The organism is Pseudonocardia xinjiangensis (assembly GCF_050948425.1).
In the GTDB taxonomy this organism is placed as follows: domain Bacteria; phylum Actinomycetota; class Actinomycetes; order Mycobacteriales; family Pseudonocardiaceae; genus Pseudonocardia; species Pseudonocardia xinjiangensis.
Map to the genome: position 1 here is coordinate 2,337,472 of NZ_CP192009.1, position 112,158 is coordinate 2,449,629.

A 112,158-nucleotide genomic window follows, 5' to 3' on the forward strand; every position below is an offset into this window, starting at 1 on the left:
GTGGGGGCGTCGCCGAACCCGGCGAGGGCGAGCAACTTCGTCGCCACGTACCTGCTCGCGAGCACCGGCTTCGACGTCTACTTCGTCAACCCGAACGCCCGGGAGATCCTCGGCCGTCCCGTGTACAAGAGTCTCGCCGACCTGCCGGTGGTTCCCGACCTGGTGGACGTGTTCCGCCGCCTGGAAGACGTCCCCGGTGTGCTCGACGAGGTGCTCGCGCTGGGCGGCGGCGTGCGCACGCTGTGGCTCCAGTTCGGGCTGTTCGACGAGGACGTGGCGCGGCGCGCGGAGGACGCCGGGCTCCAGGTCGTCATGGACCGGTGCCTCAAGGTCGAGCACGCGCGCTTCCACGGTGGCCTGCACATCGCGGGGTTCGACACCGGGGTGATCAGCTCCCGGCGCCGGACGGGGTGAGCGGTACGGCGGCGGTCCCGAACCAGCGCCGCAGCGCGGCCTCGGGTGAGGCGTCGGGACCGGCGCCGGCCCAGCAGACGTAACCGTCCGGGCGGACCAGCACCCGGTCGATGCCGGGCCCCGCACCGAGTGTGCTGCCGACGGGCGAGTCGACGGCGCGGGCCACGACGGCATCGACCCGGGGATGGACGTGCGGGGGTAGCGCCGAGGGTGGGCCGAGCTCCAGGAGGAGCCCGTGGCCGGAGCGCAGCAGGGTGCTGACGGTGGTCGGCCCGTCGGCCGTCACCAGGGACAGGTCGACGATCCGCCTCCCGACCAGCGGGTCGTCCGCGGCATCCGGGTCGCCCAGGTCGTAGCGCAGGTCCAGCCCGGACATCATCCCGGCCAGGTAGCGGTTGGCGTCGGGCAACCGGGCCAGGTCGATCATGATGTCGCGGAGCGCGCGGACGTCGTCGGCGTCGGGCGGCGGGCTCATCACCAGGCTCTGGGCGCGCGTCCCGGCGAGGACGCGGGCGGCGACCGGATGGCGCTCGGCGTGGTAGCTGTCGAGCAGCCCGTCGGGCGCGTCGCCCCGTACCTGCGCGGCGAGCTTCCAGCCGAGGTTCATCGCGTCCTGCACCCCGAGGTTGAGCCCCTGGCCGCCGACGGGGGTGTGGATGTGCGCGGCGTCGCCCGCGAACAGCACGGGCCCGTGCCGGTAGTCGGTCAGCTGGCGGCAGGCGTCGCTGAACCGGCTGCCCCAGCGCAGCCGCCCCAGCCGCGTCTCCGTTCCGTGCACCGCCGTGAGCGCCGCGGCCACCTCGGCGGCCGTCACCGGTGCCTCCCGCGGCAACGTGGCCTGCTCCGGGCCGGCGAACACCAAGCGGTAGGGCGTCGCCGGGTCGGTCGCGTCGCCCAGGGGGTGCAGCAGCATCCAGACGCCGCCGACCTGGCGCGTGAGCCCGCTGATGTGGCCGAGCGTTCGGGGCACCGACTCGGACGCCGCCGCCAGTTCGATGTCGGCGCTCACCGCGGCCATCGTGCCCGCCCGGCCGGGGAACGGAATCCCGGTCAGCTTGCGCACCGAGCTGTGGGCGCCGTCGCAGGCCACCAGGTAGCTGCTGCGCAGCACCGTGGCACCGTCCGGACCGGCGAGGGTGGCGGTCACGCCGTCTCCGGTGGTCAGCCCGGTGAGCTCCGTGCCCCGCAGCACGGTGGCCCCCAGTTCGCGAGCGCGGGCCTCGAGGATCTGTTCGATGCGGTCCTGCGGGATCAGGAGCCCGTCGGGGTGGCGGGTACGCCACGGCCGGGCGTCGAGCGGGACGGGGAGGCCGGCGAAGTGGCCGCCGGCTCCCTCGCGCGTCAGCGACCGGCCGGCGGTGGCGTCGAGGAGCCCGCGCATCGCGAGGACCTCGCAGGTCCGTGCCGAGATGCCGCCGCCCCGGCTCTGCCCGCTCGGTGTCTGTTGGCGCTCGACAACGGTGACGGAGACCCCGCCGAGCGCGAGCTCCGCGGCGAGCGTCAGGCCGGTGGGCCCTCCGCCGATCACCAGGACGTCGGGATCAGGCTGTGCATCGATTTTCACACCGGGAGCATAAGTAGACCGAGTGCAAGAATCAACTCGGTATAAGGTCGCGGTATGGACGGAACGGGTGGGCTGCGGGAACGCAAGAAGCTCCGCACCCGGAAGGCCATCTCGGAAGCGGCGATCACGCTGTTCCTCGAGCGCGGGTACGACGCCGTGTCCGTCGCCGACGTCGCCGCGGCGGCCGAGGTGTCCAAGCGCACGCTGTTCGCGTACTTCCCCACGAAGGACGACCTGGTCCTGCACCGCATCGCCGACCACCAGACCGAGGCCGCGCGGGTCGTCCGGGGACGGAGTGCGGGCGAGGCGCCGCTCGACGCGCTGCACCGGCACCTGCGCGCCGGTCTCGCGAGCCGTGACCCGATCACCGGGCTCTGCGACCATCCTCAGGTCGTCGCCTTCTACCGGCTCACCCAGTCGCCTGCCGTGCAGTCCGCGGTGGGGCGTTACGTGTCGGCGGGCGAGGCGGCGCTCGCCGCCGCGCTGCGGGAGACGACGCCGGAACCGGGGCCGCTCGCGGAGGTCACGGCCCGCCTGGGCGCGGGGCAGATCCTGCTCGTCCAGCGCGCACTGGCACAGGCCAACCAGGCCCACATCATGGGCGGGATGAGCGCCGACGACCGCGCGCCGGACGCTCTCGCCGAGGCCGACCACGCCTTCGACCTGCTGCGCGGCGGGCTGGCCCCCTACCGGGGCTGACCGGCGATCACACGCCGAACAGCGTGCTCAGTGCCCGCAGCACCCAGAACACGGGCGCCGCGGCGAGCACCAGAAGCCAGAAGGACCACGCCCGGTGGCGGGCGACCAGCCACACCACGAGCGCGGCGATGAGGGTGGGGAGGAGCAGCGCGCCAACGAGCCGGGCGACGTCCGAGCCCGCGGCCGGCGCACCGGCGACGACCAGGACCAGCACCACGTTCACACCGGCCCAGACGGCGGCCGCGCCGAGCGCCGCCAGGACCCCGGTGTGCGCCGCCGGCCGGCCGACGGGTGGCGGCGGATGCTCCTGCGCCGCGGGGTAGGGCGGGGCGCCGGGCATGGGGGCGTGCGGAGGCAGGTCGTCGCGGTAGGGCGAGTAGCCGGGGGCGCCCATCCACGACGGGGGACGGTCGGGACCCTCGGGACCGCTCGGGTCGGACGGCGGCTGCGCGCGGCTCACCCGGGAGACGGTAGCCCCGGCCTCACCGCTGCGGTCCCGTTTCGGACCGCGCACACCCCATGGCCACCGTGCACACGTCAGGACGTGTGCACGGTGACCATCAGGTGTGCGCGGTCAGGTCCGCGTGGGACCGGCGTGGGCCGTAGGTCAGCCTGCGCAGCAGGATCTCCGCCGGGCCGCGGTAGCCCGCCCGGTCCGAGGCCACCGCCACCAGCAGGATCACCAGCCACGCCCCCACGGCCACCAGCGCCGCCTGCCACAGGTGGGCGTCGTCGCCGAGCCCCAGCGTCCAGGCGGGCAGCAGCGCCACGAACGCGACGGACTGGGCGAGGTAGCAGGACAGCGACCGCTGCCCGCACGCCTGCAGGGCATGGGTGACCGGGCCGGGGCTGCCCCGCTGGGCCACCCGGATCGCGAGGAGGCCGAAGGCCGCCGCGTACCCGGCGCCACCGGCGTATCCCCCGAGGGCGTGCAGCGCGCCCGCGAGCAGCACCGCGGCCGGCGGCGGTGCTGTCCACAGCTGCGCGATCATCAGGGCCAGGGGCAGCCCGAGCAGTATCGCTGCCCCGATCCCGCAAACGGCGACGCGCACCAGCAGCGGGCGGTGCCGCTCCGGTTCGTCGAGCAGGCGGCGCCGGGCGGCCCAGGCCCCGAGAGCCACTGCCCCGAACACCGGGAACGCCTGGGTGAGGAAGCCGAAGCTGGCCCACTCCACGGCCCGGGAGATCAAGGCAGTGCCCGGATCTTCCATGGTCATGGACTGCAGGAGCACCTGCGGCTCGCCCGGCATCGTCAGCCCGGTCAGGGCGTAGACCACGCTCGCCAGTACCACCCCGACGGTGGCGGTGACGAGCAGGCTGAGATCGGTGCCGCGGACGAGCAGGCCGGCCATCAGCACCGCCAGCAGCCCGTACGCGCCGATGATGTCGCCCGACCACAGCAGCACGCCGTGGGCCAGGCCGATGACGATCATCCAGGCACCGCGCCGCCGCACCAGCCTCGTCACGGCGGGAGCCGGCAGCCCGACGGCGCTGCGACGCCAGGCCAGCTGCACGATCCCGTAGCCGAACAGCAGCGCGAACAACGGGTAGGCGCGACCGTCGACGAGCATCACCTGCAGCAGCGCCACCACCTGATCCGGCCCGTCGACGTCGCGCGGGTAGGCACGTATCCCGATGGGGTGCCCGTAGACGTAGAGGTGGACGTTGGCCAGCGCGATGAGCAGCAACATGGCGCCCCGCGCGATGTCCGGGGCGAGGGAGCGTGCGGTGGTGGGCGTCGCTCCGGGGTCGGTGGGCGGCGGCGCGGCGGCGGTCACGAGAATCAGGATAAGACGGACAGATCATCCACCGCTTCCATCGATCGGCGGGCGATCGGTCCTTCTTCCGACGTAGCGCCGGTGCGGGTGTGCCGCTGCGCACTCCGCCCCGGAACGTGCTCCCCGTCGCGGCGCCGGGGCCGGCACGGGGCTAGCCTGCCAGCGTGTCTGCGACCTCGTCCCCCGTCACCGTCACCGTCACCGGAGCTGCCGGCCAGATCGGCTACGCGCTGCTCTTCCGGATCGCCTCCGGGCAGCTGCTCGGGCCGGACACTCCGGTCCGCCTGCGCCTGCTGGAGATCCCTCAGGCGGTGAAGGCAGCAGAGGGCACCGCGATGGAGCTCGACGACTGCGCGTTCCCGCTGCTCGCCGGCATCGACATCACCGACGACGCCACCGCGGCGTTCGACGGTGCCAACGTCGCGCTGCTCGTCGGAGCCCGCCCCCGCACCAAGGGCATGGAGCGCGGCGACCTCCTGGAGGCCAACGGCGGGATCTTCGCGCCGCAGGGCCGGGCCATCAACGCAGGTGCCGCCGACGACATCCGCGTGCTCGTGGTCGGCAACCCGGCCAACACCAACGCGCTGATCGCGCAGGCCGCCGCCCCGGACGTGCCCGCCGAGCGATTCACGGCGATGACCCGCCTCGACCACAACCGCGCCGTAGCCCAGCTCGCGAAGAAGCTGTCGGTGCCGGTCGGCGAGATCACGAAGCTGACGATCTGGGGCAACCACTCGGCCACCCAGTACCCGGACCTCTACCACGCCGAGGTCGGGGGCAAGATCGCCGCCGAGCAGGTGGACGACTCCTGGCTGCGCGACGACTTCATCCCCACGGTCGCCAAGCGCGGCGCGGCGATCATCGAGGCCCGTGGGGCGTCCTCGGCGGCGTCGGCGGCCAACGCGGCCATCGACCACGTCTTCGACTGGGTCAACGGCACCCCGGAGGGCGACTGGACCTCCGCCGCCATCCCGTCCGACGGCTCCTACGGGGTCGCGGAGGGCATCATCTCGTCGTTCCCCGTCACGTCGAGGAACGGCGCCTGGGAGATCGTCCAGGGGCTGGAGATCAACGAGTTCTCCCGCACGCGGATCGACGCGTCCGTGGCCGAGCTGGTCGAGGAGCGCGACGCCGTGCAGAAGCTCGGACTGCTCTGAGTACCCGTCGGTGGGCGCGCCGTCCGGCAGCGCCCACCGACGGTGGTCATCAGGGGGCCGTCACCAGACGGGGAACGGCACTCCGCGCTCGTCCTCGGGGCGGGGGCCGAAGATGCGGCGTTCCGACTCGGAGATCGGTCGGTCGTTGATGCTGGCCTCCCGGCGCCGCATCAGGCCGTCCTCGGTGAACTCCCAGAGCTCGTTGCCGTAGCTGCGGTACCACTGGCCCGCGGCGTCGTGGCACTCGTACTGGAACCGCACGGCGATGCGGTCGGTGGTGAACGACCACAGCTCCTTGCGCAGGGCGTAGTCGAGCTCGTGCTCCCACTTCTCGGTGAGGAACGCGACGATGTCCGCCCGGCCCTGCACGTGCCGGTCCCGGTTACGCCACACCGAGTCCTCGGTGTACGCCAGCGACACGCGCTCGGGATCGCGGGTGTTCCAGGCGTCCTCGGCGGCCTGGACCTTCTGTGCGGCTGTCCCGGCGTCGAACGGCGGGAAGGGCGGGCGACCGGCCATGGCGCACTCCTCGTACAGATGGGGAGAACGATCGTTCTCCGGTTCGGGTAGCTTAGAGAACGTACGTTCTCGGCGAGGTGGGGAGTGGCGTGAATCGCAGTGACGCCGAGCGGCTGCTGGCCGCGGCGGAGGCGCTGTACTACGCCCGCGGCATCAACGGCGTGGGCATCGACGAGGTCCGTTCAGCGGCCGGTGTCTCGCTCAAACGGCTCTACCAGCTCTACCCGTCGAAGGAGCACCTGGTCGCGGCCTACCTGGACGCGCGTGACCAGCGCTGGCGCGGGCGGCTCGCCGACCACGTGGCACACAGCGGCGGGAGCCCACGCGACCAGCTGCTCGCCGTCTTCGACTGGCTCGGCCTGTGGTTCGCCGAGCCGGACTTCCGGGGCTGTGCGTTCATCAACGCCTTCGGGGAGGTGGGCGGGAGCGCCCCGCTGGTGCTCGCCGCCGTGCGCCGGCACAAGGAGCTGTTCCGGGACTACCTCATCGGCCTCGCGCGCGGTCTCGACGGGCCCGACCCCGTGGGTGTCGCCGAGCAGTTGCTGCTGCTCGCCGAGGGGGCCATGACCGCGGCAGCCGTGCTCCCGGAGCCACGCGCGGCGCAGCAGGCCCGCCGGGCCGCGGCGGCGCTGCTCGCCGCCGCGGCCCAGGAGGGTGCTGAACAACTCCGCTCGTAGCGCCGCGCAGCAGGGCCGAGTTGTTCAGCGCGCTCCTAGGCTCGGGCGGGCTCAGGACAGCTGCACGATCGCGAACGACTCGGGCCCCAGGCTCAGTGCGTCGGCCTCCCCCTCCACCGGCTCGGAGGCCAGCAGGATGCGGGCCACCGGGGTGCCCAGCGCGATCGTGACGGCGTCGCCCCCGAGGTTGCACGCCACCCGCAGGCGCCCCCGGTGCAGGACGACGGTGCGCACCGCCTCGTCGACGTCCACCTCGACCTCGTCCAGCCACGGGTCGGACAGCTCGGGCCACGCCTTGCGGAGCGCGATCAGCTCCCGGTGCACCTTCAGCAGCGTCGCGTGCGGCTCGCTCGCCGCCTCGTCCCAGTCCAGTTTCGAGTCGAGAAAAGTGCTCTCGGCGTTCGGGTCGGGCACTGCGACGTCCTCGCCCCAGCCGTGGTCGGCGAACTCGGCGGTGCGTCCCTCGCGCACGGCGTCCCGCAGTGCCGGGTCCGGGAAGTAGGAGAAGAACTGCCACGGCGTCCGCGCCCCCCACTCCTCGCCCATGAACAGCATGGGCGTGAACGGCGAGCCGAACACCAGTGCGGCGCCGCAGGCGAGCAGGCCGGGGGAGAGGGTCTCGGTGAGCCGGTCACCCGTCGCCCGGTTGCCGATCTGGTCGTGGTTCTGCAGGTAGGCCAGGAAGCGGTGGCCCGGGATGCGGCGGGTGTCGACCGCGGCGCCGTGGTTGCGCTGCCGGAAGCTCGACCACGTGCCCTCGTGGAGGAAGGCCCGCGTGAACACGTGCGCCAGGCCGGTCAGGCCGGCGGCGGCGAAGTCGGCGTAGTAGCCCTGAGCCTCCCCGGTGAGCGCGGTGTGCAGGGTGTGGTGGATGTCGTCGGTCCACTGCCCGTGCAGGCCGTAGCCGCCGGCCTCCCGTGCGGTGATCATGCGCGGGTCGTTCAGGTCCGACTCGGCGATCAACGACAACGGCCTGCCCACGTGGGTGGAGAGCGCCTCGACCTCGACCGAGAGCTGCTCGAGCACGTGGCTGGCGCGCGTGTCGCGCAGGGCGTGCACGGCGTCGAGACGCAGCCCGTCGACGTGGAAGTCGCGCAGCCACATCAGGGCGTTGTCGATCACGAAGCGGCGCACCTGCTCGGAGTGCGGGCCGTCCAGGTTCACCGACGGGCCCCAGATGTTGCTGCCGGCGAAGTACGGGCCGAACCGGTCGAGATAGGCCCCGGACGGGCCGAGGTGGTTGTAGACGACGTCGAGCACCACGCCCAGGCCACGGGCGTGACAGGCGTCGACGAACCGCTTGAACGCGTCGGGGCCGCCGTAGTTCTCGGTGACCGCGTACCAGCCGACGCCGTCGTACCCCCAGTTGCGCGGCCCGTCGACGGCGTTGACCGGCAGCACCTCCACCATGTCGATACCGAGCGCCACGAGGTGGTCGAGCCGCTCGATCGCCGCGTCGAACGTGCCGTCGGGGGTGAAGGTGCCGATGTGGAGCTCGTAGAGCACGCTGCCCGGCAGCTGCCGCCCGGTCCAGGACTGGTCGGTCCAGAAGAACCCCGAGTCGTCGTACACGCGGGACGCGCCGTGCACGCCGGTGGGCTGCCAGCGGGACCGCGGATCGGGTAGCGGAGTCTCGTCGTCGTCGAGCAGGAAGGCGTAGGCGGTGCCGGGGCCCGCGTCCTCGACGGTGGCGTGCCACCATCCCGCTCCGTCGGAGGACATGGGGTGCGCGGCACCGTCCACCAGGACCCGGACCTGGTCGCGATGCGGTGCCCATACGGCGAAATCGGTCACGAGGAATGATCCTGCCGGGCGCTGACCCGACGCGCCCGGCGTGATGATGTGATGCACCACAACCTGCTCACACGTTTGCGCCGGGCCGGCGCTGAGCTAGGCGGGTCGCACCAGCAACGCCACCGGATAGCGCTCCAGCACCCGGGCCAGCGACGGCGCGGAACCGTCGACGGCGGCCCCGGTGATCACGTCGTGCCAGTCGGTGACCCCCTCCGGGAGCGGGAGCACCGTGTCGTCCCAGCCGCCGCGTGCGGCCAGGCCGACCGGAAGCCGCGTGGCCACCGCCACCAGCGACGACGAGCGGGCGAACGCCACCGCATGGTGGGCGGCCGGACCCTCGGCGTGCAGCGGCCGGTAGCCCGCGAACACCTCGGGCCGGTAGCGGCGCAGCCGCAGCGCACTGGCCGTGACCAGCAGCTTCGCCGCCCCGGACGCGTCCACGTCCGGCAGCCAGCCCTCGTCGAGGCGGGCCAGCAGGCCGCGGCGTTCCGCCCAGTCGACCGGGCGCCGGTTGTCCGGGTCGACCAGGGAGTACTCGAACAGCTCGGTGCCCTGGTAGACGTCCGGCACGCCCGGTCCGGCGATCTGCAGCAGCTTCTGCCCCAGCGAGTTGGACCAGCCGGGGACGCTGATCCGCGCGACGAACTCCTCGATCTCGGCCACCACGTCGGCATCGGCCAGCACCTGCGCGGGCCACGCGGCGATCGCCTCGTCGACCTCCGCCACGGAGTCGACGTGGCTGGTGACGAGCTTGGCCTCCTTCGAGGCCTTGGTGAGGTAACCGGCGAACCGCTCCGCGGAGATCGGCCACGCTCCCACGAGGTTCTGCCAGGCGAGCAGATCCAGCGACCGGTCGGGCAGCGGATGTGCGGCCGCCCAGCTGCGCACCCGCTCCACCCACTCGCCCGGGATCTCCGCGATCGCCGCGAGCCGGGCGCGGACGTCCTCCGAGCGCTTCGTGTCGTGGGTGGACAGCGTGGTCATCGTGGCCGGCCAGGACGCCTCCCTGGCCGCCATGGCGCCGTGGAACTCGGTGGGCGACACCCCGAAACGGGACGGGTCGCCGCCCACCTCGTTGAGCGCGACGAACCGGTTCCAGCGGTAGAAGGTGGTGTCCTCGACGCCCTTGGCCATCACCATGCCCGACGTCTGCTGGACGCGGGTGGCGAGCAGGCCCTGCGGCTCGGCCAGCATGGCCTTGCGGATGCTGGCCAGCACGTCGGCGAGGTCGGGGCGGTGGGTGCGGGCCACCGAGACGGCCGTCTCCAGCGCCGAGCGACCTTCCGGCAGGTAGCTGCGGTACACGGGGAAGCCGCAGAGCAGTTCGGCGACGGCCGCCCGTACGCGGTCGGCCGCCTCGCCGGGCTCCTCGTCGGTGGAGGGCGCCGCCTCCGGGACGGGCACGAGCGCGGCGATCCGCCGTACCTCCGCCGCCAGGATGGTGTCGGTGATCTCGCGGCGCGCGGCGTGCTCCGCCGCGTGCAGCGACTCCTTGCGGCCCAGGTGCTCGGCCGCGAACTGGGTGAGCAGCCCGCCGCCGGACGGGTCGACGAACACTCCCTGGATCTCGCGCAGCGCCTCGTACCCCGAGGTGCCGTTGACCGGCCACGACGCCGGCAGCTCCTCGCCGACCCCGAGGATCTTCTCCACGAGCAGCCAGCGGTCGGGCCCGATCGCGGCCCGCAGCCTGCGCATGTAGGCGCCCGGGTCGGACAGGCCGTCCGGGTGGTCGACCCGGATGCCGTCGACCTCACCCGCGTCGACCCAGCGCAGCACCTCCCGGTGGGTGTCCTCGAAGATCTCCGGGATCTCGACGCGCACCGCGGCCAGCGTGGACACGTCGAAGAACCGGCGGTAGGTGAGCTCCGCGGCGCCACGCTTCCAGGACACGAGCCGGTAGTGCTGGCGCTCGTGGACCTCCTGCGGCGACCCGGCCTCGCCCGTGCCCGGAGCCACCGGGAACGCGTGCTCGTAGTAGCGCAGCTCCGAGCGGTCCTCGGAGAGAGCCAGTTCCGAGACAGCCTTCTCCTCGTCGGCGTCGAGGATCGGCAGGAGCACCGGTCCGGCGTCCCAGTCGATGTCGAAGTGGCCGGCGTAGCGGGACCCACGGCCGTGCGTGAGGACGTCCCACCACCACGGGTTGGCCTTCGCCACGTCGACACCGACGTGGTTGGGCACGATGTCGAGGACGAACTGCAGGCCTCGCTCCCGGACGGCTGCCACGAGCGCGCGGCGGCCCTCCTCCCCGCCCCGCTCCGCCGAGACCCGGGTGGGGTCGACCACGTCGTAGCCGTGGTTGGAGCCCGCACCGGACTCCAGCAGCGGTGAGGCGTAGAGAGCGCCGACCCCGAGCGCGTCGAGGTACGGCAGCAGCTCGACGGCGTCGGTGAAGGTGGTGTCCTTCGAGAACTGCAGCCGGTAGGTGGCGGAGGGGACGGACGAGTGCTGCGGAGCCGATCCGGTCATGCGCCCGTGTTCTCGAGTCGCTGCAGGACCAGCACCGACCGCGCCGGCACGGTGTGGACCGCGCCGCCCCGGACCGTGGGCGGTTCGGCCGCCACCACACCGGGAGCGGTGGACAGCGTGATCACCTCGCCGGCCGCGGTGTCGACCACCACCGCCCACAGCGACCCGTACTCGGGGCCGGGCAGGGTGATCTCGATGTCCTCGTGGTGGGCGTTGAGGCAGAGCAGGAACGAGTCGTCGGTGACCCGCTCGCCGCGGGTGTCGGCCTCGGTGATGCCGTCGCCGTTGAGGAACGCCGTGACGCACTTGCCGAAGCCCGAGTCCCAGTCCTGCTCGCTCATCTCCTCGCCCGAGGGCTGGAACCAGGCGATGTCGGGCAACGGATCGGCGCCGCGGCGGCGCGGCCGGATCGGCCTGCCGGCGAAGAACCGACGCCGCCGGAACACCGGGTGGGCGCTGCGCAGCGCGACGACCCCGGCAGTGAACCCGACCAGGCCCGCGTTCTTGGTGGCCAGCGACCAGTCGACCCACGAGATCGGGCTGTCCTGGCAGTAGACGTTGTTGTTGCCGCCCTGGGTGCGGCCCAGCTCATCGCCGTGCAGCAGCATCGGCACGCCCTGGCTGAGCATCAGGGTGGTGAGGAAGTTGCGCTGCTGGCGGGCGCGCAGGTCGAGCACCGCGGCGTCGTCGGTGGGGCCCTCCACCCCGCAGTTCCACGAGCGGTTGTGGCTCTCGCCGTCGTTGCCACCCTCCAGGTTGGCCTCGTTGTGCTTCTCGTTGTACGAGACGAGGTCGGCGAGGGTGAAGCCGTCGTGCGCCGTGACGAAGTTGATCGACGCGAACGGGCGGCGGCCGTCCTCCTGGTACAGGTCGGAGCTGCCGGTGAGCCGGGAGGCGAACTCGCCGAGCGTGCCGGGCTCGCCCCGCCAGAAGTCGCGCACGGTGTCGCGGTACTTGCCGTTCCACTCGGTCCACAGCGGGGGGAAGTTGCCCACCTGGTACCCGCCGGGACCGACGTCCCACGGCTCGGCGATGAGCTTGGCCTGGCTGATCACCGGGTCCTGCTGGACGAGGTCGAAGAACACCGACAGCCGGTCGACGTCGTAGAACTCGCGCGCGAGGGTGGACGCGAGGTCGAAGCGGAAGCCGTCGACGTGCATCTCGGTGACCCAGTACCGCAGCGAGTCCATGATCAGCTGCAGGGTGTGCGGGTTGCGCACGTTGAGCGAGTTGCCGGTGCCCGTGTAGTCCATGTAGTACCGCTGGTCGTCCTCGACGAGGCGGTAGTAGGCGGCGTTGTCGATGCCGCGCATCGACAACGTGGGGCCCATGTGGTTGCCCTCGGCGGTGTGGTTGTAGACCACGTCGAGGATCACCTCGATGCCGGCGTCGTGCAGGTCGCGCACCATCGCCTTGAACTCCTGCACCTGGTTGCCCGGGCGCAGCCCCGGCATCGCGTAGGCGTGGTGCGGGGCGAGGAAGGCGATGGTGTTGTAGCCCCAGTAGTTCGAGAGCCCCTTCTCCTCGAGGTGGTGGTCGTTGAGGAACTCGTGCACGGGCATGAGTTCCACGGCCGTGACACCGAGGGTCTTGAGGTGGTCGATCATCACCGGGTGGGCGAGCCCGGTGTAGGTGCCGCGCAGCTCCTCGGGGATCTCCGGGTGCGCGATGGTGAGGCCCTTGACGTGGGCCTCGTAGATCACCGTCTCGTGGTACGGGATGCGCGGGGAGCGGTCGGTGCCCCAGTCGAAGAACGGGTTGACCACCACAGACTTCGGCACGAACCTCGCGGAGTCGGTGTCGCTGCGGGCGTCGGGGTCGCCGAACGGGTAGCCGAACACGGCCTCGTCCCACTCCACGGGGCCGTCGAGCGCCTTCGCGTACGGGTCGATGAGCAGCTTGTTCGGGTTGCACCGCAGGCCGTTGGCGGGGTCGTAGGGACCGTGCACCCGGTACCCGTAACGCTGGCCCGGTTCGACGTTGGGCAGGTACCCGTGCCAGACGAAGCCGTCCACCTCGACGAGCCGGACCCGCTCCTCCTCGCCGTCAGGGCTGAAGAGGCAGAGCTCGACGCGTTGCGCAATCTCGGAGAAGATCGCGAAGTTCGTGCCCGAGCCGTCGTAGGTGGCGCCCAACGGATAGGCGTGACCTGGCCACGGCCGCATGAATTCCTCCGGTGTTTCGTGATCAGCTGATCGGCCGCGGCCGTCGTACTCGATCTTCAAGTGCGCGGGGCGGCGTCGCTCCGTCGGGCAGAGGTTACCGGGGTACCCCGGTAACTCGCCCGATGCAGCGTTCGTGCCCCGAGTGGCGCCTGCGGGGCGGGCGCAGCGTCATCCCAGGTGCGCGGGGAACCCGCCCGTGGCGACGGGGCTCCATCGAGTGGGCGTGATCCTGATCAGGGCCTTGCCCTGCGTGGTCATGGCGGCGCGGTACTCGTCCCAGTCGGGATGCTCGCCGGAGATCGAGCGGAAGTAGTCCACCAGCGGTTCGAGAGCGTCGGGCAGGGTGATCAGTTCGGCGTCCCCGTCCACCTGCACCCAGGGGCCGTTGAAGTCGTCGGACAGCACCACCACCGAGGCCTTCCCGTGCCGGGCGACGTTGGTCGACTTCACCCGTTCGGGATAGGTGGCGACGACGATCCGGCCCTCGGCGTCCACCCCGGCGGTGACGGGGGAGCCCTGCCAGCCGCCGTCGTTGCGCGGGGTCAGCAGGATCATGTGGTGGCGCGACCGCACGAACGTGAGGAGCTCGTCACGGTCGACGGTGGTGTTCGTTGCGATGGTCCGAGCCATGCTCCGAGCCTAGGACGCCTCCGCCCAGGCGCTAGTGTCGGCCGTGATGAGTACCGTCTTCACGAAGATCATCGATGGTGAGTTGCCCGGTCGGTTCGTGTGGTCCGACGACCGCGCGGTCGGCTTCCTGTCCATCAACCCGCTCGGCCCCGGCCACACGCTGGTCGTGCCGCGCGAGGAGGTCGACCAGTGGGTCGACGCCGATCCCGGCCTGCTCGCCCACCTCACGAGCGTCAGCCGGGCCATCGGCGCCGCCGTGCAGGAGGTGTGGCAGCCGCCGCGCGTCGGGCTGCTCGTGGCGGGCTTCGAGGTGCCGCACCTGCACGTGCACGTGTTCCCGGCGTGGGACATGGCGGCCTTCGATTTCGCCAACGCGGCGAAGACCGTCGACGCCGCCGAGCAGGACGCCCACGCGGACAAGCTGCGCAGCGCACTGCGGGCGGCCGGCCACGCCGAGCACGTCCGGGACTGACCGCGTGCAGCTCGTCCTCGTCCGGCACGCGCTGCCGGAACGCATCCACGCCTCCGACGCGGCGCAGTCGGACCGACCGGGCGGCCCCGCCGACCCCGCGCTGACGGAGCTGGGGGAGCGCCAGGCCGCACGGCTCGTCGACGCGCTGGCGGCCGACCGCGTCGAGGGTCTCTACGTCAGCCCGCTGGCCAGGGCGCGGGGCACGGCGGCCCCGCTCGCCGCCGCGCTCGGGCGGGACCCGGAGATCGTCGAGGACCTGCGCGAGTACGACGCCGACTCCGACCACTACGTACCCGTCCACGAGATGGCCCGGCTCGACCCGGCCGCGTGGGAACGGATGCTCGCGGGCCTCCTGCCCGCCCACGTCGACGTCCCGGCGTTCACCGCCCGGGTCGACGGCGCGTTCGAGCGGATCATCGCCGCGCACCCCGGCCGCGGGACGGCCGTGGCCGTCGCCCATGCCGGCGTGGTGAACACCTGGCTCGCGCACCTGCTGGGCCTGGCTCGTCCCCTGACCTTCCCGCTGGACTACACCGGGATCACCCGGGTCCTCGCCGGCCGCGACGGCCGCCGGGTGGTGCGGACGGTCAACGAGATCGCCCACGTGGGCGACCTGCTCGCCATGACGGCAGGCACCGAGTAGGGCAGGATCCGCGGATGCTGGTAGGCGTCCCGCGCGAGGTCAAGAACCACGAGTACCGGGTGGCGATCACACCGGCAGGCGTGCAGGAGCTGACGAGCCGCGGCCACGACGTGCTCATCGAGCGCGACGCCGGGGCGGGCGCGGGCCTGCCCGACGAGGAGTTCCGCGCAGCAGGCGCCCGTACCACCGACGACCCGGACGAGGTCTGGGGCGCCGCGGAGCTCCTGCTGAAGGTGAAGGAGCCGGTCCCGCAGGAGTACCACCGCCTGCGCGCAGGCCAGGTGCTGTTCACCTACCTGCATCTCGCCGCCTCGAAGGAGTGCACCGACGCGCTCGTCACCGCCGGGGCCACCGCCGTCGCCTACGAGACCGTGCGGCTGCCGGACGGGTCGCTGCCGCTGCTCGCCCCCATGAGCGAGGTGGCCGGCCGGATGGCGCCGCAGGTCGGCGCCCACCACCTGCAACGCACCGAGGGCGGGAGGGGCGTGCTGCTGGGCGGCGTCTCGGGCGTCCCCGCGGGGAAGGTGGCCGTGATCGGGGCCGGGGTCTCGGGGATGAACGCCGCGGGCATCGCGGTGGGGCTCCAGGCCGAGGTCCGGGTGCTCGACACCAACATCAACCGGCTGCGCCAGATCGACTTCAGCTACCGCGGTCACCTGCAGACCATCACGAGCAACGCCTACGAGGTGGAACGCGCCTGCCTGTGGGCCGACCTCGTCATCGGCGCCGTGCTGGTGCCGGGCGCCAAGGCGCCGACCCTGGTGTCGAACGACCTCGTCTCCAGGATGCGACCGGGTTCGGTGCTGGTGGACATCGCCATCGACCAGGGCGGCTGCTTCGCCGACTCCCGCCCGACCACCCACGACGACCCGGTGTTCGGGGTCCACGACTCGATCTTCTACTGCGTGGCCAACATGCCGGGCGCCGTGCCGAACACCTCCACCCGGGCCCTCACCAACGCCACGCTGCCCTACGTGCTCGCCCTCGCCGAACGCGGGCCGGCCGCCGCCGTCGCCGCCGACCCCGCGCTCGCGGCGGGCGTCAACGTCGCGGCCGGGCATGTCGTCCAACCCGAGGTGGCGGCCGCCCACGGCGTGCCGGCCGTGCCGCTGGCCGACGCCCTGCCCCCCGACCCGGCCTGAGCCCCGCCCCCGCGCCCCGCCCCGGTTGCAGCAAAGCCACGTTCATGCAGCCACGTTGCGTGAAAGTGGCTTTGCTGCAACAGGTGTGTGGCGATCCCCGGGGAGTGGGTGCGCCGTGCACCGATTCTGCTGACCGGACGCGTACGGTTGCCTACGCTCGGTGCAGCGGGCCGCACCGGCGGCGTGACATCTGTCGAGGGGAGCGGCCGGATGGCGGGTGGAGAGCTGGGCGCGGTGTTCCGCGTGCGGGAGTTCCGGGTCGTCTGGGCCGCCGAGCTCCTCTCGATCGCCGGCGACCAGCTGGCCCGCGTCGCGCTGGCCGTCCTGGTGTACGGCCGGACCGGTTCCGCCGCATGGGCCGCCGCCACCTACGCGCTCACCTTCCTGCCGGCGCTGCTCGGCGGGGTGCTCCTGTCCGGCCTGGCCGACCGGTACCGCCGCCGCGAGGTCATGATCGGCTCGGACGTCCTGCGCGCCGTGCTCGTCGCCGCCATGGCCGTCCCGCACCTGCCGCTGTGGGCGCTCTGCGCGCTCCTGGTGGTGGTGGTGCTGCTCGGCTCGCCCCACACCGCAGCCCAGGGCGCGCTCCTGCCCGAGATCCTGCGGGGGGAGCTCTACGAGCGCGGGCTGGCCGTCCGGCAGATCACGAGCCAGACCGCGCAGCTGGTCGGGTTCGCCAGTGGCGGGGTGCTCGTCGCCGCCATCAGTCCATCGCTGGCGCTGCTGGCCAACGCGGTGTCGTTCGCGCTCTCGGCGGTCCTCGTGCGCACCGGCGTCGCCGACCGGCCCCGGCCCGGCACCACCGACGGGGACGACGAGGCCGGCGGATCCGCCGCCGACGCCCCCGTCGGGGGGCTGCGCGGGGTCATCGCCGCGCTCGTGGAGATCGCCACCGACCCGCGGCGGCGAGCGCTCGTGCTCCTGGCGTGGCTCGTCGGGTGGTACGTCGTGCCCGAAGCACTCGCCGCGCCGTATGCCGACCAGCTCGGAGCCGGCCCCGCCGTCGTGGGGCTCCTGATGGCGGCCGACCCGCTCGGGAGCGTGGTCGGAGCATGGCTGTTCGTCCGGTTCGTCCCGGCCGAGACGCGGGCGCGGCTCGTCGGGGTGCTCGCCGTCGGTGCCGGCCTGCCGCTGATCCTCTGCCTCTTCCGCCCCCCGCTCCCGCTCACGCTCCTGCTGTGGGGGGTGTCCGGGATGCTGTCCACCGCCTATCTCCTGCAGACGCAGGCGAGCTTCGTCCGGGCGACGCCGACGGTGGGCCGCGGACGGGCGATCGGGGTCGCGGCGTCCGGCATCATCGCGGCGCAGGGAGCGGCCGTCCTCATCGGCGGGTTCCTGGCCGACACGTGGGACCCGTCCACCGCCATCGCGGTGGCCGGGAGTGTGGGGGCCGTGCTCGCGCTGGGGGTCGCCGTCGCGTGGCACCGTGCCAACCGGCCCGACACCGAGACCGTCGGCTCGACGGTCCTCTCGCGCGGCTGACCCCACCCCCGTCCCGCGGGCCCACCTGCTCGGCCTCCGGCTGATCGACCTCACCAGTTGTGGTTGCGCATCGCGCGTCCTCCTTCCTGTTCACCGGGTTGCGGGATGGGCTCACCAGTTGTGGTTGCGCACGGGCTGTCCCTTCCTCGGGGTGGGCGGGTAGTGGGCCGGGGTCACCAGTTGTGGTTGCGCACAGGGCTCCGTCCTCGGGGTGGGCGGGTTCGGGGCTGGGGCTGGGGTCACCAGTTGTGGTTGCGCACGGGCTGTCCCTTCCTCGGGGTGGGCGGGTAGTGGGCCGGGGTCACCAGTTGTGGTTGCGCACAGGGCTCCGTCCTCGGGGTGGGCGGGTTCGGGGCTGGGGCTGGGGTCACCAGTTGTGGTTGCGCACGGGACTCCGTTCTTCGGGATGGGCGGGCGGTGAGTTCGGGTCACCAGTTGTGGTTGCGCATGTCGCGTCTCCTTCTCGATGAGTGGGGGTGGGTCGTGCTCACCAGTTGTGGTTGCGCATTGCTGCCTCCTCGGGTCGGGGCGGGCGGTCGGGAATTCGGTCACCAGTTGTGGTTGCGCACGCGGTCCTCCTCGGGCGGTCGGTGTGCTGGGCGGGGCGGGCGGTTCACCAGTTGTGGTTGCGCACGTGTCTCTCCTTGTCGGGATTCAGTGGGTCCGGGGTGGGTGCTCACCAGTTGTGGTTGCGCATGACGCCTCTCCTCCGTTGGTCGCCGGGCAATGGGCAGTGGTCACCAGTTGTGGTTGCGCATCGCGACCTCTCTTCCATTCGTGACGGTCAGGTTGCTGGGCGGTCACCAGTTGTGGTTGCGCATCGCTGTCTCCTTGGGCCGGCCGGGTGGTCGGGAATTCGGTCACCAGTTGTGGTTGCGCACGCGGTCCTCCTCGGGCGGTCGGTGTGCTGGGCGGGGCGGGCGGTTCACCAGTTGTGGTTGCGCACGGGGCTCTCCTTGGTGGGCGGCGGGGCCAGGGTGGCGCGGGGTTCACCAGTTGTGGTTACGCACGAGCTTCTCCTTGGTGGATGTGTGGGGTGGCGATGACATTCACCAGTTGTGGTTGCGCACCGGGCTCTCCTTCGTCGTCGGGCCGGGACCGAGCCGTTGATTCACCAGTTGTGGTTGCGCATGTCTCTCCTCCGTGGACGGGCGCGGCCTGCTCGAATCACCAGTTGTGGTTGCGCATGACTGCTTCCTCCTCGCGCTGTTCGTTCTCCACTCGGCGGACGTCGAGAGACGTCGGCGTAGATCGTGGGCAGTCGAATTGCCGGAGTGCGCGCGGTGGTCCCGGCCTCTCCCGCACATGCCGTTCGAACGGACGCGGGCTTATGTTGCATACGTATGCCAGTTTTCGCCGTGTGAGCGTTCGGGGCGCCGCGCATTCGGCCTACCTCACTGACCCGGAAGTGGGTTCGTAACGGCCTGTCGCTCCGAGCGGCGCAACTGTGACACGGGCGGCTGGAGATCCCGCTCGGGCGGGTGGTCTTCACCGTCGGGCTCCACTAGGCTCCCGCCAACGCCCAGCGGACAGAGAGCACGGATGGGATCTGACGGAGCCACGGAGACGGGCCGACCGCTCTCACGCATGTTCGCCGTTCGCCGATGGGCGATCTGGGCCCTACCGGCGCGGCTGCTCGGCCCCGTGCTGCTGGTCGAGGTCACCTCGGTGGCGCTCATCGTCCTGGGGCTCGCCGGTCATGCCGGTCCCACGCCGGCGCAGCTGCAGATAGCCGGCGTTCTCTGCCTGCTCGGCATCGCCCACACCGAGGTGGCCGTCGGCGTCGAGCGCGTGCGGCGCCGGGTCACGGACGGTAACCACGTCGACCTCAGCTCCGTGTGGACGTTCGCGGCGGCGGTGGCCCTGCCGCCCTCGTACGCGGCGCTCGTGGCCGTGATCGTGCACTGCCATCTGTGGTGGAGGGCGTGGCGGCTGCGCGTCCCCCTCTACAAGCAGACCTTCACCTCCGCCACAGTGGTCCTCGCGTGCATCGCGTCGGCCACCGTGCTCCAGCACTCGGGCGGTGGGACGGAGATCGGCAGCAACCACCAGCTCTGGGCGCTGGGGCTCGCGCTGCTCGCCTACACCACGGTCAACAGCTGCCTCGTCGCCGGCGCGATCGCGGTGAGCAGCCCGGAGGCGAACCTCACCAAGGTGTTCGCCCCCTGGGACGAGAACGTCCTCGAGATCGCCACCCTCTGCCTCGGTGCCCTCGCGGCCATCGCGCTCGGGGTCAACCCGTGGCTCGTCCTGCTCGTCCTGCCGCCGCTGCTGGTGCTGCACCGCGCCGTGCTCGTCCGGCAGCTCGAGGAGGCCGCCAGCACCGACGGCAAGACCGGGCTGCTCAACGCCGCGGCATGGCACGCCCAGGCCGAGCGCGCCCTGCGCCGCGCGAGCCGCCACGACGGCGCCAAGGGTGTGCTCGTCCTCGATCTCGACCACTTCAAGTCGGTGAACGACACCTACGGCCACCTCGCAGGTGACCAGGTGCTCGCCGCCGTCGCCGCCGCACTGCGCACCGAGGTCCGCGACCGTGACCTCGTCGGCCGGTTCGGCGGCGAGGAGTTCGTGGTCCTGCTCGGCGGCCTGGAGGGCAGCGGCACGGCGGAGCTCGAGGCGGTCGGCGAGCGGATCCGGCGACGCGTCGCGAACCTGCGGGTCGAGATCCCCACGCCCGACGGGCCGCTCACGGTCGCCGGTCTCACCGTGTCGGTCGGTGCCGCTCTCTCTCCCACGGAGGGCGCCGACCTGCGGACTCTGCTGCAGATCGCCGACGCGGCGCTCTACACCGCCAAGCGTGCGGGCCGGAACATCGTGCGGATGGGGCTCGCGGTGCCGGCGCAGCACACCACCCAGCACGCGGGCCGCCTGCCGACCGCTGCAGGGGAACCGCCGGCCGCCGCCGGCTGACATCACCGCAGGCTGAGACGGTTCGGTCACGGATCGTGACGAAACCGTCGGCCGAGTCCACCCCGAAGAGCGATCTCGATCCTCCTGACACGCCCTCCGCGGCTCACTAGCCTCGGCGCCACGCGCTCTCGGTGTCGGCGGAAGGAGATCGCGGTCGTGGCTGATCTGGCGCCGCCGACTACCGGCAGGTGGGAACTCTGGGGGCTACCGCCCCGGGCCGTCACCGTCGTCCTCGCTGTGGAGGCCGCCGCCGTCGCGTTCGTCGTGGCCGGTGGCGCCGTCCCGTCGTCGGGCGACGTCGGGCTCGCCGCGTTCCTGACCGTCCTCAGCGTCGTGCACACGGAGCTGGCCACCGGGATCGAACGGATCCGGCGGAGGGCGGCGCAGACCTCGTACTTCGACCTCAGCTCGGTGTGGACGTTCGCGGCCGCGCTGCTGCTGCCCCCGATGCTCGCCGCCGCCGTCATCGCGGCGGTGTACCTGCACCTGTGGCACCGGGTGTGGCGTCCGGCGAAGGTGCCGCTGCACCGGCACATCTACACCACGGCCACCGTCGTGCTCGCGGCAGGCGCCGCGCACGCCGTGGTCCAGCAGTCGGGTGGGCTGCCCACCGGTGCCGCCGACGCGTCCGGGGTGGCGGGGATCGCCCTGGCCGTGCTGCTCTACGTGCTGGTCAACACCGTGCTGGTCGCCGCGGTCATCGTCCTGACCAGTGAGCGTCCCGGGTTCCGCGACCTCGTCGGCGGGTGGGACGACAACACCGTGGAGATCGCCACGATCTGCCTCGGTGCGCTGGCCGCGGTCGCGCTCGGCTCCACACCGGGTCTCGTCGCGCTCGTCCTGCCACCGATCCTGGTGCTGCACCGCGCCGTGCTGGTCCGCCAGCTGGAGGAGGTGGCGAGCACGGACGCGAAGACCGGGCTGCTCAACGCCGCCGCCTGGCAGGTGCAGGGGACGCGGACCGTGCGCCGGGTCCACCGCTCCCGGGGTACCGCCGCCGTGCTGATCCTCGACCTCGACCACTTCAAGGCCGTCAACGACTCGTACGGTCACCTCGTCGGCGACGACGTACTGGCCGCGGTCGCGGCGGAACTGCGCTCCGCGGTGCGCGAGCAGGACATCGTCGGGCGCTTCGGGGGCGAGGAGTTCGTGGTGCTGCTGCCCGACCTGCCTCCCGGTCCGGCGGGGGACACCGAGATGCGCGCGGTCGCCGAACGCCTGCGCCAACGGGTGGCGTGCATGGCCGTCGCCGTCGACACGCCGGACGGCGTCCTCACGATCGGGGGCCTGTCGGTCTCCGTGGGCGGTGCCGCGGTGCCGATCGACGGCACCACCCTCGAGCAGGTGCTGAACGCCGCCGACGCATCGCTCTACATCGCGAAGCGCGACGGCCGGAACCTCGTCCGGTTCGCCGCCCCGGTGGAGATCCCCACCCCGCGCAGCGGCACCTGACGGGATTGTCGGGCCGGGGGTGGCAGCCTCTCGTAAGCTGGCCCGGTGACCGTGTTGCGTTCCGTCCGTGGCCCGGCCGACCTCAAGCGCCTGGGGGTCGACCAACTCGCCTCGCTCGCTGCGGAGATCCGCCGGGAGCTCGTGGCCTCGGTCTCCCGCACCGGCGGGCACCTGGGCCCCAACCTCGGCGTCGTGGAGCTGACCATCGCGCTGCACCGGGTGTTCGACTCCCCGCGTGACACGTTGATCTGGGACACCGGGCACCAGGCGTACGTCCACAAGATGCTCACCGGCAGGCAGGACGGCTGGGACCGGCTCAAGAAGTCCGGCGGCCTGTCCGGCTACCCGTGCCGGGCGGAGAGCGAGCACGACCACGTCGAGAACAGCCACGCCTCCACCTCGCTGTCCTGGGCCGACGGGATCGCGCGTGCCTACGCGCTCACCGGCCAGCAGCGTCACGTCGTCGCGGTGATCGGTGACGGCGCGCTCACCGGCGGGATGGCCTGGGAGGCGCTCAACAACATCGCCACCGGGGGACACCGGCCCGGCAGCGAGGGCGAGGTCGGCCGCAGGTTCGGCGCAGGCAGGCGCATGCCGGGCGGCGCGGAGGACGAGGGTGGCCCCGGTGCCGCCGTGGCCGACCGCAACATCGTCATCGTCGTCAACGACAACGGCCGCTCGTACGCACCCACGATCGGCGGCCTCGCCGACCGGCTGGCCACGCTGCGGCTGCAGCCGGGCTACGAGCGGGTGCTCGACGCGGGCAAGCAGGCCCTCGCCAACACCCCTGTCGTCGGTAACGCCCTCTACGCCGGGCTGCACGCACTGAAGGCCGGCATGAAGGACGCGCTGAGCCCGCAGGAGCTGTTCTCCGACCTCGGCCTCAAGTACTTCGGACCGGTCGACGGGCACGACATCGCCGCGATGGAGTCGGCGCTGCGCCGCGCGCGCCACTTCGGCGGCCCCGTGATCGTCCACGCCGTCACGCGCAAGGGTGCGGGGTACCCGCCCGCGGAGAACGACACCGTCGAGCAGATGCACAGCCCGGCGGCGTTCGACCCGGAGACGGGCCTGCCCACCGGGCCCCCGTCCGTCGGCTGGACGAGCGTGTTCGCCGAGGAGATGGTGGCGCTGGGGTCGAAGCGGCCTGACGTCGTCGCCATCACGGCGGCGATGCTCGGTCCCACCGGGCTCGCCCCGTTCGCCGCGGCGTTCCCCGAGCGCTGCATCGACGTCGGGATCGCCGAGCAGCACGCGCTCACGTCCGCCGCCGGGCTGGCCGCGGGCGGCCTGCACCCGGTGGTCGCGCTGTACTCGACGTTCCTCAACCGGGCGTTCGACCAGCTCCTGATGGACGTGGCGCTGCACGGCAAGGCCGTCACCCTCGTGCTGGACCGGGCCGGTGTCACCGGCAGCGACGGGCCGTCGCACAACGGGATGTGGGACCTGTCGCTCCTCGGGATCGTGCCCGGTATGCGGGTGGCGGCGCCCCGCGACGCGCAGACGCTGCGTGAGGAGCTGGCGGAGGCCGTCGCGGTGGACGACGGGCCCACCGCCATCCGTTTCCCCAAGGGTTCGGTGATCGAGTCGGTGCCGGCGGTTCGCCGCATCGACGGCGTGGACGTCCTGCGTGAGCCCGCTCCCGCCGGTGACCGCAGCCCGGCCGTGCTCATGGTGTGCGCGGGCGCGTTCGGGGAGCTCGGCCTCGCCGCGGCCCAGCGCCTGGAACAGCAGGGCATCCCGGTCACCGTCGTCGACCCGCGCTGGGTGCTGCCGGTGCCGCCGGTGCTCGTCCGGCTGGCCCGCGAGCACCGGCTCGTGGTCACCGTCTCCGACAGCGGCCGCCACGGCGGGTTCGGCTCGGCGCTGGCCGACGAGCTGCGCGCCGCGGAGTGCGACGTCCCGCTCCGGGACCTGGCGATCCCCCAGCGCTTCCTCGACCACGGCAGCCGCCCCGACGTGCTGGCCGCCGCGGGACTCACCGCCCAGGACGTCGCCCGGCGGGTCACCGAGTGGGCGGCGGCGCTGCCGGGCCTCCAGCTCGTCGACGAGCCCGCGTCGTCGGCGCCGGGAGAGCAGGCACGCTGATGCGCGTGCTCATCGTCGAGGACGAGCGCGCACTGGCCGACGCCGTGGCACGCGGGCTGCGGCGCGAGGGGATGGCCGTCGACGTGGCCTACGACGGCGACACCGGGCACGAGAAGTCGGTCATCACCCGCTACGACGTGGTGGTGCTCGACCGAGATCTGCCCGGGATGTCGGGCGACCGGCTCTGCGCTGAGATCGTCGCGTCCGGGGCCACCACGCGGGTGCTGATGCTGACGGCCAGCGGCACGCTCGCCGACAAGGTCGACGGCCTGTCCCGCGGCGCGGACGACTACCTCGCCAAGCCGTTCGACTTCCCCGAGCTCGTCGCCCGCTGCCGCGCGCTCGGCCGCCGGGCCACCCCGGCCGTGCCACCGCTGCTCACCGCGGGCGACCTCGCGCTCGATCCGGCCCGGCGCACCGTGCACCGGGCCAGCCGGCCCGTGGAGCTCACGCGCAAGGAGTTCGGGGTGCTGGAGGTCCTGCTCGGTGCGGGCGGGGCCGTGGTGAGCAGCGAGGAGCTGCTGGAGCGCGTCTGGGACGAGAACGCCGACCCGTTCACCACCACCGTGCGGGTCACGGTGATGACGTTGCGCAAGAAGCTCGGTGACCCGGGCGTGATCGAGACGGTGGTCGGGGCCGGCTACCGGGTACCGGCCGCGGGCTGAGCGAGGCGCTGCCGTGGCCGAACCAGCGAGGCCGGCAGCGAGGGCTCCCGAGCCCGCGCGGGGCTCCACACGGCCCGACAGGGGGCCGGGGGAGCCCGGGGCGCCGCCACCGGCCGTCCCGGCCCAGGAGAACAGCGGGACGCGGCTCGGGGGCCGGGGCGTCGGGCTGCGCCCCCGGCTGACCCTCGTCAGCACGGCCGTCGTGGCACTGGTGAGTGCGCTGCTGCTGTGGTTGGGCTGGCTGCTCGTCGGTGGCGTGGCCCGGGCCGTCCCCTCGCTGCCCCCCGGCACCACGGTGCGGGTGGGGGACGTGGCCGTGCCCGCCGAGCAGCTCCAGGACGCTGTCGGTGCCGCCGCTCGGGCCGACGTGCTGCGGGCCGGGCTGATCGCCTTCCCGCTCCTCGTCGTCGCCGCGGCGGTGGTGTCCTGGGTGCTGGTCGGCCGGGTGCTGGGCCCGCTGTACGCGGTGACGGCCACGGCCCGGCGGCTGACCGTCGAGTCGCTCGACACCCGCACCGGGCTGCGGGACGCCCGCGGCGAGGTCGCCGAGCTCGCCGCGGGCTTCGACGCGATGCTGGACCGGCTGCAGGCGGCGTTCGACGCGCAGCGGCGGTTCGTGGCCAACGCGAGCCACGAGCTGCGCACCCCGCTGGCGGTGCTGCGCACCGAGGTGGACGTCACGCTGGCCGACCCCGCGGCCGACGTCGCCGAGCTCCGCCGGATGGCCACGGTCGTGCGGGACGCCACCCGGCGCGCCGACGACCTCATCGCGGGGCTGTTGCTGCTGGCCCGCACCGAGGGGGCCGAGCTGGCGGAGGTGCGGCCCGTCGACCTCGCCGAGCTCCTCGCACCCGCACTGGCAGGCGTCCGCGCGGACGCGGCCCGGCGGGGGCTGCGGGTGCAGGTCCGGACCGCGCCCGCGCCGTCGCGGGGCGACCCGGTGCTGCTCGAGCGCGTGGCCGGGAACCTGCTGGAGAACGCGGTGCGGCACAACGTGGCGGGCGGCTGGGTGGACGTCTGCACCGGGATGCGGGATGGCTGCGCCGAGCTGCAGGTCGCCTCCAGCGGGCCGGTGATCCCGGCGGACCGGGTGCCCGAGCTGTTCGAGCCGTTCCGCCGGGGTCCGGTGGAGCGCACCGGCGACACCCCCGGTTCCGGGCTGGGGCTCTCGATCGTGCGTGCCGTGGTGCAGGCCCACGGTGGGCTGGTGCGCGCCGAGCCGGTGCCCGGCGGGGGCCTGGCGGTGACGGTGCGGCTGCCGGCCGGTTGATCAGCTGTGGGCCTGTAGCGCCGTCTCCAGGTGAGGGGTCAGCAGCTCGATCTGCCACGGCCGGGCGCCCCCGGCGCGCAGCGCCGCGGCCACGTCGCCGTCGGGGGGCGGGGACCAGCACAGGCGGCGGAGCAGGTCGGGCTGCAGGAGGTTCTCCACCGGCACCGACCATTCCAGGCCGACGGCGACGACGGCGGCGCGGGCCGCGGTGAGGCGGGCGGCGGCGTCGGGGTCGCGGTCGGCCCAGCGTCCGACCGGAGGCGGCCCGTCGGCGGGCGGTGTGACCGCGGGCAGCGCCGCGGCGTCGAGCTGGGTGGCCTGCTGCAGCGCGGCGAACCAGTAGGAGGTGAGGCGCCGCTGGGCCCGGCCCCGGAACACCGGGAGCGCCGCCAGGTCGCCCGGACTGGCCGGCGCGCCTGCGGCAGCCTCGATGATCGCGGAGTCGGGCAGGACCCGGCCCGGGGCGATGTCGCGTTCGGCGGCGAGCCGGTCGCGCGCCTCCCACAGGGCGCGGACGACCGCGAGGGCGCGGGGCTTGCGCAGCTTGTGCAGGCCCGAGGTGCGCCGCCACGGTTCGGCACGGGGCTGGGGCGGCCCGGCCGTGCGTACGGCCTCGAACTCCTGCATGGCCCAGTCCAGCTTGCCCTGCTCGGCGAGCAGCCCGGCGAGCACGTCACGCAGCTCGACCAGCACCTCGACGTCGAGCGCGGCGTAGACGAGCCAGTCCTCGGGCAGCGGACGGCGGGACCAGTCGGCGGCGCCGTGGCCCTTCTCCAGGCTGAGGCCCAGCATCTGCTCGACCAGGGGGCCGAGGCCGACGCGGGGGAGCCCGGCCAGCCGGCCGGCCAGCTCCGTGTCGAAGAGCGAGGACGGGGTGAGGCCCGTCTCGGCGAGGCACGGCAGGTCCTGGTTGGCCGCGTGCAGCACCCACTCCGGCCCGCGCAGCGCCGGCGCGAGCTCGGACAGGTCACTGCGCAGCGGAATCGGGTCGATCAGGGCCGTACCCGCACCGGCGCGCCGTAGTTGTACGAGGTACGCGCGCTGCGAGTACCGGAAGCCGGAGGCCCGTTCGGCGTCGACAGCGATCGGGCCGCTGCCCGCGGCGAAAGCCTCCGCGGTGCGCATCAGCGCGGCCCGGTCGCCGACGACGCGCGTCAGCCCGTCCCGGGGCGCCAGCAGCGGTACGGCTGCCGGAGCGTCCGGCCGAACGGCCTGCTCTTCTTCGTGCTGCGGATCTGCGGTCAGCGGATGACCCCGGCCCGCATCGCCAACGCGACCATCTGAGCTCGGTCGCCCGTGCCGAGCTTGCGCCCGATCCGGGAGAGGTGGCTCTTCACCGTGAGCGCCGAGAGGCTCAGCGCCTCACCGATCTCCTTGTTGGACTGCCCGTCGGCCACCAGTTGCAACACCTCCACCTCACGGGCGGAGAGCTCGCGCGGTGTGTTGTCGGTGCCCGGCACGCGGGTGCCCGTGGCGAGCAGCGGGGCCACCGTGGGATCGGCGTACACCCCGCCGTCCAGCACGCGCTTGACCCCGTCGGTGACGATCGCCGCAGAGGCCGACTTCAGCAGGTAGGCCTGCGCACCGGCCTGGAACGCCGAGCGCACCGCGTACGGGTCGTCCGATGACGCCAGTACGACGAGCCGGTTCCAGCCCAGCGACCGGAGTTCGGTCACCAGGTCCAGCCCGCTGCCGTCGGGCAGCCCGAGATCGAGGATCGCGAGATCGCACGGCCCGTTGGCATGCGCCCGGGCCCGGGCCTCGGCCACCGAAGCGGCTTCGTACACCGTGCCTGCGCCCATGGAACGCAGCCGCGCGGCGATCGCCTCGCGAAGAAGTGGGTGGTCGTCGACCACCAGCACCGAGAACAGCTCTTCCCGCGGATGCGGGACCATCGCGGGCGACAGCACAGCACCTGGAGTGCCGCGAACTGGTGCGCCCTGGCCCACAACGGCCACGTCACTACCTCCCTGGAGTCGGTCGTTGCCCCCCGACCGGCACCAGACCCCCGGTCGATGAAGCTGTCGCCCGACCGCCCGAGGAGGTGTCGTGGAGGAAGCGTAGCCCCCCAAGCGGTCTAACGTCGTGTGGTGGTTCGAAGTTCTCCGGGTGAAAGTTACAGCGTTGTCGATATCCATCCACCCGACCGGGTGACGGAAGGGATCACCCGAGGCATCGAAGTCGCAGGTAGCAGCCGAATCAGACCGTTCGGTGGGCAAGTGGAAGTACCCCGACCGGAGGTAAGCCGGCCGCCGACGCGATCAGAGCGCAGAATGCCTCTGCGTGACGGGACAGATCCGGACCGGTAGGAGTCCAGGACGCGCGGAGCTCCACGTCGTCGTCGCGGCGGGGGCCGGCGATGTCGCCGAAACGCACCGACGAGGTCTGCGTGACGGTGCCGCCGAGCGCCACGTACTCGGCGTGGCGCGCCTCGAGGGCCTCCGTCAGCCACGACCATCCGACCACCGGCAGCATCTCGTCGCCGAGCTGCTCCGGATCGAGGCGGGCCTGCACGAAGCAGACCAGCCGGAAGGTGCCCTCCCAGGCGTCCTGGCCTGCGGGATCGTGCAGAAGGATCAACCTGCCCGAGGTGTCCGGTTCGTCCAGTTCCTCCCCCGGGCTGCGGCCGGCGTCGGCCTCGACGCTGAAGGCCCACGTGTAGGGGGCGAGCCGGGGCGGTGCATCGAGCGCGGCCACGATCAGCTCCGGTCTCGGCCGGATGGCGCGCAGCGAGGCGACCGCCTCCAGGAACTCTGGCGGTGGCGTGGTCGTTGCGGGCACGAGTGCTGACTCTAGGTCGCTCTCCGTGTTCGGGTGACGAGGCGCGCCGCGTGATCGCACGCCCGACCGTGCACGGTCGGGTGATCCATTCGGGGGGCGTGCGACGATGAGGTCATGAAGCTCGACTCCGCGAGCGGGTTCTCGCGTACCGGGCGGCGGGACCTGCGTGCCGCGCCGCTGCTCGCGGCGATGCGAGGAGAGACGCCGTCGCACATCCCGGTGTGGTTCATGCGGCAGGCCGGGCGCTCGCTGCCCGAGTACCGCGCGCTGCGCGCCGGCACGGGGATGCTGCAGTCCTGCCTGACGCCGGATCTGGCGTGCGAGATCACGCTCCAGCCGGTGCGCCGCCACGGCGTCGATGCCGCTGTCCTGTTCAGCGACATCGTCGTGCCGCTCTACATCGCGGGTGTGTCGGTCGACATCGTTGCGGGCACCGGTCCGGTGGTCGCGCGCCCCGTGCGCACGATGGCCGACGTCGAGCGCATCCCGACGCTGCACGCGGAGCAGGCCGCCCCGGTGGCCGAGGCGATCGGCCTGCTGCTGCGTGAGCTGGGCGACACCCCCCTCATCGGCTTCGCGGGCGCCCCCTTCACCCTCGCCTCCTACCTCGTGGAGGGCGGCCCCAGCCGCAACCACGAGCGCACCAAGGCCCTCATGCGGTCCGCGCCCGAGGTCTGGCACGCGCTGATGGCCCGCCTCGCCGAGTCGTGCTCGGTGTTCCTGCGCGCCCAGATCGACGCGGGCGTCGACGTCGTCCAGCTGTTCGACTCGTGGGCCGGTGCGCTCTCGGAGCGCGACTACCGCACCTACGTCCTGCCGCACTCCACCCGCGTGCTCGAGGGGCTCGCCGACACCGGCGTGCCGCGGATCCACTTCGGCGTCGGCACGGGCGAGCTGCTGGGCGCCATGGCCGAGGCCGGGGCCGACGTCGTGGGCGTCGACTGGCGGATCCCGCTCGACGTCGCGGCCCGCCGGGCCGGTGGCACGCATCCGGTCCAGGGCAACCTCGACCCGGCCGTCCTCTTCGCCGACCGCGAGTCGATCGAGGCCGAGGCGCGCCGGATCGTCGACGAGGGCCGCCGTACCCCCGGGCACGTGTTCAACCTCGGCCACGGGGTGCTCCCCGAGACCGATCCGGACGTCCTCACCCGGCTCGTCGAGCTGGTGCACAGCCTGCGGCCGTGACCGTTCGACCTGTGCCCGCGCAGCCCGCCCCGCATGTCGCCGTCGTCGGAGGCGGCGTCTCGGGGCTTGCGGCGGCGCACCGGCTGCGGGCTCGCCTCGGCCCCGCCGCCACGATCACCGTCCTCGAGCAGCGCGACCGCGTCGGTGGTGTGCTGCACACCGTCGACCTGGCGGGCGTGCCCTTCGACGTCGGCGCGGAGGCGTTCCTGGCCCGACGCCCGGAGCTGCCGCTGCTGCTGGGCGAGCTCGGTCTCTCCGGCGCGCAGGTGCACCCCACGGGGGCCACGGCCTCGCTGCGCGTGAACGGGCGCACCACCGCGCTACCCGGCGCCACCCTGCTCGGGGTGCCGACGAGCGCCGCGCGGCTGGACGGCCTGCTCTCCGCACCGGGACTGGCCACCGTCGCGGCCGAGCCGGCCCGGCCGCTGCGCTGGGAGCCCGGGGCGGACACGGCGCTGGGCGGCCTGCTGCGGGAACGGTTCGGCGACGAGATCGCCGACCGGCTCGCCGACCCGCTGCTGGGCGGGGTCTACGCGGGGCGGGTCGACACGCTGGGCCTGCGGCCCACGATCCCCGCTCTCGCCGCGGCCCTCGACGCGGGGGCTCCGTCGCTCACGGCGGCGGCCGACGCGGCCACCGTCCCGCCTCCGAAGGCGCAGCCGTCGTTCGAGGGGGCGCCCGCGCGTCCCACCCCGGTGTTCGGCGCGCTGACCGGCGGCTACCGCACGCTCCTCGACGCCCTGTCCGACGCCGCCGCTGCCGATGTCCGGCTCGGCACCACCGTCCGCGATCTGCAGCGCCGCGAGACCGGCTGGCGGCTCGTGCTCGGCCCCACCACCGCACCCGAGACGCTCGACGTGGACGCCGTGGTGCTCGCGGTCCCCGCCCCCGCTGCGGCCCGGCTGCTCGCCGCGGTGGCGCCGGTGGCGTCCCGGGCCGCCGCCGAGATCGAGCTGGCCTCCTCGGTCGTCGTCGCCCTCGCCTACCGCCCCACCGATGCCGCCGTCCTGCCGCCCACCTCCGGTGCGCTGGTCGCCACGGGGGAGCCGCTGTCGGTGAAGGCCTTCACACACTCGACGAACAAGTGGGCCCACCTGTCGCCCGACGGTCTGGTCCGGCTGCGGGCCAGCCTCGGCCGCTTCGGGGAGGCCGCCACCCTGCAGATCGACGACGCCGGGCTCGTCCACCGCGCCCGGGCCGACCTCGCGGCGCTCACCGGCATCACCGCCGAGCCCGTCGCGGCCCACGTCCAGCGCTGGGGAGGCGGCCTGCCACAGTACGGGGTGGGCCACCTCGACCGCGTGCGGACCATCGAGGACGGGCTCCCGGCGGGGCTCGCCGTGGCCGGTTCGGCCCTGCACGGCGTCGGGGTGCCGGCCTGTGTCGCCACGGCGCGCGCGGCCGCCGAGCGGCTCGTGGCGCATCTGACGACACAGCGGCGCGAGGCGGATGCGCCGGGCCCCCGTGGCAGGATGGGTGCATGGCCCGCCTCGACTACAACGAGCTGAACAGCACCATCCGCTACACGATGTGGTCCGTGTTCCGCGTGGAGCCGGGACGGCTGGGCGAGGACCGTACCGAGGCCGCCGGCCAGTTCACGCAGTTCCTCGACGCGCTCGCGGACAAGGGTGTGGTCGTTCGCGGTGTATACGACCTCGCCGGGCTGCGCGCCGACGCCGACTTCATGATCTGGTGGCACGCCGACAACATCGAGGCGCTCCAGGCCGCCTACGCCGACCTGCGCCGCACCACCGCGCTCGGCCGCGCCACCGCGCCGGTCTGGAGCCAGGTGGCGCTGCACCGCCCGGCGGAGTTCAACAAGAGCCACCTCCCCGCGTTCATCGCGGGGGAGGACCCGAAGCGCTACGTCTGCGTCTACCCGTTCGTGCGCTCGCTCGAGTGGTACCTGCTGCCCGACGACGAGCGCCGCCAGATGCTCGCCGACCACGGCATGCAGGCTCGCGGCTACCCGGATGTGCGGGCCAACACCGTGCCCGCGTTCGCGCTCGGCGACTACGAGTGGATCCTCGCCTTCGAGGCCGACGAGCTCGACCGGATCGTCGACCTCATGCGGCACCTGCGCGCCACCGAGGCCCGCCGGCACGTCCGCGAGGAAGTGCCCTTCTTCACCGGGCCGCGGGTGCAGCCGGGCGAGCTCGTCGCCACCTTCCCCTGATCGACCGCGCTGATCTACCGGGCCCGGTCAGGGGCACGGCTCGAAAAGGCGGCGCGTGTCGTTCTCCGACGGCGCGCCCGCGGCGGCGTACGCGGCCGGGTCGGAGAAGCGGCAGCCGAAGGCGGGGTCCGCCACTGCCGCGCGGTCGGTCACGTCGTCCCCGCCGGGCCGAGTGCCGTCGGTCACCCACGTCACCAGGTCGTCCCAGGCCTGACCGGCCTCCGCGGGGGAGAACTCGCAGTGGCCGGTGGCCCGGACGGCCCGCTGCACGAGGAGCTCGGAACGGCCCGCGTCGGCCACCTCGGCCGCGTAGACCTGTTCCATCGAGAACGGCACGAACAGGTCGCCGAGACCGTGCAGCGACAGCACCGGCACGTCGGGTGTGCCGGCCACCTGCGCGACGGGGGTGAGGTCGTCGGACTCGCGGGTGCGCGCGTCGGCCACCGGAACGCGCTGCACGGCGGCGTCGAGGTCGACGGGCTCGTCCGGCGCGTAGTCGGTGCCCTCGTTGCCCGCCACGAGCCCGGGGTCGGCGGCCACCCCGTCGACGGGCGAATCGGCCGTGTCCGGCACCCCGAGGTCGAACAGGAAGTCCTTCCAGTAGCCGAACGCGGCGTCGGCGCCGGGCCGCGGGCCGCCGGAGTCGAGGACGGTGGCCGCGCGCAGCTGCTCGGCCGCCGGCGTGCCGACGGCCGGGTTGCCCGGCGCGAGCCCCAGGCCCGCGTAGATCTTCGGGAGCACGGCGGTGGCGTAGTCCGGACCCGCCGGGTACGCCGGCACCCCGGCGAGCGCACCTGCCGCGAGCTGGAAGTCGAGGAAGTAGTCGAACAGCTCGTGGTCGCCGAGCACGCCGCACATCGGCAGCGCGCCGTCGTAGGCGCCCGGGCTCTCCTCCAGTGCCCGCGCGACGACGTGCCCGCCCATCGAGACGCCCGCGAGGTACGTCCGCTCCGGGACACCCACCAGCTCGCCGAACTCGGCTGCCAGCTCCGCGGTGGAGCGCACGCCGGAGGCGATGTCGTAGCCGTTGCGGTCGTACGACGACGACGCCCACGCGTACCCCTGGGCGACGAACCGCTCGCGCAGCCCGTACGGCGGCGCGTCGACGGTGAGCTCGGGGCCGTTGCCGCGGAAGCCGTGCGCCCACAGCACGAGGTCGCCGTTCCACTGCGGCGGCACCTCGACGGCGTACCCCGCGTTCCGGTGGACGCCGGTGAGCACCCTGGTCTCGCCGCCGCCCGCCGGAAGCGGGGCGAGCTCGGGGAGCACGATGGTGTAGCCGGGCCGGGCCCGGCTCTCGTCCGGCGGTTCGGCCGGCGCTGCCGCTCCCGTCGAGGCACTGCACCCGATGAGGCCGGCCAGCAGGATCAGCAGCGGACGGGGACGCGGCATCGAGAACCTCCGGCGACGTCGACGGGGTCGATCATCATCCCTACCGGTCGCGCGCGCCGGAAGCCAGAGGCCGGCGGATTATCGGGCGTCGGGTTCCAGGCGCAGCGAGATCGAGTTGATGCAGTAGCGCAGGTCGGTGGGCGTGCCGTAGCCCTCGCCCTCGAAGACGTGCCCGAGGTGGCTGTGGCAGGTGGCGCAGACCACCTCGACGCGCTTCATGCCCAGGCTGACGTCGGTGCGCTCGATGACGGCGTCGCCCGCCAGCGGGGTGAAGAAGGACGGCCACCCGCAGTGCGACTCGAACTTGGTGTCGGAGCGGAACAGCTCGGCCCCGCAGGCGCGGCAGGAGTAGACGCCCGAGGTCTTCGTGTCGGTGTACTCCCCGGTGAACGCGCGCTCGGTGCCCGCCTTGCGCAGCACCTGGTACTCGGCGGGGGTGAGCTGCTCGCGCCACTCGGCGTCGGACTTGACGACCTTCGGCTCGGGCTCGGTGAGCTGGTGGTCAGCGTGGACGGGATCCATGCGTTCCAGAGTATGTCCGGATCCCGCCACCGTGCAGATCCACTCATGACGGGGTCATTACGGCGGTTCTACAGCCAGGTGACCAGCACGAACGTCAGTACGTCCCACACCAGGTGCGCCGCCACGGCGAGCAGCAGCAGCACCACCAGCACCGCGGCCCAGCGCCGCTCGCCCTCGGCGCGGTTGGCGCAGTCGGCGAAGTCGCTCACGCCGTGGAGATAGCCCTCCACCGTGAACGCGGGCCGGTTGTTCTGCATGCGGTCGAGGTGGGCGGCGAACGCCTGGGCCTCGGGGTCGTCGGGGTCCATACCGACCAGCTCGCCGTCGAACTGCCGTGACCGGGTCGAGCGGTCCGGCTCGTGAAGTTCGGGCATCCGCCGAGGGTAGCCGGTAGCGTGCGCCAGCGTGGCGAGCAAGAGCGCGGTGCTGCTCACCGTCCCCGGGCCGAACGGCTCCCGAGAGGTGCGGCTGACCAGCGCGGACAGGGTGTACTTCCCGGAGCGGGGGATCACCAAGGGCGAGGTGGTGGAGTACTACCGCGCCGTGGCCGAACCACTGCTGGGGGTGCTGCGCGAGCGCCCCACCAACCTCAAGCGCTACCCCGACGGCGTCGACGGTGAGCCGTTCTACTCCAAGCGGCTCCCGAAGGGCGCCCCGGACTACGTGGAGACGGCGCGGGTGACGTTCCCCAGCGGCCGCGTCGCCGACTCCCTGTGCCCCACCGAGCCCGCGGTGCTGCTGTGGGCGGCGAACATGGGCACCTTCGACTTCCACCCGTGGCCCGTGCGCCGCGCCGACACCGACCACCCCGACGAGCTCCGCATCGACCTCGACCCCCAGCCGGGCACCGGCTTCGCCGACGCGAAGGAGGTGGCGGCGGTGCTGCACGGGGTGCTCGACGAGGCAGGCCTCGTCGGCTGGCCCAAGACCTCGGGCGGGCGTGGCCTGCACGTGTTCTGCCGGATCCGGCCCGAGTGGGACTTCATCGACGTCCGCCACGCCGTGATCGCGATCGCCCGCCGGGTGGCGGAGCGGCTGCCGGAGAAGGCCACCGTCGACTGGTGGAAGGAGGAGCGCGGGGAGCGCGTGTTCCTCGACTTCAACCAGGCCGCCCGTGACCGCACGGTCGCGTCGGCGTGGTCGGTGCGGGGGCGGCCACGAGCCACGGTGTCGATGCCGCTGACCTGGGAGACGCTGCCGGACGTCGAGCCGGAGGACTTCGACGTGCGGACCGTCCCCGGCCTCCTCGCCGAACGCGGCGACCCCCACGCCGGGATGGACGAGGCCGTCGGCGGGATCGAGACCGCGCTGGACTGGTACGCCGCCGACGAGCGCGACCGGGGGCTGGGGGAGATGCCCTACCCGCCCGAGTACCCGAAGATGCCGGGCGAGCCGATGCGGGTGCAGCCCAGCCGTGCGCGGTCGTCGGAGGGCGAGGACGGCGCCCGCAGGGGCGGGTCGGGTCCGGCATAGGAATTCGCCGGACCAGGGAGTCAGATGACCGATGTCAGTGCATTCCCGGTCGCCTAACGTCGGGCCTCCGACGGAGTCTGCACCGAGGAGCCGAACCATGTCCGAGGCGAAGCCCACCATCGTCCTCGTCCACGGCGCGTTCGCCGACTCGTCGAGCTGGTACGGGGTGGTACCGCGGCTGCATGCCGCGGATCACCACGTCCACGCCGCCGCTAACCCGTTGCGCACACTCGACGGTGACGCCGAGTACGTGGAGAGCGTCCTCGCCGGCATCGAGGGCCCGGTCGTGCTGGCGGCCCATTCCTACGGCGGGATGGTCGTGACGAACGCGGCGGCCGGCAACGACCGGGTGAGGGCGCTCGTGTACGTGGCGGCCTTCGCCCCCGACGAGGGCGAGAGCGCCGCCGACCTGTCGACCAAGCACGGCGGCAGCACGCTACCCGAGACGCTTGTGCACTTCCCCCTGCCGGACGGCGGGAAGGACCTGTACATCGCCCAGGACCGGTTCCACGCGCAGTTCATGGCCGACGCCCCGGCGGCCGAGGCGGAACTGGCCGCGGCAGCCCAGCGCCCGCTCACGCAGGCGGCGATCGAGGGGCCCTCCGGGAGGCCCGCCTGGAAGGCGATCCCCTCGTTCTTCATCTGGGGCTCCGAGGACCGGAGCATCCCGCCGACCGTCCACCGCATGATGGCCGAGCGCGCGAACGCCCAGCAGGCGATCGAGCTTCCCGGCGCCTCACACGACGTCGAAGTCTCCTGCCCCGATGTGGTTGCGCAGCTCATCCTCGATGCCGCGGCCTTCGTGTCACCGGGTGAGGCGGCGTCGACCGGCGTCGGCTAGTCACCGACCAGATCTCGCTGTAATTGCACCGTGAGACCGCCGAGATCATGACCGCCTACACGCGGATGGTCGAGCAGGCCGGTGACCTGTCCGGGCTGGAGGCCCACAGCGCTGACTCCGAGTCCATCCGGCAGCACACCCCGTTCCGCGGCCTGGAGACCGGCTCGACGGTCACCTCGACGTTCCTCGTCCGACAGCGGAGCGGTGCACCTCCGGAGAGTCGCCCGCTTCCGTGCGCGCGTCACACGGTCCGGCTGCCGTGCGGGGACCTGGCGCGGCGGTTACCAGGACGTGGCGCTGCTACCGGTCCGCCGACCCGGGCTCGGCCATCTGCCGGTGCGCGACGGCCTTGAGCTTGTCGGGCAGCACCTTGCCGGCGACGCCCTGGGCCTTCGTGCCCACCGACCCGGCGACGATCTTCGCCTCGCCCTTCATCAGCGCCCGGAAGCCCTGCTCGGCCACCTGGGCGGGGTCGTCCTTCGACGAGGCGCCCACCTTCGTGTCGTCCATGTCGGCGCGGTGGAAGAAGTCGGTCTCGGTCGGGCCCGGCATCAGTGAGGTGATGGTGATACCGGTGTCCTTCAGCTCGTTCTGCAGTGCCTCCGCGAACGACTGCAGGAAGGACTTCGACGCGTTGTAGACGGCCTGGAACGACCCCGGCATCGTCGAGGCGATCGAAGAGGTGATGAGGATCCGTCCCTCGTCCCGCACGGCCATGTCCCGGAGCAGGCGCTTGGCGAGACGCACCGTCGAGGTGATGTTCAGGTCGATGATGTCGAGCTCGTCGGCCAGGTCGGTGTCGAGGAACGCGCCGCCCTGCCCGACACCCGCGTTCAGGGCCGCGGCGTCCACGGGGCGTCCGGTGGCGGTGATCGCCCGGTAGAGCTCCTCGACCCCGTCGGCGGTGCGTAGGTCGGCGCGCACCGCCCGGACGTCGGCGCCGGTGGCGCGCAGCTGCGCGGCAGCCTCGTCGATGCGGGTGTCCTCGGCGGTGACGAGGAGGTCGAAGCCGTTCTCGGCGAACTGCTTCGCCAGCTCACGGCCGATTCCGCTCGACGCGCCGGTGACGACGGCGAGGGGGCTGGTCTCGGAAGTGGTCATGGCGATCGGCTACCCCGTGAGATCCGGACTATCCCTGGTTTCCCGGACGTGGAGACGGGAACGCCTGGACCGGACGATCACGCGCACGACGAGGAGGCTCCATGCGAGCGGTCACCTGGCACGGCAAGCGCGACATCCGGGTCGACACCGTGCCCGACCCGACGATCACGGACCCGACCGACGTGATCGTGAAGATCACCTCCACGGGGATCTGCGGATCCGACCTGCATCTGTACGAGGTGCTCGGGCCGTTCCTCGACGAGGGCGACATCCTCGGTCACGAACCGATGGGTGTGGTCGAGGAGGTGGGAGCCGAGGTCACCGCGGTGCGTCCGGGCGACCGGGTCGTGATCCCGTTCAACGTCTCCTGCGGCACGTGCTTCATGTGCGGCAACGGCCTGCACTCGCAGTGCGAGACCACCCAGGTCCGGGAGCACGGCAAGGGCGGCTCCCTGTTCGGCTACACGAAGCTGTACGGCCAGGTGCCCGGCGGCCAGGCCGAGTACCTGCGGGTCCCGTTCGGCAACACGCTGCCGATCACGGTTCCCGACGGGCCGCCGGACGACCGGTTCGTCTACCTCTCCGACGTGCTGCCCACGGCGTGGCAGGCCGTCGAGTACGCGGCGGTGCCGCCGGGTGGGTCGCTGGTGGTGCTGGGGCTCGGGCCGATCGGCGACATGGCGGCCCGGATCGCGCTCCACCGCGGCGTCGGGAAGGTGATCGGCGTCGACCTCGTCCCGGAGCGCCTGGAACGGGCAAGGGCCCGGGGCGTCACGACGCTGGACCTCACCGGCCACGGCCAGCACCTCGGCGACTACGTCCGCGAGCTGACCGGCGGGCGCGGCGCGGACGCGGTGGTGGAGGCCGTCGGGATGGAGGCGCACGGCTCGCCGGTCGGGAAGCTCGCCCACCAGCTCACGGGCCTGCTGCCGGATGCCGTGGCGGCGAAGCTGATGGAGACGGCAGGCACCGACCGGCTGAGCGCGCTCCACTCGGCGGTCGACCTGGTGCGCCGCGGGGGCACGATCTCGATCAGCGGCGTGTACGGCGGGATGGCCGACCCGCTGCCGATGCTCACGATCTTCGACAAGCAGATCCAGCTGCGGATGGGCCAGGCCAACGTCCACCGCTGGGTGCCCGAGATCCTCCCGTTGCTGACCGACGGCGACCCGCTCGGCGTCGAGGACTTCGCCACCCACCGGCTGCCGCTGGACGCCGCACCCGAGGCGTACGCGATGTTCCAGGCGAAGAAGGACGGGATGGTGAAGACGCTGCTGCAGCCGGGACTCGGCTGAGAACGGGCTAACGGTGCCCCGCTGGGTCGTCGGCCGCCTCACCGCGGGGGCGGGGCACCGCCGGTGGGGGTCCCGCTGCCGGTCCGTAGCTGCCGAGCATCCGGCCCACCCGCTCGATCTCCTCGGGCGGCAGGATGTGGGGCTCCCCGAGCAGGCGCGCCTGGTGGTAGAGGCGGCAGAGCCACTCCAGGTAGATGCTGCGGGTGTAGGCCGCGGCGAGGCTGTCGCCGTAGGTGGTGGCGCCGTGGTTCTGCAGGATCACGCCGAACCGGCCCTCCATCGCGCGCACGCTGTTGTCCGCGAGCTCGACGCTGCCGTAGGTCGCGTAGGGCGCCACCCGCACCGGGCCGCCGAGCAGCGCCACCATGTAGTGCACGGCGGGCAGCTCGTCCACCAGCGTGGAGAGCGCGGTGGCGTAGAGCGGATGGGTGTGCACGACGGCGAGGGCGTCCGTCTGCGCGTAGACGCTGGTGTGCATCGGGACCTCGGACGAGGGCATCAGCCCCTCCTCCACCGGGCGTCCCTCCAGGTCGACCACGCAGATCGACGCGGCCGTCAGGTTCTCGTAGGCCACACCGGTGGGCGTGATCGCGATGTGGTCGCCCGAGCGCACCGAGATGTTGCCCGACGTGCCCACCGTCAGGCCGTCGGCCTGCATGCGGCGGCAGTACTGCACGATCTCGACGCGGTGGTTCGGCAGCAGCATGTCGGACGGTCTCCCTCGGGCGGCGGTCGGACGGGCATACCCGGAATCCGGCGCGCACACGTGGTGGCCACCGTGCCTACGTCAGGACGTGTGCACGGTGGCCAGGAGATGTGCACGGTGCTCCGGGCGGCCGGTCGTCCTGGCACAGTGAACGAGGAGTGACCCTGACAGAGGAGCGAGCGTGACCGAGCTGTCCCCCTTCCATCTGGCCGTGCCCGTCGACGACATCGGCCGTGCCCGCGAGTTCTACGGCGGTGTGCTCGGCCTGGCCGAGGGCCGCTCCGACGAACACTGGGTGGACTGGGACCTCGACGGGCACCAGTTCGTCACCCACCGGGCGCCCGGCTCGGGCCCCGTCGGGCACAGCGACGTGGACGGCCACCGGGTGCCGGTCCCGCACTTCGGGCTGGTGCTCACCGTGGAGCGGTTCCAGGACATGGCCGAGCGCCTGCGCGCCGCCGGCACGACGTTCGTCATCGAGCCGTACCTGCGGTTCGCGGGCGAGCCCGGCGAGCAGTGGACCATGTTCCTGCTCGACCCCGCGGGCAACGCGCTGGAGTTCAAGGCGTTCAAGGACCGGTCGCAGCTGTTCGTGAAGTAGCCGGGGATCATCCGGGCTGCGGGAGGCCCGGTGATGGGTAGTGTCGGCCGTCATGAGCGACACCGCCTTCTGGCACCCGTTCGCCGCGATGGGCGCGGTACGCACCGCCGAGTTCGTGGTCACCCGCGGCGAGGACGTCTGGCTCTGGGACGACTCCGAGCGCCGTTACCTGGACGCCACGGCGAGCCTGTGGTGCGTCAACGTCGGGCACGGGCGGCGCGAGATCGCCGAGGCGGTCGCGGCGCAGATGCGCGAGCTCGCCACCTACCAGACGTTCGGGGACTTCACGAACCGTCCGGCGCTGGAGCTCACCCGCAGGCTCGCCGCGCTGGCGCCGGTGCCGGGGGCGAAGATCTTCCTCGCCAGCGGTGGCGGTGACGCCATCGACACGGCGGCCAAGATGGCCAGGGAGTACTTCGTCCGCACCGGCGAGCCGCAGCGGACGGTGCTCGTCAGCCGGGAGAACGGCTACCACGGCACCCACGGCTTCGGCACGTCGCTCGGCGGGATGCCGGCCAACCGGCTCGCGGCGCCGTTCGTGCCGGACGTGGTCCGCGTCGCCTACGACGACCCCGAGGCGCTGGAGGCCGAGCTGCTGCGGGTCGGACCGGAGCGGGTGGCCGCGTTCTTCGTGGAACCGGTGATCGGTGCGGGTGGGGTGCTGCCCCCGCCGCCGGGGTACGTCGAGCGGGTCCGGGAGATCTGCACCCGGCACGGTGTGCTCCTCGTGATCGACAGCGTGATCTGCGGGTTCGGCAGGCTCGGCGACTGGTTCGGCGTCGACCGCTTCGGCATCGTCCCCGACCTCGTGGTCTTCGCGAAGGGCGTCACCAGCGGGTACCTGCCGCTGGGCGGGGTCGTCGCCCACGAGCGCGTGGCGGCGCCGTTCTGGGAGCCGGGCGCTGCCGCGTTCCGGCACGGCGCCACCTACGCCGGGCATCCCACGGCCTGCGCGGCTGCACTGGCCAACCTCGACCTACTGGAGGGCGACGGCCTGCTCAAGCGCGCCGAGTCGCTGGAGCTCACGTTGCACGCGGCGCTGCGTTCGCTGGCCGACCATCCGCTCGTCTCGGAGGTCCGCGGCGGCACCGGGGTGCTCGGGGCGCTGGAGCTCGACGCGGACCGGGTGGCGGCCGACCCGGGCCTGCCTGCCGCCGTCACGCGCGGTGCGCGCGAGCGGGGCGTCCTGATCCGGCCGATGATCAGCTCGGTCGGTTTCTCCCCGCCCCTCACCCTCGCCGACGAGCATCTCGACCTGCTCACCGACGCCGTGCGCGGGGCGCTCGACGCGGTTGCATGATCGGGCTCGTCACCGGGAGTACGCGACACGCCGGGAAAGCGGCCCGGTAGAGCGCCCGATGTCACGTTCCGTAAACGAAATGGGCCATTCAGGGCCCTAGGCGGGCACAGGTCGTGGCCGCACTCACTCAGCCAGGCACCCTCTTGGCCGTACCCGCTCCCTTTGTCGTCACCGGGTCGTTGCTCCGGGTAAGGACAGGCCGGATGGCGGCCGCAGATCGGGGAGTGTGCGATGGCCGGTGAGGTGGCAAGTGGACGACCCATGGCCCGGCACGCTGTGGCTGGTCACGGCGTGAGTGGGGTGTCGAGCGACGCTCGTGAGAGCGTGCTGACCGAGGACCGCCCGTATCCGGGCGACCTTCTGGGCGCCCCTGGGGACGGGTTCGACGAGCTCGCCCACCGGCGGGCCGCGGCGGAGCAGGCCGCGATGATCGCCGAGATCGATGCGGCCGCCGCGGCGGCGCGGGCGGCGGCCGCCATCGCGGCGGCGGCCCGGGCCGCGGAGGAAGCGGAGGTGGCCGCCGATGCGGCCACCCACGCGGCCGAGGAGGCGGCGGCCGCCGCCGCGGAGGAGCGGACCAGCGCCGCGTACCAGGCCGGTGCCCGGTCCGGGGGGCCGGGCGCACCCGGTCGCGGCGCGTGGGTGCTCGCAGGGGGGGCCGACGGTGACGGCGCAGCGCGCTCGTGGGCCGTCGTGCCGGGCGCAGCCCAGGGGATGGGCGGGGCGCCGCCCGCTCATCCCCTGGCACCCGGGGCCATGTCGTCGTGGCCCACGATGTTCCCGGCGCACCCGGATTCTCCCGGGGCGCCGTGGGACCTGCCGCCGGACGAGACCCCGACCATCGAGGGCGCCGCGGCGGGCGGCCGGGCGGCCCGCCGCCGGTCGGCCGAGGCCGCCGAGGCGGAGACCACGGTGATCCCCGTCGACCGCGCGGAACGCACGCCCGCCGATGCGGACGAGGCCGAGTACGACGCGGACTACGACCCGGAGTACGACGCCGAGTACGACCCGGAGTACGACCCCGGGTACGACGGAGACGCCGAGGAAGCACCCGTGCGGCGGTTGGACCGCAAGCACGCCGAGCAGCCGACGTCGCGCTTCGGCAGGCGGCCGGTGCTCGTGGTGGTCGCGGTCGGGGTGGTGCTGATCATCATCTCCCTGCTCGCCGCGATCGTCGGCTGGGGGATGGATCGTCCGCCCGCCGAGGCGCCTGCGCCGGTTCCGTCCGTGGCGCCCGAGGTTCCGGGGGCGCAGGTTCCGCCCCCGCCGCCCGGTCCGGAGCCCGCGGCCGTGGAGATCGACCCGACGAGCGACAGGGCCGTGAGCTTCGTGCGGGCGATGCGCGCGGCGGACATCGCGACCAGCCGGTCCGGGCGCGCGGAGACCCAGACGGCCGCGATGATCTGCCTGCGGCTCGACCAGGGAGCCTCGGCGGACACCATCGCCAGGACGATTCCGGCCGCTCTCCCGTCGGTCGAGCGCCGGCAGGCGGCCGAGGTCGTCGACCTCGCCGCTCAGCTGTACTGCTGACGCACCCCGGTCACGGGGGGCAGAGGGTTCCGGCCTGCGGAGCGATCCCGCCGACCAGCATCGCGTCCACCGCAGCGGTGACGCAGGGGGTGCGCGGGTAGGCGCCGGTGCCGGCGCCCTGCCAGCCCAGGAAGCGGGCCGTGGCGAGGCTGTCGGCGGTGCGCCGGGAGCCGTCCTGCGGGCCACGCGGATCGGCGGCAGTCCCGATGACGAGGATCGGCGGAGCCCCCTCGCCCTGCCCTGCGGTGGGGGCCGGGCCACCGGCGGGCCACGGGGCGCAGGCCAGCAGCCGGAGGGCGAACGTACTGCCGAAGAGGGGGTAGGACGTGCGCCAGCGCTGCGCCAGATCGCCGATCTCGCCGGGTGCCAGGCGTCTGTGGACGTCGTTGCAGCTGGTGGCGAGCATCCCGTCGAACCGTCCTCTCGGTCCGACCAGCGGATCGAGCAGGGTGAGCAGGGGATCCGGGTTCCCGGTACCGGCCGCGGCCAGTGCGGTGGCGAGGCCGGGCCAGCCCCGTGGTTCGGCCAGCCCGGCCAGCAGCGCCGTGATGGTGGCGCCGGCGGTGAGCCTCCTGCCGTCGGTGGCCGCGAGCGGCTGCCGGCGGAGCTGGTCGACGAGCGCGGTCACCCTGGCTCGTGGGTCCGGGCCGAGCGGGCAGTCCGAGCGTGCCGTGCAGGTCACGGCGAACGCCCCGAAGGCCGCCTCGGCCGCCCCCGCCCGGCTCTCGCTGAGGTCGGGCTCGTCGAGCGCGGGGTTCGGCGGGCCGTCGAGGACGAGCCTGCCGACCGCGGTCGGGGCGGTCCGCGCCCAGTCGGCGAGGGCCGCGCCTCCGTCACCCACGCCGATCGCGGACAGCTGGGCGACCCCGAGTGCGGCGCGCAGGATCTCGATGTCGGACACCGTCGCGGCGGTGCGGTAGCCGCTGAGGCCGCCGTCGAGTGCGAGGTTGCACTCCTGCACCACGGACCGGGCCTCTTCCAGGAGCGCGTCGAGGTCCGACTCGCTCGACCGCCCGGGATCGGCGTCGACGATGGCGGCGCGGGCGTCGTCCGGCGCGCAGTCGAGGACGTCCTCACCCGAACCGCGCCGGTCCAGGCCGATCAGGGTGTACTCCTGCAGCACCTCCGGCGCCACCCGCTCGGCGAGCAGCACGGCGTCGCGCGCCGTCGGCTCGAGGGTCGTGTCGCCCAGCACGAGCAGTGGCGGCTGGTTCTCCGGTGCGGAGGCGAGGCTGACGCGGAGCACGGCGAGCGAGGCCGCACCGAGCCCGGGTTGGTCGGGGTCGGCGGGCACCGTGAGCTCGCCGCACTCCACCCGCAGCGGCCGGTCGGCAGGCGGTGGGGTGGGCAGCGTCTCGAGGGTGTCCTGGGTGCACTCGGAGAACGGCATCGAGGCGCGCTGCTCCTGCGGCTCCGGCAGCGCCTGGTCGGAAGGAGGCGCCGCGGGGTCGGTGGTGGGGACCACCGGCATGTTGTCCCCGCGCACCGCCACCGGTGGACGTTGCGACGGCCCGACCGTGCAGCCGGCGACGAGAACGGCCAGGCAGGCGAGCACGGCGGCGACCGCATGCCGCGGTGGTCGTGCCACGTGCCCTCCCGATCCGTGCTGGTCAGAGCCCAGCCTGCCGCACACCCGGTATGGGGAGGGTGAACGCGGGGACGCCTCAGGCGACCCGCGGTGGGTGCGCCGAGACGTCGAGCTCCAGCCGCACCGCCACGGGCAGCGCGGTGAGCCCGAGCGAGGTGCGGGCGGCGGCGAGGACCTCGTCGTCGAGCCGGGTGAGGACGTCCCGGATGTCGGCGTCGTCGGCGAGCCAGAGCGTGACGCGCAGTGCGGGCACCTCGTCCGTGCCGACCATCCGTGCCCTGGCCCGGCGGACGCCCGGGATGCCGCCCGCCTGCGCGGCGACCGCGTCGGCCGCGGCGGACGAGCTGATCACGATCGCCGTGTCCGGTCCGCCGTCGAGCACGAGGTCGGGGTGGCGCTCCGGGCGCAGCGACCGCGCGGCCCACGTCAGCCCGACGATGACCAGGAGGACACCTACGGCGATGGACACCAGCCGGAATGCATCGGGCCGGGCGCGCAACCCGTCGACGATCAGCGGGTCGAGCACCGGCCGTGCGGCCCGCCCCGCGCCGAAGACGCCGTAGGACAGCAGCGCGACGAGGGTGCCCGCAGCCAGCAACACGAGCCCGACCAGGACAGCGAGAGCACGGTCGACCGCCGCGGAGCGGGCCAGTGCCGCCCTGGCCCGCTTGCGCAGCGTCGCCTCCGGGATCTTCGGCCGGCCGGACTCGCTGCCGCGCGTCACCGGGGTGGTCATCGCGGTCCCTGCCGTTCCTGCAGGTGCACGGCCACCCGCGGGCGACGGTGCAGCGGCAGCTCGTCGAGCATTTCGTCCACGTGGCCGTGGACCGTGTCGCGCAGCTCTGGTCGCGCCTCGTCGAACGCCTGCGCGAGCACGGACACCTTGCGGGGGGAGACGGTGACCGACGCGCTGAAGATGTCCTCGGTGGCGCGCACGCGCCTGCCGATGAGCCGGGCCAGTACGCGGGGTGCGGTGACGACGGTGATCTCCGGGGCCGGCCCGTCGAGGGTGATGTGGGAGCGCCGGGCCAGCAGTCCGACCAGCACCAGCAACAGCCCCAGTACGGCGACGGCGATCGCGATGCCCGGCACCGGAGGGTCCTCCCACGTCACGTTCTCGATCGCGGTGCGCCAGTGGTGCCACGGCACGACGAGGCCGGTCACCACGTTGCGGCGCAGCCAGGCCGCGATGACCTCGATCACGATGAGCACCCCCGCGGCGGCCATGGCCAGGCCGATCAGCGGGGCGAGCAGGCGGAGCAGCATGCGCATGTCGTTCCTCCGATGGCGACCTGGCGGGCTGACGTGGGGTCGGTGCCGGGCCTACCGGACCCGGGGCCCGGTGGCGTGCGGGCTGCGCAGACCGGCCACCGTCACCGTCAGGGACCGCACGCGGTGGCCGGCGATGTGGTCGAGCTCCTCGCCCACCCTGGCGCGGACGGCGTCCACCACCGTCCGCACGGCGGCGGGGTACTGCAGGTGCAGTTCGAGCCGCACGTCCACCGCGGTCCGGTCGCCGGACCCGGTCGTGACCTTCGCGCTGGCGCCGACCTCGCCCACGTCGATCCCCGCGAGGCGCCGTCCGTGCCGCAGCGTGCCCGGCACCTGGTCTGCGGCGTGCTCGATGATCTTCCGCAGCACGACCGGGTTGATCTCGAGCAGGCCCCGGTCCTCCGCCGCGGGCAGGGTGGTGCTCACCGGTCCCGGCCCCGGCCGAGCACCGCGTTGAGGTCGAGCCGGCCGTCGATCACGGAACCGATGACGAGGCCGAGCGCGCCCATGACCAGGACGATCAGGAAGATGCCGAAGCCACCGAAGGCGCCGGCGAGGCCGAGGATGAGACCCGCCAGTAGGCCGGTCTGGGTGCTGTTCATCTGGTTCTCCTCACGAGCGTGGCTACTCCACGCGGCGATGGCGTCGCCGGTGCCAGGTGCGGATCAGGGCGACCCCCACCCGGACCGGGAACGGCAGTGGCCCGACCACCTCGACGGGGGCGTCGTAGCGGGCGTCCGATGGATCATGGCCGGGTCCGTCGACGTCGTCGGCGCCAGGTCGCGCCGTGCCGAAGCGGGCCAGCCCCGCCACGAAGACCTCCGGGTCGCCACCCCGGTCCGGATGGTGTTCGCGGACGAACGCGCGGAACTCGGAGCGCTCCTGCTCGTTCACCGATCCGTCGGTCCCGGCTCGCCGGGAAGGGCCACGTCGCCCACAGTGATGTCGACCGCCGCGCCGCCACACATCCCGGACACCGCGGTGCGCAGATCCCGCACGACCTCCGGGATCGGCCGGTCGAGGAGGAGCACGACGCCCAGCTCGACCGGCTCGTCGCCCTCTCCGACGCGCACCCCGGTGAGCCGGCGTCCCGGCAGGTAGGTGGCGACGTCACCGAAGATCCCGCCGTGCAGCCGGGCGACCGAAGGGTGCGACGTCACGACCGCGGCGATCCGCTCGGCGAGCGACGGCGCCTCGGCGGCGGTCGGGACGGTCACGGGCGCTTCTCCCTGCAGAGCTGGTCCGGGCGGTCGGGACCGGGTCACTCCACCCGCGCGGCCTGCACCGTCGGGATCTCCTCGTCATTGTCGGCGTCGGGCAGGTGGATGTCGTTGACGGCGATGTTCACCTCGATCACCTCGAGCCCGGTCATCCGCTCGACGGCCGTGATCACGTTACGGCGTACGGCCCGGGCCAGCTCGACGATCGACGCGCCGTACTCGACGACGATGTCCAGATCGACGGCGGCCTGCTTCTCCCCGACCTCGACCTGCACACCGGCGATGTTGGCGCCCCCGGTGCCCCCGCCGGGGATCCGCTCCCGGATGGCGCCGAACGCCCGGGACACGCCGCCACCCATGGAGTACACGCCGGAGATCTCACGTGCGGCGATACCGGCGATCTTCTGGACGACCGAGGCGGCGATCGTGGTGCGGCCCTGCGAGGTGTCGTCGGCGAGCCGGGCCGGCGAGGACACGGTGGTGCTGGGCGTCTTGACGGTGGGTGTTGGTGTGGTCTCGCTCACGGTGGTTCCTCCGAGCTCGGCTGTGCGGAGTGTTCGCCCTTATGACGTGAGTACCCGGCCACGCCTCACGGGAAGTCACCCGATCGGGGTAGCCCGGTGGTACCGCAGCAGCAGGACGCCTGCCTCGTGCAGGACGCCGACGAGCTCCAGCCGGCGGGGATGGCCCCCCGCGGGGCCGCGGCTGATCCGCCCGGCGGTGCCGCCGGCCAGCAGCGGCGCGACGGTGAGGCAGAGCTCGTCGACCGCGTCGGCGGCGACCAGCTGGCCGAACAGCCCCGGTCCGCCCTCGCAGAGCACCCGGTGCAGGCCGCGGCGGCTCAGCTCGGCCAGCACGAGATCGGGGGTGAGCCGCTCCAGCACCACGACGTCCCCTCCGGCCGCGGCGAGCTGCTCGCGGCGCGCGGCCGGGGCCGAGCCGAGGGTGAGGATGATCGGTGGCACGGCGGTGTCGGTGAAGAGCCTGCTCGCCGGGTCGAGGTCCGCCGACCCCGTCACGACGGCGACGGGCGGCGGTGTGTCCGTGCCGAGGGTGGGCAGGCGCGCGCCGCGGTAGTCCTCGGCCCGCACCGTCCCGGCGCCGGCGAGCACGACGTCCGCGAGCCTGCGGAGCACCCCGAACACCCGCCGGTCGCCGTCCGAGCCCAGCCCGCCCGACCGGCCGTCCACCGTGACGGCGCCGTCGGCGCTCGCCACGAAGTTCACGCGCACGTAGGGCGCCGTGAGCCCCTCGGGGTAGGCGTAGTGCGCCACGAGCCCGGCGTCGTCGAGCCCGCTGTCGTCGAGCCCGGCGCCCGGGACCGGCAGAAGGGGATGCACGCGGCCATCCCAGCACGGCCCGCCCCCCGGAGCCGCCCGACCCACGCAACCACCCGGCGAACCACCCGCAAACCCCCGCGAGTCGCCCGGATCGCGCGCGCGAGTCGCCCGTTCCCGGCGCGCGAGTCGCCCGGATCGCGCGCCCGTCCCACGATGATCGTCGCGAGATTCCGCTGTTCGCCCTCCCCAGGGCCGACACCCGCATCTCAGAACGATCAGCGCACCGCTGCCCGTCCGGCCAAGGCGAGGCTCACCTATGGTGATGCCGCACCGAACCCCGGGTGCAGGGACCGGACCGCGGAGGACCATCCATGGCCGAGCACGGCGTGCTGACTCCTGTCGCGCCACCCCCGGTGCCCGGTTCCCTGCGACGGCGACGGCTGCTGGGTCTCGCGCTGCTGGTCGCCGTGCTCGTGGTGTGCTGCCTCGCCAGCATCGCGGTCGGGGCGAAGGCCATCCCGCTCGAGGGTGTCTGGCACGCGCTCGTCAACCCCACCGGCACCGAGGACGACATCGTCGTCCGGTCCCTGCGCATCCCGCGGACCGTGGTCGGCCTGCTGGCCGGCGCCGCTCTCGGGCTGGCCGGAGCCCTGATCCAGGGCCACACCCGCAACCCGCTCGCCGACCCCGGCCTGCTCGGCATCAACAACGGGGCCGCGCTGTTCGTCGTCACCGGCATCTACGCCTTCGGCGTCACGACCCTGGTCGGCTACGTGTGGTTCGCGTTCGCGGGGGCGCTCGTGGCCAGCGTCGCGGTGTTCGTGCTCGGTTCCGTCGGGCGCGGCGGCCCCACCCCGGTGACGCTGGCGCTCGCGGGGGCCGCGGTGTCGGCGCTGCTGGCCGCGCTCACCTCGTCGGTGATCCTGATCGACGTCCAGTCGCTCGACGCCTACCGGTTCTGGGCCGTCGGTTCGATCGCCGGGCGCGACACCGCGGTGGTGGGCCAGGTCCAGTGGTTCCTGCTCGCCGGGCTCCTGATCGGGCTGGTCGGCGCCCCGGCGCTCAACGCGCTGGCCCTCGGCGACGACGTGGCCCGCTCGCTCGGCCACTCGGTGCTGCGCACCCGGGTGTTCGGGATCGTGGCGATCACGCTGCTGGCCGGCTCCGCCACGGCGGCGTGCGGGCCCATCGCGTTCGTCGGGCTCGTGGTGCCGCACGTCGTGCGGGCCGTCACCGGGCCCGACTACCGCTGGCTGCTCCCGGCGTCGGCGCTCGCCGGAGCCACCCTGCTGCTCGCGGCGGACGTCATCGGACGGGTGGTGGTGCGGCCGGGGGAGCTGCAGGTCGGGATCGTGCTGGCGCTCGTGGGCGGCCCGTTCTTCGTCTGGCTGGTACGGCGCCGGAAGATGGTGGCCGTCTGATGGCCGTGCTGGACAAGTCCTCGCCGCCCCGCCCGGCCGCGGCGCGGGTGGCCGGCCGGCCGGCCGTGCGGATCGGGCCGTTCTCGGTCGTGTGGCGGCCGCGCACGGTGCTGGTGCTCGGGATCGGCCTCGCGGTGCTGGTGCTCGCCATGGCACTGAACATCGGCCGTGGCGACTTCCCGATCAGCGTCGGGGAGGTCCTTTCGGTGCTGGCCGGTGGCGGCGACGCCGGGCAGCGGTTCATCGTCATGGACCTGCGCCTGCCCCGGTCGCTCACCGGCCTGCTCGTCGGCGCGGCGCTGGCGGTGGCGGGGGCGATCACCCAGTCGATCGCCCGCAACCCGCTCGCCAGCCCGGACATGATCGGCTTCACGGCGGGGGCGAGCGCGGCTGCGGTCGCCGTGATCGTGCTCGGTGGGGGCGCGGTGGAGTTCCTCGGTGCCGCGGGCCTGCCGGTGGCCGCCCTCGTCGGCGGGCTGCTCAGTGCCTTCGCGATCTACGGGCTGGCCTGGCGGCGCGGGGTGCACGGCTTCCGGCTGGTGCTGGTGGGGATCGGGGTCAACGTGACGCTGACCGCCGTCGTGCACTGGCTGCTCGTCGTTGCGGGGATCACCGAGGCTGCCCGCGCGTACGTGTGGCTCAACGGCAGCCTGAACGGCCGCGGCTGGGACCACGTGGTCCCGGTCGCGATCGCGCTGGCCGTACTGGTGCCGGCCGCATTGTTGCTGGCGCACGTCCTCGGCGGGCTGCAGTTCGGCGACGACACGGCGCGCGGGCTCGGCATCCCGGTCGACCGCTCCCGCACGGCGCTGCTAGTCGTGGCCGTCGGGCTCGCGTCGGTGGCCACGGCCTCGGCGGGCCCCATCGCGTTCGTGGCACTCGTGGCGCCGCAGATCTCCCAGCGCCTGGTCGGGGCGGCGCGGCCGCCGATCGCGGTGTCACTCGTCGTCGGGGCCGCCCTCACCGTGGTCGCCGACCTGATCGCCCGCACCGCCTTCGGCGCCACCGAACTGCCGGTCGGCATCGTCACCGCCGTCCTCGGAGCGCCCTACCTGCTGTTCCTGATCGCCCGTTACGGCCGGGAGGCCCGAGGATGACCCAGCTGCATGACCCGTCGCCGCCCGCCGTGCAGGGGGAGGCCACCGTCCGGCTGCGGGCGGACCAGGTACGGCTGGGCTACGGCGACCGGACCGTCGTCGACGGGCTGGACCTCGACGTCGTCGCGGGCACGATCACCGCCGTCATCGGGCCGAACGGCTGTGGCAAGTCGACGCTGCTGCGCGCGCTCGGCCGCCTGCTCAAGCCGTCCGGAGGGCAGGTGCTGCTCGACGGCAAGCGGATCGACCGCACCCCCACCCGTGAGGTCGCGAAGGTCCTCGGGCTGTTGCCGCAGGCCCCGAGCGCGCCAGAGGGTCTCACCGTGGCCGATCTCGTCGCCCGGGGCAGGCATCCCCACCAGGCCTGGTACCGGCAGTGGTCGGCCGACGACGAGGACGCCGTCGCCCAGGCGCTGGAGTGGACCGGCATCGCCGACCTCGCCGAGCGCCCCGTCGACGAGCTCTCCGGTGGCCAGCGGCAGCGCGCCTGGATCTCCATGGCCCTCGCGCAGGGCACCGACCTGCTCCTGCTCGACGAGCCCACCACGTTCCTCGACCTCGCCCACCAGGTGGACGTGCTCGAACTCGTGCGGCGGCTGCACACCGAGGCAGGCCGCACCGTCGTGATGGTGCTGCACGATCTCAACCTCGCCGCGCGGTACGCGGATCGACTCGTCGCCATGCGGGACGGGCAGGTCGTGGCGTCCGGCGGCCCCGCTGAGGTGATCACCGAGGCGCTGCTCGAGGAGGTGTTCGGTCTCGCCGCACGGGTGATTTCGGACCCGGTGGCCGGTACGCCGCTGGTCGTCCCGATCGGTGGTCACGCACGGTCAACCTAGGTTCCCCCGATCGGACGTGCCACCATGTGCGCCCGAGCACCGGTGACCGACCGAGAGGTGGCGGCTGTGGACCATCCCGTGTTCGACCACGAAGGCCCGTGGACGGAGAGCGCGTTCCTCGCGCTGCCCCGTGACGGTCGAGTCGAGGTGGTGGACGGAACCCTGCTCATCGGGCCGGGCGCCTCCGAGCAGCGCACCCGGGTGGTGAGCCGCGTGCGTGCGGCGGTGCGGTCGGCGTTGCCGGAGGGGCTGCAGGTGCGGGGGCCGGTGCCGTTGCGCCTCGGCACCGACTGCGTGCTCGTGCCCGACCTGGTGGTCACCGCGGCGCCGGGGGACGGGGAGGACGTGCCCGAGGTCTCCGGCGACGTGCTCGACGCCGCGGCGGCGCTGATGGTGATCGAGGTCGTGGGTAGCGACCACGGCGTCACCGACCGCTCGTTCAAGCCACAGCTCTACGCCCGCAGCGGCATCCCGTACTCGCTGGTGATCGACCACGACGGCCCGTTCGCCGTCGCCGACATGATCATCAGCGGTCGCTACCACGAGTACGCGCGTGCCGGGGACGGGGAGCAGCTGCGCATCGAGGAGCCGTTCGTTCTCGAGCTCGACCTGGCGACCGTCACCCGTCGCGGCGCGGAGCAGTCCCGGGCGGATCCACCCGCCCGCGCGACGACCGACCCGGAGAGGTTGGCCGGCCGCGGCGCCTGATCCCACTACTCTCGCCGCATGGGGAAGTCGGTGCGGGAGACGTTCCGGGTGGCCGCCGAGCCCGACCTCGCGGTGGTGGACCCCCGCGACCGGCCGATCGGGCCGAAGGACAAGAGCGCCGCCGCGGAGGACATGACCGACCTCGGTGCCCGGCTCGACCGGCTGCAGGAGGCGCTGTACGCCGAGGCGACCGGTGCGGGGCACCGCTCGGTCCTCGTCGTCCTGCAGGGGATGGACACCTCGGGCAAGGGTGGTGTGATCAGGCATGTCGGCGGCCTGGTCAACCCGCAGGGCCTGCACATCGCGTCGTTCAAGAAGCCGACGCCCGAGGAGCTCGAGCACGACTTCCTGTGGCGGGTCCGCAAGCAGGTGCCCCACCCGGGACTGATCGGGCTGTTCGACCGCTCGCACTACGAGGACGTACTTGTCCCGCGCGTCGAGGGCTCGATCTCCGACGACGCCCTGCGGCATCGCTACGAGGAGATCAACGCCTTCGAGGCGGAGCTCGTCGGGCGGGGCGTCACCGTGCTGAAGTGCTTGCTGCACATCTCCCCCCAGGAGCAGGCCGAGCGGCTGCTCGCCCGGCTGGACGACCCGACCAAGCGCTGGAAGTACAACCCGGGCGACCTGGACTCCCGCGCGAGGTGGCGCGACTACCAGCGGGCCTACAGCGACGCACTGCGGTACTGCGACTCCGACGCCGCGCCCTGGTACGTCGTGCCGTCGGACCGCAAGTGGTACCGCAACTGGGCCGTCGCCTCCCTGCTCACCGAGACCCTCGCCGAGCTCGACCCGCAGTTCCCGCAGCCGAACATCGATGTCGACGCCGAGCGGGCCCGACTCGCGGCGAGCCTGCTGGTGTGACGCGCCCGGCCTCCGGGTCGTCGCGGCGGCGGGTGAGGGGTGTCCCGTTAGCTGGCCAGCGGGCGCAGCGCCCAGAACGCCAGTGCGGCGGCGAGGGCCGCCATCGGGATGGTGAGCACCCAGGCGACGGCGATGTTGCCGGCAACGCCCCACCGCACGGCCGAGAGCCGCTTCGTGGCGCCCACCCCGAGGATCGCCGAGGTGATCGTCTGCGTGGTGGAGATCGGCGCGGCGAAGACGAAGGCGGTCGTGTAGAGCACCGCCGACGCGGTGCTCTCGGCGGCGAAGCCACGCGGTGGGTCGAGGTCGATGATCCGCCTGCCCAGCGTCCGCATGATCCGCCAGCCGCCGGAGTACGTGCCCGCCGACAGGGCCCCGGCTGAGAGCAGGACGACCCACCAGGGGATCTCGAAACCCTCGTGGTAGCCGCCGACCACCAGGGCCAGGACGATCACGCCCATCGTCTTCTGGGCGTCCTGCAGGCCGTGGCCCAGCGCCATCGCCGCGGCCGACACCGTCTGCGCGTGCCGGAACCCGCGCGACAGCCGCTGCGGCCGCCCCCGGCGGAAGAGCCAGAGGATCGCCAGCATCACCAGCCCCGCCAGGAGGAACCCCACCACCGGCGACAGCACCATCGGGATGACGACCTTCTCGATCACCCCGCCCCACTGCACGCCACCCGACGACGCGAGCGCGGCTCCGACGAGCCCGCCGATCAGGGCGTGCGACGACGAGGACGGCAGGCCCAGCCGCCACGTGATCAGGTTCCACACGATCGCGCCGACCAGCGCGGCCAGCACCACCAGCAGCCCGGACGAGCCCTGTGGCTCCTCGATGATGCCGCTGCCGACCGTCGAGGCCACCTCGGTGCCGAGGAACGCCCCGACCAGGTTCATCACCGCCGCCAGCGCGAGTGCGGTGCGGGGCGCGAGCGCGCGGGTGGCGACGGAGGTCGCGATCGCGTTGGCGGCGTCGTGGAAGCCGTTCGTGTAGTCGAATACGAGTGCCACGAGGATCACCACGACGATCGCGGCGAGCTCCACTAGGACTCCTTGACCACGATGCTCTCGACGGTGTTGGCCACCGTCTCGAACGCGTCCGCGGCCTCCTCGAGGACCTCCACGACCTCCTTGATCTTCAGGATCGTGAGGACGTCGCCGGGAGGTGCGTCGTCGGGCGGGGCGAGCAGGTCGACGAGCAGGGCCCGGTACACGGAGTCGGCCTCGTCCTCGAGGGAGTTCACGTGCACCCAGTACTCGCGCAGCTCCGACATCGTCGTCAGCCGGGGCATCGCCTCCGCGGTGGCCGCGGCGGCGCGGCGCAGGATCTCGACCTGGGCGGTGATCCCGGCCGGGAGGGTGCCGAGCCGGTACAGCACGATCCGGTCGGCGGCCTCCTCCATCGTGTCGACCACGTCGTCGAGCGAGGACGTCAGCCGGTAGATGTCCTCCCGGTCGAAGGGGGTGACGAACGTGGAGTTCAGCTTGACCATGATCTCGTGGGTCAGGACGTCGCCCGCGTTCTCGGCGTCCTTCACCCGCCGGGCGGGCTCGGCACGATCGGCGGGGTCCGCGGCCACCAGCTCCGCGAGATCGTCGGCCGCGCGGACGATGTTCTCCGCGGCCCGGGTGAACAGCGGGTAGAAACCCCGTTCATGTGGCGTCAACCTGAAGGCCATCGGGCGGTTCTACTCTAGGTGCCCTGAAGCGCCCCGTTCAGCCCACCACGGCGCGTCCGATGATCTCCTTCATGATCTCGTTGGTGCCCCCGTAGATGGCCTGCACCCGGGAGTCGACGAACGCCTTGGCGATCGGGTACTCGAGCATGTACCCGTAGCCGCCGTGCAGCTGGACGCAGCGGTCCACCACCCGTTTCTGCAGGTCGCTCGTCCACCACTTGGCCTTCGCGGCGTCGGTGACCGAGAGCCTGCCCGCGACGTGCTCGGTGATGCACCTGTCGACGAAGACCTGGGCGATGGTCACCTCGGTGTCCATCTCCGCCAGCTCGAACCGGGTGTTCTGGAAGTCGGCGATCGGACGGCCGAACGCCGTGCGGTCCTTCGTGTAGGCGACCGTCAGCGCCAGTGCGCGCGCCGCCCCGGCGATGCTGCCCACGGCGATCGAGAGCCGTTCCTGCACGAGGTTCTGCATGAGGTAGCCGAACCCGCCACCCGGCTCGCCGAGGACGTTCGCGGCGGGCACCCGCACGTCGCTGAACGAGAGCTCGGCGGTGTCCTGGGCCTTCATGCCGACCTTCTCCAGCCGCCTGCCCCGCTCGAACCCGGGCATTCCCCGCTCGACGACGAGCAGGCTGAACCCCCGGCTGCCGGCGTCCGGGTCGGTCCGGGCGACGACGATCACCAGGTCGGAGAGGATGCCGTTGGTGATGAACGTCTTCGCGCCGTTCAGCACCCAGTCGCCGCTCTCCTCACGACGGGCATGGGTCTGGATGCCCTGCAGGTCCGACCCCGCACCGGGTTCGCTCATCGCGATCGCGGTGATGATCTCCCCGGAGCAGAACCCGGGGAGCCACCGCCGCTTCTGCTCGTCGTTCGCCAGGCGCAGCAGGTAGGGCGCGACGACGTCGTTCTGCAGCGGGAAGCCGATCCCGGTCGCGCCCGCGGTGGTGAGCTCCTCGAGGAGCACGGCGTTGTAGCGGAAGTCCGCCACGCCGCCGCCGCCGTACTCCTCGGGCACGTCCGTGCCGAGGAGCCCGGCGCGGCCCGCGGCCAGCCACACCTCCCGGCTCACCTGGCCGTCACGCTCCCACTGGTCGTGGAACGGCGTGATCTCCTTGGCGACGAACGTGCGTGCCAGGTCGCGGAAGGCGTCATGATCGGCATCGAAGATGTCCCGCTGCATGCGGCGAGTCTCACACGGTTCGCAACCGGTCACCCGGGACGGCCGGGCGCCCGCGGCTCAGCGCACGTTGGTGCGCAGGAACTCCAGCGTGCGGGCCCACGCGAGGTCGGCCTGCTCCTTGTCGTAGGTGCCCATGTGGTTCTCGTCGTTGAAGAACGCGTGGCCCGCCGGGTACTGGTGGAACTGCGGCTTCACCCCGGACTCCGCCTCGATCCGGGCGGCCAGCGCCTCCACCGAGTCGGGGTCGGCCATCGTGTCCTGCCGCCCGAAGTGGCCCAGCAGGGGAGCGGTGAGCTCGGAGAAGTCCGGGAAGTCCTCCTTCAGCACCCCGTAGAACGGCACGGCGGCGCCGATCTTGTCGCCCTGCTGAGCGGCCAGCACGAGCACGAAACCGCCGCCCATGCAGAAGCCGACCGCCCCGACCGTGGACGAGGTGACGGCGTCGTGGCCCAGCAGGAAGTCGACGGCCCCGGCGAGGTCGCGGGCCGCGTCCTGCACGGGCAGCTCACCCATCAGCCGGCCGGCTTCCTCCGAGTCGTGGGTGGTCGACCCGCCGTACAGGTCGGGGGCGAGCGCGACGAACCCCTCCGCGGCGAGGCGGTTGGTCACGTCGGCGATATGGCTCGTGAGGCCCCACCACTCCTGGATCACCACGACACCGGGGCCGCTGCCGGAAGGCGGGGTGGCGAGGTAGCCGTGGGCCGTTCCGTCGCCGGACGGGAACGTCACGTTCTGGATCGGGTTCTCGGTCACGGTCTACATCAGACCATGGCCACGGGCCGCCCGCCCGGGCCGCCGGCCACTGTGGATCGGGCGAATCCGACAACTCGCAAGCTCTGGGCGGACTCCTGTGACGAAAGCCCTATCCGAGTGGTTGGGCAGGATCGCGCGGCCGACTAGCGTTCCCGGTCATGAGCGAGGCCGGAGCACCCGTGTCCGTACCTCCGGTGTCACCGGCGGCCCACGCCGCCGCGGTGGCCGACCTCGTCGGCAAGTACCGGGCCGTGCCGCCGGGCGCCCGGGTGCGCCTGGGGAAGAAATCGTCCAACCTCTTCCGGTTCGGTGGTCGCCCGGACGACGTGACGCGGCTCGACACGGCCGCACTCACCGGCGTGATCGGGGTCGACACCGCCACCCGCACCGCCGAGGTGCAGGGCATGACCACCTACGAGGACCTCGTCGCCGCCACGCTCGCGCACGGGCTGATGCCGCTGGTCGTCCCGCAGCTGAAGACCATCACGCTCGGGGGAGCGGTCACGGGGCTCGGCATCGAGTCCACGTCGTTCCGCCACGGCCTGCCGCACGAGTCGGTGCTCGAGATGGACGTGCTCACCCCCGGCGGGGAGATCGTCACGGCCACGCCGGACGGGGAGCACGCCGATCTCTTCCACGGCTTCCCCAACTCCTACGGCACTCTCGGCTACGCGCTCCGGCTGAAGATCGAGCTGCAGCCGGTGGCCCCGTACGTGCGCCTCGAGCACCGGCGCGTGGCGTCGTCCGAGCTGGCCTCGACGATCACGCAGCTGTGCGACCTCGACGCCGTGGACGGCCCGGACTTCGTCGACGGCACCGTGTTCACCCCGGGCGAGCAGTACCTCACGGTCGGGACCTTCACCGACGACCCCGGCCCCGGGCCCAGCGACTACACCGGCCAGGAGATCTTCTACCGGTCCGTCCGGGAACGGACGGTCGACCACCTGACGGTGCACGACTACATCTGGCGCTGGGACACCGACTGGTTCTGGTGCTCGCGGGCGTTCGGTGTGCAGAACCCGGCCGTGCGCAGGCTGTGGCCGCGCCGCTACCGCCGGTCCGACGTGTACCGCAGGCTCGTCGCCCTCGACCGGCGCATCGGGCTCAGCAGCCGGATCCACCGCCTCACCCGCACTCCGCAGGAGGAGCCGGTGATCCAGGACGTCGAGATCCCCGTCGACCGGTTGGCGGAGTTCCTCGAGGCGTTCCACACCGACATCGGGATCACCCCCGTGTGGCTGTGCCCGCTGCGCCTGCGAGGGCAGCAGCGCTGGCCGCTGTATCCGATGGAGCCGAACGAGCTCTATGTCAACGTCGGGTTCTGGTCGGCCGTCCCCGAGGTACCCGGACGGCCGGACGCGCACAACCGCCGGGTGGAAGAGCTCGTCGCGGACCTCGGCGGACACAAGTCGCTGTACTCCACAGTGCACTACGACGAGGGTGAGTTCTGGAAGCACTACAACGGGCCCGCCTACCGTGCGCTCAAGGAGCGCTACGACCCGCACGGCCGGCTGCCCGACCTCTTCTTCAAGGTCACCGGAGCAGGGAGGGCATGATGCAGGTCGCTCAACTCATATCGGAGGTCCTCGGCGAGGACGTCCCGGTCCGCGTCGTGGCTTACGACGGCAGCAAGGCCGGACCGGACAGCTCCGACGTGGCCCTGCGCATCCTGTCGCCGCGGGCGCTGGCCCGGCTCGTCACGGCACCGGGAACGCTGGGCCTCGCGAGGGCGTACGTCACCGGCGAGATCGAGGTCGAGGGCGACGTCTACGAAGTGCTCGACGCGATGGCCGACCTCACACTGCACGACCTCTCGCGGGCCGAGCAGGCACGGCTGGCCCGGCGCCTGCTGCCGCTGTGGCTGCGGCACCGCCAGCCGCCGCCCGCCCTCGAGTACCGCCCGCCGGGCCGCCTGCACTCCAAGGCGCGCGACGAGAAGGCGATCTCGCACCACTACGACGTCTCCAACAAGTTCTACGAGTGGGTGCTCGGCCCGTCGATGGCCTACACCTGCGCGGTCTACCCCACGGTCACCTCCACGCTGGAGGAGGCGCAGGCCGCCAAGTTCGAGCTGGTGTCCCAGAAGCTCGGGCTGCAGCCCGGCATGCGGCTGCTGGACGTCGGCTGTGGCTGGGGCGGCATGGTCATGCACGCCGCCGCCGAGCACGGCGTCAAGGCGCTCGGGGTCACCCTCTCGGCCAACCAGGCCGAGTGGGCGCAGGCCGAGATCGCCCGCCGCGGCCTGGGCGACCTCGCCGAGGTGCGCCACCTCGACTACCGCGACGCGCCGGAGTCCGAGTTCGACGCGATCAGCTCGATCGGCCTCACCGAGCACATCGGCAAGGACCAGCTCCCGAACTACTTCCGGTCCCTCTACGAGCGGCTGCGCCCGGGCGGGCGGCTGCTCAACCACTGCATCACCCAGCCCCGCACGCCGCTGGCCCGCAAGCTCGACCCGTTCATCGCCCGCTACGTCTTCCCGGACGGCCAGCTGGAGCCGGTCGGGCACCTCATCTCCGTCATGAACGACGCGGGCTTCGAGGTCCGGCACGAGGAGAACCTGCGCGAGCACTACGCCATGACCCTCACCGGGTGGTGCAACAACCTCGAGGAGCACTGGGACGAGGCCGTCGCCGAGGTCGGCCTCGGCCGGGCCCGGGTGTGGCGGCTCTACATGGCCGCGTCGCGGCTCGGGTTCGAGCGCAACAACATCCAGCTGCACCAGGTGCTCGGGGTCAAGCTGCTCGATCAGGGACGGTCGGGCTTCCCCCTGCGCGGCTGGTAACCGCTCCACACCCGCACGCCGATACGGGTGCTCTTCGCACCCGTATCGGCACACGATCGTGCAGGTCGGAGACAATGGGCACCGTGCCGGACCGCCTCTCCCCGCTCGATGCGTCGTTCCTCTTCGCGGAACACCGCACGGCAGCGATGCACGTCGGTGCGGTGATGACCTTCGACCCACCGGAGCGGGGACCGTTCGACGCCGACGCGTTCACCGAGCTCATCGGCAGCAGGCTCGCGCTCGTCCCGCGGTACCGGCAGAAGGTCCGCGACGTTCCGGGCCGGCTCGGGCTGCCGGTGTGGGTGGACGACCCGGACTTCGACCTCCGCTTCCACGTCCGGCGCTCGGCGCTGCCCGGACCGGGCACCGACGACGTCCTGCGTGACCTCGTCGGCAGGCTGCTGGCCCGCCAGCTCGACCGGTCCCGCCCGCTCTGGGAGGTCTACCTGGTGGAGGGCCTGGCGGCCGGGCGCTTCGCCGTGGTCACCAAGACCCACCACGCCATGGTCGACGGGCTGGCGTCCATGGACATCGGGGCCGCGCTGCTCGACCTCACGCCGCAGCCGCGGGAGACCCCGCCCGACGACTGGCGCCCCGCGCCGGAACCCTCGGCACTGGAGCTCGCGGCCATGGCCGCCGCACACTCCCTGCGCCGCCCGCGCGCCGCACTCGACGTCGCCGGCCGGGCCGTCGCCGACGTCCGGGAGGCGGCCACGGTCGTCGGGCGCACCGTGGAGGCCGTTCTCGCGGCCGGACGCACCGCCGCGGCCACGCGCCCGGTCCAGCCGCTGAACCGGGCCACCGGGGAGCAACGGCGCTACGGCATGGAGCGCACGTCGCTGGCCGACCACCGCGACGTCCGGAAGAGCCAGGGCGGCACCGTCAACGACGTCGTGCTCGCCGTGGTCGCCGGTGGGCTGCGCCGCTGGCTGATCAGCCGGGGCGAGCCCCTCACCGAAGGCACCACCGTGCGCGCGATGGTGCCGGTGAGCGTCCGGGCGCGCACCCGCAGCGAGGGCTCGGGCAACAGCATCTCCGCCTACCTCGTGGACCTGCCGGTCGCCGAGCCGTGCCCGTTGCTGCGCCTCGCCGCCGTGCGCGACGCCATGGAGATCCACAAGCGGAGCGGTCAGGCGGTCGGTGCGGCGGCGCTGGTCGGGCTCGCCGGGCTCGCCCCACCGATCCTGCACAGCCTCGGCGCGCGGCTGGCCAGCCAGTTCTCCAGCCGCCTCTACAACGTGCTCGTCACCAACGTCCCCGGCCCCCCACGCCCCCTCTATGCGATGGGCGCCCGGATGCGCGACATGTACCCGGTGGTGCCCCTGGCCGGTGGCCAGGCCGTCGCCATCGGCGTCACCTCCTACGACGGCGGGATGCACTACGGCCTCACCGCCGACCGCGACGCCCTCCCCGACGTCGACGTGCTCGCCGGCGCCATGAGCGAGTCGCTGGCGGAACTGCTGGCGTACTCCTGACCCAGCCCCACCCCCACCCCCGCCCCACCCCCCGCGAGTCGCCCGAACCGGACCCGCGAGTCGCCCCGTTCTGCCGCGCGAGTCGCCCGTTTCCCGTGCGCGAGTCGCCCGAACCGGCCCCGCGAGTCGCCCCGTTCCGCCGCGCGAGTCGCCCGGTTTCCGTGCGCGAGTCGCCCCGCCTCATCCCGGTTCGATCCCGAGCACCGACCAGCCGAGGTCCGCGAACCCGGCAGCCGTGGCGACGCTCGCCGAGGCCAGGTTGCCGGGCGCGTGCAGGTAGGTGGGGACGGCGCCCTCGTCGAGGACGCGGCGCGCGGCCTGCGCCACCAGCCGGCGGGCCAGGCCGCGGCCCCGGGCGGCCTCGGCCGTCACCACCGCGAGCTCGTGCCCGTGCGAGTCGTGCCGTTTGATCCCGACGCCGGCGAGGTGGACACCACTGTGCGGGTCGACGGCGACCAGCACCTCGCCGGCGAACGGCCGCAGCCACAGGGGGACCGACGGCGCGTCGGCGGCGATCCACTCGCCGGCGTCGGGCAGCGCGGCGGGCGAGGTGGTCCAGCGGAACACACCGGTGAACCACCTGCCGGCGAGCCCGGCTGTCGCGGGGATCTGCGTCAGGTCCGCGCCGTCGTCCACGAGCGCCGCGACGGCGGCCACGGCGTGGGGCGGCACCGAGAGCACGCCGGCTTCGGGCGTCGACACCCCCACCACGGCATGCACCGTGCCGTCCCAGGCCGGCTCGCGGCGCCGTCGGGAGCCGACGACCGTGAGGCCGGGGCCGGTACCCGGCCACCGCCCGAGCCAGCTGGACAGGTGCGCGGTCAGGCGTGGGTCGGACACACCGGAGTAGACCATGCGCGACCAGACGGCCGGACAACGCCGAACGGGCTAACCCCGGCGATCCGTTCGGAGTAGCCAGAGGGCATCCTGCCGCCATGGAGATCGAGGTGCGGGCCCTCGGCGCGGACGATGTGGAGGGTGCCGACCGCATCCTGCGCACCGCGTTCGGAGCGTTCCTCAACATCGACATGAACGACGACACCGACGTGATCGGCACGCGCTTCCGTGCGTCGCACACCGTCGCGCTCGCCGCGGTCGTCGACGGGACCCTCGCCGGTTCCGCACTGGTGACGCTGTGGGGCAGCGTGGGCTATCTCGGTCCGGTGTCCGTGACGCCGTCGCTGTGGAACTCCGGCGTCGGCAGCCGGCTCGTGCAAGCGGCCACGGAAGTCCTCGAGGCGGGGGGCGCGACCCACCAGGGGCTGTTCACCTTCCCCGAGAGTCCCAGGCACCACTGGCTGTACCACAAGTTCGGGTTCTGGCCGCGGTTCCTCACGGTGATCATGTCGCGCCCGGTGGCCGGGGAGGCGCCCGAGCTGGGATGGCGGATGTCGGCCGCCCCGGCCGACCGGCGGGAGGCACTGCTGGACGCGTGTGCCGCGGTGACCGACCCGATCATGCCGGGCCTGGACGTCCGCGGCGAGATCATGGCCGTGCTCGACCAGGGTCTCGGCGAGGTCGTGCTCGTCGGCGAGCCGGACGCGCCGCGCGGGTTCGCCGTCTGCCACACGGGGCCGGGCACGGAGGCGGGCAGCGGGAGGGTCTACGTGAAGTTCGCGGCCGTGCGTCCCGGGCCGCACGTGGCGGACGTGTTCGCGGCCCTGCTCGCCGCCTGCCACGGCTTCGCCGCCGGGGTCGGTGCCCGCAAGCTCGTCCTCGGGGTGAGCACCGCCCGCCACGAGGTGTACCGACACCTTCTGGCCACCGGGTTCCGCGTCGACACCGCGGGCGTCACCATGCACCGGCCGAACGTGCCCGGCTACGCCCGCGAGGACGTCTACCTCCTGGACGACTGGCGCTGACCGGGCCGCCCCCACCTGCGAGTCACGCACAGATCCGGCGACTCGCGCACGGAGAACGGGCGACTCGCGGGCAGAAAACGGGCGACTCGCGGGGCGCAGGGCCGTCACCCCCGCCCCGCAGCAGTTCGTCAGTCCGCTCTCAGCGCGGCACGTGCCGTCACTGCGGTTCGGGCGGCGTAGCCCCGGCCGAACAGCACCGTGTGGACGAGCAGGGGGAAGAGCTGGTGCAGCGGGACGCGCTCGGCCCAGCCGTCGGCGAGGGGGGCCGTCCGGTCGTAGGCCCGCAGCACGGTGTCGAGGTGGGGGCAGCCGAACAGCGCCAGCATGGCGAGGTCGGTCTCGCGGTGCCCGCCGTGGGCGGCGGGGTCGATCAGCCACGCGCCTGCGGGGGACCAGAGCACGTTGCCCGACCACAGGTCGCCGTGCAGGCGGGCAGGCGGTTCGGCCGGCCCGGCCAGCGCGGGGAGCCGATCGCACACGAGTTCGACGACGGCGGCCTCGTCACGGGTGAGGTCCCCGGCGTCGGTCGCGGTGCGCAGGTAGGGGAGCAGCCGGTCGGCGGCGTACCACTCGGGCCAGCTCGGGGCCGGCTCGTTGCGCATCGGCGCGCGTCCGATCCAGGCCGCTGACGGTCCGTCCGGCGGCGCGGCGCCGAAGGCGGGAGCCCCGGCGGCGTGCAGCCGGGCCAGCCCGCTGCCCAGGGCCGCTGCGGCGGCGGGGTCGGGTGCGCCGGGCGGGACGAACTCCGTGACCAGCCGTTCCGGGTCGACGTCCAGCACCGCGGGCACGGGCGTCGCACCGGCCACCCGCAGCCAGCGCAGGCCGGCCGCCTCGGCGCGCAGGGCGCTCGCCTCCGCCTTCTTGACGACGACCGTGCGCCCGTCGGCGAGCTCCACCCGCTCGGCACCGCCGCCGAGCGGAGCGCCGGCCCGCACTGCGACGCCGAGGACGGTCATCGCCGGCTGCGGACCCAGTCGACGAGACCCGGCATCGCCGCCCGGATCATGGTGAGCACCTCGGTGAACCCCTCGACGCCGCCGTAGTAGGGGTCGGGTACCTCGGCATCGTCCGGGGCGTCGGGGTCGAAGGAGCGCAACAGCCGTACCCGGTCGGGCTCGGAGATCATCGCCCGCAACGCGCGGCGGTGGGACTGGTCGAGCGCGACGAGCAGGTCGGCCGACAGCTGCTCCGCGTCGATCTGCCGTGCGGTGTGCGTGTCCGGGTAGCCCTCGGCCCGCAGCAGCGCGGCGGCCCGGTCGTCGGCGGGGGAGCCGATGTGCCAGCCGCCGGTGCCCGCGCTGCTGACGCGCACGGCGTCGGCCAGGCCCGCGCGCTCCAGCTCGTGGACGAAGACCTTCTCGGCGATGGGAGAGCGACAGATGTTGCCGGTGCAGACGAAGACCACGGACAGGGGCGTGGGTGCGTCGCTCACCCCGCCAGTCTGCCGAGACGTCGGTCCCCGACGTCAACGGCCCCGGCTGCGCCCGAGGGTCCGGCTCGCCGGGCCCGCCCCCGTAGGCTGCCGCGATGGATCTCGCGCGGGACGGAGCCGCAGCGGACGGTCTGGCGGACCTGCGTCACCACGGGGACGTCGAGGCCGAGCCCGGCCTGCTCGACTTCGCGGTGAACGTCCAGGGCGCCGGTCCGCCGTCGTGGCTGCGTGATCGGCTCGTCGCCGCGCTGCACGGGCTGGGTCGCTACCCGGCGGCCGCACACGACGCGCTGGCCCGGGAGGCGGTTGCGGCGCGGCACGGGCGCAGGGCCGAGGAGGTGCTGGTGCTCGCGGGGAGTGCGGAGGGTTTCGCGCTGCTGCCGGCGTTGCGTCCCCGGCTCGCCGCCGTGCTGCACCCGGGTTTCACCGAGCCCGAGGCCGTGCTGCGGGCCGCCGGGGTGCCGGTGGTGCGGGTGCTGACCAGCGAGTCCGACGGCCATCGGCTCCACCCCGGCGACGTCCCGCCCGACGCCGACCTGGTGGTGGTCGGCAACCCCACCAATCCGACGGGGGTGCTGCATCCCGCGGCCGACGTCCGGGCGTTGGCCGCGCCGGGCCGGGTGCTGCTGGTGGACGAGGCGTTCGCCGACGCGATTCCCGGCGAACCGGAGTCCCTCGCGGGCGACGGCGGCGTGCCGGGTTTGCTCGTGTTCCGCAGTCTCACCAAGACCTGGGCGCTGGCGGGGCTGCGGGCGGGGTACGCCCTCGGTGAGCCCCGCCTGCTGGCCCGGCTCGCCGCGCCGCGCCCCCCGTGGCCGGTCTCGACGCCCGCACTGGAGGCCGTCATCGCCTGTTCCGAACCCGGCGCCGTCGCCGAGTCCCACCGGTCCGCCGAACGGCTGGCCGCCGCCCGTGCCGAGCAGGCCGAAGCCCTCGCCGCCGTCCCCGGCGTCACGGTGCTGCCGGGACGGGCGCCCTACCTGCTGCTCAGGCTGCCCGACGGGCGGGGCGAGCGGGTGCGCACCCTGCTGCGTGAGGCCGGCATCGCGGTGCGTCGCGGCGACACGTTCCCCGGCCTCGGGCCCGACCATGTCCGCGTGGCGGTCCGGCCGGCTCCCCAGGTCGCCCGGCTCGCCGCCGTCCTGGCCGAGACGCTCGTGGAGGTCGGCGCATGACGACCACCGTCGGCGACGTCATCGCCGCGCTGGAGAAGGCGTACCCACCGGCACTCGCGGCCGACTGGGACGCGGTCGGGCTCGTCTGTGGTGACCCCACCGAGCCCGTGTCCTCGGTGCTGTTCGCAGTGGATCCGGTGCCCGAGACCGTCGATGAGGCGATCGACGGCGCCGAGGGCGCGTCCCAGCTGCTCGTCACCCACCATCCGCTGCTGCTGCGCGGGGTGCACGGCGTGGGCGCGGACACCCCGAAGGGTGCGCTGCTGCACCGGCTGATCCGTTCGGGCACCGCGCTGTACACCGCGCACACGAACGCCGACTCCGCCGATCCCGGTGTCTCCGACGCGCTGGCGTCCGCGATCGGCCTGGAGGTCACGGGTCCGCTGGTCGGCGCCCCGGGCGAGCCGCTCGACAAGATCGTCACGTTCATCCCGGTCGGCCCGGCCATCACCACGGTGCACGACGCGCTGTCCGCAGCCGGTGCCGGCCGGATCGGCAACTACAGCCACTGCTCGTTCGCCACCGCAGGCACGGGGCAGTTCAAGCCCCTCAACGGCGCGGATCCGACGATCGGGTCGGTCGGGAAGCTGGAGCGGGTGGCGGAGACGAGGCTGGAGATGGTGCTCCCGCGCGGGCGCCGGGCGGCCGTGGTCGCCGCGCTCCGGGCCTCGCACCCGTACGAGGAGCCCGCGTTCGACGTGTTCGAGCTCGCCGACCTGCCCTCGGCCCAAGGGCTCGGCCGGATCGGCACGCTGCCCGCGGCCGAGCCGCTCGCGGCGTTCACCGAGCGCGTGGCGGCGGCGCTGCCGTCCACGGCGTGGGGAGTGCGGGCCGCGGGTGATCCGGAACGGCTGATCGAGCGGGTCGCGGTCTGCGGCGGGGCGGGGGACTCGGCGCTGGACGCGGCCGTCCGCGCGGGCGTCGACGCCTACGTCACCGCCGATCTGCGCCACCATCCGGCGTCGGAGCACCTGCTGGCCGGGACACTCGCCGGGCGTCCCACCCCGGCGCTCGTCGACGTCGCACACTGGGCGTCGGAGTGGCCGTGGTGCGTGCAGGCGGCGGACGTGGTCCGCACGGCGCTTGCCGGTAGCGTCGAGGTTCGCGTTTCGCGCCGCTGCACGGATCCCTGGACGGTGGCGCCGACGACCGGAAGGCACGAAAAATGGATGTGATGGCTGAGTGAAGGCCGACCCCGCCGTCCAACGGAAGCTGCTGGACCTCTCCGAGGTCGACGCCGAGCTCACCCGGCTCGCCCACCGCCGCCGCACCCTGCCCGAGCACGACGAGCTGACCCAGGCCGAGGCGGCGGTGCGCCAGGCCAAGGACAAGCTCGTCGAGGTGGAGACCGCCGCGGGCGACCTGGACCGCGACATCCGCCGCATCGAGCGTGACGTCGACGGGGTCCGGGCCCGCACCGAGCGCGACAACCAGATGCTCACCGGCGCCGGTATCGGCGCGAAGCAGGCCAGCGACCTGCAGCACGAGCTCGAGACGCTCGCCCGGCGGCAGAGCATCCTCGAGGACGAGCAGCTCGAGATCATGGAACAGCGCGAGGCCATCGGCGTCGACGTCGAGCACTCCCGGGAGGCGCTGGCCGCGGCCGAGCAGAAGCTCTCGGAGCTGGCCGAACGGCGCGACTCGGCGCTCGCCGACATCGACGCCGCGGAGGCCGGCAGGCGCCGCGCCCGCGAGGAGGCACTCCCCGGCATCCCGGCCGACCTGCTCGCCGCATACGACAAGCGGCGCGAGCAGCGGGGGGTCGGGGCGGCGCTGCTGCTGCAGCGGCGCTGCCAGGCGTGCCGGTTGGAGCTGGACCGCACCGCCATCTCCGAGCTGCGCGGCGCACCCGCCGACGAGGTGGTGCACTGCGAGGAGTGCGGCGTGATCCTCGTCCGGACGAAGGAGTCGGGTTTGTGAAGCTCATCGTCGAGGCCGACGGCGGCTCCCGCGGCAACCCCGGCCCGGCCGGGTACGGCGCCGTGGTGCTCGACGCGGACACCGAGGAGGTGCTCGCGGAACGCGCCGAGGGGCTGGGGATCAGCACCAACAACGTCGCGGAGTACCAGGGCCTCATCGCGGGGCTGCGGGCGGCGATCGAGCTGGGCGCCACCGAGGTGGAGGTCCGGATGGACTCCAAGCTGGTCGTCGAGCAGATGTCGGGACGGTGGCAGGTCAAGCACCCGGCGATGAAGCCGTTGGCGCTGGAGGCGGGCGGCCTCGTGCGGGAGCTCGGCTCGGTGCGGTTCGGGTGGGTGCCGCGTGCGCGCAACTCGCGGGCGGACGCCCTCGCCAACAGGGCCATGGACGAGCAGGCCGGAGTGACGCGGCAATGACCGAGCCGCCCTCCACGGTCGCCACCGCCCCGGCCTCCGCGTCGTGGACCGGTCAGGTCGGGGCCCCGTCCCGTCTGCTCCTGCTGCGGCACGGGCAGACCGCCCTGTCGGTCGAGCGCCGCTACTCCGGGCACGGTGACCCGGAGCTGACCGACCTCGGCCGCCGGCAGGCCGCCGGTGCGGCCACCCGCCTCGCCGCCGTGCCCGGCATCGCCGCCGTGCTCACCTCACCGCTGCTGCGGGCGCGCCAGACCGCCACCGCGGTGGCGGAGGCCACCGGCGCGCCGCTCGTCGTCCGGCAGGGCTTGATCGAGACCGACTTCGGCGACTGGGAGGGCCTGACGTTCGCCGAGGCCCGCGCCCGCGACCCCGAGCTGCACGCGGCGTGGCTCGGCTCCGAGGACGCGGCGCCGCCCGGCGGGGAGAGCTTCGCGGCCGTCGGCAGGCGGATCGAGACCGAACGTGCCGCCGTGGTGGACGAGTTCCCCGGCTCCACTGTGGTGCTGGTGAGCCACGTGACGCCGATCAAGATGCTGCTGCGTGCCGCTCTCGAGGGCGGCCCCGGCATCCTCTACCGCCTGCACCTTGACCTGGCCGCACTGTCCATCGTGGACTTCTACCCCGACGGCGGCGCGAGCGTCCGGCTCGTGAACGACACCAACCACCACCCCGCGGCCTGACCCCCCGCCGGTCAGCGGCGCTCACCGAGCACCCTCGATCTGCTGGGAGACGGGGGCGACGCGGCTGATCGCTCCGAGATGTGGATGTCCGCCTCCCTCAGGGCCAACAGCCACATCTCGCAGTGATCAACCCCGGTTCCCCTTGAGTCGCCTGGTTCCCGCGTACGAGTCGCCCGGCTCCGGCGCACTCATTCAGGGGTCGCACCACCACGGGCATCCGCCGACTCGCGCCCCCGAACCGGGCGACTCGCGGCACCGCAATCGTCCTCGCAGAGTGCGCGTGTTCCTCGCAGATCCCACAGCCCCTGCGAGGAACCCACGCGCTCTGCGAGGACGGTTATGTCCGCTCGCGGTGAACGGTGGCGGGCCGAGTAGAGTTCGCAGCGCGGACGAGCTGGCCGGGCGGCCGCGGAGGTGGCCTTCGGGTCACCGCCGAGGAAAGTCCGGACTCCGTAGGGCAGGGTGGTTGTCAACGGCAACCCGGGGCGACCCGCGGGACAGTGCCACAGAGAACAGACCGCCTCGGTCCGGACGACAGTCCGGGAGCGAGGTAAGGGTGAAACGGTGGTGTAAGAGACCACCAGCACCCCGGGTGACCGGGGTGGCTCGGTAAACCCCACCCGGAGCAAGGTCAAAAGGCTCTCCAGCCTGAGGTACGGGGAGCTGCGCAGGCGTTCGAGGGCGGCCCGTCCGAGCCTGCGGGTAGACCGCTAGAGCCTGCCGGCGACGGCAGGCCCAGATGGATGGTCGCCGAACGGTGCGCCGCAAGGCGCCCGGGAACAGGATCCGGCTTACAGGCCAGCTCGTCCGCCCCCAGCCTGGCCTGCGCAGATGGCACGGCCTCTCGCGTCCGGTCATCGGAGTCGGGCTGGCCCATGGTCCCGTCTCCCGGCATCGCCCGCTGCGGGAATAGTGCCCAGCCGGCGCAAGTTCGCCAGGGCGTGGCGATCACTCTCTCGGCGGGCGTGCGCGCCCTGATCGACGGCCCGAACTTCGCGACGGTGGCGACGCTCGACCCGGACGGCGGTCCGCAGACGTCGGTCGTCTGGGTTGGCCTGGATGAAGGCGCCCTCGTGTTCAGTGCCACCGAGGACCGCCGCAAGGTTCGCAACTTGCGGCGGGACCCCCGCATCAGCGTGTCGATCACTGACGCGGCGGACCCGTATCGACACACCCAACTCCGCGGCACGGTGACGATCACTGAGGACCCGGACAAGACGCTGCCGAAGACACTGAGCCACAAGTACCTCGGCGAGGACCCACCCTCGGAGGGCTCGGAGGTTGAGCGGGTGATCGTTCGGCTCCACGTCGAGAAGGTCGCCGGCAACGTCCGGTGACCGGAACCGCAGATCGGAGCTCGTCCGACGTCACATCTGCTTGGCCAGCTCGGTAGCGGCTTCGACGGCGATGTGGATGGCTCGGGCCGCGAGTGGTGATCGGGTGCGTCCGGCCGGCCAGTGCAGGTACATCTCGCGGGCGGGGGATGGGTGCAGTGGGTGGATGCTGAGCCGCTCGTCGGACGAGGCGTCGGATCCGTGGAGAGCGAGCCATGGCAGCACCGCCGACCCGATGCCCGCCCGCACCATCGACAGGATGGTGTCGTGGCCGGCGGTCCGGAACACGATCCGTGGCTGTGCGCCGTAGCCGGCGAGCGTCCGCTCCAACCATCGCTGGTGATAGGTGGGCGGCCAGGCGACCATCGGAGCATCGTCGAGCAGCGTCACCGGCACTGGACCATCGGGGAACGCGCCGGCGCCGGCGACCAGGAGGTACGGCTCGTCGAGCAGCTTGACGTGCTCGACGTCGCCGCCGATCCGGCCGTCGTGGAACACCAGGTCGAGGTCTCCGATCTGCGGATCGTCCGGTTTCACCTCGGACAGCCTGATGTCGCACCCGCTTTTATTGATGCATCGGCGCCCATAGCGTCGTCGACATGACGACCGTCGGCACGCCGCGTCCCGAGCAGCTGTCCAGCCCTCGCGGTGCACCCCTGACGGCGCTGCATTGGGCGGACGTACGGACGCGGGTGGCCGAGGCGGGCGACTTCCTGCTTGCGACCACCGATCCGGATGGGCGGCCGCACGTGGTGCCGGTGCTGGGTGTGTGGCTCGACGGAACGGTCTGTTTCGCCACCTTCCGCGAGTCCCGCAAGGCCCGCAACCTCGCGCGGAACGGCCAATGCGCGATCACGGTGCCCGGTCATGATGTCGACCTGGTTCTCGAAGGCACCGCCCATCTCGTTCGGGATCCAGCCCGGCTGCAGAGAGTTGCGGAGCTGTTTCCGGCCAAGTATCCGTGGTGGCATCCGTTCGTCAGAGACGGCGAGTTCTACGATCCGGCCGACACCGCCCTCGACGATCCCCGGCACGTTTATGAACTCGAACCGGCGCAGGTGTTCGCATTCGGCAAGGAGAAAGGGTTCAGCGCCACCCCCGGCGCTTCCAGAAGTGCACTTTCGAACGAAAGGAAAGGTGCCAATGATAGCAGTGACCGACGACGAATGGCGATCCTTCGTCGCAGCGGGAACACGCCTCGGCCACGTCGCTCTCGCCCGCGCCGACGGGCGACCCCACGTTACCCCGATCTGCTTCATCCTCGACGGCGATGAGCTCGCCTTCGCCCTGTCGCCCGGGAGCGTCAAGGGCGAGAGCCTGGCCCGTGACCGGCGCATCGCGGTCTGCGTCAGCGATGAGCGACAGCCCTACAGCTTCGTGACCGTCGAAGGACATGCCCGAACCTCTGCCGAGCCGGACCAGGTCAAACGCGTCGCCGCGGGCATCGCCGGCCGCTACTACCCCGCACTGCCCGCAGCGGACGTCGCTGAGTCGTTCGTGCAGGAAGGCTTCACCGCTGTTCGCATCGGCATCACCACCGTCATCGCCCGATCCGGCCTCGGCTGACAGTCCCACGCCGGCTCGCCGAGATCGTCGCCACCCTCGCCGGGCGCCGGCTCGTCCGTCCTAATCCTGCGGCGCGGAGCCGAGTTTCGGTGGAGCCGTGAATATTCACGTGCAGCTCCCGGGATTATCATTTCTTGCGCTGCCTGCGATTTGGCGCGGTTTCCGTTTCGGTGGTGACTGTCCGCTGAACCTGTCTGCCGTCTGGGTGACATCATGTCCTGGCCATTGCCATGGCCTTTCATCGGTGGGCTACTTCGGGCAGTCGAGCCGCTGCGGTTGTCGATGCCCCGATGGATCCAGGGAGCGCACCATGCCCGTCACACCGAACCAGGGATCCACCGGCGGAGGGGATGCCGTGACTCTCACCGGTACCCGCTTCACGGGCACCACCAGCGTGCGTTACGGCATCCGCCCGGCGGCGAGTTTCACGGTACTGAGCGATACGACCACGGCCACCGTCACACCGTCGGGAAACGGCGCTGTGCCGGTCGCTGTGACAACCCCGGGGGGAACGGGGGTCGTCGGCACCTTTTTCTATCTGCCGCCGCCCTCTTTCAGTATCACCCCGCCTGCTGCCGGCCCGGTGGCGGGCGGTAACACGGTGACGTTCACCGGGCGGGGCCTCTCCACCACGAGCGAGGTCCGGTTCGGTACGCAGACCGCCGGATTTGTCGTCGATTACGACGGCCGGCTCACCGTGACCGTCCCGGCGGCGGCCGCGGCGGGTCCGGTCGCGGTCACCGTGCGCACCAGGGGTGGAATCGCCGGCGGAGCCACCTACACCTACCTGGCCGTCCCTGCTGTCACCACCGTGACGCTCGACTCAGGGCCGGTGGGTGGGGGCAACCTCGTCGTCATCACCGGAACCGCGTTCTCCAACACCACCGGCGTCACCTTCGGCGGGACACCGGCCGCCGTCTTCCGGATCGCCTCGGACACCGAGATCGACGTCCTGGTGCCGGCCGGAGCACTCGGCTCGGCCGATGTCTCGGTCACCACGCTCGGCGGTACCACCACCGCCGTGGACGCCTACACCTATCTGGGCACTTTCGCGGTGCTGGGCGCGGTGTCGGTCACCAACACCGGCCTGTCCCAGGTCACCGGAGACCTCGGAGTGAGCCCGGGAGTGTCGGTCACCGGATTTCCGCCCGGCCAGGTGAACGGAACCATCCATGTCTCGGATGCGGCCGCCGTCGAGGGCCATGCTGATCTGGTCGCGACGTACGCCGACGCGGTCGCCCGGACCCCGGACGCCGGCCTTCCCGGGGATGTCGGCGGCGTGATCCTGACTCCGGGCGTCTACAACGCGGCTTCGTCCCTCGGGCTGACCGGCACGGTCACACTGGACGCCCAGGGCGACCGCAACGCCGAATGGATCTTCCAGATCGGGTCGACCCTGACGACGGCGACCGCGAGCAGCGTCCTTCTCATCAATGGCGCCACGGCCCGCAACGTCATCTGGCAGATCGGAACCTCCGCCACCCTCGGCATCGGCACCGCCTTCGCCGGCCGGATCCTGGCCGCTGTCTCGATCACGGTGAACGCCGGTGTGAGCGTCAACGGTCAGGTCCTCGCCCGCGACGGCGCCGTCACCCTGGACACCAACATCATCGTCCGGCCCTGGTGAACCACGTCGCTGCCTCCCGGCTGCGGCGAGGAAGGCACATCCTCGCCTTAGGCTGAATCCCACACGAAACGGACAGGGGGCCGAGGTGGCTGAGGCGACGGCAGCTGAGGAGAAGGTTTCTGAGGTGCTGGCCGAGCTGGCCGCGCTCGAGGACCCGAGAGCTCGCGAGGTGAACGAGAAGCACGGCGACGATCACGGCGTGAACCTCGGCAAGCTGCGCGCGCTCGCGAAGCGGCTGAAGACGCAGCAGGAGCTCGCACGACAGCTCTGGGCGACCGATGACACCGCGGCGCGGCTCCTGGCGATCCTGGTCTGCCGCCCGAAGACGTTCGAGCGCGACGAGTTGGACACCATGCTTCGCCAGGCGCGCACCCCCAAGGTGCACGACTGGCTCGTGAACTACGTGGTGAAGAAGAACCCGCACGCCGAGGAGCTGCGTCTGGCCTGGTTCGCGGACCCGGATCCCGTGGTCGCGAGTGCGGGCTGGGCGTTGACCACCGAGCGGGTGGCGAAGAGGCCCGAGGGCCTCGACCTCGCGGGGCTGCTCGACGTCATCGAGGCGGAGATGAAGGGTGCTCCGGACCGCTTGCAGTGGGCGATGAACCACTGCCTGGCTCAGATCGGGATCGAGCACGTCGAGTACCGCGCCCGCGCGATCGACATCGGTGAGCGCCTGGAGGTGCTCAGGGACTACCCGACACCCCGCAACTGCACGTCGCCGTTCGCGCCCATCTGGATCGGGGAGATGGTGCGCCGCCGGAATGACGGGTGAGGAGTCGCGTGCTCACACGCGTGTGATCGACGTCAGCGGGGGCCGAGGCCGGTCTTCCCGTCGATGAGCTCGCGAACGATGTCGAGGTGACCGGCGTGGCGGGCGGTCTCTTCGATCATGTGCAGGATGACCCCGCGCAGGTCGGTGATCTGGTCTCCCAGATAGTCGGGATGACGGGCGCGCGGGGGTGACGACAGCGGCAGGGCCGCGACGATCGCGTCGGAGCGCGCGCACTGATCGCGGTAGAACTCGAGAACCACCGACGGCGGCCGCGAGGTGATCAGGGGAGTGTTGTCGTCGGGCCAGGGCAGCGGATCGGCGGAGCCGGTGGCGATCTCCTGGAACCAGTGCCGCTCGGCATGACCGAGGTGTTCCACGAGCCCCAACGGGGTCCAGCCCGACGGCAGGACCGAGGTCATGAGGGCTTCTTCGTCGAGCCCGTCGATGATTGCCAGCACGCTGGCCCGCTGCCACGCGAGGAACTCCAGGAGGGCCCTCTTCTCGTCGTCCACCGAGGCATGCCCTTCTGCGAAACGGGAGCCGGACGCTAGCAGGCGGCGCGCCGAACGCGGTCGGTGGCGGGTCACGGCGTCGTGCAGCGTGGCTGCGTTCTCGGCCAGCCACTCCTGCTGGCGCAGGATGCGGTCCCCGATGCCCTGCTCCCACATGCGCTGCCAGCCGCCGCCCAGCCGGCGTGCCCGGTCCCGCATCAGGAACCAGGAGCGGTCCGCGCTGTTGCGTGCGACCGCCACCACCTGGCGCCGCTCGATCGGGTCGAGGCCGTACTCGTCGACGAGCAGCGCTGCCCGGGCAACGGCGTCGACGTCCCTGACGGCGGCCTCGCGGTCGGCGACCGGCATGAGCGGGGCCCACCACCGCAGCATGGTGCAGACCTCTCCCACCCGGTCGGTGGGGCGGGCGAGGTCGAAGTCGATGAGGGCTGCGGCGTGTCCGTCGCGGAACACCACGTTCTCGGGGGTGATGTCCATGTGCCCCACGAAGCTCGGCGGGCCGGCGATCGAGGGTGGGGTGCCCGGCGGGTCCGGTTGCGTGCCCGCCCACGCGATCTCCGGGATGCCGAAGGACTGGGCGGCGTCGTCGTATCGACGGACCAGGCGGGCGACGCCGGCGATCCGCTCGTCGTCAGCGACCCAAGCGGGCCACGGCCGCCCGGCGGCCTCGCCGCTCACGTAGGACAGGGCGTGGCGCCCGCGCGCATCGATCCCGAGAAAGCGGGGTGCGCCGTCGAAGCCGACGCGCTCCAGGTGGGTCAGCAGAGCCTCGACCAGGTCGGAGCCGGGCTGTCGAGGACGCCGGACGGTGTTCCCGACGCGGACGACGCCCTCGGTGACGTCGCCCCCGAGCAACGGTTCCTCGGGACCGTCCTCAATGATCATCCGGCGACGGTAGTCCGCGTGATCATCGACGTATGCTGCTGCTCCGCGGAGAGGAGGGGATGGTTGTCCCCGGTAGTCACCTACGTCGCCTACGGGTACCTCCTCATCGGGAACCTCGATTCCATCACGTCCCCTGAGCTGGACACGCGCAGTGCCCCGGACTTCGCCGAGGTGGTCACAGAAGGGCTGATTCACGTTCAGGCCGCCACCCACACCGGAGACGTCCTGCTCGACGTCACCATCCTCGACGGCATGACGGATCGCCGGACAGGGAGGGGAGCGGCGGCCGACACGCTCCTGCTGCCTCTGCTCAGCCCGACGATCGTCGTTTCCACCTTCTGGGGACTCGTCGAGGGGTGCGAAGTCGAGCTGCCGGAGCAGTGGACTGCCGCTCGGGTGCGGATCACGTCGCCGCGTTACGCAGAGGTCGCCGCCCGGGAGAGGGAGTACCTGCCCGGTCCTCACGCCGATCCCGAGGAGATCCTCGTGGAGTTCGCTCCGGGCTGACCGGGCCGACGAGCCGGGTCCTTCGATCTTCGGAGAGTGTGGCTGCGAGCGAGAGGCCGTGCGCCCGTGGGTTCGCCGCGGAGTTCGGGAACGAGAGCCGGGCCCCGAGTTCCCGGACCGCCCGCTCAGGCGAGTGCCCTCCCCGGAGCGGGAGAAGGCGGCACGACCACCGCCGTCAGCACCGCCCCGGCAACGGCGAGCAGCACGGCGGTGTTGACCGCCACTCCCAGGCCCGCGACCTGCGCCACGACGGGGCCGAGGACGGCGCCTGCCAGCGTCGCTGCCGCTTCCACGATCCCGAAGACCGCGCTGACGCGCCCGAGTGCGGAGCCGGGGATGGTGCGCTGCCAGACGGTCCGTGGCGCACCGAGCACCACCGACCCGGACGTCCCGATGACGACGGCCGCGATGAGCGCTGCCGGCAGTGCGGTCACGTTGACCAGAAGGGCGAACCCCACAGCCGTCACGGCCTGGGCGCTCGCGAGCAACGGGCGGATCGGCATGCGGTCCACCAGTAGTCGGAGCAGCGGGGCGCCGAGGAGGAACCCGACGCCGAGTGCGGACAGGACGAGACCGATGGCCGTCGGTCCGCCGAGCCGCTCGACGCCCAGCGGCACCAGCAGTGCGCTGAGCGCGGCGTTCGCCAGTAGGAACACGCCGGTTGCCGGCAGCAGCGCCGCGATCAGGGGGTGCTCGCGCAGGACCTGCAGGCCGGCGCGGAAGGACTCCCGCCCGCCTCGACGATCTGGTCGGTCTCGCCGCCTGGTGGCGAAGATGGCGACGGCTGAGAACAGGTAGGTCGCGACGTCGATGGCAACCAGTGCCGGAAACCCTGCCGTGAGCAGCAGTGCGGCGCCGAGCGGCCCTCCGACCAGCCGGACGGTGCCGTTGATGACGGCGTTGAGGGCGTTCGCGCTGCTGAGCAGCGCGCCCGTGCCGACGACGGCGGGCACGTGGGCCTGCATCGCGGGCATGAAGACGACGGTCGCGGCGCTCTCGATGAGGACGGCCACGTGCACGATCCACGGTGCCGTGTCGGCGGTGAACAGCAGGGCGATGGCGGCCGCGCGCAGCACGTCGGTGCCGACCAGGAGCTTCCGGCGGTCCACCCGGTCGGCCAGGACTCCCGCCACCGGGCCGAGCAGCAGGAACGGGAGGTACTCCGCAGCGACGACGAGCCCGGTCGCCAGCAACGAGTCGGTGGCGGCGAGCACGTGTGCCGGGGCGGCGATGGCCAGCAGCCAGGACCCGAGCCCGCTCACCAGGTTGGCGCTCCACAGCAGCCTGAAGTCGCGCACGCGCAACGCCTGCAGCATGAGATCCCTCGATGGTGTCCCGTCGGATTGTGTTCTGTGAAGATACGAGTACCAGAATCACTTCTGTGAAGATAGGGTGCTCAGCATGGAGCTGCTCGGCAGGCGACTACGTGCGTTGCGCGCCGCGGCCGGCCGCACGGTGGCCTCGGTCGCGGCGGACGCCGGCCTGTCGGTGCCCTACATCGCGAACCTGGAGAACGGGCGGGGCAACCCGACCATCGCCGCGCTCGACCGGCTGGCCCGCGCGCTGGGAACCGAGCTGTCGGTCGAGCTCGGCCAGCCGGGAGCGGAGCCGGCAGTGGAACCGCCCGCTTCCCTGGTTCGGGTGGCCCGCACCGAGCGGTTCCGCAGGGTCACGATCGAGCTCGCCGGGTCGGACCGGAGCCCGAGCGAGGTGGCGGCCGCACTGGTCGACCTGCTCGCGCGCGTGGGTCCGGCTCTCGGCGTGGAGCCTGATGACGTCGACTGGTGGCGACTGCTCGACGCGCTGCTGCTCGTCGGTCTGCACTCCCACCAGAGCACGGGCACTGCTCCATGACGGGAACTGCTCGCCGCGGGCTCCGGCCCCGGTCAGGGTGGCGGTGGCTGCGCGTTCAGCCTCGTCCTCCGTTGTGACCGGGATGTCCTGACAATCGAAGTGTTCTGCTCCGGCGGAGCGATACCCGTGCCGATCGGCGAATGCAAGACCGGTGTTCGCCTGCGCCTGTGAGATGTGCGGCGAAGCTGTTGATCTGCTGTGAGTAGGCGCATGAAGGGCAACGAAGCTCCGCCGCGCTTCGTCAACAGATCGTGAGGGGAAATCGTTGGCGCGGACGCGCGAGGAACATCCTGCTCGTCGTGATCCTGGCCGTGCTCGTGGGAGCGGGCACCGTGATGGTCGAGGATCGCACTGAGGCCGGCACTCCCGTTGCCGCCGTGCCCGCCGCCGTTCTGCCCAGACCCGTCGACTCTCCCGTGGCGATGCCCGCCCGCGGCACGGACGACGCCGCCGACGCGGCAGCAGCCTCGTCGGCGGCCGTGAACGCCGCGACGCAGGCCGTGGACGCCTTCGACCGCTCGAACGGCAACACCCAGATCGGGGTCGCCGTTCTCGACCGGTCGACCGGGCAGGAGTCCGTCGGCGCAGAAGGCGCCACGGACTTCTACTCGGCGTCGGTCGTCAAGCTCTACACGGTGGTCGCCATTCTGCACCGCGTCGAGACCGGGGCCGTGAAGCTGACCCCGACGGACACCTCCGACATCCAGCGCGCGCTCGTCGCCAGTGACGACAACGCGATGGACGCGCTGTGGGAGAAGTTCGGTGGCGCCCAGACCGTCGCGCAGACCATCTCGCTGGTCGGGCTCAAGGACAGCAAACCGCCGACCGACCCGTCCCAGTGGGGCGAGACGAAGATCTCCGCCCGCGATGTGGTGGCGGTGTACCAGTACGTGCTGACGATGATGAGCCCGAGCGGGCGGGCCATGATCATGAACAACCTGGCGAACGCGCGCGACCTCGGGGCGGACGGCTTCAACCAGGCGTTCGGGCTGATCGCTCCGCCCCGGCCGGCCAACGTCGCGGCCAAGCAGGGCTGGATGTGGATCGGCTCGGACTTCGACCTGCACACCACGGGCGTGCTCGGCGCCGACCACCGGTATGTGATCGCCGTGCTCAGCAAGAACCCGGCGCGGGTGGGGTCCGCCGCGGTCCGGGCGACCGTGACGACAGCTGCCCATGACGCCGAGGCCGCGTTGCCCCAGCCCTGATGGCGGCGGAGGCAACAGCGGACGGCAGGGCACTCGTGGGGGAGTTCGTGCTGGTCACGAGCTCGCCTCCTTCAAGAACGACCCGCATCGCACGCAGGCCGTAGTACAGCCGGGACTTGACGGTGCCCTCGGGCACCCCGAACTCACGCGCGGCCTCGCGGACCGAACGGCCGTGGAAGTAGCACGCATGCAGGGCGGAGCGGTGTTCCCGGGACAGCCGGTTCAACGCGGCGGTGACGGTCCAGCGCTGGACGGCCCGGTCGATCGTGTCCTCCGCGATCAACTCCGGGACCACGTCGGTCGGGTACTCGATGCGCTCCGGGCGCGACCGCCACTCGTCGATCGCGATGCGTCGGGCGACGGTGAACAGCCAGGTGCGCTGGGAACCCCGGGCCTCGTCGAGAGCGTCGAGGTGGCGCCACGCCCGCAGCATCGTCTCCTGCACGACGTCCTCGGCCTTGCTCGCATTTCCTCCCGTGAGGCGCATGGCGAACGATCGGAGAGCCCCACTGTGACGATCGTGCACGAGCCGCATCAGCGCCGCGGCCCCGGACGGATCTTCGTGGCGCAGGCGGGGATCACGCGGCGGATTGTCCTTCTGGTCCGGCACCCAGCCAGCATATCGGAGTATTTTATTCCGTCCGGACTGGTGTTATCCGAACGGAATGCAATCGTCCGTTCGGGTATCGTTTTACCTGGAGAACCGAGCCAGTCGCGAGTATATCGTAATTCCTACGAAAAACTGGATGGTCAGCTCCGACCGTATTGTCTTATTATTTCTGCCTCATGCCGCGGCGACCGGGCAAAACTTACCCCGGGTGCAGGCCAAGAAGTGGTGATGGCCTGCGCCACATCTGCGCTCCCGGTGAACCGGACGTCATCGTGGCTCGTCAGGGGGCACGTGATGCGGTCAGCAGGTTTCCCCGGTGCGGTGCCGTCGTGAGCGGGCACGAGGACGTCTGTCTTGCCTTGGGCGCCTACCTGGTCGGCAGCCTCGTGGCGGCCGAACGCGAGGAGTTCGACGTCCATCTCGCCGGTTGCCCGACGTGTCAGAGAGAGCTGGCGGAGCTGGCGCCGGTGGTGGTGCTCCTGGAGCGCGTGGACGTCGCCGGCTGGGGCAACCGTGCGCAGGTGACCGGTGGGAGTCCATGCTCTGGATGGCCGCGGCGCCGGGCCTCCGGACGGCGCGGTGCCGGCATCGGTGGCTGCGGCGACGGGCAGCGGGCATGGTGGTTGAGGTGGCGCAGCGGCTGATCATCCGGGTTGCGGGCGAGTCCGGGAAGGGGTGGCGCTCGTGAGATGGGTGTCCTGCGCGTCGCAGTCCGTGGACTGTGACAAAGGTCGCACCGGAAAAGTGATGTTCCCCGCTGCGTGCTGCGCCCCCGCCCACCGGCATACTTTACTGGTTCTTTGCCGGTGGGATTCACGGCACATGGGGTTCCGCTGAACCTTGCGGCTCTCCACATCGTGGTCAGAAGTGTTGCAGCCGCGGTGCCTTTCGGGGTGCCACCAGCGATCAGGAGGTACAGATGCACCGCAACCGACTCGGCGTCCCCTCCGGCGTTCCTTTCGCCGTCTCAACAGCATCGCTGATCCACCACATTGTGGAGGATGCTCTGTCCGGCCACGGCGAGCGGGATGTCCGGTTCGCTCTGCCTCCGACCCGTGGTTCGGCGAGCTGATGGAGGAACCACGTCCGTCGGCGACGGGGGAGCCCGCGCCGCCGACTCCTCCGTCGGGCTCCGTGGCGGTCACCGCCGGCGGGTCCGACAACGCTGCCGATCGGCTCGTCCTGTCCATCTGTCGCGCGCTGAGCGCAGCGCTGCTGCTGGTGGTGGGGGGCAGCCATCTGGTGCTCTACTTCGTCGGCTACGGCAGCATTCCGACGATCGGGGTGTCGTTCCTGCTCAACGCCGCCGGGGGCACGCTGTTGGCGCTGGCGGTGGTCGTCGTCCGGCCGCGCTACCTCCGCCTCGTGACGGTGCTGGGGGCCCTGTTCATGGCGGCGACCCTCGGGGCGCTCGCGCTCGCGCTGACCGTGGGGCTGTTCGGTTTCGTCGACGAGCTCACGACGCCCCTGGTCCCGACCACGCTGGTCCTCGAGTTGGCCGGGGTCGTGGTCCTCACAGTGACCGCCGTGATCGCCAACCGCATCCGCCGGTCTCGCTGACGGGACGGTCCTCCGCTCCGGAGCCGGTCTCCGCGGGGGAGGTGCTCGGCCCGTCCCTGGCGTATATTGTTGGTAATGCTAAGGACTTTGCCGGACGAGCGCTACAAGTGGGTCGCGCTCTCGAACACGACCATCGGAGTGTTGATCGTCACGATCAACATGTCGATCCTTCTCATCGCGCTGCCGGACATCTTCCGCGGAATCGGCATCGACCCGCTCGCGCCGGCCAACATCAGCTACCTGCTCTGGCTGATCATGGGCTATCTCGTGGTCACCGCCGTGCTCGTGGTCAGCTTCGGGCGGCTCGGTGACATCTTCGGGCGCACCCGGATGTACAACCTCGGCTTCGCGGTCTTCACCGTCTTCTCCGTGCTCCTGGCCGCCACCTGGACCCACGGTGCCGCCGCCGCGATCTGGCTGATCAGCATGCGGGTGCTGCAAGGCGTCGGAGGCGCTCTGCTGCTCGCCAACTCCACGGCGATCCTCACCGACGCGTTCCCGGCCGACCAGCGTGGTCTCGCACTGGGTATCAACCAGGTGGCCGGGATCGCCGGCTCGTTCCTCGGGCTCGTCATCGGCGGGGTGCTCGCGCCGGTGAACTGGCACTGGATCTTCCTGGTGTCCGTGCCCGTCGGGGTGTTCGGCACGATCTGGGCCTACCTCAAGCTGCGCGAGACCGGGGTTCGCCGGCCCGCCCGGCTGGACTGGTGGGGCAACGTCACGTTCGCGGTGGGCCTCGTCGCGGTCCTCACCGGCATCACCTACGGCATCCAGCCCTACGGCACGCACGTCATGGGGTGGACGAGTCCGGCGGTGCTCGGGCTGATCGTCGGCGGTGTCGCCGTGCTGATCGGCTTCGCGGTGATCGAGACCCGGGTGCCCGACCCGATGTTCCGCCTGACGCTGTTCCGGATCCGGGCCTTCACCGCCGGCAACCTGGCCAGCCTGCTCGCCGCGCTCGGCCGGGGCGGGCTGCAGTTCATCCTGATCATCTGGCTCCAGGGGATCTGGCTGCCCGAGCACGGCTACGACTTCGAGCAGACGCCGCTGTGGGCCGGGATCTACATGGTGCCGCTGACGGTGGGCTTCCTGGTCGCGGGACCGGTGTCCGGCATCCTCTCGGACCGGTTCGGCGCACGCGCCTTCGCGACCGGGGGAATGGTGCTCGCCGCCGTCAGCTTCCTCCTGCTCGACGTGCTGCCCGTCGACTTCGACTACCGCGCGTTCGCGGTGCTGCTCCTGCTGAACGGGCTGGCGATGGGGCTGTTCAGCTCGCCGAACCGCGCCGCGATCATGAACAGCCTGCCCGCCGAGCAGCGTGGTGCCGGCGCCGGCATGACCTCGACGTTCCAGAACTCCGCCACGGTCCTGTCGATCGGCGTGTTCTTCACGCTGCTCATCGTGGGTCTGTCAGGGACGCTGCCCGGCGCCCTGACCTCCGGCCTCGTCGCGCACGGCGTCCCCGCCGACGTCGCGGCGCGGGTGGCGGGCCTGCCGCCGGTCGGCACCCTCTTCGCCGCGCTGCTGGGCGACAACCCGATCCAGAACCTACTCGGCCCGCAGGTGCTCGCCGCGCTGCCGCCGTCGCAGGCGCAGTTCCTCACCGGGCGCGCGTTCTTCCCCGAGCTGATCTCCGGGCCCTTCGCGGCCGGCCTCACGCTGGCTCTGGGGTTCGCCGCGGCGGCCTGCCTGGTGGCGGCGGTCGCCTCGGCGCTGCGGGGCGGGAAGTACCTCCACGGTTCCGACCAGCCCGAGCCGAGCACGGTCCACGCCCGGGCCTGACTCGGCCCGCCCGGAGCCGTCCTGCAGCAGTGGGTCCAGGTACGGGTGGCCCGTGAAGTGCACCCCGAACATCTCGTGGGTCTCCCGCTCGTGTCGGCTCGCGCCGCGGTGGACACCGGTCGCGGTGGGCAGCCGGAGGTCGCCTGCCGGCACGAGCGTGCGCAGGAGCAGGTGGTGGCGTCCCGCCGGGCAGTGCAGGTGCGCCACCACCAGGACTCCGGGGGGATCGGCGCCGAGATCGTCGGCGCCTCGTAGGAAGTCGAAGGACGAGCAGCCGATCTCGTCACGCGCCCATTCCAGTGCCTGGCACCACGCGGTGGGCGCCACGGTCACCGTGAGCATCCCGTGGCCGATCTCCGGGTCGCCCATCGCCAGCGCCGCCCCGGCGAGCAGGGCGATGTCCTCGGCGTCCATGCCCGTCACCACATCCCGGTCGGCGCGTAGGGGGCCGGGGGAGACCGGCACTGCTCCCACGGTGACGCGGGTCGCCCCGGCCGTCCATGGAGAGTCGGCCGCGAACCGTCAACCGATCGCTCAAGAGTCGGGGGTCCGGGCCGGTCGGGCGGTCGATACTTCAGCATATGGCGAATGGTTGGCCCGGAAGTCTTGATTGATCGGTCAGGGGTTGGGGCCCATGCTCGGGCCATGTCGGACCGGTGGAGTGCAGGCGTCATCCCTTACGCGGAGATGGGCTACTGGCAGCCCGACTACGTGCCGAAGGACACCGACATCCTGTGTGCCTTCCGCATCACCCCGCAGGAGGGGGTGCCGCCCGAAGAGGCGGGCGCCGCCGTGGCGGGGGAGTCGAGCACCGCCACCTGGACCGTGGTCTGGACCGACCGGCTCACCGCCCACGAGCACTACCAGGCCAAGTGCTACCAGGTCGAGGCCGTGCCCGGCTCGCCGGGGCAGTACATCGCGTGGATCGCCTACGACCTCGACCTGTTCGAGGAAGGCTCGATCGCCAACCTGACCAGCTCGATCATCGGCAACGTGTTCGGCTTCAAGGCGCTCAAGGCCCTGCGCCTGGAGGACATGCGGATCCCGACCCAGTACGTGAAGACGTTCGCCGGGCCGCCGCACGGGATCGTGATGGAGCGGGAGTGCCTGGGCAAGTACGGCCGCCCGCTGCTGGGGGCGACCACCAAGCCCAAGCTCGGGCTGTCCGCCCGCAACTACGGCCGCGTCGTCTACGAGGCCCTGCGCGGCGGCCTCGATTTCACGAAGGACGACGAGAACATCAACTCCCAGCCGTTCATGCGCTGGCGCGACCGGTACCTGTTCTGCATGGAGGCGGTCAACCGCGCGCAGGCGGCGACCGGGGAGGTCAAGGGCCACTACCTCAACGTCACCGCAGGCACGATGGAGCAGATGTACGAGCGCGCGGACTTCGCCCGCGAGCTCGGCAGCGTCATCGTGATGCTCGACCTGACGGTCGGCTACACCGCGATCCAGTCGATGAGCGCGTGGGCGCGCCGCCACGGCGTGCTGCTGCACCTGCACCGGGCCGGGCACGGCACCTACACGCGGCAGAAGACCCACGGCGTGAGCTTCCGGGTGGTCTCCAAGTGGATGCGCCTCGCCGGGGTCGACCACATCCACGCCGGCACCGTCGTGGGCAAGCTGGAGGGCGACCCGACGATCGTCGCCGGGTTCTACGACACGCTGCGGCTCGACCACGTGCCCGCCGACCCGGTGAAGGGCCTGTACTTCGACCAGGACTGGGCGTCGCTGCCCGGCGTGATGCCGGTGGCGTCCGGCGGGATCCACGCCGGCCAGATGCACCAGTTGCTGCACCACCTCGGCGAGGACGTCGTCCTGCAGTTCGGTGGCGGCACGATCGGCCATCCCATGGGCATCGCCGCGGGAGCCACCGCCAACCGGGTCGCCGTCGAGGCGATGATCAAGGCCCGCAACGAGGGGCGCGACGTCATGGTCGAGGGCCCCGAGATCCTCAAGACGGCAGGCAGCCGCTGCCGCGAGCTCGACGTCGCGCTGGCCACCTGGGGCGACATCACGTTCGACTACGCCTCCACCGACACCCCGGACGTGGTCGCCACGCCCACCGGGGTCTGAGGAGCCTCCCGTGCGCATCACCCAGGGGACCTTTTCCCACCTTCCCGACCTGACCGCCGCCGAGATCACAGCGCAGATCGGGTACTGCCTCGACAACGGCTGGCCGCTGTCGGTGGAGTTCACCGACGACCCGCACCCGCGCAACACCTACTGGGAGATGTGGGGGCTGCCGATGTTCGACCTGGCCGACCCGGCCGGAGTGATGCTCGAGGTGGACGCCTGCCGCACCGCCCACCCCGACTGCTACGTGAAACTCAACGCCTACGACGCCCGGCTCGGCAGGCAGACGACCGCGCTGTCGTTCATCGTGCAGCGCCCCGAGCCTGAGCCCGGTTTCCGGCTGGAGCGCCACGAGGGCGCGGACCGGCGGATCACCTACACCACCACGTCCTACGCGACGGACCGGCCGCAGGGCGAGCGGTACGGCCCGAGCCCCGTTGCAGGAAAGCCACGTTGATGCCACGAGGTTGCGTGAAAGTGGCTTTGCTGCAACCGGGTCGGGGGCTCGCGTGAGCGCCGGCGCCCGGCCGGGCTTCGCGATGCCGGGTGGTGCGGTGGCGCCCGAGCCGGAGGTCACGCCGGACGACGACGGGGCGCCACCCCTGCTGGCCCCCGACGCGGTGGTCGACCTCGCCGCCGAGCGCAGCGCCACCGGGGTGGACGACGTGCTCGCCGCGCTCGACGCCGAGCTGGTGGGGCTGGCGCCGGTCAAGGCGCGGATCGCCGAGATCGCCGCGCTGCTGCTCGTGGACCGCACCCGTGCGCGGTTCGGCATCACGACCGCCCCGCCGAACCTGCACATGTGCTTCACCGGCGGCCCGGGCACCGGCAAGACGACGGTGGCGCTGCGGATGGCGGGCCTGCTGCACCGGATGGGCTACCTGCGCCGCGGGCACCTGGTCACCGTCACGCGCGACGACCTGGTCGGGCAGTACGTGGGGCACACCGCGCCCAAGACGCGTGACGTCCTCAAGCGCGCGATGGGCGGCGTGCTGTTCATCGACGAGGCCTACTACCTGCACAAGGCGGAGAACGAGCGGGACTACGGGAGCGAGTCCATCGAGATCCTCCTGCAGGTGATGGAGAACCACCGCGACGACGTGGTGGTCATCCTCGCCGGCTACGCCGCCGAGATGGACGTGTTCTTCCGCAGCAACCCGGGCATGAGCTCGCGGATCGCCCACCACATCACCTTCCCCGCGTACACCGCCGACGAGCTGGAGCAGATCGCCGACCGGATGGCCGACCAGCTGGGGTACGTGTTCGCCGCCGATGCCCGGCCGGTGCTGCGCGACTACCTGGAACGGCGGATGGCCCGCCCCCGCTTCGCCAACGCGCGCAGCGTCCGCAACGCCGTGGAACGGGCCCGGCTGCGCCAGGCGCGCCGGCTGGTCGACGGGGCGGACCAGCGGGTCGACCGCGACGCACTCACCACGATCGAGGCGGCCGACCTGCTCGCGAGCCGGGTGTTCGACCCCCATCCGGGCAGTTCAGAGCCGGGTGAGCGGGGTACCGCCGGAGGTGGTGGGTCCGGGACCATGCTCGTGTGACCACCAACGCCCGCCTGCGGGCACTCGTCGAGCTGGCCGACGCCGGCTCGGTGCGTGGCGCTGCCCAGCGCCTGGTGGTCACCGAGTCGTCGGTCTCGGCCGCGGTCAGCGCACTGGCGGCGGACGTGGGGGTGCCGCTCGTGCGCCGCAACGGCCGCGGGGTGCTGCTCACCCCCGCCGGGGAGCGCTACGCCGGTTACGCCCGCCGCATCCTGGGCCTGCACGACGAGGCGATGGCCGCGGCGCGCGGCGAGGCCGACCCGGAGCGGGGGCTGCTCCGGCTGGCCGCTGTGACGATGGCGGGGGAGCACGTCGTCCCGGCGCTGCTCGCCTCGTTCCACAAGCGCCATCCGAACGTGACGCTGCAGCTGGAGGTCGACCACCGGGCGCGGGTGTGGCCGCTGCTCGCCCAGCACGAGGTCGACCTCGTGCTCGCCGGGCGTCCGCCCGACGACCTGGCGGACGGGATCCGCGCGGTCAGCGCCAACAGCCTGGTCGTGGTGGGGTCGCCGAGGTCGGCCGACGGCTTTTCCCCGGCCGACGCGACGTGGTTGATGCGCGAAGCCGGTTCGGGCACCCGCGCCACCTGCGAGGCGCTCCTCGCGGCGCTGGAGGCCGACCCCCCGACGCTTGTCCTCGGCTCGCCGGGTGCGGTGATCGCGGCGGCCGAGGCGGGGCTGGGCGTGACGCTCGCGTCCCGGCAGGCCGTGGCCCGGCAGCTCGAGGGCGGGGAGCTGGTGGAGCTGCCGATGCCGGGCACCCCACTGCACCGCCCGTGGCACGCCGTGAGCCACCGGCACGCCACGGCGTCCACCGACATGTTCGTGAAGCATCTGCTGACACACCCGGAGCTGGGCTGGACGGCGCCACCGGCGGCCCGCTGACCTGGGGAGAGTCCTTACGGCGTCGGGACCGTCACCGTGACCGTCGTGCCCGAGCCGCGGCGCGAGCTCACGGTCAGGGTGCCGCCCACGAGCTCGGCCCGCTCGGCCATGCTCCGCATCCCGTAGCCCGGGGCGTCCGGCTCCAGGTCGCGCGCCTCGAACCCGCCCGGCCCGGTGTCGAACCCGCAGCCGTCGTCGCCGACCTCCAACCGGGCCGTGCCGGCCCGCACGGCGAACCGCAGCTCCACGCGGGTGGCCCTGGCGTGCTTCTGCACGTTCTGCAGCGCCTCCTGGGCGATGCGGTACAGCGCGATCTCGACGTGTTCGGGCAGGCGGTCGTCGCCGAGGTCCAGCTCGCAGTCGAGATCGGGCACCGTCCGGCACAGGCTGGACAGGCCCCCGGCGAGCCCGAGGTCGTCGAGCACCGGTGGGCGCAGGCCGCCGACGGCGATCCGGGCCTCGTCCACCGTGATGTCGGCCAGCTCGCGGGCGCGGATCAGCTGCTGCTGCGCGTACGCCGGGTCGGAGCGCAGCGTGCCTGCCGCCGCGTCGAGGTGGTACCCGAGGCTGACCAGGCGCTGGGAGATGCCGTCGTGGATGTCGCCCGCGAGCCGGCGCCGCTCGGTCTCCTGCGCGGCGATCACCTGCTCGGTGAACTGCTCGTGGGCGCGTTCCCTCGCGGCGAGCCTGCGGTGCAGCCGCGCGGAGTGCAGGGCACCCGCCACCAGCCTGCCGATCGAGGTGAGCAGCCGGATGTCGCGGGCGGTGAACTCGCGGCGGGCCACCGTGTGCACGTTGAGCACCCCGACCAGGCCGGCCAGGTCGCTCGTCATCGGCACCGACGCCATCGAGGTGTAGTCGGCACCGCGCAGGGCCGGGATCGGCAGGTAGCGCGCGTCCGCGTGCTTGTCGTCGACGAGCACGGCGGGCTCCCCGTGCGCCGCGACCCAGCCCGCGATGCCGATCCCGATCGGCAACCGCACCCGGCCGACCTCGGCGTCGAACGGCGGGGTCGCACCGGCGAGGGTGAGCGAGCGGCCCGCGTCGTCGAGCACGTGCACGAAGCAGACGTCGGTGGCCGTGGCCTCCACGATCAACCGGGCGACGGCGGCGGCCAGCGGCTCGACCTCCGGGCCCGACGAGGTGGCCTCCACGATGGCCAGCAGCAGCGCGTTCTCCGCCTCGAGGTCGGCGAGACCGCCGAGCGCGGGCCGCCGTGCCGTGGTCACTGGAAGATGCCTTCGCGCAGAGCGGCGGCCACGGCACCGGCCCGGTCGTTCACCACGAGCTTGCGGTAGATGGAGCGCAGGTGGCTCTTCACCGTCTCGTCGCCGACCGTCAGGCGGGTGGCGATCGCCCGGTTCGACAGGCCGCTGACGATCAGCGAGAGCACCTCGCTCTCGCGGTGGGTGAGGCCGTGACGCGCTCCGGGCCAGAACTCCCCGCTGTGCAGCCGGGCCGCCGAGGCGACGGCACGGCCGGCCAGTCCGGGGTCGATGACGGTCTCGCCGGAGTGCACCAGTTCGAGGTGGCGCACCAGGTCCTCGCCGGTGATGCGCTTGATCAGGTAGCCCGCTGCCCCCGCCCGCAGCGCCTGGAACAGGTACTGCTCGTCGTCGTACACCGACAGCAGCACCACCCGCCGCCCGGCCTGCTCCTGGCAGAGCCGGCGGCACAGGTCGAGGCCGCTCGCCCCGTTCAGCCGGACGTCGGACAGCACGATGTCGGGGTCCAGGCCGTCGACCAGCGGGACCGCGTCGTCGGCGCCCTCGGCCTCGCCGACCACCCTGACCCGGCTGCGGAACGGCGCGAGCATCGCCTTCAGGCCGTGGCGGACCATCTCGTGGTCGTCCACGAGGACGATGCGAAGCGGCCCGGTCATCTACCGACGATAGGTCCATGGCCCCCGGCCGAACAGCCTTCGTACGTGCGGATCCCCCGCCCGACCCCCGTTGCGGGGGACTCCGTGACGTTCGGACCGGCCTACGGTCGGTCCATGGCGGACAAGGCGTTCCGGATCGTGCGTGCCGGCCCTGGCTCACGCCCGGTGATGCTCGCGATCGCGGGGGACAGTGCGGCCGGCAAGACCACCCTCACCCGCGGGCTGGTGCAGGCACTCGGCCCCGACAACTGCGTCTCGATCTGCGTGGACGACTACCACCGGTACGACCGGGCCGAGCGGCGCGACCTGCCCTTCACCGCGCTGCATCCCGACTGCAACCACCTCGACATCATGGAGCAGCACCTGCAGCTGCTGGCCAGTGGCCAGCCCATCCTCAAGCCGGTGTACGACCACTCCACAGGGAAGCTGGCCCGGCCCGAACGCGTCGAGCCCAACCGGTACATCATCGTGGAGGGCCTGCTCCCGCTGCACAGCAAGCTCTCGCGCGCCTGCTTCGACGTCACGGTGTTCCTCGACCCGCCGGAGGAGATCCGCCGCGGCTGGAAGCTGGCCCGGGACACCTCGGCGCGGGGCTACTCCCGCGAGCAGGTGCTCGCCGAGCTCGACCGGCGGACCTCCGAGTCGGAGGCCCACATCCGCCCGCAGCGCAGCCACGCCGACATCGTCGTCCGGTTCGCGCCGATCGCCGTGCGCGACGATCCGCCGGGCACCCCGCTCTCCGCCGAGCTCGTGCTCCGGCCCACGATCCGCCATCCCGACCTCGGTGGCGTGCTGGCCAACCACCGGACGATGCACGTGAAGCTGTGCCGCGACACCGACGGCAGGCCGGTCGACACGCTGCACGTGCACGGCTACGTCCCCACCGAGGAGAGCCGCAGCCTCGAGAAGGCGATGTGGGCGCTGCTCGACCAGCCCGGTGACGTGCCGGACGGGCTGGGCGTGCTCGGCGCCGAGCAGCGCAGCGAACCGCTGGCGATCACCCAGCTGCTGCTGCTCTTTCACATGCTGGACGCCGCCTAGATCTACCGCATGGCCAGAATGACGTCATGACATCCCGATCACTGCCGTCACCCGAGCTCGTCGAGGTGGCGCCCGGCGCCTTCGCCTACGTCCAGCCGGACGGCAGCTGGATGGTGAACAACACCGGCGTCGTGACCGGCGGGGACGGCGGGTACCTCCTGGTCGACACCACCTCGACGGAGGCGCGCAACCGCGCGCTGCTGGCCGCGGTGGAGACGGTCAGCGACCGGGAGCCGCGCGCGCTGGTGAACACCCACCACCACGGCGACCACACCTTCGGCAACTGGCTGATGCCGGCAGGCACCCCGATCATCGGGCACGTCACCTGCCGGGAGGACGCGCTCGCCGCCGGTCTGCTCGCCGCGCAGGTCCTGGCCGGCCCGGACTACGGGCACATCGAGGTCCGCCCGCCCGACCTGACCTTCACCGACAGCATGACGCTGCACCTCGCCGACCGCGAGGTGCAGCTCATCCACGTCGGACCGGCCCACACCCGCAGCGACGTGCTGGTCTGGCTGCCCGAGCAGCGCACGCTGTTCGCGGGGGACCTCGCCTTCGCCGGCGGCCAGCCGTTCCTGGCGGAGGGCAGCGTCGCGGGCTACCCGGCGGCGCTCGAGGTGATCCGCGACCTCCGGCCCGAGGTGCTCGTGCCGGGCCACGGCCCGGTCCGGCGGGGCGACCAGGTCGGTGAGCTGCTCGACGACATGGCGGAGTACGTCGCGTTCGTCGACGCCGTGGCGCGCGACGGGCACGCCGCGGGCCGCAGCCCGCTGGAAGTGGCCACGGCCGCCCGGGACAACCGGTTCGCCGCCTGGCAGGAGAGTGAGCGGCTGGTCGGCAACCTGCACCGGGCCTACTCCGAGCTCGACGGCAACCCGCTCGGCGCCCCGCTCTCCCTGGCGGTGGTGTGGCCGGACATGGTGGCGTTCAACGGCGGCCCGATCGGCTGCTTCGCCTGACGGAGCGGCGTCGAGCGATCGGCCGTGGTTGTCTGGTCGGGAGGGTCCGCGAGCGGGGGAGGTCGTCCCATGCACACACTCGACGCCGAGGAGTCGGCGATCGTCGACACGGTCCGCGACTTCGTCGACCGTGACGTCCGGCCGGTGGCGCGGGAGCTGGAGCACAGCAACACCTACCCCGAGAAGCTGATCGACCAGATGAAGCAGCTGGGGATCTTCGGGCTGGCGATCCCCGAGCCCTACGGGGACGTGCGTGTGTCGACGCCGTGCTACGCGATGGTCACCGAGGAGCTGTCGCGGGGCTGGATGAGCCTGGCCGGTGCGATGGGCGGCCACACCGTGGTGGCGAAGCTGCTGCTCGACCACGGCACGGAGGAGCAGAAACAGCGCTACCTGCCGCGGATGGCCACCGGTGAGCTGCGCGCCACGATGGCGCTCACCGAGCCCGGCGGCGGCTCGGACCTGCAGGCCATGCGCACGGTCGCCCGCCGCGACGGCGACTCCTACGTGATCAACGGCGGCAAGACCTGGATCACCAACGCCCGCCGCGCCGGCGTGGTCGCGCTGCTGTGCAAGACCGACCCGCAGGCGCAGCCCGCGCACAGCGGGATCAGCGTGCTGCTGGTGGAGAAGGTCCCGGGGTTCACCGTGTCCGCGGACCTGCCGAAGCTGGGGTACAAGGGCGTCGAGAGCTGCGAGCTGTCCTTCGACGACTGCCGGGTGCCGGCCGGCGCGCTGCTCGGCGGGGTGGAGGGCCGCGGCTTCGCGCAGATGATGCGCGGGCTGGAGATCGGCCGGATCCAGGTCGCCGCCCGGGCCACCGGCGTCGCGCGCGCCGCGTTCGACGACGCGCTGCGCTACGCCCAGGAGCGGGAGAGCTTCGGCAAGCCCATCTGGCAGCACCAGTCGGTGGGCAACCTGCTCGCCGACATGGGCACGAGGATCACCGCCGCCCGCCAGCTGCTGCTGCACGCTGCGCAGCGCTACGACTCGGCCGAGCGGGCCGACCTCGAGGCGGGGATGGCGAAGCTCTTCTGCTCGGAGACCGCGATGCAGGTGGCCATCGACGCGATCCGGGTGCACGGCGGCTACGGCTACTCCACCGAGTTCGACGTGGAGCGCTACTTCCGTGACGCCCCGCTGATGATCGTGGGCGAGGGCACCAACGAGATCCAGCGCAACGTGATCGTGCGCCAGCTGGTGTCCCGCGGCGGGCTGTGAGCCCGCCCCGTCAGCGGATGCCGCCGCGCTCGTGTGCCTCTTCGATCGCGGCGAGGGTGGAGCGCAGGTGCGCCACGGTGAGCCCGACCGCCCCGTCGGCGTCGCGGGCGCGGTAGAGCCGGACCAGCTCGTCGTGCTCGTGGTTGGCCTGGGGCACCTGCTCCGGCCGGGCCTCGAGCGACAGGCTGACGTAGGCCGACGCGCTGTCGCGCAGGCTCGCCAGCATCCCGGCCAGCCTGCTGCCCTCACCGATCTCGCTGAACACGGCGTGGAAGTCGCGGTTCAGCTCCACCCAGGTCGACAGGTTCGTCTCGGTCTGCATGCGCAGCGCGAGCGCTTCGGCGCGGTCGAGCTGCTCGTCGGTGATGTGGTCGACGACGCGGCGGACCATCAGCGGTTCGAGCGTGATCCGCAGCTCGTAGATCTCGCGGACCTCCTCCATGTCGAGGGGCCGCACGATCGCACCACGGTGCGGGTCGAAGACCACCAGGCCCTCGCTGGCCATGTCGCGCAGGGCCTCGCGGACCGGTGTGGTGCTCACTCCCAGCTGGCTGGCCAGCTCGGCCTGCACCAGCCGCGTACCCCCGGCGAGGGTGCCGCCCAGGATCGCCGAGCGCAGTGTGGCCAGCACGTACTCGTGGGCCGTCCTGGACCGGCCGACCGGCCTCAGGTTACTGAGGGTCAACGATGCCTCCACCCTGTGCGGTTGTCCGGGGATTCTAGAACTGATCCGGACCTCCGGGATGTCCGCCTCGCGCGGCCACCACCTCACGGATCCGGCTCAGGGGACATCCGGTCGCCAGGAGTGACCACAGCAGGATGCGCGCCTTGCGCCCGTCGAGCCAGCCGGCCGGCATCACCCCGCGCGCGAGCAGGTCCTCCTCGGAGCCGGCGAACCCGTAGGTGTGGGAGAGCACCGAGCCCTTCCCGGTACGGCTGGCGAGCAGCACCGGGCCGTTCTCGACCGCCTCGGACACGACGTCGGCCACAGCGGCGGGCACGTGGCCCGCACCGAAGGCGGAGAGCACGACGCCGTCGTATCCCGCCTCGCACACCATGCGCAGCAGGGTGCCGTCGTCGCCGAGACTGCTCTCGAGCAGCGCCACCCGCGGGACGTGGGCGCCGGCCGGGCGGGGGAGGGGCGCCCAGCGCCGGGGCCGGTTCGCGTAGGTGACGTTCCCCTCAATGATGCGGCCGAGCGGCCCGAACGGCGCCGAGGTGAAGGCGTCCATGGCGGTGCTGTCGGCCTTGCGGATGCGGGCCGCCGCGTGAACCTCGTCGTTGATGGTGACCAGGACGCCGAGGCCACGGGACGACGGTGCGGTCGCCACCGCCGAGGCCGCGAGAATGTTGGCCGGACCGTCGGCGCCTGCCTGGCGGGGCGAGCGCATGGCCCCGGTGAGCACGAGCGGCTGTTCCCGGTCCCAGTGCAGGTCCAGCAGGTAGGAGGTCTCTTCCAGGGTGTCCGTGCCCTGGACGAGAACGGCTCCCGCGGCCCCGGCGTCGACGGCGGAGCGGGCCCAGTCCAGTGCCGTGAACAGGTCGCCGAAGGTCAGCGACGCGCCCGGCGCGGAGGCCAGGGTGCGCGTCTGCAGCTCGGTCGAGCCCGCGAGCGCAGGCACCGCCGCCAGCAGGTCGGCGACGGTGAGGGAGGGCGTGACTCCCGCGCCGTCGGCACCGCTGGTCATCGTGATGGTGCCCCCCAGCGAGCCCACTGCCAGACACGGCTTGGTCATCCCACGTTCTCCTCACCTTGACGCCCTGCAGTCTGCACTTTATATGATGCAAAATCGAAGGTTGTCGTGAAGAAGGGCGTTGCCGTGGCTCGTACCGAAGTGGAAGGCGCCGTCGGCCGGTCGGCCGGCGTGGCCCGCCTGACCACGGCCGTCGCGATCACCAGTCTCGTCGTGCTGGCGGGGTCCTACGTCGTCAATGCGATGGATCGGCAGGTCTTCCCGGTCCTGCTGACGCCGATCCGTGCCGAGTACGGCTTCTCGCTCGGCCAGGGCGGCCTGCTGGCGACGATCTTCACGCTGGGGATCGGTGTCTCCGGCGTTCCCGCCGGCTACCTGCTCGACCGGCTCTCCCGCAAGACGGTGATCATCGTCGGGATCCTGATCTACTCGGGATTCACCCTGCTCACGGCGGTTGCGGCCGGCTTCTGGGACATGCTCGCCTACCGGGCGCTGTCCGGGGTGGGGGAGGCGCTGCAGAACGCCGCGCTGTTCGCGGCGGTCGGGGCCTACTTCTTCGCCAACCGCTCGCTGGCGCTGGGCAGCCTGAACTTCGCCTACGGCCTTGGCGGGTTCCTCGGCCCGCTCATCGGCGCGAAGCTGGCCGGCACCGACCAGTGGCGCGTGCCGTTCGTCGTCTACGGCCTGATCGGGCTGGGGTTCTGCGTCCTCATCGCGGTGGTCATCCGCAAGGCCTTCACCGAGCGGAAGGAGGTGGCCGGGGACCTCGACCGGCGACCGGACGTCGACCACGTGCCGGTGCGGCTCTACAACCGCAACATCGTGGCGCTGGGCGCCGCCGGCGTCGTGGTGGGGATCTCGATGTACGGCTACATCGGGCTCTACCCCACGTTCCTGGTCACCCAGCTGCACTGGACCAGCGGGCAGGCCGCGCTCGCCGCGAGCATGTTCGGGCTCGGCGCACTGCTGGGGATCCCGGCGGGCTGGCTCGGGGACCGCTTCAACCAGCGCACCGTCATGATCGTGTCCCTGGTGGCGGGCGCCGTGGTCGGGTACCTGCTGTTCAACGGCCCGACCGGCGCCACCGCCCAGTACGTGCTCTCGTTCGCCGAAGGCGCGATCGCCAGCGGGTTCCTGTTCGTCAACATCTACTCGGCGATGCAGCGCGCGGTCCGTCCGCACCTGATCGGCCGGGCGTCGGGCGTCTACGTGAGCGCGTTCTACATCCCGGCCGCGTTCGCCGGCTACGTCTTCTCCGCGCTGGTCGCCGCAGCGGGCTGGGGTGGCGCCGCGGTCTGGCAGCTCACCGTGCTGCCGCTGCTCGGGGTGGTCGCCCTGCTCTTCGTCGACGTCGGCAAGTTCGCGAACGCCCGCGTCCCGACCCGCTCCCTGCACTCCTCGGAAGGGGTGGCGTGACCATGGACCAGCGACAGCTCGGCCCACGCCGGTGGCGTGAGCAGCGCTGGATCACCGACTCCGTGCTGCGCACCGACGGGCTGGAGTGGGACCAGCCCCGCGTGGCCTACACCCTGCGTCCGATGGGCGTGGACGCCATGCCGGACTTCCGGGTGGCGCAGTCGCGCATCCACAAGTTCGCCGACTGTACCGGCGCGCGAGCACTGGTTCCACGCCGCGCTGCTCTACGTCACCGCGGAATGGCCGATCTGGCAGGACTGCCCGCAGCTCGTGGCGCTCGACGACCGCAAGAACGCCTGCTACCAGGCCTACGCCGAGCTGGCCGACCACCACGTCGAGCGGGTGGACATCCCGTTCGAGGGCGGCGCCGTCCCGGCCTGGTTCCACCTGCCCCGCGGCTACACGAGCGGGACGCTCCCCACGGTCATCTCCTGCGGCGGCATGGACGCCCCGAAGGAGCTCAACGTCAACCTGTACGGCGACAAGTTCCTCGAACGCGGGTTCGCGGTGCTGGCGTTCGACGGGCCGGGACAGGGCGAGGCCCCGGTGCGCGGTGTGAAGTTCACCCCCACCGCCTGGATCGAGGCCGGCGAGAAGATCGTCGACTGGTGCCGCTCGCGTCCCGAGGTCGACTCCGAGCGCATCGTCGGCTTCGGGCTCTCCTTCGGCTCGTACTGGATGTCGCAGATCGCGGCCACCCAGCCGGCGCTGCGGGGCTCGGCGGTCGGCCTCGTCTGCCACGAGCCCGGTTGCCACATGATCTTCGAGATGGCCTCGCCCTCGTTCAAGGCCCGCTACATGTGGATGTCCGGCCTCGAACACGACGAGGCCGCGTTCGACGCGATGGCCGAGCAGATCGACCTGCGGCCCCTGATCGGGCAGATGTCGGCGCCGTGGCTGGTGGTGGCGGGTGACGAGGACGAGCTCTCGCCCATGGAGCACAGCTACGACCTGGCGCGGCGCTGCCCCAGCCCCGCCCCGATGCTCGTCTACCAGCAGGGCAGGCACGCGCTGTCCCTGCCGACGCCGTCGGTGGCACTGGGCCCCAACTGGCTGACCTACGCCGCCGACTGGCTGCTCGAACGCACCGAGGGCAAGCCCGCCGAGGACGTCGTCGACTACGTGCTGCCCTCCGGACAGATCGAACGCCGCTCCCACCCGAAGGAGGCCGCTGCGGCATGACCCTCCCCCTACTGACCGGCCGGCGCCCCGCCGTCGTGACCATCGACCTGCACCGCGGCCATCTCGACCCCGCGGTGGCCACGATGCCGCTGCCCGCCGATGCGGCCGCCCGCGTCACGAAGGCCAACGCCGAGTTCCTCCACGAGGTCCGGCGCCGCGAGGTGCCGGTGGTGCACGTCGTCACCTCCTACCGGTCCGTCGCGGAGATCGCCTCCAACCCCTGGTGGGCCGCGGTCGCCGACACCGATGCCAGCCGCGCAGGCGTGCTGCGCCACCAGCTGCCCGGTAGCCCCGGTCTCGAGCTGATGCCCGAGGTCTACGACGAGGACTACGACCTCGTGGTGACGGGTAAGAAGCGCTACGACTGCTTCGCGGCCACCGACCTGGACCACGTGCTGCGTTCCCGGTCGCTCGACACTCTGCTGCTGACGGGCGTGAACACCAACAGCTGTGTCCTGGCCACCACCGTCGCGGCGAACACCCGCGACTACGCACCGGTGGTGGTGGAGGACTGCGTCGACACGATGGACCGGCAGGCGCACGAGGCGGCGCTGACCGTCATCCGGCAGGCATTCGGCTGGGTCGCCCCGGCCGGGGAAGTTCTGGAGGCACTGTGAGATCCGTCGACACCCACGCCCACGTCATCCCCCCGGCACTGGTGGACGCGATGTACGCCGGAACGGCCCCGGACGGCATCGCGATCGCGGAGCGCGACGGCGCGCCCTGGGTGGTGCACCCGCAGGGCTACCGCTACCCGCTGCTCCCCGAGTTCCACGACGTGCAGGTGCGGCTCAAGGCGATGGACGCCGCCGCCATCGACGCCGCCGTCCTGTCCGTGGCGCCGACGATGTTCCTCTACTGGATCGAGGCCGCCCAGGCCGTCGAGGCCGCGCGGGTCGTCAACGACGCCATCGCGGGGATGGTCGCCCAGGCGCCCGACCGGTTCACCGGGCTGGCGGCCCTGCCGATGCAGGATCCCCGTGCTGCGGTGGCGGAGCTGCGCCGGTGCGTCACGGAGTACGGGTTCCGCGGCGCCCATGTGGGCCCGCACATCGAGGGGCTCCCGCTCGACCACGACAGCCTGCGGCCCGTGCTGGCCACGGCGGAGGAGCTGTCCGTCCCGCTGCTCGTGCACCCGTACTACGTGGGCGCGACGGGTGACTGGCTCACCGACTTCTACCTGACGAACCTGCAGGGCAACCCCTGGCAGACCGCGGTCTGCGCGTCCCGGCTGATCTTCTCGGGCACCCTCGACGCCCTGCCCGGCCTCGACGTCGTGCTGGTCCACGGCGGCGGACACCTGCCCTACCAGGTGGGCCGGCTCGACCACGGGCACCGGGTGCGGCCGGAGGCGAAGGGCTGCGAGCTCCCGCCGAGTGAGTACCTGCGCCGGTTCCACTTCGACACCCTCACCCACAGCACGGCCGCCGTGCGCTTCCTCATCGAGCAGGTCGGCTCGGACCGCGTGGTGCTGGGCACCGACATGCCGTTCGACATGGGCGCGGGCGGTGTCGACGAGCAGCTGGCGGGACTGGAGCTGAGCGACGCGGAGATCGAGTCGATCGCGCACGTCAACGCCGAACGGCTCTTCGGCAGGCCGCAGGGAGACGACGGGAAGTGACGGACAGCATCCTGGCGGAGCCCCTCCTGCTGCACATCGACGGGAAGCAGACCGCTGCCGCCGACGGCGCGACGTTCCCCCTGCGCAACCCGGCCACGGGGGAGCACCTGTGCGAGGTCGCGCACGCCGGCGCCGCCGATGTGGACGCCGCCGTCGCCGCGGCCAGGGCCGCGTTCGAGGACCGGCGCTGGTGCGGGATGCGGCCACGGGACCGGGCCCGCATCCTCAACCGCGCGGCCGCGCTGCTCGCCGAACGCATCGACTCCTACGCCCGGCTGGAGACCCTGCAGATCGGGCGCCCGATCCGGGAGATGCGCGCCCAGCTGCGCCGCCTGCCGGAGTGGCTCGAGTACTTCGGTGCGGTGGCGCAGTCGGCCGAGGGGACCGCGCCCGACTTCGGGAGCGGCTACCTCAACGTGGTGCGGCGCGTCCCGCTCGGTGTGGCCGGCCTGATCACGCCGTGGAACCACCCGCTGCTGATCACGATGAAGAAGCTGTCGGCGGCTCTGGCGGCCGGCAACTCCATCGTGGTGAAGCCGAGCGAGCTCGGCCCCGCGGTGCCGACGGCGCTCGTCGGGCTGCTGGAGGAGGCGGGAGTGCCGGCGGGCGTGGTCAACACGGTCACCGGCCTCGGCGCCACCACCGGCCGGTTCCTGTCCGAGCACCCGGGCCTCGACAAGCTCGACATCACCGGCGGCACCGAGACCGGGCGGGTGGTGGCGGCCAACGCGGGCCGCGCGCTCATCCCGGTCACCGCGGAGCTCGGTGGCAAGGCGCCCGTCATCGTCTTCGACGACGTGGACGTCGACGAGGCGGTCGCGGGCGCGCTCTTCGCGGCGTTCATCGCGACCGGGCAGACCTGCGTGCAGGGAGCCCGGGTACTGGTCGCGGAGAGCAGGTACGACGCCGTGGTGGAGCGCCTCGTCGAGCGCACGACGCGGCTGCGGCTGGGCGACCCGCTCGACCCCGAGACGCAGATCGGCCCGCTCGTCTCCGGGCCGCAGCGGGAGAAGGTGGCAGCTGCCGTCGACCGCGCGCGGGAGCAGGGCGCCTCGGTGCTGTGCGGCGGCCGCGTACCGGACGACCCGCGGTTCGCCGACGGCTGGTTCTACGAGCCGACGGTCGTCGCCGACGTCACCCCGGCCCACGACCTCTGGTACGACGAGGTCTTCGGCCCGGTCACCCTCGTCCGCCCGTTCCGGGACGAGGCCGACGCGATCGCTCAGGCCGACGACTGCCCGTTCGGGCTCGCCGCGTCCGTCTGGACCCGCGACGTCGGACGTGCCGTGCGCGTGGCCGACCAGCTCGACATCGGCATCGTGTGGATCAACGACCACCACCGCATCGACCCCGCGTCGCCGTGGGGCGGGTCGAAGGACAGCGGTATCGGCTCGGAGAACGGCTGGGACTCCTACCGCGGCTACACCCGCACCCAGAGCGTGATCATCAATTCGGCGACCGGCTCGCCCGACTGGTTCGCCAGCAGCGCGGACCTGCGCTACTCGTAGCCCACGACCAAGGACGGACCAGATGCCCGACATGGACCTCGTCGTCGCAGGCGCAACGGTGGTCACCGCACAGGGACGTCGCCGTGCGAACGTGGCCGTGCAGGACGGCCGGATCAGCTATGTCGGACCGGACCAGCCGTCGGCCCGCGAGACCGTGGACGCCGGCGGGTTGCTGGTGCTTCCCGGTGGCGTCGACACGCACGTGCACCTCATGGACCCGGGGAGCACCGACCGGGAGGACTTCCCGACCGGCACGAGCGCCGCGGCCGCCTCCGGCGTGACCACGATCATCGAGCACAGCCACGGTCAGCCGGTGGTGAGTGTGGACGATCTGCTCGCCAAGCGTGAGTACCTGCGCGAGCGGTCCAACGTGGACTACGGGCTCGCGGCGCACGCGTGGCCCGGGCGGGCATCGGCCGTGGCGGATCTCGCGGCTGCCGGCGTCGCCTTCTTCAAGGTGTTCACGTGCACCACCCACGGCGTGCCCGGCCACGACGCCGCGGCGCTCAAGGAGCACCTCACGCAGACGGCGCTCGTCGACGCCGTGAGCCTCATGCACTGTGAGGACGAGTCGCTCACCGGTGCCGCCGAGAAACTCCTGCGGGAGGCCGGCCGCGACGACGGCGGGCTGCTGCCCGAGTGGCGCAACCGGGATGCCGAGGTGGTCGCGGCCGCTGTCGCTGCCCTGCTCGTGCGGCGCACCGGGGCCACGGCCACCATCGCGCACGTCAGCCACCCCGAGGTGGCCGAGTACGTGGCGCAGGAGCGCGCCCGCGGCGGGCGGCTGGCGGCCGAGGCCTGCCCGCAGTACTTCCTGCTCCGCGAGGAGGAGGTGCTCGAGCAGGGCGCGCTGCGCAAGTTCACCCCGCCCGCCCGGGCCCGTACCGACGACGACGAGACGCAGATGTGGCAGCTGCTGCGGCGCGGCACGCTCACCCACATGTCGACCGACCACGCGCCCTCCACCCTGGAGCAGAAGCGGGCAGGCGACATCTGGAACGTCCACTTCGGGCTCCCCGGCCTGGACAGCACGATGTCGCTGCTGCTGGACGCGGTGGCACGCGGGCATCTGTCCTACGAGGACGTCGTCAGGGTGTACGCGGAGAACCCGGCCCGCACCTACGGGCTGTGGCCGCGCAAGGGCCGGATCGCGCCGGGCGCGGACGCGGATCTCGTGCTGGTCGACCCCTCGGGCGAGCGCACGCTGCGCAACCAGGACGTACTGTCCAAGGCTGGCTGGACTCCCTTCGACGGGCGCCGGGTGCGCGGCCTCGCCGTGCGGACCTACCTGCGCGGGAACCTGATCGCCGAGGAGGGCAAGCCGGTGGGCGCCCGCGGCGGCCGGTTCGTGCCCGGCCGCGGTGCCACCGCCCGCTAGTGGGTGAAGCTCCGAGCGTGAGACCGGACGATCAGCCAGACTGGCGAAGGTGAATGCCGTGACTTCCGCACCGCCTGAGCAGGTAGTTCTCCTCGACGAGGACGGACGCCCGATCGGAGTGGCCGACAAGGCCACCGTCCACAGCGCCAGCACCCCGTTGCACCTCGCCTTCTCCTGCTACGGCTTCGACGCGTCGGGCCGGCTGCTCGTCACGCGGCGGGCCCGGGACAAGCGCACGTTCCCCGGCGTCCGCACCAACACCTGCTGCGGCCACCCGGCCCCGGGCGAGGCGCCCGAGGACGCCGTGCGGCGCCGGCTGGCCGACGAGCTCGGGATGGGTGCCGAAGACCTCCGGCTGGTCCTGCCCGACTTCGCCTACCGGGCCTCGTCCGGCGGGGTCGAGGAGAACGAGCTGTGCCCGGTGTTCGTGTGCACGCTGGTGGGGGAGCCGCGCCCGCAGCCCGCTGAGGTGGACTCCTGGGAGTGGTGCAGCTGGGAGTCGTTCGTCTCCGACGCGCGCGCCGCCGACTCCGACGTGTCCCCGTGGGCCCGGATGCAGGCGCCACTGCTCGACGGGTGCCGCGACACCTGGATGCCCCAGCCGGCCTGACCCGCTCCTGTGCAAAGCTTTGGTCCCAACCGTCCCTGAGCCCGATGGTCGCCGGGGGGCAGCGATGCACGAGATCACCATCTTCAGCGGTTCGGCCCACCGGGAGCTCGCCGCGGCGATCTGCCACCACCTCGACGTGCCGCTCGCCCCGTCGCGGGTCACGCGGTTCGCCAACGACTGCCTCGAAGTACAGCTGCTCGCCAACTGCCGCGAGCGTGATGTGTTCGTCGTGCAGCCCCTCGTGCCGCCCGTGCAGGAGAACCTCGTCGAGCTGCTGCTGATGCTCGACGCCGCGCGCGGGGCGTCGGCGGCCCGGATCACCGTGGTCATGCCGCACTACGCCTACGCCCGCTCGGACAAGAAGAACGCCCCGCGGATCTCGATCGCCGGGCGGCTGGTGGCCGACCTGCTGCAGACCGCAGGCGCCGACCGGGTCCTGACGATGACGCTGCACTCGCCGCAGGTCCACGGGTTCTTCGGGGTGCCGGTCGACCACCTGCACGCCCTGCACGAGCTCGCGGGTCACTTCCGGGGCAGCGATCTGGGCAACTCCGTCGTCGTCTCCCCGGACCTGGGCAACGCGAAGGAGGCGTCGCGGTTCGCCCGGCTGCTGGGCCTGCCGGTGGCGGCCGCCGCGAAGGAACGGCTGGCCGACGACAAGGTGGTGATCAGCTCGATCATCGGCGACGTCGCAGGGAAGGACGTCGTGGTGCTCGACGACGAGATCGCCCGCGGCAGCACCATCCTGGAGCTGCTCGACCGGCTCGCCGAGCACCACGTGGCATCGGTGCGCGTGGCCTGCACCCACGGCCTGTTCACCGACGGCGCGCTGGCGCGCATCGGGGAGCGCGAGGACGTCGCGGAGATCGTCTGCACGAACACCGTGCCGGTGCCGGGAGCGGAGCGGGCCGCCAAGCTGACGGTGCTCTCGATCGCGCCTGCGCTGGCCGAGGCGGTGCGGCGGATCCACAACGGCGAGTCGGTCAGCGTGCTGTTCGAGGAGCACTACAACTAGCGCGCCGTGCTGGTCGCCGACGCGCTCGCGGCCGGGCGGAGCTGGGTGCTCGCTCACGGTCCCACGGCTCCCGGCTTCCGTGGTGCGTTCTTCAGCGGCTCGGTCGCCTCCCGGCCCGCGACGGCCGAGCACCCGCCGTGGTCCGACGTGGACGTGATGGTCGTGCTGGCGGTTGAGCCGGTGCCACCGAAGCCCGGGAAGATCCGCCATCGGGGTGCCCTGCTCGACGTCACCTACCTGCCCTGGAGCCTCGTGGCCGACGTCGGCACGGTCGCCACTTCCTACCACCTCGCGCACTGCTTCGCGCGCGACCAGGTGATCCTCGATCCGACCGGGCACCTGCGGCTGCTGCACGCGACGATCGCGCCGTCCTTCGCCGATCCCGCCGCGGTGCGGCTGCGGTGCGAGAACGTCATCACGACGCTCGAGTCCCGGCTCGCCGCGCTCGACCCGTCGCGAACCTGGCACGAGCAGGTGGCGGCGTGGATGTTCCCCGCCAGCCTGCCGGCGCACGTCGTGCTGGTGGCCGCGTGCCGCAACCCGACGGTCCGCCTGCGCTACCTGGCCGCGCGGGAGGTGCTGGGCGCCTGCGACCTGGACGCGCTGTACGAGAGGCTGCTGGCGGTCCTCGGCTGCGCCGCGTGCCGTCCCGAGACCGTGCGGCGCCACCTCGACCGGCTGGCCACTGTGTTCGACGAGGCCGTGGCCGTCGCCCGCACCCCGTTCTTCTTCACCGGCGACATCACCGCCGCCGCGCGGCCGATCGCCATCGACGGGAGCAGGTGCCTCGTGGACGGCGGCGACCACCGGGAGGCCGTCTTCTGGATCATCGCGACGTTCGCCCGCTGCCTGCAGATCCTCACCGCCGACGCCCCGGTGAGCGTGCAGCGCAGCGGCGCGGCCGCGTTCCGGGCGGCCGTCGAGGACCTGCTGGGCCTGCGCGGACCCGATGATCTGCGGGCCCGCGCGGACGCCGTGCTCGCTGTGGCGCCCGAACTGCGCCGGGCAGCGGCGACGATCAGTACCTCAGGGAGGGAACCGGACAGCCGACCCAGGTACTCCTCCCCGTAGACGACGTTCGCGAGGAGGACAGAGTGGGACGCGACGACGAGGGGTTCCGGTCCTTCGCCGCCGCGCGTTACGGGCCGCTCGTGCGGGCCGCCGTGCTGCTGGGCTGCAGCCGCCCCGACGCCGAGGACGCCGCGCAGGACGCGTTGAGCCGCTGCTTCGCGGCGTGGTCGCGGGTGCGTGCCGCCGACGACCCGGAGGCCTACGCCTACCGCGTGCTGGTCAACGGCGTCGCCAGGGGCAGGCGCCGGCGCTGGCGGGGCGAGGTGCCGCACGCCGAGCTTCCCGAGCCGGCCCGCCGGCCCGATCCCGAGCCCGACATCCTGCTGCGCACCGCCGTCGGCGCGGCACTGGGTCGGCTGAGCCGCGAGCACCGGCAGGTCGTGGTGCTGCGCTTCTTCGCCGATCTCGGGGAACGCCGCACCGCGGACGTCCTCGGTGTCCCGCCCGGCACCGTGAAGAGCCGTACCGCCAGGGCGATCGCGCTGCTCGCCGCCGACCCCGCCCTCGCCGACCTCCTGCCCACCGCCGAGAAGGAGCCGGGATGACCGAGGACGACATCGCCACGCTGCTCCGGCGCGCCGCGTCCGGGCTCGACGTGCAGGACGCGCCCGTGGACGAGATCGTGCAGGCCGGTCGCCGCCGGGCCCGTGCCCGGCTCGCGGCGCAGGTGACCGGCACCGTTGCCGCCGTTGCGGCGGTCGCCGTGCTCGTACCGGTCGGGTTCGGCGCGCGGCGTGCGGAACCGGCGGCCCCGCCGGCGTGTGTCGCGACCGTGGCACCCGCGGTGCTGCCCGAGTGGGCCCGCACCGGCTTCAGCGAACCCGAGCCGGCGGCGCCGTTCGTGCTCGGCGACAGCGGCCGGATCCTCGCAGTCCTGTTCGGTGCCCCGTACAGCGCCCCGCCCGCGCCCGACCGGGCCAACAAGATCCTCTGGGTGGCCCGGGACCCGGCGCCGCCGGGCCCGTTGCGGATCCTCGCCCACCGCGGCGCCGAGCCTCCGGTGGTGCGGGAGGTGCCCGGTGGGCCCGGACCGTCCACACTCGACCTGCCCGCGCCCGGCTGTTGGACCCTCGACCTGCAGTGGGCCGACCGCACCGACACCCTCCGGCTGGACTACCGGCCCGGCTGACCCTCCTGGGCGCTGTGGCCCAGCGCGAGACGCGTGGTGCCGGCGCGTCGGCCAGGAGGGTTCGCAGCTCGCGGAGGACGGTGCGGACCCGGGCGGGCCAGTGGAGCGGCCGAGATCGACGTGAGCGGGGCCGCGACCGCGCCGAACCCCTCCTGTGTCGACTTCGCCCGCTCGGACGGTCGTTGCCGCCAGGGCACCCGGCACCGGGCCGTCAGTGCGACCACCAGTTCGGCACGGGAAGCATCGTGACCGCCACCGAGACCCGAAGTGCGCCAGGATCCGGCCATGCGTAGCAACGTGATTGCCGTGGCTGTCGACTGCCTCGATGCCGAGCGGTGCGCCGAGTTCTGGTGCGCGGCACTCGGCGCCGAGGTGCGCGGCCGGTGGCGGGACGCCCACGAGGTGGAGTACGTCGAGGTCGGCACGGGTGACGGGCGGCCGATCCTGCTCTTCCAGCCCGTCGCCGAGGCCAAGGCCGGGAAGAACCGGCTGCACCTCGACCTCGCCCCCGTGACCGGGTCGCAGGAGGACGAGGTCGAGCGGCTGGTGCGGCTGGGCGCCACGCGCATCGCGGACGAGGCCGAGCACCCGTGGGTGGTGCTCGCCGACCCCGAGGGCAACGAGTTCTGCGTGCTGCACCCACGCTCCGGCTGAGCCCCGGGCTCGCTCGCACTGCGCCCCTCAGAGCCAGGGGGGCAGCGTGGGCAACCCCGAGGAAGACCGGAGTTCCGTGCCGCCGGGCCGGCCGGTGAGCCATGCGAGCAGCGCCGCTGCCTCCCCGCTGACACGCACGGGGCCGGACGCCTCGCCCACTCGCCACGCGCGGTCGCGGTCGATGGCGACCAGCTCCAGCTGTGGGGCACCGTCCCGGCTGCCGAACGCGCCCGTGACGTCGTCGAGCAGTGCCTCCACCACTTCCCCGGGCAGCTCGGCGACCCGGGCGCCGGTGTCGAGGTCGACCGCATGCAGCCAGACCTCCCGCACCCGCATCCACAGCACCTCGGTGGCCGGGATCCGGCGCCCCAGCGCGCTGCGGACCTCGGCCTGCCAGGCCTCGTCCGGGAGCCCGGCGATCGCCGCGTCCAGCTGCGTGGCGGTGCGGGCGACGTCCGCGCGCAGCTCGGCGTCCGGTGCCCCGGCACCCGTCTCGATCTCCGCCGCGCGCTGGGCGCGGTCGGCGTACATCGGGGTCTCGACGCCGGTGGCGGCCCAGGCCAGCAGCCGGCGCAGGGCGTCGGCGTTGCGGGCGACGTGCGCCGTGACGTGCGCCCGGCTCCAGCCCGGCAGGCCCGACGGAGCGCGGAACCCGCCGTCCGGTACCCGTTCCAGCGCCGTCGCGAAGAACGCCGTGCCCGTGCCCAGCCAGCGACCGGTGGTCCGCACGTCGTGCCGGATCGGTCGGTCGAGGGTGCTCACGCCGTCGCGCCCTCGATGCGGCAGGTGTTGCGGCACTCGCCGACCCCCTCGACCCGGGTGACGACCTCGGAGCCTGCCCCGAGGTAGCGCGGTGGCTTGCGGGCGTGGCCGACGCCACCGGGAGTGCCGGTGGCGATCAGATCACCGGGTGCCAGCGTGATGATCGACGACACGTAGGCGACCAGCGCGGCGGCGTCGAACACGAGGTCACCGGTGTCGGCCTTCTGCACCAGCTCGCCGTCGACGGTGCAGCTGAGCTCGCCGGGTGCCGAGCCGTCCTCGGTGGTGACCAGCCACGGCCCGACCGGCGTGCTCGCCTCGAAGGTCTTGCCCTGCAGCCATTGCAGCGTGCGGTACTGGAAGTCCCGTGCGGTGATGTCGTTGACCACGGTGTACCCGGCGACGGCCGCCGCGGCCTGCTCCCGGGTGGCGTGGCGCACCTCGGCCCCGACCACGACGCCGAGCTCGGCCTCCCAGTCGACCTGCTCCGACCCGGCCGGCAGCGTGATCGGGTCGTACGCGCCGATCAGCGACCGCGCGTACTTGGCGAACAGGGTGGGGACGTCGGGGAGCTCGCGGCCCATCTCCAGGATGTGCGCGCGGTAGTTCAGCCCGACGCACACGATCTTCTCGGGGAACGGCACGACGGGCGCGTAGTCCAGCGTGGCCAGGTCGTGGCGGGCGCCGTCGGCAGCGGCCGCCTCGGCGCGCCAGTCCGGCCGGCGCAGGAGGGCGCCCAGGTCCGGATGGCCGAGGTCGACGGCGTCCTCGTCCTCGACGCGGACGGCGCGGGTGCCCTCAGGGGTGCGGATGGTGGCGAGTCTCATGCGTGCTCCTGCTCGTCTGCCTGCGTGTTGTGGACGGCGGTGCGGGCGAGGCCGAGCGCCTCGAAGACCGGGTCGTCGCCGAACCGGAACGCGTCGAGGCCCTCGTTGGTCGTGATCGTCACCGGGGCCCAGGACGGCACCGCGAACAGGTCGCCCGTCGCGACCTCGTACCGTTGCGTGCCGACCGTCACCACCCCGGAGCCGGAGAACACCTGCCACACCGCCGAACCGGCCACGCGCCTGGTGGCCGACCGGGCACCCGCAGCGAGCCGATGCATCTCGCAGCGGATCGTCGAGAGGGCGTCGCCGCCGGTGGCGGGGTTGCTGAACCGGACGGCGGCGTGCCCGGGGGAGACCACACCGGGGTGCCCCTCCCGCTCCAGCTCGAGCTGGGCCGCGAGCGCGGCGTCGGTGTGCTCCCAGCGGTAGGCCATGAGCGGTGACGCCGGCGCGGGCGGCGCCCCGATCGGCCGCAGCCCGGGGTGACCCCACAGCCGTTCGTTGCGCGACGCCGCAGGTGTGGCGCGGGTGCCGAGCTCGTCCGGGCCGAACTCGAAGAACCCGGCGTCGAGCTGGCGGACCAGCGGGATGTCCAGGCCGTCGACCCAGGCCATCGGGTGGTCGGTGGTGTTGTGGTGTTCGTGGAAGTGCATGCCCGGCGTGAGCAGCAGGTCGCCGCGGCGCATCGCGACCGGGTCGCCCGCCACGTTCGTCCACACGCCCTCACCCTCGACGACGAAGCGGAACGCCGTCTGCGCGTGCCGGTGCGCGGGTGCCTCCTCGCGCGGGCCGAGGTACTGGATCGCCGCCCACAGCGTGGGCGTGGCGTACGCGGTGCCCGGGAGCCCGGGGTTGGCCAGCGCGATCGCCCGCCGCTCGCCACCGCGCCCCACCGGGACCAGCTCGCCGCTGCGGGCGGCCAGCGGGTAGAGGGTGGACCAGCGCCAGAGCATCGGGACGGCGGCGGGTTGCGGGGTCTCCGGCATGAGCCCGGCCCGCTGGGTCCACAGCGGCGCCATGTCGGCCGCGGCGAAGTCGGCGTAGAGCTGCTCGAGCGCCGCCGCCTCCTCGACGGTGGGTTCGGCGACGGCGTGCGCGTCGGTGCTCGTCATCGACGTGCTCCTTCCAGATCGGCGTTGTGTCCGACGCTAGGAAGTGCGCCGTGCACCGTCGCGCCCGGCGCACGAGTTTCGACCATGCAGAATCTCGTGCGTGCCATCCGGACCGAGCTCCGCCGACCGCGTGCTGGAGCTGCTCGCGCTCCTGCACGCCCGCGGCCGGCTCCGGGTGCGCGACGCGGCACTGGCGCTCGACATCGCCCCGTCCACCGCGCACCGGTTGCTCACCACGCTGGTGCGGCACGGCTTCGCCCGCCGGGACGTGCGGCACGAGTACTTCCCCGGCACGTCGGCCACCCCGGCAGGCGGCGAACCGGTGGACCTGGCGGTCGTCGCGCGCCCGCACCTGGAGGCGCTCGCCGCCGAGGTCGGCGAGACCGTGCACCTGATGGTGCTGGAAGGGGCGAGCGCGCGGTTCGTCGCGGTGGTGGAGGGCGGCCCTGCCCGGCGCGTCGCCCCTCGGGTCGGGCTCCTGATGCCCGCCCATCTGACGTCCGGCGGGAAGGCGCTGCTCGCCGAGCTCACCGCCGAGGAGCTTCGGGAGCTGTATCCGCGCGGTCTGCCGCTCACGCCGGACGCGGCCGGTCCGGCAGCGGGCGTGCTGCGCCGCGAGCTCGCCGCCATCCGCAGGCGGGGCTACGCCCGCAACGTCGAGGAGACCGAGCGCGGGGTCAGCGCGGTGGGCGCCTGCGTGCGCGAGGGGCGCCATCGTGCTGTCGCCGCGATTGTGATCGCCGCACCCAGCTCACGGGCACGGGGCCGTTCCCTCGACCGGCTCAGCGGACCCCTCCTGGTCACGGCGGCGGCCGTCACCGCGCAGCTCGCGACCCGTGGGCGCCGTCATGCCGCCGGATCCGGGACGAAGGGGTTCCGCAGCACGGAATAGGACGATCTCTCCTTCCTTTCCGAGGAACCAGCTCGTAGCGTTTTGCTCACGTTCGGCGGGTTGCCGACGTCGCTGACCCGCGTGCGGGAGGGGGAGCAGATGGACCACCACCGGACCGGCCGATGAGCACCCGGCTCGAACCGACGGTGCCGCCGGCACTGCGTGAGGCGCTGGACCGGGACGACGACGTGGGCTTCACGGTGGAGCTGCTGACCGTCACCGAGGAGGCGTTCCCCCACCAGGCGCTGCTGAGCGTCGGCGAGATCGTCGTGCTGGACGACGAGCACGTCCGCCTGGCCACGTGGCCGGCGAGCACCACCACCCGCAACATGGCGAGGACCGGACGGTGCGCGCTCACCGCCGTGGTCGACGGCGTGGCCTACACGGTGCTGCTCGCCCTCGTGCCGCACGGCGAGCTCACGTCCTCGACGTCGCCGCTGACCGTGGTCGACGGGCGCGTCGTGGAGTCCCGGGCCGACACCGCGCCGTACGCGGTGCTCGAGTCCGGCATCCGTTTCCGCCTCACCGACCCGGACGCCGTCCTGGACCGCTGGGCCACCACGCGGCGCCTCCTGCGCGAGCTCGGCCCGTCCGCCTGGTCCACCCGAACGACAGGAACCCGATCCCCGTCATGACCCCCACGCACCGCGGTCGCCCCGAGATCGTCATCGTCGGCGCCGGCGTCGCCGGACTCGTCCTGGCCCTGGAACTGCACGACGCCGGCATCCCGTGCCGCGTCTACGAGGCGGTGCCCGAGATCCGGGCGCTCGGGGTGGGGATCAACGTCCTCCCGCACGCCGCGGCCGTCCTCGGGCAGCTCGGGCTCGAGGCCGACCTCACGGCGTCCGCCGTGCTGACGCAGGAGTCGGTGTTCTTCACCCGGTTCGGCCAGCTCGCCCACCGCGAGCCCGCGGGCCGCCTCGCCGGCTACCCCGACCCGCAGTACTCGATCCACCGGGGCGACCTGCAGGCCGTGCTCCTGTCGGCCGTGCGCGACCGGCTCGGGGCCGACGCCGTCGTCACGGGCCACACCTGCACGGGGGTCCGGGACGCCGACGGCGCCGCCGTCGCCGAGTTCCGGACCGCGGACGGTGCCGTCGTCCGCGTCCGGGGTGACGCGGTGATCGCCTGTGACGGGGTCAACTCGGCGATCCGCAAGCAGCTGCACCCCGAGGAGGGCCCGCCGCGCTACTCGGGGGTGACCATGTGGCGCGGGGTCGCCGTGTGGGAGCCGTTCCTGTCCGGCGGCAGCATGGTGCGCATCGGCTGGCTCGACCGGGGCAAGCTCGTGGTCTACCCGATCCGGGACGACGTCGACGGCCACGGGCGGCAGCTCGTCAACTGGGTGGCCGAGCGCCAGACCCCGCAGCGCAGCGAGCGCGACTGGATCCGCCGGGGCGAGCTCGCGGACTTCGCCGACGCGTACTCCGACTGGCACTTCGACTGGCTGGACGTCCCCGCGCTGCTGGAGGCGTCCGAGAGCGTGCTGGAGTACCCGATGGTCGACCAGGAGCCGCTGTCCTGGTGGACTGCCGGGCGCGTCACCCTGCTCGGCGACGCGGCACACCCCATGGTGCCGCGCGGTTCGAACGGTGCGGGGCAGGCCGTGCTCGATGCGAGGGCGCTGCGGCGGGCCCTCGTCGCGGAGCCGGACGTGCCCGCCGCGTTGCAGGACTACGAGAGCGAGCGCAGGCCGGCCACGGCGCTGGTGGTGCGCACCAACCGCACCAACCCGCCGGACGCGATCCTCCGCGAGGTGAGCAGGCGCAGCGGGGACCGGCCCTTCGCGCGCATCGAGGACGTGATCAGCGCCGAGGAGATCGCCGCCATCTCCGACGGCTACAAGAACGTGGCGGGCTACGCGCTGCCCACCTCCTGAGCGCCGGCGAACGAGCGCTGACCGCTCGCTGACATCCGACGGGACCGATCTCGGCCGGCCCGTTGACCCAGCTGTATTCAGCACTGTATTCAGGAAGGGACCCGCGTAGCCGCCGAGGAACGAGGCACCGATGCCGATCATCACGAGCCCCACGGCGAGCCTCGCGGAGCGCGCGGTCCTCGCGATCCGCGAGCTGATCCACGACGGCCGGCTGCTGCCCGGCCAGCCCATCCGCCAGGTGGCGCTCGCGGAGCAGCTCGGCATGAGCCGCGTGCCGCTGCGGGAGGCGCTGAAGAACCTGCAGGCCGACGGCCTGGTGACGTCGTCGTCGACGGGCGGCTTCGAGGTCACCCGCCTGTCGGCCGACGAGCTGGCGCAGTTCTACCTCATGCGCAGGCTGCTGGAGTCCGAGCTCCTACGCCGCGTCGGCGCGGTGACCGACGCCGAGCTGGCGCACCTCGCCGACCTGAACGCGCGGATGGCGGAGCTGGTCGACGAGCCCTCGCCGGAGCTGCGCCCGCTCAACCGCGAGTTCCACTTCCGGATCTTCGGGCTCGCCGGCGGGCTGGGGCACGTGGTCGCCGAGGTGTCCCGGCTGTGGGACCGCACCATCCCGTACCGCACGGTCTACAGCTCCGAACGCGCGGCGCGGGTCCGCATCGTCGAGGAGCACGACGCGCTCATCAGTGCGCTGCGCGACCGCGACGCCGAGCGGCTGGTCGAGGTGATGGACATCCACCGCACCGCCAGCGAGCGCGAGGTGATCCAGGTGCTCACCCGGCCGGGTCTCCCGCTCGGCTGACGACATCCCCGTCATCACCCCGCTCTCGACGAGGAGGGACGCACGATGACTTCCGGGACCCCTGCCGGGGACCTGCCCACTGCACTGACCGGGCGACCGGGGCGCCGATCCCGGCGCCCTGGCTACATCGTCTTCGTCGTCGCCGTCAGCTTCCTGGCCTGGGCGCTGGTCTCGATGGACCAGACCATGCTCGGCGTCGCGGTGCCGTCGCTGTCCGACGCGCTCGGGGTCTCCCTGT

General features: G+C 72.6%; 111 protein-coding genes, 1 other RNA gene and 3 pseudogenes (2 of these 115 cut by a window edge). 71 read left to right on the top strand and 44 right to left on the bottom strand.

The window, feature by feature from the left end:
- Positions 1–414 carry the 3' portion of a CoA-binding protein gene (locus ACQPZA_RS11075; RefSeq protein ID WP_433280240.1) on the top strand. It extends 69 nt beyond the left edge of the window, so the window shows 414 of its 483 coding nt (coding positions 70–483); its start codon lies beyond the left edge, outside the window; its stop codon occupies positions 412–414.
- On the opposite strand, the gene ACQPZA_RS11080 is transcribed toward ACQPZA_RS11075, so the two are convergent.
- Positions 389–1,978 (bottom strand): FAD-dependent oxidoreductase, encoded by a 1,590-nt coding sequence (locus tag ACQPZA_RS11080; protein ID WP_433280242.1) that lies wholly within the window; start codon positions 1,976–1,978, stop codon positions 389–391. The two genes, ACQPZA_RS11075 and ACQPZA_RS11080, sit on opposite strands and share 26 nt — an antisense overlap.
- A 54-nt stretch (positions 1,979–2,032) precedes the next feature.
- Here ACQPZA_RS11080 and ACQPZA_RS11085 point away from each other — a divergent pair, with 54 nt between their 5' ends.
- The gene (locus ACQPZA_RS11085) at positions 2,033–2,677 is read left to right on the top strand and encodes a TetR/AcrR family transcriptional regulator (protein ID WP_433280244.1); all 645 of its coding nucleotides are present in this window, start codon (positions 2,033–2,035) and stop codon (positions 2,675–2,677) included.
- A 7-nt stretch (positions 2,678–2,684) separates the two neighbouring features.
- On the opposite strand, the gene ACQPZA_RS11090 is transcribed toward ACQPZA_RS11085, so the two are convergent.
- Together ACQPZA_RS11090 and ACQPZA_RS11095 are read right to left on the bottom strand one after the other, a co-directional pair.
- On the bottom strand, positions 2,685–3,137 hold the full coding sequence (locus tag ACQPZA_RS11090; protein WP_433280246.1) for a hypothetical protein: 453 nt from the start codon (positions 3,135–3,137) through the stop codon (positions 2,685–2,687).
- Between the two features lie 100 nt (positions 3,138–3,237).
- Positions 3,238–4,455, bottom strand: coding sequence for a DUF418 domain-containing protein (locus ACQPZA_RS11095; protein ID WP_433280248.1), 1,218 nt, complete (start codon positions 4,453–4,455; stop codon positions 3,238–3,240).
- A 164-nt stretch (positions 4,456–4,619) separates the two neighbouring features.
- On the opposite strand from ACQPZA_RS11095, the gene ACQPZA_RS11100 reads away from it, so the two are divergent.
- Entirely contained in the window at positions 4,620–5,612 is a 993-nt protein-coding gene (locus ACQPZA_RS11100; protein WP_433280250.1) for a malate dehydrogenase, read from the top strand.
- Between the two features lie 60 nt (positions 5,613–5,672).
- Here ACQPZA_RS11100 and ACQPZA_RS11105 read toward each other — a convergent pair whose 3' ends face one another.
- Entirely contained in the window at positions 5,673–6,131 is a 459-nt protein-coding gene (locus tag ACQPZA_RS11105; RefSeq protein ID WP_169399512.1) for a nuclear transport factor 2 family protein, read from the bottom strand.
- A gap of 89 nt (positions 6,132–6,220) precedes the next feature.
- Between ACQPZA_RS11105 and ACQPZA_RS11110 the strand changes: the two genes are divergently transcribed.
- Positions 6,221–6,808, top strand: coding sequence for a TetR/AcrR family transcriptional regulator (locus tag ACQPZA_RS11110; RefSeq protein WP_433280252.1), 588 nt, complete (start codon positions 6,221–6,223; stop codon positions 6,806–6,808).
- Positions 6,809–6,859: 51 nt separating this feature from the next.
- Here ACQPZA_RS11110 and treZ read toward each other — a convergent pair whose 3' ends face one another.
- From treZ to ACQPZA_RS11130, 4 genes are all read right to left on the bottom strand, one after another.
- Entirely contained in the window at positions 6,860–8,602 is a 1,743-nt protein-coding gene (gene treZ / locus ACQPZA_RS11115) for a malto-oligosyltrehalose trehalohydrolase (RefSeq protein WP_433280254.1), read from the bottom strand.
- A 96-nt stretch (positions 8,603–8,698) separates the two neighbouring features.
- On the bottom strand, positions 8,699–11,068 hold the full coding sequence (treY, locus tag ACQPZA_RS11120; protein WP_433280256.1) for a malto-oligosyltrehalose synthase: 2,370 nt from the start codon (positions 11,066–11,068) through the stop codon (positions 8,699–8,701).
- On the bottom strand, positions 11,065–13,233 hold the full coding sequence (gene glgX, locus ACQPZA_RS11125) for a glycogen debranching protein GlgX (RefSeq protein ID WP_433280258.1): 2,169 nt from the start codon (positions 13,231–13,233) through the stop codon (positions 11,065–11,067). The genes treY and glgX overlap by 4 nt, the downstream gene beginning before the upstream one ends.
- 168 nt (positions 13,234–13,401) lie before the next feature.
- On the bottom strand, positions 13,402–13,863 hold the full coding sequence (locus tag ACQPZA_RS11130; protein ID WP_169399517.1) for a PPOX class F420-dependent oxidoreductase: 462 nt from the start codon (positions 13,861–13,863) through the stop codon (positions 13,402–13,404).
- A gap of 46 nt (positions 13,864–13,909) precedes the next feature.
- Between ACQPZA_RS11130 and ACQPZA_RS11135 the strand changes: the two genes are divergently transcribed.
- From ACQPZA_RS11135 to ACQPZA_RS11175, 9 genes are all read left to right on the top strand, one after another.
- Positions 13,910–14,335 (top strand): HIT family protein, encoded by a 426-nt coding sequence (locus ACQPZA_RS11135; RefSeq protein WP_169399518.1) that lies wholly within the window; start codon positions 13,910–13,912, stop codon positions 14,333–14,335.
- A 4-nt stretch (positions 14,336–14,339) separates the two neighbouring features.
- A complete protein-coding gene (locus ACQPZA_RS11140; RefSeq protein WP_169399519.1) occupies positions 14,340–14,978 on the top strand; it encodes a histidine phosphatase family protein in 639 nt (212 codons plus the stop codon).
- A gap of 14 nt (positions 14,979–14,992) precedes the next feature.
- Positions 14,993–16,120: an alanine dehydrogenase gene (gene ald / locus ACQPZA_RS11145; RefSeq protein WP_433280261.1), complete on the top strand. Its 1,128-nt coding sequence runs from the start codon at positions 14,993–14,995 to the stop codon at positions 16,118–16,120.
- Between the two features lie 210 nt (positions 16,121–16,330).
- Positions 16,331–17,602, top strand: coding sequence for an MFS transporter (locus ACQPZA_RS11150; RefSeq protein WP_433280263.1), 1,272 nt, complete (start codon positions 16,331–16,333; stop codon positions 17,600–17,602).
- Between the two features lie 1,542 nt (positions 17,603–19,144).
- Positions 19,145–20,512, top strand: coding sequence for a GGDEF domain-containing protein (locus ACQPZA_RS11155; RefSeq protein WP_433280265.1), 1,368 nt, complete (start codon positions 19,145–19,147; stop codon positions 20,510–20,512).
- A gap of 156 nt (positions 20,513–20,668) precedes the next feature.
- On the top strand, positions 20,669–21,964 hold the full coding sequence (locus ACQPZA_RS11160) for a GGDEF domain-containing protein (protein ID WP_169400257.1): 1,296 nt from the start codon (positions 20,669–20,671) through the stop codon (positions 21,962–21,964).
- A 45-nt stretch (positions 21,965–22,009) separates the two neighbouring features.
- On the top strand, positions 22,010–24,052 hold the full coding sequence (locus ACQPZA_RS11165) for a 1-deoxy-D-xylulose-5-phosphate synthase (RefSeq protein ID WP_433280268.1): 2,043 nt from the start codon (positions 22,010–22,012) through the stop codon (positions 24,050–24,052).
- Positions 24,052–24,717 (top strand): response regulator transcription factor, encoded by a 666-nt coding sequence (locus ACQPZA_RS11170; protein ID WP_169400259.1) that lies wholly within the window; start codon positions 24,052–24,054, stop codon positions 24,715–24,717. The genes ACQPZA_RS11165 and ACQPZA_RS11170 overlap by 1 nt, the downstream gene beginning before the upstream one ends.
- Before the next feature lie 166 nt (positions 24,718–24,883).
- Positions 24,884–25,987, top strand: coding sequence for a sensor histidine kinase (locus tag ACQPZA_RS11175; RefSeq protein WP_169400262.1), 1,104 nt, complete (start codon positions 24,884–24,886; stop codon positions 25,985–25,987).
- Here the strand turns inward: ACQPZA_RS11175 and ACQPZA_RS11180 are convergent, their stop codons facing one another.
- The 3 genes from ACQPZA_RS11180 to ACQPZA_RS11190 form a co-directional block, all read right to left on the bottom strand.
- Positions 25,988–27,112, bottom strand: a complete 1,125-nt coding sequence (locus tag ACQPZA_RS11180; RefSeq protein WP_433280270.1) for an HRDC domain-containing protein — start codon at positions 27,110–27,112, stop codon at positions 25,988–25,990.
- A gap of 116 nt (positions 27,113–27,228) precedes the next feature.
- The gene (locus ACQPZA_RS11185) at positions 27,229–27,882 is read right to left on the bottom strand and encodes a LuxR C-terminal-related transcriptional regulator (RefSeq protein WP_075949948.1); all 654 of its coding nucleotides are present in this window, start codon (positions 27,880–27,882) and stop codon (positions 27,229–27,231) included.
- Positions 27,883–28,186: 304 nt separating this feature from the next.
- Positions 28,187–28,768 carry a DUF3000 domain-containing protein gene (locus tag ACQPZA_RS11190; protein WP_344015332.1) on the bottom strand — a complete coding sequence of 194 codons (582 nt, stop codon included), beginning with the start codon at positions 28,766–28,768 and terminating at the stop codon, positions 28,187–28,189.
- 114 nt (positions 28,769–28,882) lie between these two features.
- Here ACQPZA_RS11190 and hemE point away from each other — a divergent pair, with 114 nt between their 5' ends.
- The 3 genes from hemE to hemQ are packed head-to-tail and all read left to right on the top strand — an operon-like array spanning position 28,883 to position 32,129.
- Entirely contained in the window at positions 28,883–29,953 is a 1,071-nt protein-coding gene (gene hemE, locus ACQPZA_RS11195; protein ID WP_433280272.1) for a uroporphyrinogen decarboxylase, read from the top strand.
- Positions 29,950–31,461: a protoporphyrinogen oxidase gene (hemG, locus tag ACQPZA_RS11200; RefSeq protein ID WP_433280274.1), complete on the top strand. Its 1,512-nt coding sequence runs from the start codon at positions 29,950–29,952 to the stop codon at positions 31,459–31,461. Before hemE ends, hemG begins: the two co-directional genes overlap by 4 nt.
- On the top strand, positions 31,434–32,129 hold the full coding sequence (hemQ, locus tag ACQPZA_RS11205; protein WP_169397113.1) for a hydrogen peroxide-dependent heme synthase: 696 nt from the start codon (positions 31,434–31,436) through the stop codon (positions 32,127–32,129). Before hemG ends, hemQ begins: the two co-directional genes overlap by 28 nt.
- A 27-nt stretch (positions 32,130–32,156) precedes the next feature.
- Here hemQ and ACQPZA_RS11210 read toward each other — a convergent pair whose 3' ends face one another.
- The 3 genes from ACQPZA_RS11210 to ACQPZA_RS11220 form a co-directional block, all read right to left on the bottom strand.
- Positions 32,157–33,521 carry a hypothetical protein gene (locus ACQPZA_RS11210; RefSeq protein ID WP_433280275.1) on the bottom strand — a complete coding sequence of 455 codons (1,365 nt, stop codon included), beginning with the start codon at positions 33,519–33,521 and terminating at the stop codon, positions 32,157–32,159.
- Positions 33,522–33,599: 78 nt separating this feature from the next.
- The gene (msrB, locus tag ACQPZA_RS11215) at positions 33,600–34,043 is read right to left on the bottom strand and encodes a peptide-methionine (R)-S-oxide reductase MsrB (RefSeq protein WP_433280277.1); all 444 of its coding nucleotides are present in this window, start codon (positions 34,041–34,043) and stop codon (positions 33,600–33,602) included.
- A 68-nt stretch (positions 34,044–34,111) separates the two neighbouring features.
- Entirely contained in the window at positions 34,112–34,417 is a 306-nt protein-coding gene (locus tag ACQPZA_RS11220; RefSeq protein WP_169397116.1) for a hypothetical protein, read from the bottom strand.
- Between the two features lie 31 nt (positions 34,418–34,448).
- On the opposite strand from ACQPZA_RS11220, the gene ligD reads away from it, so the two are divergent.
- Together ligD and ACQPZA_RS11230 are read left to right on the top strand one after the other, a co-directional pair.
- Entirely contained in the window at positions 34,449–35,516 is a 1,068-nt protein-coding gene (gene ligD, locus ACQPZA_RS11225; RefSeq protein WP_433280279.1) for a non-homologous end-joining DNA ligase, read from the top strand.
- A gap of 97 nt (positions 35,517–35,613) precedes the next feature.
- Positions 35,614–36,357, top strand: a complete 744-nt coding sequence (locus ACQPZA_RS11230) for an alpha/beta fold hydrolase (RefSeq protein WP_433280281.1) — start codon at positions 35,614–35,616, stop codon at positions 36,355–36,357.
- A gap of 300 nt (positions 36,358–36,657) precedes the next feature.
- Here the strand turns inward: ACQPZA_RS11230 and ACQPZA_RS11235 are convergent, their stop codons facing one another.
- On the bottom strand, positions 36,658–37,458 hold the full coding sequence (locus ACQPZA_RS11235) for an SDR family NAD(P)-dependent oxidoreductase (RefSeq protein ID WP_433280283.1): 801 nt from the start codon (positions 37,456–37,458) through the stop codon (positions 36,658–36,660).
- A gap of 101 nt (positions 37,459–37,559) precedes the next feature.
- Between ACQPZA_RS11235 and ACQPZA_RS11240 the strand changes: the two genes are divergently transcribed.
- Positions 37,560–38,753: a zinc-dependent alcohol dehydrogenase gene (locus ACQPZA_RS11240; RefSeq protein ID WP_433280285.1), complete on the top strand. Its 1,194-nt coding sequence runs from the start codon at positions 37,560–37,562 to the stop codon at positions 38,751–38,753.
- A gap of 7 nt (positions 38,754–38,760) precedes the next feature.
- Here the strand turns inward: ACQPZA_RS11240 and ACQPZA_RS11245 are convergent, their stop codons facing one another.
- Positions 38,761–39,459 (bottom strand): class II aldolase/adducin family protein, encoded by a 699-nt coding sequence (locus ACQPZA_RS11245; RefSeq protein ID WP_433280287.1) that lies wholly within the window; start codon positions 39,457–39,459, stop codon positions 38,761–38,763.
- Between the two features lie 181 nt (positions 39,460–39,640).
- Here ACQPZA_RS11245 and ACQPZA_RS11250 point away from each other — a divergent pair, with 181 nt between their 5' ends.
- The 3 genes from ACQPZA_RS11250 to ACQPZA_RS11260 all read left to right on the top strand — a co-directional run bounded on the left by ACQPZA_RS11250 (position 39,641) and on the right by ACQPZA_RS11260 (position 42,890).
- Positions 39,641–40,060 carry a VOC family protein gene (locus ACQPZA_RS11250; protein ID WP_169397128.1) on the top strand — a complete coding sequence of 140 codons (420 nt, stop codon included), beginning with the start codon at positions 39,641–39,643 and terminating at the stop codon, positions 40,058–40,060.
- Between the two features lie 52 nt (positions 40,061–40,112).
- Entirely contained in the window at positions 40,113–41,360 is a 1,248-nt protein-coding gene (locus ACQPZA_RS11255) for an aspartate aminotransferase family protein (protein WP_433280289.1), read from the top strand.
- A gap of 324 nt (positions 41,361–41,684) precedes the next feature.
- Positions 41,685–42,890, top strand: a complete 1,206-nt coding sequence (locus tag ACQPZA_RS11260) for a DUF732 domain-containing protein (RefSeq protein ID WP_433280290.1) — start codon at positions 41,685–41,687, stop codon at positions 42,888–42,890.
- Positions 42,891–42,900: 10 nt separating this feature from the next.
- Here the strand turns inward: ACQPZA_RS11260 and ACQPZA_RS11265 are convergent, their stop codons facing one another.
- The 9 genes from ACQPZA_RS11265 to ACQPZA_RS11305 form a co-directional block, all read right to left on the bottom strand.
- Complete coding sequence (locus ACQPZA_RS11265; protein ID WP_433280291.1) at positions 42,901–44,478, bottom strand: alpha/beta fold hydrolase; 1,578 nt, start codon at positions 44,476–44,478, stop codon at positions 42,901–42,903.
- Between the two features lie 76 nt (positions 44,479–44,554).
- The gene (locus tag ACQPZA_RS11270; protein ID WP_433280293.1) at positions 44,555–45,214 is read right to left on the bottom strand and encodes an alkaline shock response membrane anchor protein AmaP; all 660 of its coding nucleotides are present in this window, start codon (positions 45,212–45,214) and stop codon (positions 44,555–44,557) included.
- A complete protein-coding gene (locus ACQPZA_RS11275) occupies positions 45,211–45,750 on the bottom strand; it encodes a DUF6286 domain-containing protein (protein WP_433280295.1) in 540 nt (179 codons plus the stop codon). Before ACQPZA_RS11275 ends, ACQPZA_RS11270 begins: the two co-directional genes overlap by 4 nt.
- 51 nt (positions 45,751–45,801) lie before the next feature.
- The gene (locus ACQPZA_RS11280) at positions 45,802–46,176 is read right to left on the bottom strand and encodes an Asp23/Gls24 family envelope stress response protein (RefSeq protein ID WP_169397133.1); all 375 of its coding nucleotides are present in this window, start codon (positions 46,174–46,176) and stop codon (positions 45,802–45,804) included.
- Complete coding sequence (locus ACQPZA_RS11285) at positions 46,173–46,352, bottom strand: hypothetical protein (protein ID WP_169397134.1); 180 nt, start codon at positions 46,350–46,352, stop codon at positions 46,173–46,175. Before ACQPZA_RS11285 ends, ACQPZA_RS11280 begins: the two co-directional genes overlap by 4 nt.
- A gap of 22 nt (positions 46,353–46,374) precedes the next feature.
- Positions 46,375–46,644 carry a hypothetical protein gene (locus tag ACQPZA_RS11290; RefSeq protein WP_433280298.1) on the bottom strand — a complete coding sequence of 90 codons (270 nt, stop codon included), beginning with the start codon at positions 46,642–46,644 and terminating at the stop codon, positions 46,375–46,377.
- Positions 46,641–46,967 (bottom strand): hypothetical protein, encoded by a 327-nt coding sequence (locus ACQPZA_RS11295; RefSeq protein WP_433280300.1) that lies wholly within the window; start codon positions 46,965–46,967, stop codon positions 46,641–46,643. The genes ACQPZA_RS11290 and ACQPZA_RS11295 overlap by 4 nt, the downstream gene beginning before the upstream one ends.
- Positions 46,968–47,011: 44 nt before the next feature.
- The gene (locus ACQPZA_RS11300; protein WP_433280302.1) at positions 47,012–47,494 is read right to left on the bottom strand and encodes an Asp23/Gls24 family envelope stress response protein; all 483 of its coding nucleotides are present in this window, start codon (positions 47,492–47,494) and stop codon (positions 47,012–47,014) included.
- Between the two features lie 75 nt (positions 47,495–47,569).
- Entirely contained in the window at positions 47,570–48,310 is a 741-nt protein-coding gene (locus ACQPZA_RS11305) for a pyrimidine reductase family protein (protein ID WP_433280304.1), read from the bottom strand.
- Positions 48,311–48,621: 311 nt separating this feature from the next.
- Between ACQPZA_RS11305 and ACQPZA_RS11310 the strand changes: the two genes are divergently transcribed.
- The 5 genes from ACQPZA_RS11310 (at position 48,622) to ACQPZA_RS11330 (ending at position 53,179) form a co-directional block, all read left to right on the top strand.
- On the top strand, positions 48,622–49,671 hold the full coding sequence (locus ACQPZA_RS11310) for a FecCD family ABC transporter permease (protein WP_169397139.1): 1,050 nt from the start codon (positions 48,622–48,624) through the stop codon (positions 49,669–49,671).
- Positions 49,671–50,768, top strand: coding sequence for a FecCD family ABC transporter permease (locus ACQPZA_RS11315; RefSeq protein ID WP_433280306.1), 1,098 nt, complete (start codon positions 49,671–49,673; stop codon positions 50,766–50,768). The genes ACQPZA_RS11310 and ACQPZA_RS11315 overlap by 1 nt, the downstream gene beginning before the upstream one ends.
- Positions 50,765–51,607, top strand: coding sequence for an ABC transporter ATP-binding protein (locus tag ACQPZA_RS11320; protein WP_433280308.1), 843 nt, complete (start codon positions 50,765–50,767; stop codon positions 51,605–51,607). The genes ACQPZA_RS11315 and ACQPZA_RS11320 overlap by 4 nt, the downstream gene beginning before the upstream one ends.
- Before the next feature lie 66 nt (positions 51,608–51,673).
- Complete coding sequence (locus tag ACQPZA_RS11325; protein WP_433280310.1) at positions 51,674–52,315, top strand: Uma2 family endonuclease; 642 nt, start codon at positions 51,674–51,676, stop codon at positions 52,313–52,315.
- Between the two features lie 18 nt (positions 52,316–52,333).
- Positions 52,334–53,179: a PPK2 family polyphosphate kinase gene (locus ACQPZA_RS11330; RefSeq protein WP_433280312.1), complete on the top strand. Its 846-nt coding sequence runs from the start codon at positions 52,334–52,336 to the stop codon at positions 53,177–53,179.
- Between the two features lie 47 nt (positions 53,180–53,226).
- Here ACQPZA_RS11330 and ACQPZA_RS11335 read toward each other — a convergent pair whose 3' ends face one another.
- The 4 genes from ACQPZA_RS11335 to ACQPZA_RS11350 are packed head-to-tail and all read right to left on the bottom strand — an operon-like array spanning position 53,227 to position 56,793.
- The gene (locus ACQPZA_RS11335; RefSeq protein WP_433280314.1) at positions 53,227–54,222 is read right to left on the bottom strand and encodes an anion permease; all 996 of its coding nucleotides are present in this window, start codon (positions 54,220–54,222) and stop codon (positions 53,227–53,229) included.
- Positions 54,222–54,857 carry a DUF47 domain-containing protein gene (locus ACQPZA_RS11340; RefSeq protein ID WP_169397145.1) on the bottom strand — a complete coding sequence of 212 codons (636 nt, stop codon included), beginning with the start codon at positions 54,855–54,857 and terminating at the stop codon, positions 54,222–54,224. Before ACQPZA_RS11340 ends, ACQPZA_RS11335 begins: the two co-directional genes overlap by 1 nt.
- 37 nt (positions 54,858–54,894) lie before the next feature.
- Positions 54,895–56,040 (bottom strand): acyl-CoA dehydrogenase family protein, encoded by a 1,146-nt coding sequence (locus ACQPZA_RS11345; RefSeq protein ID WP_433280316.1) that lies wholly within the window; start codon positions 56,038–56,040, stop codon positions 54,895–54,897.
- Between the two features lie 57 nt (positions 56,041–56,097).
- On the bottom strand, positions 56,098–56,793 hold the full coding sequence (locus ACQPZA_RS11350) for a dienelactone hydrolase family protein (protein ID WP_433280318.1): 696 nt from the start codon (positions 56,791–56,793) through the stop codon (positions 56,098–56,100).
- Between the two features lie 158 nt (positions 56,794–56,951).
- Between ACQPZA_RS11350 and ACQPZA_RS11355 the strand changes: the two genes are divergently transcribed.
- The 3 genes from ACQPZA_RS11355 (at position 56,952) to ACQPZA_RS11365 (ending at position 61,053) form a co-directional block, all read left to right on the top strand.
- Positions 56,952–58,349, top strand: a complete 1,398-nt coding sequence (locus tag ACQPZA_RS11355; RefSeq protein ID WP_433280320.1) for an FAD-binding oxidoreductase — start codon at positions 56,952–56,954, stop codon at positions 58,347–58,349.
- Positions 58,349–59,578 carry a class I SAM-dependent methyltransferase gene (locus tag ACQPZA_RS11360; RefSeq protein ID WP_433282765.1) on the top strand — a complete coding sequence of 410 codons (1,230 nt, stop codon included), beginning with the start codon at positions 58,349–58,351 and terminating at the stop codon, positions 59,576–59,578. The genes ACQPZA_RS11355 and ACQPZA_RS11360 overlap by 1 nt, the downstream gene beginning before the upstream one ends.
- Before the next feature lie 83 nt (positions 59,579–59,661).
- The gene (locus ACQPZA_RS11365) at positions 59,662–61,053 is read left to right on the top strand and encodes a WS/DGAT/MGAT family O-acyltransferase (RefSeq protein WP_433282767.1); all 1,392 of its coding nucleotides are present in this window, start codon (positions 59,662–59,664) and stop codon (positions 61,051–61,053) included.
- 180 nt (positions 61,054–61,233) lie between these two features.
- On the opposite strand, the gene ACQPZA_RS11370 is transcribed toward ACQPZA_RS11365, so the two are convergent.
- Positions 61,234–61,893 (bottom strand): GNAT family N-acetyltransferase, encoded by a 660-nt coding sequence (locus tag ACQPZA_RS11370; protein ID WP_433280322.1) that lies wholly within the window; start codon positions 61,891–61,893, stop codon positions 61,234–61,236.
- 95 nt (positions 61,894–61,988) lie between these two features.
- On the opposite strand from ACQPZA_RS11370, the gene ACQPZA_RS11375 reads away from it, so the two are divergent.
- On the top strand, positions 61,989–62,915 hold the full coding sequence (locus ACQPZA_RS11375; protein WP_433280324.1) for a GNAT family N-acetyltransferase: 927 nt from the start codon (positions 61,989–61,991) through the stop codon (positions 62,913–62,915).
- A 128-nt stretch (positions 62,916–63,043) separates the two neighbouring features.
- Here ACQPZA_RS11375 and ACQPZA_RS11380 read toward each other — a convergent pair whose 3' ends face one another.
- Positions 63,044–63,871 carry a fructosamine kinase family protein gene (locus ACQPZA_RS11380; protein WP_433280326.1) on the bottom strand — a complete coding sequence of 276 codons (828 nt, stop codon included), beginning with the start codon at positions 63,869–63,871 and terminating at the stop codon, positions 63,044–63,046.
- On the bottom strand, positions 63,868–64,347 hold the full coding sequence (locus ACQPZA_RS11385; protein ID WP_169396978.1) for a low molecular weight protein-tyrosine-phosphatase: 480 nt from the start codon (positions 64,345–64,347) through the stop codon (positions 63,868–63,870). The genes ACQPZA_RS11380 and ACQPZA_RS11385 overlap by 4 nt, the downstream gene beginning before the upstream one ends.
- A 95-nt stretch (positions 64,348–64,442) precedes the next feature.
- On the opposite strand from ACQPZA_RS11385, the gene cobC reads away from it, so the two are divergent.
- From cobC to ACQPZA_RS11415, 6 genes and pseudogenes are all read left to right on the top strand, one after another.
- On the top strand, positions 64,443–65,522 hold the full coding sequence (gene cobC / locus ACQPZA_RS11390) for an Rv2231c family pyridoxal phosphate-dependent protein CobC (protein ID WP_433280329.1): 1,080 nt from the start codon (positions 64,443–64,445) through the stop codon (positions 65,520–65,522).
- Positions 65,519–66,697, top strand: a complete 1,179-nt coding sequence (locus ACQPZA_RS11395; protein ID WP_433280331.1) for a Nif3-like dinuclear metal center hexameric protein — start codon at positions 65,519–65,521, stop codon at positions 66,695–66,697. The genes cobC and ACQPZA_RS11395 overlap by 4 nt, the downstream gene beginning before the upstream one ends.
- Positions 66,698–66,704: 7 nt before the next feature.
- On the top strand, positions 66,705–67,442 hold the full coding sequence (locus ACQPZA_RS11400) for a zinc ribbon domain-containing protein (RefSeq protein WP_169396975.1): 738 nt from the start codon (positions 66,705–66,707) through the stop codon (positions 67,440–67,442).
- Positions 67,439–68,538 (top strand): annotated as a pseudogene (locus ACQPZA_RS11405) (bifunctional RNase H/acid phosphatase). The gene ACQPZA_RS11400 and the pseudogene ACQPZA_RS11405 overlap by 4 nt, the downstream one beginning before the upstream one ends.
- A 390-nt stretch (positions 68,539–68,928) precedes the next feature.
- Positions 68,929–69,348: RNase P RNA component class A (rnpB, locus tag ACQPZA_RS11410), an RNA gene on the top strand.
- Positions 69,349–69,479: 131 nt separating this feature from the next.
- The gene (locus ACQPZA_RS11415) at positions 69,480–69,875 is read left to right on the top strand and encodes a PPOX class F420-dependent oxidoreductase (protein ID WP_433280333.1); all 396 of its coding nucleotides are present in this window, start codon (positions 69,480–69,482) and stop codon (positions 69,873–69,875) included.
- Positions 69,876–69,905: 30 nt separating this feature from the next.
- Here ACQPZA_RS11415 and ACQPZA_RS11420 read toward each other — a convergent pair whose 3' ends face one another.
- Positions 69,906–70,409 carry a substrate-binding domain-containing protein gene (locus ACQPZA_RS11420; protein ID WP_433280335.1) on the bottom strand — a complete coding sequence of 168 codons (504 nt, stop codon included), beginning with the start codon at positions 70,407–70,409 and terminating at the stop codon, positions 69,906–69,908.
- Positions 70,410–70,471: 62 nt separating this feature from the next.
- Here ACQPZA_RS11420 and ACQPZA_RS11425 point away from each other — a divergent pair.
- The 4 genes and pseudogenes from ACQPZA_RS11425 to ACQPZA_RS11440 form a co-directional block, all read left to right on the top strand.
- Positions 70,472–70,921, top strand: a pseudogene (locus tag ACQPZA_RS11425) (pyridoxamine 5'-phosphate oxidase family protein); the annotation flags it as partial.
- A 94-nt stretch (positions 70,922–71,015) separates the two neighbouring features.
- Positions 71,016–71,438, top strand: coding sequence for a PPOX class F420-dependent oxidoreductase (locus ACQPZA_RS11430; protein WP_433280337.1), 423 nt, complete (start codon positions 71,016–71,018; stop codon positions 71,436–71,438).
- Positions 71,439–71,547: 109 nt separating this feature from the next.
- Positions 71,548–73,065: an ice-binding family protein gene (locus ACQPZA_RS11435; RefSeq protein ID WP_433280338.1), complete on the top strand. Its 1,518-nt coding sequence runs from the start codon at positions 71,548–71,550 to the stop codon at positions 73,063–73,065.
- Between the two features lie 85 nt (positions 73,066–73,150).
- Positions 73,151–73,837, top strand: a complete 687-nt coding sequence (locus ACQPZA_RS11440; RefSeq protein ID WP_433280340.1) for a DNA alkylation repair protein — start codon at positions 73,151–73,153, stop codon at positions 73,835–73,837.
- 32 nt (positions 73,838–73,869) lie between these two features.
- Here the strand turns inward: ACQPZA_RS11440 and ACQPZA_RS11445 are convergent, their stop codons facing one another.
- Positions 73,870–75,234: a DUF664 domain-containing protein gene (locus ACQPZA_RS11445; RefSeq protein WP_433280342.1), complete on the bottom strand. Its 1,365-nt coding sequence runs from the start codon at positions 75,232–75,234 to the stop codon at positions 73,870–73,872.
- Positions 75,235–75,252: 18 nt separating this feature from the next.
- On the opposite strand from ACQPZA_RS11445, the gene ACQPZA_RS11450 reads away from it, so the two are divergent.
- On the top strand, positions 75,253–75,741 hold the full coding sequence (locus ACQPZA_RS11450; RefSeq protein ID WP_433280344.1) for a hypothetical protein: 489 nt from the start codon (positions 75,253–75,255) through the stop codon (positions 75,739–75,741).
- Positions 75,742–75,866: 125 nt separating this feature from the next.
- On the opposite strand, the gene ACQPZA_RS11455 is transcribed toward ACQPZA_RS11450, so the two are convergent.
- Positions 75,867–77,057, bottom strand: a complete 1,191-nt coding sequence (locus tag ACQPZA_RS11455) for an MFS transporter (RefSeq protein ID WP_433280346.1) — start codon at positions 77,055–77,057, stop codon at positions 75,867–75,869.
- 85 nt (positions 77,058–77,142) lie between these two features.
- On the opposite strand from ACQPZA_RS11455, the gene ACQPZA_RS11460 reads away from it, so the two are divergent.
- Entirely contained in the window at positions 77,143–77,595 is a 453-nt protein-coding gene (locus tag ACQPZA_RS11460; RefSeq protein WP_433280348.1) for a helix-turn-helix domain-containing protein, read from the top strand.
- A 299-nt stretch (positions 77,596–77,894) separates the two neighbouring features.
- Positions 77,895–78,803, top strand: a complete 909-nt coding sequence (locus ACQPZA_RS11465; protein WP_433280350.1) for a serine hydrolase — start codon at positions 77,895–77,897, stop codon at positions 78,801–78,803.
- Here the strand turns inward: ACQPZA_RS11465 and ACQPZA_RS11470 are convergent.
- Positions 78,709–79,413: a sigma-70 family RNA polymerase sigma factor gene (locus ACQPZA_RS11470; protein ID WP_433280352.1), complete on the bottom strand. Its 705-nt coding sequence runs from the start codon at positions 79,411–79,413 to the stop codon at positions 78,709–78,711. The two genes, ACQPZA_RS11465 and ACQPZA_RS11470, sit on opposite strands and share 95 nt — an antisense overlap.
- A gap of 329 nt (positions 79,414–79,742) precedes the next feature.
- Here ACQPZA_RS11470 and ACQPZA_RS11475 point away from each other — a divergent pair, with 329 nt between their 5' ends.
- The 3 genes from ACQPZA_RS11475 to ACQPZA_RS11485 all read left to right on the top strand — a co-directional run bounded on the left by ACQPZA_RS11475 (position 79,743) and on the right by ACQPZA_RS11485 (position 82,755).
- Positions 79,743–80,057, top strand: coding sequence for an anti-sigma factor family protein (locus tag ACQPZA_RS11475; RefSeq protein WP_433280354.1), 315 nt, complete (start codon positions 79,743–79,745; stop codon positions 80,055–80,057).
- Positions 80,058–80,547: 490 nt separating this feature from the next.
- Positions 80,548–80,973 carry a hypothetical protein gene (locus tag ACQPZA_RS11480; RefSeq protein ID WP_433280356.1) on the top strand — a complete coding sequence of 142 codons (426 nt, stop codon included), beginning with the start codon at positions 80,548–80,550 and terminating at the stop codon, positions 80,971–80,973.
- A 75-nt stretch (positions 80,974–81,048) separates the two neighbouring features.
- On the top strand, positions 81,049–82,755 hold the full coding sequence (locus ACQPZA_RS11485) for an MFS transporter (RefSeq protein WP_433280358.1): 1,707 nt from the start codon (positions 81,049–81,051) through the stop codon (positions 82,753–82,755).
- Positions 82,756–82,836: 81 nt separating this feature from the next.
- Here ACQPZA_RS11485 and ACQPZA_RS11490 read toward each other — a convergent pair.
- Positions 82,837–83,169: pseudogene (locus ACQPZA_RS11490) on the bottom strand (NADH-quinone oxidoreductase subunit C); the annotation flags it as partial.
- A gap of 231 nt (positions 83,170–83,400) precedes the next feature.
- Between ACQPZA_RS11490 and ACQPZA_RS11495 the strand changes: the two are divergent.
- Genes ACQPZA_RS11495 through ACQPZA_RS11510 form a run of 4 tightly spaced genes read left to right on the top strand, consistent with a single transcriptional unit; the run spans position 83,401 to position 87,265 of the window.
- Positions 83,401–84,831, top strand: a complete 1,431-nt coding sequence (locus ACQPZA_RS11495; protein WP_433280360.1) for a form I ribulose bisphosphate carboxylase large subunit — start codon at positions 83,401–83,403, stop codon at positions 84,829–84,831.
- Positions 84,832–84,841: 10 nt separating this feature from the next.
- Positions 84,842–85,288, top strand: a complete 447-nt coding sequence (locus ACQPZA_RS11500; RefSeq protein ID WP_169396959.1) for a ribulose bisphosphate carboxylase small subunit — start codon at positions 84,842–84,844, stop codon at positions 85,286–85,288.
- A gap of 52 nt (positions 85,289–85,340) precedes the next feature.
- A complete protein-coding gene (gene cbbX, locus ACQPZA_RS11505) occupies positions 85,341–86,381 on the top strand; it encodes a CbbX protein (protein ID WP_433280362.1) in 1,041 nt (346 codons plus the stop codon).
- Positions 86,378–87,265 carry a LysR substrate-binding domain-containing protein gene (locus ACQPZA_RS11510; protein WP_433280364.1) on the top strand — a complete coding sequence of 296 codons (888 nt, stop codon included), beginning with the start codon at positions 86,378–86,380 and terminating at the stop codon, positions 87,263–87,265. The genes cbbX and ACQPZA_RS11510 overlap by 4 nt, the downstream gene beginning before the upstream one ends.
- Positions 87,266–87,279: 14 nt before the next feature.
- On the opposite strand, the gene ACQPZA_RS11515 is transcribed toward ACQPZA_RS11510, so the two are convergent.
- Positions 87,280–88,494 (bottom strand): GAF domain-containing sensor histidine kinase, encoded by a 1,215-nt coding sequence (locus tag ACQPZA_RS11515; RefSeq protein WP_433280366.1) that lies wholly within the window; start codon positions 88,492–88,494, stop codon positions 87,280–87,282.
- Entirely contained in the window at positions 88,491–89,147 is a 657-nt protein-coding gene (locus ACQPZA_RS11520; RefSeq protein WP_433280368.1) for a response regulator, read from the bottom strand. Before ACQPZA_RS11520 ends, ACQPZA_RS11515 begins: the two co-directional genes overlap by 4 nt.
- Positions 89,148–89,261: 114 nt before the next feature.
- On the opposite strand from ACQPZA_RS11520, the gene ACQPZA_RS11525 reads away from it, so the two are divergent.
- The 3 genes from ACQPZA_RS11525 (at position 89,262) to ACQPZA_RS11535 (ending at position 92,368) form a co-directional block, all read left to right on the top strand.
- Positions 89,262–90,188, top strand: a complete 927-nt coding sequence (locus tag ACQPZA_RS11525; RefSeq protein WP_169396955.1) for a phosphoribulokinase — start codon at positions 89,262–89,264, stop codon at positions 90,186–90,188.
- A 26-nt stretch (positions 90,189–90,214) separates the two neighbouring features.
- On the top strand, positions 90,215–91,147 hold the full coding sequence (locus tag ACQPZA_RS11530; protein ID WP_433280370.1) for an MBL fold metallo-hydrolase: 933 nt from the start codon (positions 90,215–90,217) through the stop codon (positions 91,145–91,147).
- Between the two features lie 69 nt (positions 91,148–91,216).
- Positions 91,217–92,368 (top strand): acyl-CoA dehydrogenase family protein, encoded by a 1,152-nt coding sequence (locus ACQPZA_RS11535; RefSeq protein ID WP_169396953.1) that lies wholly within the window; start codon positions 91,217–91,219, stop codon positions 92,366–92,368.
- Between the two features lie 10 nt (positions 92,369–92,378).
- Here the strand turns inward: ACQPZA_RS11535 and ACQPZA_RS11540 are convergent, their stop codons facing one another.
- On the bottom strand, positions 92,379–93,053 hold the full coding sequence (locus tag ACQPZA_RS11540) for a GntR family transcriptional regulator (protein ID WP_169396952.1): 675 nt from the start codon (positions 93,051–93,053) through the stop codon (positions 92,379–92,381).
- Between the two features lie 34 nt (positions 93,054–93,087).
- A complete protein-coding gene (locus ACQPZA_RS11545) occupies positions 93,088–94,104 on the bottom strand; it encodes an asparaginase (protein ID WP_433280373.1) in 1,017 nt (338 codons plus the stop codon).
- Positions 94,105–94,188: 84 nt separating this feature from the next.
- Here ACQPZA_RS11545 and ACQPZA_RS11550 point away from each other — a divergent pair, with 84 nt between their 5' ends.
- The 12 genes from ACQPZA_RS11550 (at position 94,189) to ACQPZA_RS11605 (ending at position 105,646) form a co-directional block, all read left to right on the top strand.
- Positions 94,189–95,478 carry an MFS transporter gene (locus ACQPZA_RS11550; RefSeq protein ID WP_169396950.1) on the top strand — a complete coding sequence of 430 codons (1,290 nt, stop codon included), beginning with the start codon at positions 94,189–94,191 and terminating at the stop codon, positions 95,476–95,478.
- Positions 95,479–95,514: 36 nt separating this feature from the next.
- Complete coding sequence (locus ACQPZA_RS11555) at positions 95,515–96,660, top strand: alpha/beta hydrolase (RefSeq protein ID WP_433280375.1); 1,146 nt, start codon at positions 95,515–95,517, stop codon at positions 96,658–96,660.
- Positions 96,657–97,277, top strand: a complete 621-nt coding sequence (locus ACQPZA_RS11560) for a cysteine hydrolase family protein (protein WP_433280377.1) — start codon at positions 96,657–96,659, stop codon at positions 97,275–97,277. The genes ACQPZA_RS11555 and ACQPZA_RS11560 overlap by 4 nt, the downstream gene beginning before the upstream one ends.
- Complete coding sequence (locus ACQPZA_RS11565; protein ID WP_433280379.1) at positions 97,274–98,281, top strand: amidohydrolase family protein; 1,008 nt, start codon at positions 97,274–97,276, stop codon at positions 98,279–98,281. Before ACQPZA_RS11560 ends, ACQPZA_RS11565 begins: the two co-directional genes overlap by 4 nt.
- Complete coding sequence (locus tag ACQPZA_RS11570) at positions 98,278–99,789, top strand: aldehyde dehydrogenase family protein (RefSeq protein WP_433280381.1); 1,512 nt, start codon at positions 98,278–98,280, stop codon at positions 99,787–99,789. Before ACQPZA_RS11565 ends, ACQPZA_RS11570 begins: the two co-directional genes overlap by 4 nt.
- Positions 99,790–99,811: 22 nt before the next feature.
- A complete protein-coding gene (locus ACQPZA_RS11575) occupies positions 99,812–101,167 on the top strand; it encodes a dihydroorotase (RefSeq protein ID WP_433280383.1) in 1,356 nt (451 codons plus the stop codon).
- 58 nt (positions 101,168–101,225) lie between these two features.
- Positions 101,226–101,777: an isopentenyl-diphosphate Delta-isomerase gene (gene idi / locus ACQPZA_RS11580; protein ID WP_433280385.1), complete on the top strand. Its 552-nt coding sequence runs from the start codon at positions 101,226–101,228 to the stop codon at positions 101,775–101,777.
- Between the two features lie 64 nt (positions 101,778–101,841).
- On the top strand, positions 101,842–102,792 hold the full coding sequence (locus tag ACQPZA_RS11585) for a ribose-phosphate diphosphokinase (RefSeq protein WP_169399682.1): 951 nt from the start codon (positions 101,842–101,844) through the stop codon (positions 102,790–102,792).
- Between the two features lie 6 nt (positions 102,793–102,798).
- Entirely contained in the window at positions 102,799–103,863 is a 1,065-nt protein-coding gene (locus ACQPZA_RS11590; protein WP_433280387.1) for a hypothetical protein, read from the top strand.
- A 23-nt stretch (positions 103,864–103,886) separates the two neighbouring features.
- Complete coding sequence (locus ACQPZA_RS11595; protein WP_169399684.1) at positions 103,887–104,408, top strand: SigE family RNA polymerase sigma factor; 522 nt, start codon at positions 103,887–103,889, stop codon at positions 104,406–104,408.
- Complete coding sequence (locus ACQPZA_RS11600; RefSeq protein WP_211175146.1) at positions 104,405–104,992, top strand: hypothetical protein; 588 nt, start codon at positions 104,405–104,407, stop codon at positions 104,990–104,992. Before ACQPZA_RS11595 ends, ACQPZA_RS11600 begins: the two co-directional genes overlap by 4 nt.
- A 285-nt stretch (positions 104,993–105,277) precedes the next feature.
- A complete protein-coding gene (locus tag ACQPZA_RS11605) occupies positions 105,278–105,646 on the top strand; it encodes a VOC family protein (RefSeq protein ID WP_433280390.1) in 369 nt (122 codons plus the stop codon).
- A 27-nt stretch (positions 105,647–105,673) separates the two neighbouring features.
- Here ACQPZA_RS11605 and ACQPZA_RS11610 read toward each other — a convergent pair whose 3' ends face one another.
- Genes ACQPZA_RS11610 through ACQPZA_RS11620 form a run of 3 tightly spaced genes read right to left on the bottom strand, consistent with a single transcriptional unit; the run spans position 105,674 to position 108,347 of the window.
- On the bottom strand, positions 105,674–106,408 hold the full coding sequence (locus tag ACQPZA_RS11610) for a maleylpyruvate isomerase family mycothiol-dependent enzyme (RefSeq protein WP_433280392.1): 735 nt from the start codon (positions 106,406–106,408) through the stop codon (positions 105,674–105,676).
- On the bottom strand, positions 106,405–107,235 hold the full coding sequence (locus ACQPZA_RS11615; protein ID WP_169399686.1) for a fumarylacetoacetate hydrolase family protein: 831 nt from the start codon (positions 107,233–107,235) through the stop codon (positions 106,405–106,407). Before ACQPZA_RS11615 ends, ACQPZA_RS11610 begins: the two co-directional genes overlap by 4 nt.
- A complete protein-coding gene (locus ACQPZA_RS11620; protein ID WP_433280394.1) occupies positions 107,232–108,347 on the bottom strand; it encodes a cupin domain-containing protein in 1,116 nt (371 codons plus the stop codon). The genes ACQPZA_RS11615 and ACQPZA_RS11620 overlap by 4 nt, the downstream gene beginning before the upstream one ends.
- 100 nt (positions 108,348–108,447) lie before the next feature.
- Here ACQPZA_RS11620 and ACQPZA_RS11625 point away from each other — a divergent pair, with 100 nt between their 5' ends.
- The 5 genes from ACQPZA_RS11625 to ACQPZA_RS11645 form a co-directional block, all read left to right on the top strand.
- On the top strand, positions 108,448–109,239 hold the full coding sequence (locus tag ACQPZA_RS11625) for an IclR family transcriptional regulator (protein ID WP_433280396.1): 792 nt from the start codon (positions 108,448–108,450) through the stop codon (positions 109,237–109,239).
- Between the two features lie 122 nt (positions 109,240–109,361).
- Positions 109,362–109,874: a pyridoxamine 5'-phosphate oxidase family protein gene (locus ACQPZA_RS11630; protein WP_169399689.1), complete on the top strand. Its 513-nt coding sequence runs from the start codon at positions 109,362–109,364 to the stop codon at positions 109,872–109,874.
- Positions 109,871–111,118, top strand: a complete 1,248-nt coding sequence (locus ACQPZA_RS11635) for a flavin-dependent oxidoreductase (protein ID WP_433280398.1) — start codon at positions 109,871–109,873, stop codon at positions 111,116–111,118. Before ACQPZA_RS11630 ends, ACQPZA_RS11635 begins: the two co-directional genes overlap by 4 nt.
- Before the next feature lie 130 nt (positions 111,119–111,248).
- Positions 111,249–111,920: a GntR family transcriptional regulator gene (locus ACQPZA_RS11640; RefSeq protein ID WP_433280400.1), complete on the top strand. Its 672-nt coding sequence runs from the start codon at positions 111,249–111,251 to the stop codon at positions 111,918–111,920.
- 45 nt (positions 111,921–111,965) lie between these two features.
- Positions 111,966–112,158, top strand: partial view of an MFS transporter gene (locus ACQPZA_RS11645; protein ID WP_433280402.1) — the 5' end (the start) only. It continues 1,115 nt past the right edge of the window; the window shows 193 of its 1,308 coding nt (coding positions 1–193); the start codon lies at positions 111,966–111,968; its stop codon lies beyond the right edge, outside the window.

Bases quoted from the DNA above. Each gene is read 5' to 3' on its own strand.
- ACQPZA_RS11085 (WP_433280244.1), top strand. From the start codon at position 2,033: ATGGACGGAACGGGTGGGCTGCGGGAACGCAAGAAGCTCCGCACCCGG.
- ACQPZA_RS11105 (WP_169399512.1), bottom strand. From the start codon at position 6,131: ATGGCCGGTCGCCCGCCCTTCCCGCCGTTCGACGCCGGGACAGCCGCA.
- treY (WP_433280256.1), bottom strand. From the start codon at position 11,068: ATGACCGGATCGGCTCCGCAGCACTCGTCCGTCCCCTCCGCCACCTAC.
- glgX (WP_433280258.1), bottom strand. From the start codon at position 13,233: ATGCGGCCGTGGCCAGGTCACGCCTATCCGTTGGGCGCCACCTACGAC.
- ACQPZA_RS11130 (WP_169399517.1), bottom strand. From the start codon at position 13,863: ATGGCTCGGACCATCGCAACGAACACCACCGTCGACCGTGACGAGCTC.
- ACQPZA_RS11135 (WP_169399518.1), top strand. From the start codon at position 13,910: ATGAGTACCGTCTTCACGAAGATCATCGATGGTGAGTTGCCCGGTCGG.
- ald (WP_433280261.1), top strand. From the start codon at position 14,993: ATGCTGGTAGGCGTCCCGCGCGAGGTCAAGAACCACGAGTACCGGGTG.
- ACQPZA_RS11150 (WP_433280263.1), top strand. From the start codon at position 16,331: ATGGCGGGTGGAGAGCTGGGCGCGGTGTTCCGCGTGCGGGAGTTCCGG.
- ACQPZA_RS11155 (WP_433280265.1), top strand. From the start codon at position 19,145: ATGGGATCTGACGGAGCCACGGAGACGGGCCGACCGCTCTCACGCATG.
- ACQPZA_RS11170 (WP_169400259.1), top strand. From the start codon at position 24,052: ATGCGCGTGCTCATCGTCGAGGACGAGCGCGCACTGGCCGACGCCGTG.
- ACQPZA_RS11180 (WP_433280270.1), bottom strand. From the start codon at position 27,112: ATGCGCACCGCGGAGGCTTTCGCCGCGGGCAGCGGCCCGATCGCTGTC.
- ACQPZA_RS11185 (WP_075949948.1), bottom strand. From the start codon at position 27,882: ATGGTCCCGCATCCGCGGGAAGAGCTGTTCTCGGTGCTGGTGGTCGAC.
- hemE (WP_433280272.1), top strand. From the start codon at position 28,883: ATGAAGCTCGACTCCGCGAGCGGGTTCTCGCGTACCGGGCGGCGGGAC.
- hemQ (WP_169397113.1), top strand. From the start codon at position 31,434: ATGGCCCGCCTCGACTACAACGAGCTGAACAGCACCATCCGCTACACG.
- ACQPZA_RS11210 (WP_433280275.1), bottom strand. From the start codon at position 33,521: ATGCCGCGTCCCCGTCCGCTGCTGATCCTGCTGGCCGGCCTCATCGGG.
- msrB (WP_433280277.1), bottom strand. From the start codon at position 34,043: ATGGATCCCGTCCACGCTGACCACCAGCTCACCGAGCCCGAGCCGAAG.
- ACQPZA_RS11220 (WP_169397116.1), bottom strand. From the start codon at position 34,417: ATGCCCGAACTTCACGAGCCGGACCGCTCGACCCGGTCACGGCAGTTC.
- ACQPZA_RS11230 (WP_433280281.1), top strand. From the start codon at position 35,614: ATGTCCGAGGCGAAGCCCACCATCGTCCTCGTCCACGGCGCGTTCGCC.
- ACQPZA_RS11235 (WP_433280283.1), bottom strand. From the start codon at position 37,458: ATGACCACTTCCGAGACCAGCCCCCTCGCCGTCGTCACCGGCGCGTCG.
- ACQPZA_RS11240 (WP_433280285.1), top strand. From the start codon at position 37,560: ATGCGAGCGGTCACCTGGCACGGCAAGCGCGACATCCGGGTCGACACC.
- ACQPZA_RS11245 (WP_433280287.1), bottom strand. From the start codon at position 39,459: ATGCTGCTGCCGAACCACCGCGTCGAGATCGTGCAGTACTGCCGCCGC.
- ACQPZA_RS11255 (WP_433280289.1), top strand. From the start codon at position 40,113: ATGAGCGACACCGCCTTCTGGCACCCGTTCGCCGCGATGGGCGCGGTA.
- ACQPZA_RS11270 (WP_433280293.1), bottom strand. From the start codon at position 45,214: ATGACCACCCCGGTGACGCGCGGCAGCGAGTCCGGCCGGCCGAAGATC.
- ACQPZA_RS11275 (WP_433280295.1), bottom strand. From the start codon at position 45,750: ATGCGCATGCTGCTCCGCCTGCTCGCCCCGCTGATCGGCCTGGCCATG.
- ACQPZA_RS11285 (WP_169397134.1), bottom strand. From the start codon at position 46,352: ATGAACAGCACCCAGACCGGCCTACTGGCGGGTCTCATCCTCGGCCTC.
- ACQPZA_RS11310 (WP_169397139.1), top strand. From the start codon at position 48,622: ATGGCCGAGCACGGCGTGCTGACTCCTGTCGCGCCACCCCCGGTGCCC.
- ACQPZA_RS11315 (WP_433280306.1), top strand. From the start codon at position 49,671: ATGGCCGTGCTGGACAAGTCCTCGCCGCCCCGCCCGGCCGCGGCGCGG.
- ACQPZA_RS11320 (WP_433280308.1), top strand. From the start codon at position 50,765: ATGACCCAGCTGCATGACCCGTCGCCGCCCGCCGTGCAGGGGGAGGCC.
- ACQPZA_RS11330 (WP_433280312.1), top strand. From the start codon at position 52,334: ATGGGGAAGTCGGTGCGGGAGACGTTCCGGGTGGCCGCCGAGCCCGAC.
- ACQPZA_RS11340 (WP_169397145.1), bottom strand. From the start codon at position 54,857: ATGGCCTTCAGGTTGACGCCACATGAACGGGGTTTCTACCCGCTGTTC.
- ACQPZA_RS11345 (WP_433280316.1), bottom strand. From the start codon at position 56,040: ATGCAGCGGGACATCTTCGATGCCGATCATGACGCCTTCCGCGACCTG.
- ACQPZA_RS11355 (WP_433280320.1), top strand. From the start codon at position 56,952: ATGAGCGAGGCCGGAGCACCCGTGTCCGTACCTCCGGTGTCACCGGCG.
- ACQPZA_RS11360 (WP_433282765.1), top strand. From the start codon at position 58,349: ATGCAGGTCGCTCAACTCATATCGGAGGTCCTCGGCGAGGACGTCCCG.
- ACQPZA_RS11375 (WP_433280324.1), top strand. From the start codon at position 61,989: ATGGAGATCGAGGTGCGGGCCCTCGGCGCGGACGATGTGGAGGGTGCC.
- ACQPZA_RS11380 (WP_433280326.1), bottom strand. From the start codon at position 63,871: ATGACCGTCCTCGGCGTCGCAGTGCGGGCCGGCGCTCCGCTCGGCGGC.
- cobC (WP_433280329.1), top strand. From the start codon at position 64,443: ATGGATCTCGCGCGGGACGGAGCCGCAGCGGACGGTCTGGCGGACCTG.
- ACQPZA_RS11395 (WP_433280331.1), top strand. From the start codon at position 65,519: ATGACGACCACCGTCGGCGACGTCATCGCCGCGCTGGAGAAGGCGTAC.
- ACQPZA_RS11430 (WP_433280337.1), top strand. From the start codon at position 71,016: ATGATAGCAGTGACCGACGACGAATGGCGATCCTTCGTCGCAGCGGGA.
- ACQPZA_RS11445 (WP_433280342.1), bottom strand. From the start codon at position 75,234: ATGATCATTGAGGACGGTCCCGAGGAACCGTTGCTCGGGGGCGACGTC.
- ACQPZA_RS11455 (WP_433280346.1), bottom strand. From the start codon at position 77,057: ATGCTGCAGGCGTTGCGCGTGCGCGACTTCAGGCTGCTGTGGAGCGCC.
- ACQPZA_RS11460 (WP_433280348.1), top strand. From the start codon at position 77,143: ATGGAGCTGCTCGGCAGGCGACTACGTGCGTTGCGCGCCGCGGCCGGC.
- ACQPZA_RS11485 (WP_433280358.1), top strand. From the start codon at position 81,049: ATGCTAAGGACTTTGCCGGACGAGCGCTACAAGTGGGTCGCGCTCTCG.
- ACQPZA_RS11495 (WP_433280360.1), top strand. From the start codon at position 83,401: ATGTCGGACCGGTGGAGTGCAGGCGTCATCCCTTACGCGGAGATGGGC.
- ACQPZA_RS11520 (WP_433280368.1), bottom strand. From the start codon at position 89,147: ATGACCGGGCCGCTTCGCATCGTCCTCGTGGACGACCACGAGATGGTC.
- ACQPZA_RS11525 (WP_169396955.1), top strand. From the start codon at position 89,262: ATGGCGGACAAGGCGTTCCGGATCGTGCGTGCCGGCCCTGGCTCACGC.
- ACQPZA_RS11530 (WP_433280370.1), top strand. From the start codon at position 90,215: ATGACATCCCGATCACTGCCGTCACCCGAGCTCGTCGAGGTGGCGCCC.
- ACQPZA_RS11535 (WP_169396953.1), top strand. From the start codon at position 91,217: ATGCACACACTCGACGCCGAGGAGTCGGCGATCGTCGACACGGTCCGC.
- ACQPZA_RS11545 (WP_433280373.1), bottom strand. From the start codon at position 94,104: ATGACCAAGCCGTGTCTGGCAGTGGGCTCGCTGGGGGGCACCATCACG.
- ACQPZA_RS11560 (WP_433280377.1), top strand. From the start codon at position 96,657: ATGACCCTCCCCCTACTGACCGGCCGGCGCCCCGCCGTCGTGACCATC.
- ACQPZA_RS11575 (WP_433280383.1), top strand. From the start codon at position 99,812: ATGCCCGACATGGACCTCGTCGTCGCAGGCGCAACGGTGGTCACCGCA.
- ACQPZA_RS11585 (WP_169399682.1), top strand. From the start codon at position 101,842: ATGCACGAGATCACCATCTTCAGCGGTTCGGCCCACCGGGAGCTCGCC.
- ACQPZA_RS11600 (WP_211175146.1), top strand. From the start codon at position 104,405: ATGACCGAGGACGACATCGCCACGCTGCTCCGGCGCGCCGCGTCCGGG.
- ACQPZA_RS11605 (WP_433280390.1), top strand. From the start codon at position 105,278: ATGCGTAGCAACGTGATTGCCGTGGCTGTCGACTGCCTCGATGCCGAG.
- ACQPZA_RS11615 (WP_169399686.1), bottom strand. From the start codon at position 107,235: ATGAGACTCGCCACCATCCGCACCCCTGAGGGCACCCGCGCCGTCCGC.
- ACQPZA_RS11620 (WP_433280394.1), bottom strand. From the start codon at position 108,347: ATGACGAGCACCGACGCGCACGCCGTCGCCGAACCCACCGTCGAGGAG.
- ACQPZA_RS11630 (WP_169399689.1), top strand. From the start codon at position 109,362: ATGAGCACCCGGCTCGAACCGACGGTGCCGCCGGCACTGCGTGAGGCG.
- ACQPZA_RS11635 (WP_433280398.1), top strand. From the start codon at position 109,871: ATGACCCCCACGCACCGCGGTCGCCCCGAGATCGTCATCGTCGGCGCC.
- ACQPZA_RS11640 (WP_433280400.1), top strand. From the start codon at position 111,249: ATGCCGATCATCACGAGCCCCACGGCGAGCCTCGCGGAGCGCGCGGTC.